Source organism: Brachybacterium sp. NPDC056505 (genome assembly GCF_042794925.1).
Lineage (GTDB): Bacteria > Actinomycetota > Actinomycetes > Actinomycetales > Dermabacteraceae > Brachybacterium > Brachybacterium kimchii.
The window spans coordinates 112631-227973 of record NZ_JBHTSV010000002.1 but is presented as its reverse complement, the minus strand read 5'-3'; the positions used below and the strand labels follow the sequence as shown (position 1 = coordinate 227973).

91 protein-coding genes, 1 tRNA gene and 1 pseudogene (2 of these 93 running past the window's edge) are annotated in these 115343 nt (G+C 71.2%); 44 read left to right on the top strand and 49 right to left on the bottom strand.

The window, feature by feature from the left end; all coding sequences use genetic code 11:
- The 6 genes from ACFQ53_RS02765 to ACFQ53_RS02740 all read right to left on the bottom strand — a co-directional run.
- A protein-coding gene (locus ACFQ53_RS02765) for a thiamine pyrophosphate-requiring protein (RefSeq protein WP_377854992.1) crosses the window boundary here: on the bottom strand, positions 1-220 show its start. 1595 nt of this gene lie to the left of the window's left edge; 220 of the gene's 1815 nt are visible here — the first part of the coding sequence; the start codon lies at positions 218-220; its stop codon lies off the left edge, out of view.
- 64 nt (positions 221-284) lie between these two features.
- Positions 285-1925, bottom strand: coding sequence for an FMN-binding glutamate synthase family protein (locus tag ACFQ53_RS02760; protein ID WP_377854989.1), 1641 nt, complete (start codon positions 1923-1925; stop codon positions 285-287).
- A gap of 121 nt (positions 1926-2046) precedes the next feature.
- The gene (locus ACFQ53_RS02755) at positions 2047-2373 is read right to left on the bottom strand and encodes a hypothetical protein (protein ID WP_239203648.1); all 327 of its coding nucleotides are present in this window, start codon (positions 2371-2373) and stop codon (positions 2047-2049) included.
- A 184-nt stretch (positions 2374-2557) separates the two neighbouring features.
- The gene (locus tag ACFQ53_RS02750; protein WP_239203649.1) at positions 2558-2758 is read right to left on the bottom strand and encodes a stress protein; all 201 of its coding nucleotides are present in this window, start codon (positions 2756-2758) and stop codon (positions 2558-2560) included.
- Between the two features lie 127 nt (positions 2759-2885).
- Positions 2886-3686, bottom strand: coding sequence for an SDR family NAD(P)-dependent oxidoreductase (locus ACFQ53_RS02745; RefSeq protein ID WP_377854984.1), 801 nt, complete (start codon positions 3684-3686; stop codon positions 2886-2888).
- A 1-nt stretch (position 3687) separates the two neighbouring features.
- On the bottom strand, positions 3688-4872 hold the full coding sequence (locus ACFQ53_RS02740; protein WP_377854981.1) for an NAD(P)/FAD-dependent oxidoreductase: 1185 nt from the start codon (positions 4870-4872) through the stop codon (positions 3688-3690).
- Between the two features lie 535 nt (positions 4873-5407).
- On the opposite strand from ACFQ53_RS02740, the gene ACFQ53_RS02735 reads away from it, so the two are divergent.
- Positions 5408-5980 (top strand): TetR/AcrR family transcriptional regulator, encoded by a 573-nt coding sequence (locus ACFQ53_RS02735; RefSeq protein ID WP_377854978.1) that lies wholly within the window; start codon positions 5408-5410, stop codon positions 5978-5980.
- A gap of 266 nt (positions 5981-6246) precedes the next feature.
- Complete coding sequence (locus ACFQ53_RS02730) at positions 6247-6483, top strand: hypothetical protein (RefSeq protein WP_239203653.1); 237 nt, start codon at positions 6247-6249, stop codon at positions 6481-6483.
- 28 nt (positions 6484-6511) lie between these two features.
- Here the strand turns inward: ACFQ53_RS02730 and ACFQ53_RS02725 are convergent, their stop codons facing one another.
- Positions 6512-7738: a cytochrome P450 gene (locus ACFQ53_RS02725; protein WP_377854974.1), complete on the bottom strand. Its 1227-nt coding sequence runs from the start codon at positions 7736-7738 to the stop codon at positions 6512-6514.
- A 249-nt stretch (positions 7739-7987) separates the two neighbouring features.
- On the opposite strand from ACFQ53_RS02725, the gene ACFQ53_RS02720 reads away from it, so the two are divergent.
- From ACFQ53_RS02720 to ACFQ53_RS02695, 6 genes are all read left to right on the top strand, one after another.
- Entirely contained in the window at positions 7988-8224 is a 237-nt protein-coding gene (locus tag ACFQ53_RS02720) for an acyl carrier protein (RefSeq protein WP_239203655.1), read from the top strand.
- A gap of 104 nt (positions 8225-8328) precedes the next feature.
- Entirely contained in the window at positions 8329-9228 is a 900-nt protein-coding gene (locus ACFQ53_RS02715; RefSeq protein WP_377854971.1) for an SDR family oxidoreductase, read from the top strand.
- A 44-nt stretch (positions 9229-9272) separates the two neighbouring features.
- Entirely contained in the window at positions 9273-11507 is a 2235-nt protein-coding gene (locus tag ACFQ53_RS02710) for a catalase (RefSeq protein WP_377854968.1), read from the top strand.
- Between the two features lie 37 nt (positions 11508-11544).
- The gene (locus ACFQ53_RS02705; protein WP_377854965.1) at positions 11545-12732 is read left to right on the top strand and encodes a zinc-dependent alcohol dehydrogenase; all 1188 of its coding nucleotides are present in this window, start codon (positions 11545-11547) and stop codon (positions 12730-12732) included.
- Between the two features lie 393 nt (positions 12733-13125).
- Complete coding sequence (locus ACFQ53_RS02700; RefSeq protein WP_377854962.1) at positions 13126-13410, top strand: GlsB/YeaQ/YmgE family stress response membrane protein; 285 nt, start codon at positions 13126-13128, stop codon at positions 13408-13410.
- A 496-nt stretch (positions 13411-13906) separates the two neighbouring features.
- Positions 13907-15412: an FAD-dependent oxidoreductase gene (locus tag ACFQ53_RS02695; RefSeq protein WP_377854959.1), complete on the top strand. Its 1506-nt coding sequence runs from the start codon at positions 13907-13909 to the stop codon at positions 15410-15412.
- A 194-nt stretch (positions 15413-15606) separates the two neighbouring features.
- Here the strand turns inward: ACFQ53_RS02695 and ACFQ53_RS02690 are convergent, their stop codons facing one another.
- The 3 genes from ACFQ53_RS02690 to ACFQ53_RS02680 all read right to left on the bottom strand — a co-directional run bounded on the left by ACFQ53_RS02690 (position 15607) and on the right by ACFQ53_RS02680 (position 17769).
- The gene (locus ACFQ53_RS02690) at positions 15607-16344 is read right to left on the bottom strand and encodes an OBAP family protein (protein WP_377854956.1); all 738 of its coding nucleotides are present in this window, start codon (positions 16342-16344) and stop codon (positions 15607-15609) included.
- A gap of 298 nt (positions 16345-16642) precedes the next feature.
- Positions 16643-16810 carry a CDGSH iron-sulfur domain-containing protein gene (locus ACFQ53_RS02685; protein WP_377855087.1) on the bottom strand — a complete coding sequence of 56 codons (168 nt, stop codon included), beginning with the start codon at positions 16808-16810 and terminating at the stop codon, positions 16643-16645.
- Positions 16811-16866: 56 nt separating this feature from the next.
- Entirely contained in the window at positions 16867-17769 is a 903-nt protein-coding gene (locus ACFQ53_RS02680) for an iron-containing redox enzyme family protein (RefSeq protein WP_377854953.1), read from the bottom strand.
- A gap of 155 nt (positions 17770-17924) precedes the next feature.
- On the opposite strand from ACFQ53_RS02680, the gene ACFQ53_RS02675 reads away from it, so the two are divergent.
- From ACFQ53_RS02675 to ACFQ53_RS02650, 6 genes are all read left to right on the top strand, one after another.
- On the top strand, positions 17925-18416 hold the full coding sequence (locus tag ACFQ53_RS02675; protein WP_377854950.1) for a transporter substrate-binding domain-containing protein: 492 nt from the start codon (positions 17925-17927) through the stop codon (positions 18414-18416).
- Positions 18413-19447 (top strand): cation diffusion facilitator family transporter, encoded by a 1035-nt coding sequence (locus ACFQ53_RS02670; RefSeq protein WP_377854948.1) that lies wholly within the window; start codon positions 18413-18415, stop codon positions 19445-19447. The genes ACFQ53_RS02675 and ACFQ53_RS02670 overlap by 4 nt, the downstream gene beginning before the upstream one ends.
- Positions 19448-19532: 85 nt before the next feature.
- A complete protein-coding gene (locus tag ACFQ53_RS02665; RefSeq protein ID WP_377854945.1) occupies positions 19533-20135 on the top strand; it encodes a cysteine hydrolase family protein in 603 nt (200 codons plus the stop codon).
- Between the two features lie 48 nt (positions 20136-20183).
- Positions 20184-21317, top strand: coding sequence for a hypothetical protein (locus ACFQ53_RS02660; RefSeq protein ID WP_377854943.1), 1134 nt, complete (start codon positions 20184-20186; stop codon positions 21315-21317).
- Positions 21318-21469: 152 nt separating this feature from the next.
- Positions 21470-22210 (top strand): MBL fold metallo-hydrolase, encoded by a 741-nt coding sequence (locus ACFQ53_RS02655; protein WP_239203492.1) that lies wholly within the window; start codon positions 21470-21472, stop codon positions 22208-22210.
- Between the two features lie 32 nt (positions 22211-22242).
- Positions 22243-23955: an NAD-dependent epimerase/dehydratase family protein gene (locus tag ACFQ53_RS02650; RefSeq protein WP_239203491.1), complete on the top strand. Its 1713-nt coding sequence runs from the start codon at positions 22243-22245 to the stop codon at positions 23953-23955.
- On the opposite strand, the gene ACFQ53_RS02645 is transcribed toward ACFQ53_RS02650, so the two are convergent.
- The 3 genes from ACFQ53_RS02645 to ACFQ53_RS02635 form a co-directional block, all read right to left on the bottom strand.
- Positions 23944-25266, bottom strand: a complete 1323-nt coding sequence (locus ACFQ53_RS02645; protein WP_377854939.1) for an APC family permease — start codon at positions 25264-25266, stop codon at positions 23944-23946. The two genes, ACFQ53_RS02650 and ACFQ53_RS02645, sit on opposite strands and share 12 nt — an antisense overlap.
- A 140-nt stretch (positions 25267-25406) precedes the next feature.
- The gene (locus ACFQ53_RS02640) at positions 25407-26777 is read right to left on the bottom strand and encodes a M18 family aminopeptidase (RefSeq protein ID WP_239203489.1); all 1371 of its coding nucleotides are present in this window, start codon (positions 26775-26777) and stop codon (positions 25407-25409) included.
- Positions 26778-26870: 93 nt separating this feature from the next.
- Positions 26871-29894, bottom strand: a complete 3024-nt coding sequence (locus ACFQ53_RS02635; RefSeq protein WP_377854935.1) for an SGNH hydrolase domain-containing protein — start codon at positions 29892-29894, stop codon at positions 26871-26873.
- A gap of 448 nt (positions 29895-30342) precedes the next feature.
- Between ACFQ53_RS02635 and tgt the strand changes: the two genes are divergently transcribed.
- Complete coding sequence (gene tgt / locus ACFQ53_RS02630; RefSeq protein WP_377854932.1) at positions 30343-31644, top strand: tRNA guanosine(34) transglycosylase Tgt; 1302 nt, start codon at positions 30343-30345, stop codon at positions 31642-31644.
- Positions 31645-31703: 59 nt separating this feature from the next.
- On the opposite strand, the gene ACFQ53_RS02625 is transcribed toward tgt, so the two are convergent.
- Entirely contained in the window at positions 31704-32684 is a 981-nt protein-coding gene (locus ACFQ53_RS02625; protein ID WP_377854930.1) for a hypothetical protein, read from the bottom strand.
- Positions 32685-33021: 337 nt separating this feature from the next.
- Positions 33022-36090: a glycoside hydrolase family 2 TIM barrel-domain containing protein gene (locus ACFQ53_RS02620; RefSeq protein ID WP_377854927.1), complete on the bottom strand. Its 3069-nt coding sequence runs from the start codon at positions 36088-36090 to the stop codon at positions 33022-33024.
- Between the two features lie 365 nt (positions 36091-36455).
- Here ACFQ53_RS02620 and ACFQ53_RS02615 point away from each other — a divergent pair, with 365 nt between their 5' ends.
- Together ACFQ53_RS02615 and ACFQ53_RS02610 are read left to right on the top strand one after the other, a co-directional pair.
- A complete protein-coding gene (locus tag ACFQ53_RS02615; RefSeq protein ID WP_377854925.1) occupies positions 36456-36884 on the top strand; it encodes a hypothetical protein in 429 nt (142 codons plus the stop codon).
- A 374-nt stretch (positions 36885-37258) separates the two neighbouring features.
- Positions 37259-38674, top strand: a complete 1416-nt coding sequence (locus tag ACFQ53_RS02610; protein ID WP_377855084.1) for a DUF3375 domain-containing protein — start codon at positions 37259-37261, stop codon at positions 38672-38674.
- Between the two features lie 52 nt (positions 38675-38726).
- On the opposite strand, the gene ACFQ53_RS02605 is transcribed toward ACFQ53_RS02610, so the two are convergent.
- Complete coding sequence (locus ACFQ53_RS02605) at positions 38727-39281, bottom strand: YdeI/OmpD-associated family protein (RefSeq protein ID WP_377854922.1); 555 nt, start codon at positions 39279-39281, stop codon at positions 38727-38729.
- A 343-nt stretch (positions 39282-39624) separates the two neighbouring features.
- On the opposite strand from ACFQ53_RS02605, the gene ACFQ53_RS02600 reads away from it, so the two are divergent.
- Positions 39625-41136, top strand: a complete 1512-nt coding sequence (locus ACFQ53_RS02600) for an APC family permease (protein ID WP_377854919.1) — start codon at positions 39625-39627, stop codon at positions 41134-41136.
- 119 nt (positions 41137-41255) lie between these two features.
- Here the strand turns inward: ACFQ53_RS02600 and ACFQ53_RS02595 are convergent, their stop codons facing one another.
- Entirely contained in the window at positions 41256-42878 is a 1623-nt protein-coding gene (locus tag ACFQ53_RS02595; protein WP_377854916.1) for an amidohydrolase, read from the bottom strand.
- Positions 42879-43113: 235 nt separating this feature from the next.
- Between ACFQ53_RS02595 and ACFQ53_RS02590 the strand changes: the two genes are divergently transcribed.
- Positions 43114-43971: a hypothetical protein gene (locus tag ACFQ53_RS02590; protein WP_377854914.1), complete on the top strand. Its 858-nt coding sequence runs from the start codon at positions 43114-43116 to the stop codon at positions 43969-43971.
- Between the two features lie 49 nt (positions 43972-44020).
- Here ACFQ53_RS02590 and ACFQ53_RS02585 read toward each other — a convergent pair whose 3' ends face one another.
- The 3 genes from ACFQ53_RS02585 to ACFQ53_RS02575 all read right to left on the bottom strand — a co-directional run bounded on the left by ACFQ53_RS02585 (position 44021) and on the right by ACFQ53_RS02575 (position 46962).
- On the bottom strand, positions 44021-44452 hold the full coding sequence (locus ACFQ53_RS02585) for a VOC family protein (RefSeq protein WP_152352305.1): 432 nt from the start codon (positions 44450-44452) through the stop codon (positions 44021-44023).
- 126 nt (positions 44453-44578) lie between these two features.
- Positions 44579-45670, bottom strand: coding sequence for a patatin-like phospholipase family protein (locus ACFQ53_RS02580; RefSeq protein ID WP_377854911.1), 1092 nt, complete (start codon positions 45668-45670; stop codon positions 44579-44581).
- Positions 45670-46962, bottom strand: coding sequence for an AI-2E family transporter (locus ACFQ53_RS02575; protein WP_377854908.1), 1293 nt, complete (start codon positions 46960-46962; stop codon positions 45670-45672). The genes ACFQ53_RS02580 and ACFQ53_RS02575 overlap by 1 nt, the downstream gene beginning before the upstream one ends.
- Before the next feature lie 199 nt (positions 46963-47161).
- Between ACFQ53_RS02575 and ACFQ53_RS02570 the strand changes: the two genes are divergently transcribed.
- The 3 genes from ACFQ53_RS02570 (at position 47162) to ACFQ53_RS02560 (ending at position 50693) form a co-directional block, all read left to right on the top strand.
- Entirely contained in the window at positions 47162-48094 is a 933-nt protein-coding gene (locus tag ACFQ53_RS02570) for a sugar phosphate isomerase/epimerase family protein (protein WP_377854906.1), read from the top strand.
- Between the two features lie 84 nt (positions 48095-48178).
- Positions 48179-49462, top strand: coding sequence for an MFS transporter (locus tag ACFQ53_RS02565; protein ID WP_377855081.1), 1284 nt, complete (start codon positions 48179-48181; stop codon positions 49460-49462).
- Positions 49463-49541: 79 nt separating this feature from the next.
- Positions 49542-50693 carry an ROK family protein gene (locus ACFQ53_RS02560; RefSeq protein WP_377854903.1) on the top strand — a complete coding sequence of 384 codons (1152 nt, stop codon included), beginning with the start codon at positions 49542-49544 and terminating at the stop codon, positions 50691-50693.
- 18 nt (positions 50694-50711) lie between these two features.
- On the opposite strand, the gene ACFQ53_RS02555 is transcribed toward ACFQ53_RS02560, so the two are convergent.
- The 4 genes from ACFQ53_RS02555 to ACFQ53_RS02540 all read right to left on the bottom strand — a co-directional run bounded on the left by ACFQ53_RS02555 (position 50712) and on the right by ACFQ53_RS02540 (position 54654).
- On the bottom strand, positions 50712-50897 hold the full coding sequence (locus ACFQ53_RS02555) for a hypothetical protein (RefSeq protein ID WP_377854901.1): 186 nt from the start codon (positions 50895-50897) through the stop codon (positions 50712-50714).
- A 111-nt stretch (positions 50898-51008) separates the two neighbouring features.
- Complete coding sequence (locus tag ACFQ53_RS02550) at positions 51009-52955, bottom strand: hypothetical protein (protein ID WP_377854898.1); 1947 nt, start codon at positions 52953-52955, stop codon at positions 51009-51011.
- 312 nt (positions 52956-53267) lie between these two features.
- Positions 53268-53975, bottom strand: coding sequence for an SDR family NAD(P)-dependent oxidoreductase (locus tag ACFQ53_RS02545; protein ID WP_377854895.1), 708 nt, complete (start codon positions 53973-53975; stop codon positions 53268-53270).
- Positions 53968-54654, bottom strand: a complete 687-nt coding sequence (locus ACFQ53_RS02540) for a 2-C-methyl-D-erythritol 4-phosphate cytidylyltransferase (protein ID WP_377854893.1) — start codon at positions 54652-54654, stop codon at positions 53968-53970. The genes ACFQ53_RS02545 and ACFQ53_RS02540 overlap by 8 nt, the downstream gene beginning before the upstream one ends.
- Positions 54655-55139: 485 nt before the next feature.
- Here ACFQ53_RS02540 and ACFQ53_RS02535 point away from each other — a divergent pair, with 485 nt between their 5' ends.
- Positions 55140-55817 carry a hypothetical protein gene (locus tag ACFQ53_RS02535; protein ID WP_377854890.1) on the top strand — a complete coding sequence of 226 codons (678 nt, stop codon included), beginning with the start codon at positions 55140-55142 and terminating at the stop codon, positions 55815-55817.
- Here the strand turns inward: ACFQ53_RS02535 and ACFQ53_RS02530 are convergent.
- The gene (locus tag ACFQ53_RS02530; RefSeq protein WP_377854888.1) at positions 55751-57277 is read right to left on the bottom strand and encodes a glycosyltransferase; all 1527 of its coding nucleotides are present in this window, start codon (positions 57275-57277) and stop codon (positions 55751-55753) included. The genes ACFQ53_RS02535 and ACFQ53_RS02530 overlap by 67 nt on opposite strands.
- Positions 57278-58178: 901 nt before the next feature.
- Between ACFQ53_RS02530 and ACFQ53_RS02525 the strand changes: the two genes are divergently transcribed.
- The gene (locus ACFQ53_RS02525; protein ID WP_377854885.1) at positions 58179-60179 is read left to right on the top strand and encodes a glycosyltransferase family 2 protein; all 2001 of its coding nucleotides are present in this window, start codon (positions 58179-58181) and stop codon (positions 60177-60179) included.
- A gap of 27 nt (positions 60180-60206) precedes the next feature.
- Here the strand turns inward: ACFQ53_RS02525 and ACFQ53_RS02520 are convergent, their stop codons facing one another.
- The 6 genes from ACFQ53_RS02520 to ACFQ53_RS02495 form a co-directional block, all read right to left on the bottom strand.
- On the bottom strand, positions 60207-62108 hold the full coding sequence (locus ACFQ53_RS02520; protein ID WP_377854882.1) for a CDP-glycerol glycerophosphotransferase family protein: 1902 nt from the start codon (positions 62106-62108) through the stop codon (positions 60207-60209).
- Positions 62109-62149: 41 nt separating this feature from the next.
- Complete coding sequence (locus ACFQ53_RS02515; RefSeq protein ID WP_377855079.1) at positions 62150-62914, bottom strand: ABC transporter ATP-binding protein; 765 nt, start codon at positions 62912-62914, stop codon at positions 62150-62152.
- A 413-nt stretch (positions 62915-63327) separates the two neighbouring features.
- Positions 63328-64164 carry an ABC transporter permease gene (locus tag ACFQ53_RS02510; RefSeq protein WP_377854879.1) on the bottom strand — a complete coding sequence of 279 codons (837 nt, stop codon included), beginning with the start codon at positions 64162-64164 and terminating at the stop codon, positions 63328-63330.
- Positions 64165-64450: 286 nt separating this feature from the next.
- Positions 64451-65752 carry a CDP-glycerol glycerophosphotransferase family protein gene (locus tag ACFQ53_RS02505; protein WP_377854876.1) on the bottom strand — a complete coding sequence of 434 codons (1302 nt, stop codon included), beginning with the start codon at positions 65750-65752 and terminating at the stop codon, positions 64451-64453.
- Positions 65752-67620, bottom strand: coding sequence for a glycosyltransferase family 2 protein (locus tag ACFQ53_RS02500; protein WP_377854873.1), 1869 nt, complete (start codon positions 67618-67620; stop codon positions 65752-65754). The genes ACFQ53_RS02505 and ACFQ53_RS02500 overlap by 1 nt, the downstream gene beginning before the upstream one ends.
- 214 nt (positions 67621-67834) lie before the next feature.
- A complete protein-coding gene (locus tag ACFQ53_RS02495) occupies positions 67835-68176 on the bottom strand; it encodes an MGMT family protein (RefSeq protein WP_377854870.1) in 342 nt (113 codons plus the stop codon).
- A 41-nt stretch (positions 68177-68217) separates the two neighbouring features.
- Between ACFQ53_RS02495 and ACFQ53_RS02490 the strand changes: the two genes are divergently transcribed.
- The 7 genes from ACFQ53_RS02490 to ACFQ53_RS02460 all read left to right on the top strand — a co-directional run bounded on the left by ACFQ53_RS02490 (position 68218) and on the right by ACFQ53_RS02460 (position 78679).
- Positions 68218-69135, top strand: coding sequence for a DUF4194 domain-containing protein (locus tag ACFQ53_RS02490; protein WP_377854867.1), 918 nt, complete (start codon positions 68218-68220; stop codon positions 69133-69135).
- Positions 69136-69413: 278 nt separating this feature from the next.
- Positions 69414-70355, top strand: a complete 942-nt coding sequence (locus tag ACFQ53_RS02485) for a carbohydrate ABC transporter permease (protein ID WP_377854865.1) — start codon at positions 69414-69416, stop codon at positions 70353-70355.
- On the top strand, positions 70352-71260 hold the full coding sequence (locus ACFQ53_RS02480) for a carbohydrate ABC transporter permease (protein WP_377854862.1): 909 nt from the start codon (positions 70352-70354) through the stop codon (positions 71258-71260). Before ACFQ53_RS02485 ends, ACFQ53_RS02480 begins: the two co-directional genes overlap by 4 nt.
- 172 nt (positions 71261-71432) lie before the next feature.
- A complete protein-coding gene (locus ACFQ53_RS02475; RefSeq protein WP_377854859.1) occupies positions 71433-72797 on the top strand; it encodes an ABC transporter substrate-binding protein in 1365 nt (454 codons plus the stop codon).
- Between the two features lie 373 nt (positions 72798-73170).
- Complete coding sequence (locus tag ACFQ53_RS02470; protein WP_377854857.1) at positions 73171-74103, top strand: hypothetical protein; 933 nt, start codon at positions 73171-73173, stop codon at positions 74101-74103.
- Positions 74104-74231: 128 nt separating this feature from the next.
- Positions 74232-77618, top strand: coding sequence for an ATP-binding protein (locus tag ACFQ53_RS02465; protein ID WP_377854854.1), 3387 nt, complete (start codon positions 74232-74234; stop codon positions 77616-77618).
- Positions 77619-77977: 359 nt separating this feature from the next.
- Positions 77978-78679, top strand: a complete 702-nt coding sequence (locus ACFQ53_RS02460; protein ID WP_377854851.1) for a hypothetical protein — start codon at positions 77978-77980, stop codon at positions 78677-78679.
- Here the strand turns inward: ACFQ53_RS02460 and ACFQ53_RS02455 are convergent.
- Entirely contained in the window at positions 78666-79736 is a 1071-nt protein-coding gene (locus ACFQ53_RS02455) for a phosphotransferase (protein ID WP_377854848.1), read from the bottom strand. The genes ACFQ53_RS02460 and ACFQ53_RS02455 overlap by 14 nt on opposite strands.
- 642 nt (positions 79737-80378) lie before the next feature.
- Between ACFQ53_RS02455 and ACFQ53_RS02450 the strand changes: the two genes are divergently transcribed.
- Positions 80379-81908, top strand: a complete 1530-nt coding sequence (locus tag ACFQ53_RS02450) for a polysaccharide pyruvyl transferase family protein (protein ID WP_377854846.1) — start codon at positions 80379-80381, stop codon at positions 81906-81908.
- Positions 81909-82131: 223 nt separating this feature from the next.
- Positions 82132-84171 carry an Ig-like domain-containing protein gene (locus ACFQ53_RS02445; RefSeq protein ID WP_377854843.1) on the top strand — a complete coding sequence of 680 codons (2040 nt, stop codon included), beginning with the start codon at positions 82132-82134 and terminating at the stop codon, positions 84169-84171.
- 69 nt (positions 84172-84240) lie between these two features.
- Here the strand turns inward: ACFQ53_RS02445 and ACFQ53_RS02440 are convergent, their stop codons facing one another.
- The 6 genes from ACFQ53_RS02440 to ACFQ53_RS02415 all read right to left on the bottom strand — a co-directional run bounded on the left by ACFQ53_RS02440 (position 84241) and on the right by ACFQ53_RS02415 (position 91880).
- Positions 84241-84894, bottom strand: coding sequence for a LytR C-terminal domain-containing protein (locus tag ACFQ53_RS02440; RefSeq protein ID WP_377854840.1), 654 nt, complete (start codon positions 84892-84894; stop codon positions 84241-84243).
- Between the two features lie 21 nt (positions 84895-84915).
- Positions 84916-86325: a beta-N-acetylhexosaminidase gene (locus tag ACFQ53_RS02435; protein ID WP_377854837.1), complete on the bottom strand. Its 1410-nt coding sequence runs from the start codon at positions 86323-86325 to the stop codon at positions 84916-84918.
- A 255-nt stretch (positions 86326-86580) separates the two neighbouring features.
- Positions 86581-87672 (bottom strand): peptidoglycan-binding protein, encoded by a 1092-nt coding sequence (locus ACFQ53_RS02430; protein WP_377854834.1) that lies wholly within the window; start codon positions 87670-87672, stop codon positions 86581-86583.
- 632 nt (positions 87673-88304) lie between these two features.
- Positions 88305-88381: transfer RNA gene (locus tag ACFQ53_RS02425), tRNA-Pro, on the bottom strand.
- Positions 88382-88461: 80 nt separating this feature from the next.
- Complete coding sequence (locus ACFQ53_RS02420) at positions 88462-89493, bottom strand: metallophosphoesterase (protein WP_377854832.1); 1032 nt, start codon at positions 89491-89493, stop codon at positions 88462-88464.
- A 14-nt stretch (positions 89494-89507) separates the two neighbouring features.
- On the bottom strand, positions 89508-91880 hold the full coding sequence (locus tag ACFQ53_RS02415) for a transglycosylase domain-containing protein (RefSeq protein ID WP_377854830.1): 2373 nt from the start codon (positions 91878-91880) through the stop codon (positions 89508-89510).
- Between the two features lie 338 nt (positions 91881-92218).
- On the opposite strand from ACFQ53_RS02415, the gene ACFQ53_RS02410 reads away from it, so the two are divergent.
- From ACFQ53_RS02410 to ACFQ53_RS02400, 3 genes are all read left to right on the top strand, one after another.
- Complete coding sequence (locus ACFQ53_RS02410) at positions 92219-92521, top strand: WhiB family transcriptional regulator (RefSeq protein WP_283257913.1); 303 nt, start codon at positions 92219-92221, stop codon at positions 92519-92521.
- A gap of 177 nt (positions 92522-92698) precedes the next feature.
- Positions 92699-92860 carry a DUF4177 domain-containing protein gene (locus tag ACFQ53_RS02405; RefSeq protein ID WP_227488094.1) on the top strand — a complete coding sequence of 54 codons (162 nt, stop codon included), beginning with the start codon at positions 92699-92701 and terminating at the stop codon, positions 92858-92860.
- Positions 92860-93696, top strand: coding sequence for an MBL fold metallo-hydrolase (locus tag ACFQ53_RS02400; protein ID WP_377854827.1), 837 nt, complete (start codon positions 92860-92862; stop codon positions 93694-93696). The genes ACFQ53_RS02405 and ACFQ53_RS02400 overlap by 1 nt, the downstream gene beginning before the upstream one ends.
- Before the next feature lie 200 nt (positions 93697-93896).
- On the opposite strand, the gene ACFQ53_RS02395 is transcribed toward ACFQ53_RS02400, so the two are convergent.
- A complete protein-coding gene (locus tag ACFQ53_RS02395; protein ID WP_152352270.1) occupies positions 93897-94574 on the bottom strand; it encodes a Crp/Fnr family transcriptional regulator in 678 nt (225 codons plus the stop codon).
- 190 nt (positions 94575-94764) lie between these two features.
- Here ACFQ53_RS02395 and nth point away from each other — a divergent pair, with 190 nt between their 5' ends.
- From nth to ACFQ53_RS02375, 4 genes are all read left to right on the top strand, one after another.
- Positions 94765-95490: an endonuclease III domain-containing protein gene (nth, locus tag ACFQ53_RS02390; protein ID WP_377854823.1), complete on the top strand. Its 726-nt coding sequence runs from the start codon at positions 94765-94767 to the stop codon at positions 95488-95490.
- Positions 95487-96278, top strand: coding sequence for an NUDIX hydrolase (locus tag ACFQ53_RS02385; protein WP_377854820.1), 792 nt, complete (start codon positions 95487-95489; stop codon positions 96276-96278). Before nth ends, ACFQ53_RS02385 begins: the two co-directional genes overlap by 4 nt.
- A gap of 182 nt (positions 96279-96460) precedes the next feature.
- Entirely contained in the window at positions 96461-96847 is a 387-nt protein-coding gene (locus tag ACFQ53_RS02380) for a cold-shock protein (RefSeq protein WP_377854817.1), read from the top strand.
- A 19-nt stretch (positions 96848-96866) separates the two neighbouring features.
- On the top strand, positions 96867-97976 hold the full coding sequence (locus tag ACFQ53_RS02375) for a DUF3027 domain-containing protein (RefSeq protein WP_377854814.1): 1110 nt from the start codon (positions 96867-96869) through the stop codon (positions 97974-97976).
- Positions 97977-98224: 248 nt separating this feature from the next.
- On the opposite strand, the gene ACFQ53_RS02370 is transcribed toward ACFQ53_RS02375, so the two are convergent.
- From ACFQ53_RS02370 to ACFQ53_RS02360, 3 genes are read right to left on the bottom strand one after another with little or no spacing between them, the layout of a single operon-like run.
- On the bottom strand, positions 98225-99451 hold the full coding sequence (locus ACFQ53_RS02370; protein WP_377854811.1) for a DNA polymerase III subunit delta': 1227 nt from the start codon (positions 99449-99451) through the stop codon (positions 98225-98227).
- A complete protein-coding gene (gene tmk / locus ACFQ53_RS02365; RefSeq protein WP_377854808.1) occupies positions 99448-100182 on the bottom strand; it encodes a dTMP kinase in 735 nt (244 codons plus the stop codon). Before tmk ends, ACFQ53_RS02370 begins: the two co-directional genes overlap by 4 nt.
- Positions 100182-101294: a Gfo/Idh/MocA family protein gene (locus ACFQ53_RS02360; protein ID WP_377854805.1), complete on the bottom strand. Its 1113-nt coding sequence runs from the start codon at positions 101292-101294 to the stop codon at positions 100182-100184. The genes tmk and ACFQ53_RS02360 overlap by 1 nt, the downstream gene beginning before the upstream one ends.
- 273 nt (positions 101295-101567) lie before the next feature.
- On the opposite strand from ACFQ53_RS02360, the gene ACFQ53_RS02355 reads away from it, so the two are divergent.
- From ACFQ53_RS02355 to ACFQ53_RS02345, 3 genes are read left to right on the top strand one after another with little or no spacing between them, the layout of a single operon-like run.
- Positions 101568-102890 (top strand): ABC transporter substrate-binding protein, encoded by a 1323-nt coding sequence (locus tag ACFQ53_RS02355; protein WP_377854802.1) that lies wholly within the window; start codon positions 101568-101570, stop codon positions 102888-102890.
- Positions 102891-102893: 3 nt separating this feature from the next.
- A complete protein-coding gene (locus ACFQ53_RS02350) occupies positions 102894-103928 on the top strand; it encodes a carbohydrate ABC transporter permease (protein WP_377854799.1) in 1035 nt (344 codons plus the stop codon).
- Entirely contained in the window at positions 103925-104869 is a 945-nt protein-coding gene (locus ACFQ53_RS02345) for a carbohydrate ABC transporter permease (protein ID WP_249476967.1), read from the top strand. Before ACFQ53_RS02350 ends, ACFQ53_RS02345 begins: the two co-directional genes overlap by 4 nt.
- A 298-nt stretch (positions 104870-105167) precedes the next feature.
- Here ACFQ53_RS02345 and topA read toward each other — a convergent pair whose 3' ends face one another.
- The 3 genes from topA to ACFQ53_RS02330 all read right to left on the bottom strand — a co-directional run bounded on the left by topA (position 105168) and on the right by ACFQ53_RS02330 (position 110723).
- Positions 105168-107918 carry a type I DNA topoisomerase gene (topA, locus tag ACFQ53_RS02340; RefSeq protein ID WP_377854795.1) on the bottom strand — a complete coding sequence of 917 codons (2751 nt, stop codon included), beginning with the start codon at positions 107916-107918 and terminating at the stop codon, positions 105168-105170.
- Between the two features lie 109 nt (positions 107919-108027).
- Positions 108028-109104, bottom strand: a complete 1077-nt coding sequence (locus ACFQ53_RS02335; protein WP_377854792.1) for a phosphatase PAP2 family protein — start codon at positions 109102-109104, stop codon at positions 108028-108030.
- Positions 109101-110723, bottom strand: a complete 1623-nt coding sequence (locus tag ACFQ53_RS02330) for a methyltransferase (RefSeq protein WP_377854789.1) — start codon at positions 110721-110723, stop codon at positions 109101-109103. The genes ACFQ53_RS02335 and ACFQ53_RS02330 overlap by 4 nt, the downstream gene beginning before the upstream one ends.
- A gap of 109 nt (positions 110724-110832) precedes the next feature.
- Between ACFQ53_RS02330 and ACFQ53_RS02325 the strand changes: the two genes are divergently transcribed.
- Complete coding sequence (locus ACFQ53_RS02325; RefSeq protein ID WP_377854786.1) at positions 110833-113316, top strand: DEAD/DEAH box helicase; 2484 nt, start codon at positions 110833-110835, stop codon at positions 113314-113316.
- A 32-nt stretch (positions 113317-113348) separates the two neighbouring features.
- Here ACFQ53_RS02325 and ACFQ53_RS02320 read toward each other — a convergent pair.
- From ACFQ53_RS02320 to ACFQ53_RS02305, 4 genes and pseudogenes are all read right to left on the bottom strand, one after another.
- A pseudogene (locus ACFQ53_RS02320) lies at positions 113349-113558 on the bottom strand (Rv3654c family TadE-like protein); the annotation flags it as partial.
- A gap of 86 nt (positions 113559-113644) precedes the next feature.
- Positions 113645-114124, bottom strand: coding sequence for a TadE family type IV pilus minor pilin (locus tag ACFQ53_RS02315; protein WP_377854783.1), 480 nt, complete (start codon positions 114122-114124; stop codon positions 113645-113647).
- Positions 114121-114459: a DUF4244 domain-containing protein gene (locus ACFQ53_RS02310; RefSeq protein ID WP_377854780.1), complete on the bottom strand. Its 339-nt coding sequence runs from the start codon at positions 114457-114459 to the stop codon at positions 114121-114123. Before ACFQ53_RS02310 ends, ACFQ53_RS02315 begins: the two co-directional genes overlap by 4 nt.
- A gap of 117 nt (positions 114460-114576) precedes the next feature.
- Positions 114577-115343: the 3' portion of a type II secretion system F family protein gene (locus ACFQ53_RS02305; RefSeq protein ID WP_377854778.1), read on the bottom strand. Its footprint extends 349 nt past the window's final position; only the last 767 of its 1116 coding nucleotides appear in the window; its start codon lies beyond the right edge, outside the window — the gene reads right to left on this strand; the stop codon is at positions 114577-114579.

Here is a 115343-nt window from a genome sequence, read left to right as displayed (position 1 = left end):
CCCCCGCCTCGCCGGTGAACTTCGCGTGGGCGGTCGCCAGGAACGCGGCGATCTCCTCGTGGGTGGGCCGGATGTACCGGAAGTCCTTTCCGGAGCGTTCGGCGCGCTCGAGGGCTCCGTCGAACCCTCCGATGCCGTCGCCCGGGTACCCGTAGAACCGGTGGAGATCCCAGGCGATGAGTCGGTCGATGACGAAGTCGCTGACGGTGGTCTCGGCCATGATGCTCTCCTTCTCCGGTCGCGGGGTGGCGCGACCCTGGTGTGCAGAAGGCCTGGTGTCGGCCTCAGCTGTCCTGTGGGGCGCCCTCCGGGCGCTCCTCGGATCGGTCGTCGACACGGTCCGTGTCGCGCCTATGCCTGCGATGGCGCTGGTGTGCAGGGCGGGCGCCCCGGAAGCGATGGGCGTCGGCGATCTCCCAGTCATGGGCCCAGGCGGCGTCGCGGGCGCCGTCGAGCAGCTCGCCCTCCTCGAGCCAGGGGTAGAGCTCCTCGAAGGTCATCACGCGCGCCGGATCGATGCGCCGCAGCACATGGCGTGGGCCGAGGTCATCGAACGACTCGAGACCCATCGCCGCCAGCAGCTGCATCGCCGAGAGCACGGTGGCCCGCTGGTAGCGCATCACCCGGGGCCCCTTGTCCTGGACGACCACGGCACGTGAGCGGCGGGGATCCTGGGTGGCGACTCCGCTGGGGCACGTGTTGGTGTTGCAACGCTGGGCCTGGATGCACCCGGTCGCCATCATCATGGGGCGTGCGGCGCTGCAGAAATCCGCGCCCAGTGCCACGCGGCGGATGATGTCGTTGCCGCCTGCGATCTTCCCCGAGCAGCCGATCGCCACCCGGTCCCTCAGGCCCGTGCCGACCAGGGCGTTCTGCACGGTCACCAGGCCGTCCGTGAGCGGGGTGCCGACATGATCCTCGAGCTCCAGCGGGGCGGCGCCGCTGCCGCCCTCCGCCCCGTCCACGGAGATCCAGTCCGGCGTGATGCCCGTCTCCAGCATGCCCTTGCACATCGAGAGCACCTCCGAGCGGTCGCCCACGCAGAGCTTCAGGCCGATGGGCTTGCCGTCGGTCAGCTCGCGCAGCCGCGCCACGAAGCGCATCATCTCCGCCGGGGTGGAGAACGCGCTGTGGGCGGCCGGGCTGACGCAGTCGCGGTCCTGGGGGACATCACGCGCACGCGCGATCTCCGGGGTGATCTTGGCAGCGGGGAGCACGCCGCCCACACCGGGCTTCGCGCCTTGGCTGAGCTTGATGAGAATGCCCTTGACCTCAGGCTCCGCGGCCTTCTGGGCGAACTCGTCCGGATCGAAGCGGCCCTCGGGCGTGCGGCAGCCGAAGTACCCGGTGCCGATCTCCCAGATGACGTCGGCGCCGTGCTCCAGGTGGTACCGCGTGAGGCCCCCCTCCCCGGTCTCCTGGGCGAAGCCGCCCAGCGCTGCGCCGAGGTTCATCGCCAAGACGGCGTTCGCAGACAGCGACCCGAAGCTCATGGACGACACGTTCAGCATCGCCGTGTCGTAGGGGCGAGTGCAGTCGGGCCCGCCCAGACGCACCCGCGGGGGAGTCCTGCGCGGCTCGCGAGGGCTCGAGGCATGCAGGATGTGGTCGTAGCCCGCGCCCGTGATGTCGTTCTGCGTGCCGTAGGCGTCCTCCGCCCCGAGGCCCTTGGCACGCTGGTAGATCATCGTGCGCGTGTCCCGGTCGAAGGGACGGCCATCGGTGCTGCTCTCGATGAAGTACTGCTGGATCTCGGGCCGGATCGCCTCGAAGGCCCAGCGCGCGTGACCCACCACGGGGTAGATCCGCAGGATCGAGTGCCTGCGCTGCAGGAGGTCCCGCGCACCGAGCGCGGCGACTCCGGCCGCTGCCAGGGCGGTCGTGGCGAGGCCGAGAGCGGCGCGGGAAGGGCGTCGGGAGGTCATGGGGCGTGCACCTCGTCGTCGGGGTGTGCGGCGCCATCGAGCGCCGATGATCCCTTCGATCGTTGCACAGGCGCGGCGCATCGGGTGGTGTCCGAACCCAGCGCGCCCTGGGTGCGGCGCCTCATGACGGTGTCATGGTTTCGTCGAGCGGGCAGCGCGGGAGCGGCGACGGCAGCAGGAAGCGCACCGGGACCGAGCGGTGCCATCGGGTGTCCTGGTCCTCCGGGTTGTCCACCCGGGAGCGCAGGAGCTGGAGCGCGATCGGGTCGACGTGCTGGGCGTCTCGGGCATCGACGACGAGCGGGGAGGCGGGGTCCAGCAGGCGGGCCCGCTCGATCTGGCGCGCGAGCACCTCGCGCGTGGCGCCGGTGAGGCAGCCGGTCACCAGGATCGTGACCACCTCGCTGTCGACGTCCGCGCGCACCAGTATGGAGATCTTGTGGGACATGTGGGAGGCCTTCGTTCTGCTCGGAGCGCCGGGCTTCCGCTCGATGGCGCGGCGACCGTGGTTCGGATCGTGGGCTCGTGCCCGGGGCGGCAGCGCACTGGACGCGCGCGCTCGGCACGGACGCGCCGGGCGGCGGACCGCTGTGCGGCCCGCCGCCCGGCGGTCGACCGGAGCGCGGTGCGGGTCAGGAACCCTGGCCGCTGTTGCGGCCGCCCTCGCGCTTCGCCTCGGTGGGCTGTGCCTCCGCGCCCTCGCGGCCGGCCTCCTGCGGGTCGGCGGCGTTCGACTCGCCGAAGCTGCCGGTGCTCGCCTCGCCGCCCTTGTGGGCCTGCTGCTCGGTGTCCTCGCGGTTGCCGAACTGCCCGGGGTTGTTCGTGTCAGCCATGTCGATCTCCTTCGTGTCGTGCACCAGTCGAAGGACCGGCGTGAGCTCCTTGCTCGTCTTCGACGCTAAGGAGGCGAGGGAGCTCTCGGCAATGCTGGGGACCGAGCGGTAAGTCGGGCCCGTCGGCTCAGATGGTCGCGACCGACCCCGCGTCGACGCGGTAGTTCGCCCCGTTGACGAAGGAGGCGCGCTGCGAGCACAGGAATGCCACGACCGCAGAGACCTCCTCGGGCCGACCGCGCCGACGGAGCTCGAGATGAGGGCGCTCCTCCTCGAGGAACGATCCGATCGCCTCGTCGACGTCCGTTCCCCTCTGCTCGGCGCGGCGCGACATCATCGCGTCGGTCATCGGAGTGCGGATGAACGCGGGGGACACCGTGTTCACGAGCAGCTCCTCGGTCGCGTAGGACCGCGACAGGCCCTTCGCGAGGGCGAGCACGCCCGCCTTGGCTGCGCAGTAGGGGAGCTCGTCGTCGTAGGGCTGCACGGCGTCCTCCGAGGTCAGGTACACGATCCTGCCCCAGCCGCCCCGTCGGAGATCGGGGAGGAATTCCCGGGTCACGCGCACCGCGCCGAGCAGGTCGACCTCGAGGGTGCGCACCCACCCCTCGTCGTCGATCTCGTGGAAGAGACCCTGTGCGCCCGTGATCCCCGCGCAGTGCACCAGGATGTCGATCTCGCCCACGGTCTCGCGGACGAAGTGCCCGAGCGCGCGGAGGTCCTCGACGCTGGTGATGTCGGCCCGGTGGTGGACGAGTCTGCCGGGCGGCGCCTGCAGACCTCGCGCGGCGGCGTCGAGCGCGTCCTCGTCGAGATCGGTGAGGACGACGGTCGCGCCCTCCGCGAGGAGCTCCCTCGCGGTGTGCCAGCCGATGCCCGAGTCGCCGCCGGTGACGAGCGCGGTCCGTCCCTCGAGGCCCATGTCCATGTCAGCGGATCCTTCCGTCGAGCTGCTCCGGGTCGGTCGGTGCGTCGGCGAGGACCTGGCGCGCACGATCCCGCGCCCCCTCGACGTTCCACAGCAGCACGCCGACCGGACGCTTCTGCTCGTCGAGGTAGTAGACGACCATGCGCTGCGCATCGAGATCGACCTCGTGCGTGCGCAGCTCGGCGCGCACGCTCCCGATCGCCTCCCACGAGGTGCCGAAGATCGCCGAGTAGAAGTACGGCGTGTGGTCGTAGGGGGCGTCGTCCCCCGCCATCGACCTGCCGGCTGCGTCACCCGATGCACGGGCGTGATCGACGTGCTCGATCCGCGTGCGTCCGAGGATCGCATCGGGGTACTCCGCGATGTCGCCGGCCGCCCAGATCGACGGGTCCGACGTGCGCAGGCGGGTGTCCACCACCACCCCTTCCCGGACCTCGAGGCCCGCGCGGGCCGCGAGGTCCACGCGCGGGGTCGCGCCGAGACCGACCACGATGACGTCGGCCGTGAGCGCGGTGCCGTCGTCGAGCACGGCTTCCAGGGCACCGTCCGCACGGCGACGCGTCTCGTCCACCCGCCGACCCGGCATCAGGTGCACGCCGGCATCCTCGAACAGCTGCTGGTGGCGCCGGGCGATCCGGGTGGGGAACTGTTCCCCGCCCAGGACCTCCTGGGGATAGCAGAGGGTGACCTCCACGTCGTTCTGGACCAGCGCGGCCGCGAGCTCGGAGCCGATGTAGCCCCCGCCGACGACGACGGCGCGCGCTCCGGGCTGCGCGCGACGGCGCAGCGCCCGATAGTCCGCGAACGAGCGGAAGACGATGACGTCCTCGTCCTCGTCGCCGGGGAGCCCCTGCGGCTCGGATCCCGTGGCGAGGAGCAGACGCCCGTACCCGATGTGCTCGCCGTCGGCGGTCACCACCTCGCGCCCGCTCGGGTCGACGGCGGTCACGCGGGCACCGAGGCGCACCGTGGCGCCGGTCGCCTCCGCGGTGCCCAGCGGCACCTGCGCCTCGGTGAACTCCGGATCGGTCCACAGCTTCTTGGTGAGCGCCGGACGGGTGTAGGGAGCATCGACGTCATCGCTGAGGATGCCGATCGAGCCGTCGCGATCCTTCTCACGCACACCGCGGGCGGCGTCGTCGCTCACCTGTCCGCCGCCGACGATCAGATAGTCGTAGGAGGTCATGTCTGCCAACTCCTCTCCTCATCCGTGACGGCGCGTGCCGCACGGAGGCCGACCTTCGTCGGCGCTGGTCGCGACCCTACGCGGGGCCCGGGAGGTGGGCCAGGGTCGGATGCGATCAGGGCACGGAGCCGTAGTGCCCTGTTGTGATCCGGCAGGAGCCGGGCTAGTGTCACAGGTGGTCCAGCAGAGGGCCGTCGAGCCGCAGGATGTCTCGGAGGACGTCGAGCCGCAGGATGTCTCGGAGGACTCTGTCATGACCCCGGAAATCGCTGATCGTCTGCTGTCCCCCACGCCCCCTGCTGGGCCCCGCGTCGAGCGCGCCGCTGGGGTTGGGAAGACCGAGGCTCCTGTGGCCGCCGCTGGCACCGAGGCCCCGCTGGGCGCAGAGCCCGTGATACCGGCGCCGGTGCATCGCACGCCGAGGCCCGGAGCGGCGCGACCGACGGCTGAGATCTCGCCCGACGCGCCGGCGCGTCCTGGACGGAGCCGGGCGGATGGCGCGAGCCCCGCCGGCCGCGGGTCGCGGCGCGAGCGGGTGATCGACGGCGCCGCACAGGTGTTCGCCGAGTACGGGTACCACGGTGCGAGCCTGCGCCACATCGCCGCGCACGTGGGAATCACGCACCCCGGGCTGCTCCATCACTTCGCGTCCAAGGAGGACCTGCTCGACGCCGTCGTCGACCGGATGGAGGCCCACGCGCAGGATGCGCTGGACCGCATCGACGAGCTCGCCGCCGACGCGGAGTCGTTCGGGCGCGCTCTCTCGGAGGTCTGGGATCCGTGCTCGGCGCCCATCCAGCTGCTGGCCACGCTGGACGCCGACGTGGTGAGCCACGACCATCCCGGGCGGTACCGGATCGCGAGACTCCACCGCGTGCATGAGCACGTCCTCGAGCAGTGCATCGCCCGCCTCGCGCGCAGCGGTGAGCTGTGCCAGGGCGTCGAGCCGGCCTTCGCGGCGCGGAGTCTGCTCTCGCTCGTGCTGAGCCTCGCGCTGCGCGAGAAGACGGTGCGGACGATGCAGCGGCCGACGCACGACGATGCGCCCATGACTGACCTCCACGACCTGGCCGGATTCTTCCTGCGGGGTCGCCCCGACGGAGCGTGAACACCTGCGGGGCGGAGCGCGGCATCCCCGGCGTTCTGCTTTCCGAACGGTAGGGAGCCGTCGGTCGTACGCGTCATGCTCCTGCTCCGCTGCGTGCTGCTGGACCGGACGCCTGCTCGCACCGGCGATCGGACGATGGCCGCGCCGCTCGCGGCACCGCGCCGGGCTCGACCCGCGTGCCGCGTCGACGCCGCCTCCCCTGTGCGGAGCGGGGATCGTGTGCGAGCTTTGAGGACCCGTGACCGACATGCGAAGGGGTGGACGACATGGCCCGATGCGATGTCTGCGAGAACGAGTACGACCGACCGATCACCGTCGTGCAGGGGGCGCGTCGAGGCGTCTTCGACAGCTTCGAGTGCGCGATCCAGGCGATGGCGCCGCGCTGCGCGCACTGCGGGTGCCGCGTGATCGGGCACGGCGTGCAGGCAGGAGAGATCGTCTACTGCTGCGCGAACTGCGCCCGCACGGATCTCGGGGCGCAGGTGGGTGCCACCAGCACCTGAGCCCGCTGCGAGCCCGTTCAGAGCCCGTTCAGAGCCCGTTCAGGACCACCCCGCTGCGCGGACGGGTGGGGAAGCGGTCGAGGCGGAACGTCAGATCCTGGGCGGGCGCCGAGGCGTCGGAGCGGGAGAGCAGGCGCACGGCGCGCTCCAGGAGCTCCACGGTGCTCCATTCGCCGGGGCAGCGGTGGTCGGCGTCATGGCGCCCGGCCCCCTGTGCGATCAGCGTGTCGGGATGCTCCTCCCACGACCAGCCGCGGAACCGCTCGGGCCGGAAGGCATCCGGGTCGGGGAAGAGGCGCGGATCGTGGCAGGTGCCGTAGAGGTCGAGGATCACCCGATCGCCCGCCCGGAACGAGTGCCCCCGCCAGGTGAACGGCGTACGCACCCGCCCGGGGACGGCTGGGAAGAAGGGGTAGTACCGGCGCACCTCCTGGACGAAGGGCTCGAGATCGTCCTCGTCGCCGGCGGCGAAGGCGCGACGCCACTGGGGATGCTCGATGAGCGCGACCGCCGCGAACTCCACGAACAGGGAGACGGCGAGGATGGGCCGGAGGATGTTCAGGAGCTCGACGGCGGCCGTCCGGGGATCCAGGAGCTCACCGTGCTCGTCGGTGTGGTGCGCGAAGACCTCCAGCGCGGTGCCCTTCTCGGGTGAGAGCGAGCTCGCGCGCACGCTCTGCACGAGCTCGGCCGCCCAGCGCTCGACGCCCCGGCGACGCCAGCGCGCATGCCAGTTGGGAGGGCCGAACTGCGCCACGCGCTCCACCATCAGGCTCAGGTCGGCGCTGAGGCGTTCCGCGTCGGCCCGCTCGAGCGGGATCCCCGCCCAGCGCAGGGCGGCGCGCGTGAGGACGGGCCGGACGACGGCGTCAAGCCTCGAGCGCCGCTGTCCGGGGTTCTGCGCCGCACGCTCCCATTCCTCCTCGAAGAGATCTCCCAGCCGCGTCATCGCGGCGGGCGTCATCAGGGACAGGAAGGCGCGCTTGCGCCGAGCGTGGGCGGCGCCGTCGAGCGACTGCACGGAGCCCTCGTCCTGCAGCAGGTGCTGGATGGCGTGCGGCATGGCCCCCTGACGGGACATGTGGTGCCCGTCGTAGAAGAGTGCGGCGGCATCGGCGCCGCGCAGGAAGGTGACGGGCCGCAGTCCGATCCGGGTGGTGAACAGGTCGGTGCCCTCGGCGTCGCAGCGCGAGGAGATGAAGGGGTAGCCCTCCCGCAGGAGCCGGATCGTGCTGTCGAAGGGGATGGTGCTCATGGTGACCTCCGCGACGGCGTTCGGGAGTCTGCCGCCGACGCGGCCACCATACGCGCCGATCGCTGCGGCGGCCGACCGATCGGAAGGCACCTCGACCAGGCCTTTCGCTGGTCGGGATTGAGGGCGGCGAAGGGCACTGGTAAGCCTGGACCGACCGAGCCGTTTTCCTGCTCGGCACCTGAGCACCGACGCTCGCGCGCAGCGACGCTCACGTGGGGCGCGGCGCGCACCGGATGGAGGAGGAGCACCATGCCCGCTGGACAGACCGGATTCGATGACGTCACCTTCGACCTGATCTCCGTGCAGTACCACTCGCTGAAGGCGGGGCACGACTACGGGCAGTACGCCCGCGACGCCCGCAATGCGGGGCAGGAGGAGATCGCCGCGTTCTTCGAGCGCGTGATGGAGCAGGACGCTGAGCGCGCCCACGCGTGCCACGAGTTCCTGGCGGACCTCGGGGGCACGGACAACACCAGTCCGCAGTGACCGACCGACGACCCTGCGGACGAGTCCGCGCGGCGCCCTGCCCGACCGGAGAGCCCGGACGAGGCGTCGGGCGCCCGGGGACCCTGAGCGCCTGAGGAGGAGCCATGACCGAGCACGACCAGTTGACCTTCTGCAATCCTGTCATCCGCTTCCCGGAGATCACCCCGCCCCGCCAGTCCCAGCCCGAGCCGGGCCTCGACGCCGAGCTCATCCCGGGCACCGACCGCGGCGAGCACAGCTACCGCGGCACCGGACGGCTCGAGGGGCGTCGAGCGCTGATCACGGGCGCCGACTCCGGCATCGGCGCCGCGGTCGCGATCGCCTTCGCCCGGGAGGGCGCGGACATCGCCCTGAACTATCTTCCGGAGGAGAACGAGGACGCCGAGCACGTGGCCGGCGTGATCGAGTCCGCGGGCCGGCGAGCGGTGCTGCTGCCCGCGGATCTCGCCGATGCGGACGCCTGCCGACGCGTCGTCTCCGAGGCGGCCTCGGAGCTCGGCGGACTCGACGCGCTGGTGAACAACGCCGGCAAGCAGGTCTCGGTGCCGCGCCTCGAGGACCTCTCCGACGAGGAGTGGACCACGACCTTCGATGTCAACATCACCGCGATCTTCCGCATCACCCAGGCAGCCCTCGAGCATCTGGGCCCCGGCTCGACCATCGTGAACACGACGTCCGTCCAGGCGTACGAGCCCTCGCCGCACCTCGTCCACTACGCCTCGACGAAGGCTGCGATCAACGCGTTCTCCAAGGGGATGGCGCAGCAGCTGGCTCCGCGCGGGATCCGTGTCAACGCGGTCGCACCGGGACCCATCTGGACGCCGCTCCAGGTCTCCGCGGGCCAGCCGCAGGACGCGCTCCCCGAGTTCGGCAAGAGCACGCCGCTGGGGCGCGCCGGACAGCCGACGGAGCTCGCTCCCGCGTTCGTCTTCCTCACCTCGCCGGAATCCAGCTATGTGCTCGGCGAGACGCTCAACGTCAACGGCGGGATGCCGACGCCCTGAGCGTCCCCGCACAGCGCATCACCCCCTACCGAAGGAGGTGGCCGATGATGGCCGCCGCACCGCACAGTCCCGACGCCCCGCGCACCCCTGAGCAGCCGCACGCGGCCGGAGAACCCTCACGGCCCCGCACCGCCACCGGCGCACCGGGCGTCGAGGGTCCTGATTCCGAAGCCCAGCAGGGCGAACGGCTGACCACTGCGCTGGGCTCCCCGCTGTCGGACACGGACCACTCGCTGAAGGCGGGCCCCCGCGGGCCCGTGCTCCTGCAGGATCATCACCTGCGGGAGAAGATCATGCACTTCGATCACGAGCGCATCCCCGAGAGGGTGGTCCACGCCCGCGGCGCGGCCGCCCACGGGCACTTCGAGAGCTACGGGAACGCCGCATCGCTGACGGTCGCGGACTTCCTGGCCCCTGGCCGTGTCACGCCCGTGTTCACGCGGTTCTCGCCCGTGGTCGGCTCGAGGGGGTCGGCCGACACCGTCCGCGACACCCGCGGGTTCGCGACCAAGTTCTTCACCTCCGAGGGCGTCTACGACCTGGTGGGCAACAACATCCCGGTCTTCTTCATCCAGGACGCGATCAAGTTCCCCGATGTGGTCCATGCCGCCAAACCGCATCCTGATCGGGAGATCCCGCAGGCGCAGAGCGCGCACGACACCTTCTGGGATTTCGTGTCCCTGCACACCGAGGCGCAGCACCACACCATCTGGCAGATGTCGGATCGTGGCATCCCGAGCTCCTACCGCATGATGGAGGGCTTCGGGATCCACACGTTCCGGCTCACCAACGCCGAGGGCGAGACCTCGCTGGTGAAGCTGCACTGGAAGCCCAAGCTCGGGGTGCACTCCCTGACCTGGGAGGAGGCGCAGATCATCGGGGGAGTCGACCCGGACTTCCACCGGCGCGATCTCGCCGACTCCATCGAGGCGGGCGCGTTCCCGCAATGGGAGCTCGGCATGCAGGTTCTTCCCGACCAGGAGGACGAGATGTTCGAGGGCATCGACCTGCTGGACCCGACCAAGCTCGTCCCCGAGGAGATCGCGCCCGTGCAGCCCGTCGGGCTGCTCACGCTCGACCGCAACCCCCGCAACTACTTCGCGGAGACCGAGCAGGTCGCATTCCATCCCGGGCACCTGGTGCCCGGGATCGACGTCACCGACGACCCGCTGCTGCAGGGGCGGCTGTTCTCCTATCTCGACACGCAGCTGACGAGGCTCGGCGGGCCGAACTTCGACCAGATCCCGATCAACCGGCCGCACGCGCCCGTGGACGACATGCTGCGCGACGGGTACGGACAGCAGGCGGTCCACACGGGCATCGCGCCCTATCAGCCCAACTCCCTGGACGGCGGCTGCCCGTTCGCCGTCGGCTCCGACGAGGCGGTCCGCGACATCCCGATCCCGGTCGCCGCGGCGAAGAAGGAGCGCCGCAGCCCGGCGTCCTTCGCGGACCACTTCAGCCAGGTGCGCATGTTCTGGCTCTCGATGACGCCCGTCGAGAAGGAGCACATCATCGCCGCGTACTCCTTCGAGCTCGGCAAGTGCACCGACGAGGACGTGCGACGGCGCCAGCTGGAATGCCTCGCCCGGATCGACGCGTCGCTGTGCGCGGATGTCGCCGACTCCCTGGGCCTGCCCGCTCCGAGCCGCGAGCAGGCGCCGGATGCGGACGCCGGCGCCAGCCCTGCCCTCTCGCAGCTGGGGCGGCACTGGCCGGTGGACGGGCGAAAGGTCGGCGTCGTCGTCGATCCCACCCACGTGCCTGACGACCTCGGCGCCGTGCTCGAGCTCATCGAGTCCCTCGGCATGACCGCGTTCCTCATCGCCCCACGAGCGGGCGTGCTGCTCGGTCGGCACGCCGACCGCACGTTCGCGACCGCACGCTCCGTGGAGTTCGACGCCGTCGCCTTCGCCGGCGCACCCGCGCCCGCCGCTGATGCGACGATCGCGCGCGATGCGAAGGCCGGATCGGGCACGGTCGAGAACATCGATCCTCGCGTCGTGCTGCTCGCCCAGGAGGCGTGGAGGCACAGCAAGGTGGTGGCCGCATGGGCCGACGGCGCTCAGGTCATCGACGCGCTCGGGTCCGCCGGCCGGGCCTCGGAGGCGGACCCGTCGGGAGCCGGGTACGCGGGCAGCGCGGGTGTCATCGTCGGGCTCGACGGCGAGGAGGCGGTCCGCCATGCGCAGGAGTTCCTGAGCGCCCACCGCGTGTGGGAGCGATTCGGCCCAGCCGCCGGAGCCGCCGAGGAGCCCGAGGAGGGCTCGAGCCTGTGAGCGGCACCATGAGGACCAACAACGAGGAGAAGACACCATGAGAGCACTCACCTGGCAGGCACCCGGGCGCGTCACCGTCGAGACGGTGCCCGACCCCGTGATCGAACAGGACGCGGACGCGATCGTGCGCATCACCTCCACTGCGATCTGCGGATCCGATCTGCACCTGTACGACGTCCTCGGCCCGTACATGAGCAGGGGCGATGTCATCGGTCACGAGCCCATGGGCGTCGTGGTCGAGACCGGGAAGGACGTCACCCACGTGGGGGTGGGGGATCGCGTCGTGGTCCCCTTCAACATCGCCTGCGGGCGATGCAGCATGTGCCTCAGAGGGCTGCAGTCCCAGTGCGAGACGACGCAGGTGCGCGAGTACGGATCGGGCGCTGCACTGCTCGGCTACTCGAAGCTGTACGGGCAGGTCCCCGGTGGGCAGGCCGAGCTCCTGCGCGTCCCCCACGCCGACTCGGGTCTGATGCGTGTCGGCAGCGAACTTCCCGACGAGCGCTATCTGTTCCTCTCGGACATCCTCCCCACCGCCTGGCAGGGCGTGCGGTACGCCGATGTTCCCGACGGGGGATCGGTGGCAGTCCTCGGGCTCGGGCCCGTCGGCCAGTTCGCCGCGCGGATCGCCCGGCGCGAGGGTGCGCGGGTGTTCGGCGTCGACCCGGTGCCCGAGCGCAGGGAGATGGCGGCCCGGCACGGCATCGAGGTGCTCGACCAGGGCGCCGACGCGATCGCGGCGATCCGAGAGGCGACCTCGGGGGAGGGCCCGGACGCCGTGATCGACGCGGTCGGCATGGAGGCCCACGGGAACCCGGTGGCCGGGATCGCGCAGAACCTCGTGGGCAGGCTCCCCGGAGCACTCGGCAGACCGGTGATGGAGCACGCGGGAGTGGACCGCACCGCAGCCTTGGACGCGGCCATCGATCTCGTGCGGCGCGGCGGGACGCTGTCGCTCAGCGGCGTGTACGGCGGGACCGCGACGCCCATGCCGCTGCTGACGATGTTCGACAAGCAGCTCACCGTGCGGATGGGCCAGTGCAACGTGCGCAGCTGGACCCAGGATCTGCTGCCCCTCGTCGAGGATCCGGACGACCCCCTGGGCACGGCGGACCTCGTCACCCACCGCCTGCCGCTCGAGGAGGCCCCGGCCGGCTACGAGCTGTTCCGTCGCAAGCACGACGGCTGCATCAAGGTCGTGCTGGAGCCGTCGGTTGGCGGGTGAGGTGTTCGCTGAGACCTGCGAAGGTCGTGTCTGGAACGGAGAGCGCCCCCATCTCCCGAGGGGGATGGGGGCGCCGGTCGAGCGGAGCGACGACCCCGCTCGAGGCGGACAGCCCCTGCACCGGAGGGCTCCCCTGCCGCCAGTGGCCACGGTAGGTCACCGGTTGCGCTGGCGGGCGGGTTCGGGCTCGAGCTGACCGGTAGGTCAGGGCGATTCCCGTCACGAGCTGGAGACGCTGTTACCAGTGCTTTCACGTCGACATGGCAGGCCGGACAGCGATCGGGTCTCACTGGCCTGCGCATCTCTGGGCCATGCGCCATATGGTCGGCGAGCACCGGAGCGGGAGGTAGACACTTCCCCTCCTTTCGCCCACATGTACTAGGAGTGTTCATCATGGGATTCATCGGAGCTCTCATCTCGTGGCTCATCATCGGAGCCATCATCGGCGTGATCGCCAGGGCGATCATGCCCGGTAAGCAGGGTATGGGGATCGGCACGACCATCGTCCTGGGGGTCGTGGGCGCGCTCGTTGGTGGCTTCATCGGCGGGCTCTTCGGGTCCAAGGGTGTCAGCGGCGTCTTCTCGGACCCGTGGAGCGTGTGGACGATCGTGCTCTCTGTCATCGGCGCACTGATTGTCATGGTCATCTATGGCCTGGCCACAGGCCGCCGCCGCTGACTCATTCAGGAGACGACGAAGCGCCCCGCCTGTCCGTGAGGTCGGGATGCGGGCGCTTCGCCGTGCGGGCTTCGCTCGGGCACACCCGATGAGGAGGCTGCGATGTGCGGACGGTTCGGGCTGAACTTCGACGAGGCAGGGCTGCTGCGCGGCACCCTGCTGGGAACCGTGACCGGGTCCCGCGCAGAGTGTCGATGGAGAAATGCCCCAGCGGGACAGCTTTGATGCGGCAGGCGAGTCTTGCCTCTTCCGGCGGCCGGTGGGCATCGCGCCCATGGGCGGCCGCACCGGCCCCGTCCGTGGTGCTGACCCGTGTGCCGGGCCTGGCTGCCACCGTGGCCCTCGCTAACGGGCGGAGCCGGGATCGCCGCAGACCCCCGGCCGTCCGGTTGCTCGACGTCCTCCGATCGTGGACATCCCTGGCTGCTGCCTGCACGATGGGCGGAAGCGACGGGGCGCGACCGCGTCTCGGAAGACGCCCTCGGAAGGCGGAACCATGTTATCGGTCTGGCGTGATACCTCTCAGCTTCCCTCCGCTACGGGCGGCGGCTTCACCCCCGGTGCCGAGTACGACACGGTCGTCGTCGGCGCCGGATTGACCGGGCTGACCACCGCGGTGCTGCTTGCTCGCGCTGGGCAGCACGTGGCCGTTCTGGAGGCTCGCTCGGCCGGTGCGGTGACCACCGGCAACACGACCGGGAAGGTGTCGCTGCTGCAGGGCACTGTGCTCTCCCAGATCAGCAGACACCAGCCCGACACCGTGCTGCGCGCCTACGTCGATGCCAACCGCGAAGGGCAGGCCTGGCTGCTGCGCTACCTTGACGAGAAGGGCATCGACTATCAACGCCGCAGCGCCTACACCTACGCCACCACCGCGCAGGGCGTGCAGATGGTCCGCCAGGAGCAGCAGGCGTGCGCCACCGCCGGGCTGCCGGTCACCTGGGCTCGGGAGACTGAGCTGCCCTTCAACGTCAGCGGGGCGATCGCCCTGGCCGGCCAGGCCCAGATCAACTCCATGGACGTCCTCGGCGCGCTGGCCGCCGAACTGCACGAGCGCGGAGGCGAGCTCATCGAAGGGGTGCGCGTGACCGGCGCGGGCTACCGTTCACCGGTGGAGGTCCATACCGACCACGGGAGTGTCCGCGGGGACCGTCTGGTGCTGGCCACCGGCACCCCGATCCTGGACCGCGGCGCCTACTTCGCCAAGCTCAGCGGCAACCGCTCATATGGCCTGACCTACCGCGTACCGGCCGGGACGGCCATCCCCAAGGGGATGTACATCAGCGCGGACTCACCCACCCGGACCCTGCGCGGCGTCCCCCTGCCTGACGAAGAACAGCTACTGATCGGCGGCAACGACCACGCGGTCGGCCGCGCGTACTCGCCGCGAGGGGCCGTCGAGGACCTTGAATCCTGGGCCCAGCAGCACTATCCCGGCGCCGAGCGCACCCATACGTGGTCCGCCCAGGACTACCGCTCGACCAACTACATCCCGTTCATCGGCCGGCTACCGCGGGGAGGAGGCCACATGTACCTGGCCACCGGGTACAACAAGCGGGGGCTGGCGACCGGCGTGGCCGCCGCGCTGGCCATCACCTCCCAGATCCTCGACGGCAACCTCCCCTGGGCCAAGACCCTGGGGCACCGGATCACCACTCCGTCGGACCTGCTGACCGGAGCGAAGGACGGCACCGAAGTCGGCGTGAACATGGCTACCGGCTGGGTGGACGCCGTACGCAAGCCCCTGCCCAAGCAACCGCCCGCGGAGGGCCGAGGCCTGGTGGGCCGCGAGCACGGCCGACCGGTGGCCGTCTCGACAGTAGACGGGGACACACGCCGGGTCTCGGCCGTGTGCACCCACATGGGCGGCGTGCTGAGGTGGAACGACGCCGAGTGCTCCTGGGATTGCCCGCTGCACGCTTCCCGCTTCTCCGCCGACGGCACCGTGCTGGAAGGCCCGGCCATCAAGAACCTCAAAAAGATGCCCTCGCCCGAAGCATGACCTGCCGCTTCCTATCCGCGCTTCCCGCTTCGGCCTCCACTTCTGGCCTGGGCAAGGATGAATGCCCGTACGGTCGGACCTCACCGCCAGCGGGGCCCCTTACGATTGCGCGGCCCCCGTCAGCGACTCGAAGCGCCCGGACTCCTCGGCCCGATGCCGTTCGCCTGAAACCTCGGGTGATCGCGCATCAGCCCCTACCGCTGGACGGAGGTCTCCTGCAGAGTCGTTTGCATGACGCGTCCACTCTCCCAAGAATTTGCGCCCTCAGCCACTGCTGGCACCGGGATGTTTTCGCGATGCTCACGGTTGCGCTTGGTCGATACGCCCACTTCACGGTCTCGCTCGTGGACCAGCGATTCCAGCACCTGGCCGTCTGCAGTGAACCCCATCATCAACTGCGGGGCACCGTAGGGAAAGTCGTGGATATCGTACTGCCACGTGTGGAACGTCTTGCCGTAGGTTTTCACCAGGTCCTCGAAGTACGCGTGCTCGGCGATCTTCGGAACGCCGGGCGCGGTCAAGATTCCGGACTTTACCTCGTAGTGATGGCTGTGCCAGAGCTTCTTCTCCTCCTCAGGCAGGGCCCGGAACCGCTCTTCGCTGATGATGTATTCGATGCCGATCAGGCGTGCGTCAGGGGAGTTTCTGTCGAAGATGACGCACTGGTGCAGATCATGTTCCAAGTGAATGCAGAAATGAGCCGCGTGGACCTGACGCCCGGTGTCGTCTGCGTACATGTGCAGGCCATCGAGGTACGTGCTCATCGCGTCTGGCGGGCGTTTCCGCTGAACGAACGCTGACCCCAGATCCAACAGGCGATGCCGCCAGGGGTGACTCCTGCTGGTCCTGAGGTTGCTCACGGTCTTGCGTCCGGTGACGGTCGCCGCGGCGACCCCGATGCCGAGGACGAGCCCGGTCGCGAGACTCTTCATCTGTTTCGATCCCATACTCCACCGTAGCGCGACCGACCTCCGCGGCATCACTGCAGGCGCCTTTTGGGGCAAGGACAGCCAGGCGCTTCAGGGCAACGTCGTTTCCAGACGCGGCGAAGCGGCCGGTTGCATCGTGCACTCGTACAGGGGCTCCAGGGCGGGCTCAACTAGTGGTCGCAACGCCTTGGCTTCGGAGGTGTTCACGGGTGGCAGCGAGCGACTGGAGCACCAAGACAAGCGATGCGCCCGAGGGGCTTCGTCGGCAGTGGCGTGCCGAGAATGGAAGCAGACCGGCCTCTCATCGGGAGGTGCGCTGTCCTCGCCTCTTCTCGATGGCTTTGTGCGTGCCGTCGCACCAGGGTTTGATGGCTGATCCGCCGCACATACATACGGCGCTGACTGGTCGCCGTGTCTCGTGCTCGTTCCCCTCGGCGTCGCGGATCACGTGATCTCCGCGCAGGAGCATCGGCCCTCCGGGGCAGAGCACCACGTCGGGCGGGACGTGTTCCTCCGCGCCCGGGGTCACGGCGCCCACTGTGAGAGCATGCGCCGCGCGTACCGGTCATCCATATCCAGGCAGATCCACGCTCCGAAGAAGATGTTCTCGTACTGGTCGGGGGACTCCTCGACGAGGGTCCCGCAGATGTTCCGCACCGCGAGCTGCTCGTGGACCGCATCGGCCTCGACGTGCTCGGTGTAGTAGGCGATCACTTCGGAGCCGAATCCGAGTCGCTCGAGACCGCCTGCGATCTTGCGCGACGGACCCGAGCTGGTCGCCTCGAAGGCCGCGAGGAAGCCGAGGGAAGCCGCTCGCAGGCGGCGGTTGAGGCCGAGCATGCTCATCGCGTTGTCCTGCTCAAGCACCTCGAGCGGCGCCTCGTCGACGAAGGCTCCGTAGTCGGAGGACAGACCGCTCTCCTCGAGTCCTCTGGCGAAGAGGTGCGCGTGCAGCCGCCGCGGGTCCCCGGCGCCGTACTCGTCGTACTGGAGCTCCACGACGGCCGCTTTCACGCGGTGCGACAGGCGAGGAATCGTCCACATCGTGTGGTCCGATTCCTTCAGCGTGTAGATCGATCGGTGGCGGAGGAACTCACGCATGTGCTCGGTCGTACCGGAGCTGCGCAGCCAGGCGGCGACCGAGGGGCCGTCATGGTCCGCGATGAAGGAGAAGAGGTCCGCGGCGAAGTCATCGGGCTCGGGAAACGCCGGAGCACGTTCGCGCAGCGACCGCTCGAAATCGTGCTCGAGCTCGCGTCGCAGGGAGATGAGCACGGGGTCCCACTCCAGGCGGTCGTCGACGTCGTCGAACCCGAGATGGTGGAGAGCGAAGAGCGACCACAGGGCGATCTGCGCATCCTCAGGGCTGGTCGGCGGTGGGGCATCGGCCGCAGTCGGACTCGTGTCTCCGGACCGCAGAGCGCGCATGACGACCTCGCTGAGTTCTCCGCGGGGGAGGGGAGTCCGCACTGGGTTCTCGCCTCCGCTCTCTGCTCCTGGCCGCCGGGCGCTGCGGGCTCGGCACGAGGATTCCCACGATATAGGGTTCCCGCACGACGGCATGACCCCGAGGAGGACTCGCAATGTCGCGGACACTCACGAGACGTTCCGCGCTCATGCTCTCCGTCTCGGCCGTGCTGGCGACCGCCGGCTGCGCGGACGCGGTGCCCCGTGACTCGCAGGGCACCTTGGAGCGCGCGGAGGGCGGTCGGCTCTTCGTCGGCGCCGCGGAGAACCCCCCATGGACCGAGATCGCAGATGACGGCAGTGTCGGTGGCCTCGAAGCGGACATCATCGCGGACTATGCAGCGAGCATCGACGCGACCGTCGAGTGGACCACCGGAGGCATGAACGAGCTCGCCCGGACGATGAAGAACAACGAGCTCGATCTCGTGATCGGCGGCCTCACGGCGGACACGCCGTGGTCCGACAAGATCTCCCCGACGCGTCCTTACCAGGTGGTCAGGGCGGAGGATGGATCGAAGCAGAAGATGGTGATCGGTGTCAGGCCGGGCGAGAACGCCCTGCAGGTCTCGCTCGAGCGCTTCCTCGCGAAGAGGACGGGGGAGCTGTGAACGAGAGCAGGCGCGGCGAGCCCGCCCCCGAGGAGGTCTCCCCGTCGGGGCGCGACGCCCTCCCGGAAGAGCAGGAGCGCGTGCTCGCCCGCGCCATTCGCCTCGAATGGTTCTCCCTCGTCTTCCTCGCGGTGACCGTGACCATGGTCGCGCTCGTCTCCGGGCAGTCGCAGGCGATGAAGGCCGCGTGGCTCGAGGACTCGATGTCCCTTCTGCCGCCGATCGCCTTCCTCGTCGCCGCGCACCTGATCAGCAAACGCTCCGACCGCGGCCATCCCTACGGCCATCACCGCTCCATCGGCGTCGCGCACGTCGTCTCCGCCGCGGCGCTGCTCGGTATGGGCGTGTTCCTGGTGGTCGACTCGTTGAGCACGCTCATCACCGTCGAGCGGCCGCCGGTGGGGCTGACCGTCGTGCTCGGGCACGCCTTCTGGGCGGGCTGGCTGATGATCGCGGTCATGGTGGTCACCAACATTCCGCCCATCTTCATCGGCCGCGCGAAGATGAAGCTCGCCGAGCCGCTGCACGACAAGGTGCTGTACGCCGACGCCGACATGAACAAGGCCAACTGGACCTCGGCCCTCGCCACCGTGGTCGGGGTGCTCGGCATCGGCGCCGGTCTGTGGTGGGCCGACTCCGTGGCCGCCCTCGTCGTCTCCGTCTCGATCCTCCATGACGGCCTGAAGAACTTGCGCTCGTCCATCCGGGGTCTCACGGACGCCGAAGCGCGGACCTTCGACGACAAGGAGCCCCACCCGCTCATAGGGGACATCGAGCAGAAGGCGCGGGAGGCGGGCTGGGTCGCCGACGCGGTGAGCCGAGTGCGGGACGAGGGGCACGTCTTCCACGTCGAGGTCTTCGTGGTGCCCGCCGAAGGGTCGGACGTGACCGGCAAGAAGTGCGAGGATCTGCGCCGAGCGCTGCGGGACGTCGACTGGAAGGTCCACGACGTCGTCATCGCTCCGGTCTCGGAGATTCCGACCGATCAGGCCTTCCGCAGCGACGGGCAGGGCTCGAAGGCGCCGTCATGATGCAGCCTGCACCGCGCGGCCGGCACTGGCCACGAACGGGAGGCGGGAGGGGATGCGTGTGCAGTGGCGGCGTATCGTCGATGGCATGAGCGACGCACTGCTGCTGGTCGATCTGCAGGAGGCCTTTCTCGAGGCCTCCGGGCTGGCCGACGCGCGAGCGGGCATCGTGGAATCGGTGACCGCGCTCGCCGAAGCGGCGCGTACGGCAGAGGTCCCGATCCTGCTCGTGACGACCGAGCACAGCAGGGATCGCTCCACGTGGACGCTGAACATGATCGACGATGACCAGGGGTTCCTGTTCCACGGCGACCCCGGGACCGAGGTGGTCCACGAGCTGGACACGACCGGGATGACACGGGTCGAGAAGACCCGCGACAGCGCCTGGTTCGGCACCGACCTGCTCCTGCGCATGCGGAACCTCGATGCGCGGCGAGTGGTGATCGCGGGCGTCTCGACGCACGCCTGCATCGCACAGACTGCGCGCGACGCGTATGCCAACGGGCTGCGGGCCGACGTGGTCACGGACGCCGTCGCCGACGAGCGCCCCGAGCACAAGGACGCCGTGCTGGACCTGCTCGTCGGCGACAGACAGGCCGAGCTCGTGCGCGTGCAGGAAGTGCTCGACCGCTGGCGCGGTGACACGCGGACCGGGCGTGCGCCGGCACGGCAGCGGCCGTCCGATCGGTAGGCCCGAACGTGCGCGCCCCACGGCCGCCCTGCCACGAGAGGAGCCGGGATGAGATCTCGTACGCGGAAGATCGGGCTGCTCGCTGACCTGGGGGCGCCGGAGACCATCGCTTCGCGCATCGCCGACGCCGTCGCGGCGCGCGTGTCCCAGTGCCTCGGTGAGGAGACCGACGTCGAGGTCGGCCGGGAGACCCTCCCGCTCTCCCCGGACGGATCGGTCCACCTCGCCGAACGGGCGCCGGCACTTCGCAGGCGCCACGAGTGGGACTGCGTCGTGTACCTGTCGGACTTGCCGGACTTCGTGGACGGGCGCCCCCTGCTCGCCGAGGCGGCCCACGCGGAACGCTGCGCGCAGGTGACGGTGCCGGCCATGGGTGGTCTGCCTCTCGCTGCGCGGACGCGAGATCTCCTCGTCGGGCTGATCCTTGCCATCCTCCAGAGCGACCAGCGACACGGAGAGGGCACGCTCGAGGAGGCACTCGGTGCCGGCCATCGGCGCGTCATGCCCTCGCCGGACAGATCGGGCCTCACGACCGTGGTCCTGGAAGGACGGCTGCGCACCGTGCGGCTGCTGGGCGGCATGGTGCGCAGCAACCGGCCCGGGCGCCTGCTTCCCGCACTCACCGGATGCATCGCCGCCGCGGTCGGTGCGGGCGCGTTCGGCGTCTTCTACGGAACGCTGGCACCTGTGGCGGACCCCTTGTCGCTGTGGCGACTGGGCGTGATCGCTCTCCTCGCCGGCGCGATCCTCACCGTCTGGTTGATCGTGCGCAATCGGCTGTGGAACTCCGCGAGCCCCAGCCGGAGGAGCTCGGAGAGACGCCTGGACAATGCCGCGACCGTCCTCACCGTGGGCTTCAGCGTCGCCATGCTGTACATCGTCCTGGCCGTGCTCATGCTGCTGCTGAGCGTCACGGTCCTGGACCCCGTCTACCTGCACAACGAGCTGCTGCACCCGGCCGGCGCGATGGAGTACGTCAAGCTCGCGTGGCTCAGCGCTTCCATGGGAGCGCTGGCCGGCTCCCTCGGCGCGAACTTCGACGACGAGTCCGCGGTGCGCAGCGCCACGTTCAGCCGCCGTTATGACGAGCGCCGCCGCCTGTTCGATCAGGAGTCGGACGACCAGAGCAGCAGGGAATCCCGGGGCGAAAGCGGAGGCGACGGCGATAGGCGGAGCGGCTGAGCGGTGCGCGCGGTCTTGCGGGTGCGTCACTCCCGGCCGCGCCGGCTCCATAGCTCATGTGCACAGTCGTCGGCAAGCCCCGCTCCGACCGGAATGCGAGGAGACCCGTGCGGACGTACCGTCGCAGGAACGCTCGAGGCGAGGAGGACTCCATGCTCAGCGTCGATGTCGCGGATGGCATACATCTGCTCCAGCACGGTCACGTGAACTGCTGGCTGATCGAGGGGGCAGGAGGACTGACCCTCGTGGATGCTGGCCTGCCGGGCGTCTGGAACCGGCTCGGACGAGCTGTCCGGGAGCTCGGGTACCGGCCCGAGGACCTGCGTGCGCTGGTGCTGACCCACGCGCACTTCGACCATGTGGGCACGGCCCGCCGCCTCGTCGACCGGCTGGGGCTCCCGGTGCTCGCGCCTCCGCAGGAGCGGGAGCTCGCAGCGCATCCCTATCGATACGCGCACGAGAACCCCCGGGTGCTCTACCCGATCCGGCACCCCCGCGCTGTGCCCCTGCTCGGCGGGATGCTCGCGGCTGGAGCCGCATGCGTGCGGGGCGTCGAGCTCACCGGCACCTTCGCCCCGGGGGACGACCTGGACGTCCCCGGTGCACCGCGGGTGATCGCGACCCCCGGCCACACGCTCGGGCACGTCGCCCTGCACCTGCCTGATCGCGACGCCGTGATCACCGGGGACGCCCTCGTGACGCTCGACCCCTACACCGGGCTGCGCGGACCGCGGATCGTGGCGGGCGCGGCCACGGCGGACAGCGGACTCGCCCTTCGGTCGCTCGAGGCGATCGCCGAGACCGACGCCCGTCACGTGCTGCCGGGGCACGGCCAGCCCTTCCTCGGGGCGCGGCAGGCCGCTGCCGAGGCCCGGCGCCACGGGGCGTCCTGAGACGCCCACCGCCCCAGACGAGGAGGACCACCATGCGCATCGCCGTCGTAGGAGCCACAGGGAACGTCGGTACCGCGGTTCTGCGTGCTCTCCGGCGTCGTCCCGAGGTCACGGAGATCCGGGGCATCGCGCGCCGTCTGCCCGATCCCTCCGCGGAGCCGTACGATGCGGCGCACTGGGAGGCGATCGATATCGGCGCCGCCAGTGCGCCGGAGCGGGCAGTGGAGCAGCTCGTCCGCGCCTTCGACAGCATCGACACCGTCGTCCACCTCGCGTGGCTCCTGCAGCCCAACTCCCGTCGCGACCTGCTGCGGCGCGTCAACGTCGAGGGCACCCGGAACGTCGCCCGGGCCGCCCGCCTCGCGGGGGTGGGCCACCTCATCGCCGCCTCCTCGGTGGGAGCCTATGCGCCCGTGCCGGCGGGGGACGACGACCTCAGGGACGAGACGTGGCCTGCGCTCGGGATCCGCACCTCCCACTACAGCGTCGACAAGGCGGCCCAGGAGGACGTTCTCGACGAGGTCGCCTCCGCGCACCCCGAGCTGGTCGTCTCCCGCCTGCGGCCCGCCCTGATCTTCCAGGACGATGCCGCCTCCTCGATCCAGCGGTACTTCCTGGGCTCCCACATCCCTGTGCAGGCTCTGCGGTGGGGCGGCCCGCCCCTGCTCCCCCTCCCGGCGGGACTGCGGTTCCAGGCGGTGCACGCGGCCGACGTGGCCGAGGCGTACGCGGAGGTGGCCGTGCGCCGCGCGCCGGGCGCCTTCAACATCTGCGCCCCCGAGGTCCTCCGGGCCGACGACCTGGTCGGCCTCCTGGGCGCCCGCGGCTCCGTCCCCGTGCCGACGGGCGTCCTGCGCGCGGCGCTCGCTGCAGCGCACCGTGCCGGGGCGATCGCGGCCGACGAGGGCTGGCTGGACATGGCCATGTCCGCACCGCTGATGGACGCCTCCCGCGCGCGCGAGGTGCTGGGCTGGCGGGCACGACACACCGCCGCGGACGCACTGGGAGAGCTCCTGGTGGGCATGGTCGAGGGCCACGGCGCGGCGTCGTCCCCGCTGCGTCCCCGCGCGGCGGGCGCGCTGGCGCTCGTGCCGGGGCGCGCCGCGGTCGCCGAGGTGGCACGGGAGCAGGCGGGCTCTGCGGACACCGCCCCGATCGACCGCCACCTGCTTGCGCTGTACCTGGCGGATCATCTCAGCGGGGCGTCGGCAGGCCTCGCCCGGGCCGAGCGGATGCGCGACGACTTCGCGGACACCTCGTTCTTCCCCGAGCTGGCGGAGGTGGCGGAACGCCTGCGTGCGGAGCACCGCTTCGTGCGGGACCTCATCCGCCTGCTCGCCCTGCCGCCGATGCGGTATCGGCAAGCGGTGACCTGGTGCGGAGAGCGCATCGGCCGCCTGAAGACCAACGGACGGCCGCGGGAGCGCTCGCCGATGACACCGCTGCTGGAGCTGGAGCTCCTGCGCGGCGCCGTGCTCGCGAAGCTGGGGCTGTGGGAGACGCTGCGCGCGCATGCGGCTGGTCTCGGGGTCGACCCCGAGGTGCTCAGCGACCTCGAGGGCAGCGCCCATCACCAGCTGCGCGTGCTCGGGGACGTCCACGGCCAGGTCGCACCGCGCGCGCTGCGCGTGGATCGCAGCCCCTTCGATCGCGTCGGGACCCCCGATCGGTCGGCAGGCTCGACCGCCTCGGCGGGCTCACGAGGGCCGGACGGCTCGTCCGTCTCGGGCGGCTCAGCGCACTGAGGTGCCGGCGCGGCGCCGACGCCAGGCGGCGAGTGCGGCGAGGACGGCGGCGACGGCGAGCAGAGGCAGCCCCCTGCGCCACACCTGGCCCTCCACCTGCGTGAGCAGCAGCAGGCATGAGATGAGCCCGCCGACGGGCAGCACGATCGGCACCCGGAAGTGGGCGTGCTCGACCCGGTCCCTGCGCAGCACGAGCACCGATGCATTGACGGCGAGGAACACGACCAGAAGGAGCAGGACCATCGTCCCCGCGAGCACCTCCACGGTGCCCGTCAGAGCGAGGAGGACGGACAGCGCCGTGGTCACGACGATCGCGACCCAGGGCGTGCGCCGGCCCGGCAGCAGCCGCCCCAGGAAGCCCGGCAGCAGGCCGTCGGCGGCCATGCCATAGGTGAGGCGCGAGGACATGATGCCCGTCAGCAGTGCCCCGTTGGCCACGGCGACCAGCGCGATCGCGCTGAACACCACGGGCGGCACGATGCCGGCGGCGGAGATCACGCGCGCGAGCGGGGCGGAGGAGCCGGCGAGCTCGTCGGTGGGCACCACAGCGGAGGCGACCACACCGATCAGGGCGTACACGACCCCCGCGGTGATCAGGGCGCCGAACAGAGCGCGCGGATAGGAGCGGGCGGGGTCCTTGGTCTCCTCGGCGATGTTCACGCTGGTCTCGAAGCCCACGTAGGAGTAGAAGGCGAGCACGCTGCCCGCGAGGACGGCGGCGACCGGGCCGTTCTCGGGCGTTCCCAGCGTGGTCAGGCGGGAGAACTCCCCGTTCCCGCGCAGCAGCACGATCGCCCCGAGCACGATCACCAGCAGCAGGCCGGAGACCTCGATGAGCGTCGCGACGCGGTTCACCCACATCGACTCGGAGATCCCCCGTGCGTTGAGCACGGCCAGCAGCGCAAGGAACACGACCACGACGAGCATCGTGGGCAGCGTGACGAAGGTGCGCAGGTAGTCCCCGGCGAAGCCCAGGGCGAGCGTGCCCACCGAGACGATCCCGGCGGCGAGCATGCAGAACCCGACGAGGAAGCCGACGAAGGGGCCGAAGGCGCGGGTCGCGTAGTGGGACGATCCGCCGGCCCGCGGGTACTTCGTCGCGAGCTCCGCGTACGAGGAAGCGGTCAGCAGCGCGAGCACGAGCGCGACCACCAAGGGGACCCACAGGGCGCCGCCGGAGATCGCGGCGATCTCGCCCGCGAGCACGTACACGCCCGCTCCCAGCACATCGCCGAGGATGAACAGGAACAGGCTGAAGGTGGTGACGGACCGGACGAGCGAAGGAGCGCTGGCGCTCCGCTGCGCAGGCATGCCGGTCAGACTACGGCGGGGCCGCGTTCAGGAGCCATCGACCGACCGATCGGAAGGTCCACCCTTTTGCTCGATTCGCCCGGTGCAGGCCCCACACGGGGTGGGCGACCGGTTCGCGCCCGGGATCCGACGGCGAGGCGTCAGCCCCGCAGGAACTCCTCGCACGCCCGTGAGAGGTGCAGCGGGTCGGCGACGGCGCACATCTCGCGGGCCGAGTGCATCGAGAGCAGGGTGATGCCCACGTCGATCGTGGTCATGCCCAGCCTGGTCGCGGTGATCGGGCCGATGGTGGAGCCGCAGGGCATCGCGTTGTTCGAGACGAACGCCTGCAGCGGCACGCCCGCGCGCTCGCAGGCCTCGGTGAGCGCGGCGGTGCCCACGGCGTCGGTCGCGTAGCGCTGGTTGGCGTTGATCTTGAGGATCGGCCCGGCGCCCAGGCGCGGACGGTTCACGGGGTCGTGGCGCTCGGGGTAGTTCGGGTGGGCGGCGTGGCCGGCGTCGGCCGAGAGCACCATCGAGCCCGCGAGAGCCCGGCGCCGCGAGGCCTCGTCCCCGCCGAGCGCCGCGTGCACGCGCACCAGCACGTCCTCGAGGAACGGCCCGGCGGCGCCCGAGCGGGACGCCGAACCCACCTCCTCGTGGTCGTTGGCGACCATGAGGGCGATCGGACGCTCGCCGTCGGCCGTTCCTGAGCGGGCTCCCGAGCCGGAGCCGGCCCCCGCGTCGGTGCCGGACCCCGTGCCGCCCGCGAGCCGCACGAGCGCCTCGACCTCGGCGTGCACGGAGGAGAGGTTGTCCAGGCGGCCCGAGGCCAGGAACTCCTCGTGGGCGCCGAAGAAGCCGGGCGCCTGGGAATCCGCGGTGACCACGTCGGTCCCCAGGATCTCCGCGCGCTGCACGCCCGCGCGCTCGGCGAGCAGGCCCAGCACGTCGACCTCGCCCAGGCCGAGGATCGGCTGCATGTGCTTCTGCGGGTTCAGCGTGAGGCCGTCGGCGTTCACCCCGCGGTCCAGGTGCACGGCGAGCTGCGGGACCCGCAGCAGCGGGCCGGTCGCGACCAGCACCTCGCGGCCGCCGCGCAGCACCAGCCGCCCGGCCAGGCGCAGTTCGCGATCCAGCCAGGAGTTCAACAGCGCCCCGCCGTAGACCTCGACGCCCACCTGCGCGATCGTCTCCGCAGCGAGCTGCGGGTCGGGCTTCACCTTGAGCGCCGGGGAGTCGGTGTGCGAGCCGACGATCCGGAAGGCCGTCCCGTCCGACGCCTCCGCGGGCGCGGACCAGGCGATGAGCGAGCCGTCGCGCAGCACGAAGCGGTTCCCGCGCACCGCGTCCCCGCTCCACTGCTCCCGCTCGTCCAGCGCCGTGAACCCCGCGACCTCGAGGCGCCGGGCCGCCTCGCGCACGGCGTGGAAGCTCGAGGGGGAGGCGGTGACGAAGGAGCCCAGGTCGGTCGCGAAATCGCGGGCCTCGGCGGTGGGGTGGACGGCGGATTCGGCAGGTGCGGAGGTCATGGGCTCATCGTTCCACAGCGGCCGGGGCCGCGACGGCGGCTTCGGCCCGTCCCGTCCGGTCCCGTCTCGTCGGTCCGGCCCCGTCGGCCCGGATCAGCCGGCGTCGGACGGCTCGGTCTGCGGGGCCTCCGCGTCGGGGCCCTTCATCGCAAGCGTCGCGTCGATCTGCTTCTCGAACCAGTCGTCCATGGTGCGGGAGAAGGCATCGGTGAGGTGGTAGCTGTCGCGGTAGACGAACACGTTGCCGATGATCGGCGAGCAGCGCCCCTTCGGGCACAGCACGTCGGTCGCGGGGTCGGCGATGCGGATCGGCGCGTACGGGTCGTCGCTCGCCCGGTAGGCCGACGGGTTCTCGGCATCCATCCGGTTCTTCATGTCGTCGCCGCACTCGGCGTCGGCCTGGGCCGCGTCGCCGCCCTCGCGCAGCACGTCGAAGGAGCAGTCGAAGCGGTTGCCGGACTCCTCCTTCTTGGGCCAGCGCGGATTGTCCCGCAGCAGCAGCACGGGGATGCCCCGCTCGGTGGTCAGCGGGAGCGCGCTGTCGAGGTTCTCGCGGTCGGATTCGGTGTCCGAACCGCCGTCGAACGAGGTGCGGGTGCCCATCGTGATCAGCACGTCCGGGTCGACGCCGTCGATGAGGGTCTCCCAGGAGGTGTTGACGTCCTCGCACTGGTTGGTCGCCGGGTCCGTGGTGAAGGTGCAGCCGCTGTGGCCGATGTAGTAGACCGCCCAGTTCCTCTCCTTCGCGATCTGCTGGATCGCGCCCGTGTACTGGCCGGCGTGGGAGTCGCCCGCAAGCGCGACCGTGAGGTCGGGGTCGCCGTCGGGCGCGGGGGTATATCGGCAGGTCACGGTGTCCGGGAGGCCCAGCTCCTTCTGGCAGTCCTCGGCGTAGGTGTGCTCGGAGGGCTTCGTGACGACGTCGGGCGAGGGGATGGTGGCGCTGAAGCCGTCGGTCATGGGGTCCACGGTCCACTGCGCGCCCGGGTTCGGGGCTGCCGGCGCGGCAGGGCCGCCGCCGTCGCTTGCTCCGGCGTCGGCGTCGGCATCCTGCGAGCCCTGGGCGACGGTGAGCGAGCGCTCGCCGACGGCGGGGAAGACGGCCTGGGAGCCGACGAGCACCACCACGAGGCTCACCGCGACCGCCGCGAGGGTCCTGCGCGGCCGCGCATCGAGCCAGGCCGAACGGCGCACGGGGGTGTCGACGAGACGCGTGAGCAGCCACGCGATCAGCAGGGACACGGCGAGCACCCCGGCGCCGTCGAGCGCCCCGGCGCGCTCCTGCCCGGTGAGGGCGAGCCAGCCGATGAGCAGCGGCCAGTGCACGAGGTACAGGGCGTAGGCGATCGACCCGAGGAAGGCGACCGGGCGCAGCGAGAGGAACGCGTCGGCGCCCCAGGCGCGGCCCGAGCGCCCGGCGAGGATGACCAGGCCCGCCGCGGCGAGCGGCCAGATCGCGATCCAGCCGGGGAACATGCCCTGCACGTCCAGCAGCGCCCCGCACGAGAGCAGCGCCGCGAGGCCGACCCAGCCGATCACCGCGCGCGCCGCCGCGAAGCGCGGAGGGGTCGCGGCCGAGGTCGTCGCGCCCGTCGCCCGGTCGATCCGCGGCAGCATCAGGCCCAGCAGCGAGCCGAGCGCGAACTCCCACAGCCGCGCCGCGGTGTCGAAGTAGGCGAAGGTCTGGCTCGACGCGGTGGAGAGGATCGACCACACGAGCGAGACCACGATGACCAGCGAGAACATGCCCGCCATCAGTCGGCGCGGGTGGGCGCGGAGCACCGGCAGGCGGCGCATCAGCAGGGTGCCGAGCGCGAACAGCAGCGGCCAGACGAGGAAGATCTGGCCCTGGATTGACATCGACCAGAAGTGCTGCAGCGGGGAGGCGGCCGCGGCGTCGTGCGCGTAGTAGTCGACGCTGTCCGCCGCCAGCACGTAGTTCTGGACGTACAGTGCGCTCGCCCACGCCTGGCGCTGCACGGTCGCCCAGATCGTCGGCGGCAGCACCGTGAACGCGAGGATCAGCGAGCCCAGGATCGTGACGACCGCGGGCGGCAGCAGACGCTTGAACGTCTTCAGCCAGTAGCGGGGCACGGCGAGCGGACGCCCGGACTCCAGGCGCCGCGCGAACGAGCCCGTGAGCAGGAAGGCCGAGATGAACAGGAAGACGTCGACGCCGCCGGAGACCCTCCCGAACCAGATGTGGTACACCGCGACCAGCAGGATCGCGATCGCCCGCAGCCCGTGGATCTCGACCCGGAACGGCACCGAGAGAGCCGGCTCCGACCGGCGGGGCGACGGGGCGGGGGTCGCGTCGGCCGTCGGTGCGGTGGGGCCGGGCGCATCGGCCAACGGGTCGGCGGGCGCAAACTCGGACGGCCGACGTGACGACGATGCCGAGGGCGGTCCGGGTGCCGCGGGCGCCGCGGGTGCCGGATGCATGCGTCCGCGGGTGGCGCGGTCGAGATCGGCGTGAGAGGGGAGCGGCCGCTCGTCGTGCACGGTCGACTCGGTGCGGGGAGCCGTGGTCCGGGCGTCGTGGGCCTCGTCGACGGGCGCGACGGCACGCGGGTCCGTCCGCGGAATCTCGGCGGTGTCGTCCGCCGCGGGCGCATCGTCGGTCGACGTTACATCGTCCTCCGGGACCGCGTCGTCCTCCACGGGCACGTCGTTCGCTGGGACGTCGGCAGCGGGGACGTCGTCTGCGGTCCCCTCGAACTCGACGGGGTACCCGAGGTCGGCCGTGGCGTCGCCGGGTTCGAGCCAGGCGTCCAGGGACTCGGGGTGGACGTGCGCGTAGTCGGTGCGAGCGGGTGCCGTCTCGGCGGAGGGCTCCGCGGACGCGCCGGCGGGAGGCTCCGCGTCAGGGGAGGCGGGTGTCTCGAGCGGCGGCTCCTCGAGGCGTCGGGCGCGTCGGCCGTGGTGGGGACCTGGCGGGGGAGTCGTCGCGCTCTGTGCGGCGGCGCCCGGATCCGTCGGCGCATCCTGTGCGACCGGTTCGGAGAGGGGGCCATCGGCCCCAGGCCTCTCCTCGAGGCCAGGTGGTGTCTCGTCACGAGGGGTGCCGCGGCGACGGCCGTGGGCGCGCGGTGCCGGCCGCGCGTCGTCGTCCGACATCCGTCCCCCTTCGTCAGCGCGCCCATCCGTCGCGGCGTGCATGCGGAGGCGAGCGCCCAGATCCTATCGTCAGCGCGCACTGCGATCCTGCCCGTCTGGAGGACGAGCGCACCCGCGATCGGGTCGCGACCACAGGCGTCGCCAGAGACCACACCACACCCGCGACAAGAGAGCACTGGGCGACGATCGCGAAGAGCACGAGCGAGGCCCGGCGAGCAGGGACGCGGCGGTGACCGGACGACACCGAGACACGACAACGGGCGGTTGCACCGGACCACGAGCGTCGCGAGTGCGGTCGCGAACGCGCCGATCACATGCAGGAGTGTGCGCACTCTTCGAGGGTGAGCTGAGAGCCTCGCCGGGGGGGCCTGGGAAACCAGAGCCCGTTTCGGCACGCGCCAGGAGGGCGGTCTCACCATGCCACACTGGTGCGGTGCAGGACAGCCCCATGCCCCCGGATATTGTCGGGACTTCAGAATCTCCGCTCGCACCAGTTGATGGCGCAACTAATACCTCAGGCTTCGCGATCACCGCGCGCCACGGCGAGAAGGCCCGCGCCGGGGTGATCCGCACCCCGCACGGCGACATCGCGACCCCGGCGTTCGTGCCAGTGGGCACCAAGGCGACCGTGAAGGCCGTGCTCCCGCAGGCCGTCGCGGACCTCGGCGCGCAGGCGGTCCTCGCCAACGCCTACCACCTCTACCTCCAGCCCGGCCACGACCTGGTCGACGAGGCCGGCGGCCTGGGCGCCTTCATGAACTGGCCCGGCCCCACGTACACCGACTCGGGCGGCTTCCAGGTGATGAGCCTGGGTGCGGGCTTCAAGAAGGTCCTCTCCAGCGAGTTCTCCGGAGGGGAGAAGGCCCGCACCGCGAGCGGCGAGGACGACGCCGTCGCCGAGGGCAAGGAGCGTCTCGCGCACGTCGACGACGACGGCGTCACCTTCCGCTCCTTCATCAACGGCGACGTCCACCGGTTCACGCCCGAGATCTCCATGCAGATCCAGCACGGGCTCGGCGCCGACATCATGTTCGCCTTCGACGAGCTCACCACGCTCATGAACTCCCGCCCCTACCAGGAGCAGGCGCTCGAGCGGACGCGGCTGTGGGCGATCCGCTGCCTCGCCGAGCACCGCCGCCTGACCATCGAGCGGGACACCAAGCCGTACCAGCAGCTGTGGGGCGTCATCCAGGGGGCCCAGTACGAGGACCTGCGCCGGCAGGCCTCCCGCGACCTCGGAGCGATGGAGGTCGACGACCAGGTCTTCGACGGCTTCGGCATCGGCGGGGCGCTCGAGAAGGAGAACCTGGGCACGATCGTCGGCTGGGTGACCGACGAGCTGCCCGAGGACCGCCCCCGGCACCTGCTGGGGATCAGCGAGGTCGACGACCTGTTCATCGCCGTGGCCGCCGGCGCCGACACCTTCGACTGCGTCTCGCCCTCACGGGTCGCCCGCAACAGCGCCGTCTACACGCGCACGGGCCGGGTGAACCTCACCGGCTCGCGGTACAAGCGCCAGTTCGCGCCGATCGACGAGACCTGCGACTGCTTCACGTGCACGCACTACACCGCCGCGTACATCCACCACCTGTTCCGCGCCAAGGAGATCCTCTCGGCGACGCTCTGCACCATCCACAACGAGCGGTTCGTGGTGCGCCTGGTCGACGAGATCCGCGCGTCGATCGCGAGCGGCGACTTCGAGGTCCTGCGCGAGGAGCGCACGGGCGCGTACTACGGCGAGGCGCGGTGAGCTGTCCCGCAGAGGCCGGCTGCTAGCTGCGCGGCTGCGATGCGGACTGTGCGCCGAGGTCAGCGCTTCTTCGAGGCGCGGAGCACGACGATCCCACCGACGATCACGAACGCGCCCTCGACGACGTGGCGGATCACCTCGACGATCACCATCACCACGAGCATTCCCCGCGCGGCGTCGAAGCTCCCGTCGTGGAGAGCGGACTGCAGTGCGGCCTGAGCGATCGCCGAGACGATCAGTCGCGTCACGACGCCGCACACGAGCGGAGCGAGGACCAGTCCGCCACCGATCCGCACCCGCTGCGGGCCGACCACCAGGAAGTAGACGGCGGCTGCGAGCAGGGCGACGCCCACGATGACGTTGAGGATCACGAGCAGCACGCCGCCCACGGCGAAGCCGGCGACCCCCGCCTCGGAGCCCTGGTACCCGGCGGAGTACCCGCCGGCGGTGGTCACGATGATGGCGATCGAACGGATCAGCAGGAACAGAGCGCCGAGGGTGATGACGATGATCGCGAAGGTGCGCGTCAGCCGGCTGCGATCCGGCGTTCCCGCCGGTGCATAGACGGGCATCGAGGCATTCCCCGGAGCGTAGGGGCCGCCCTGCGCAGTCGGCTGAGGAGCGGCGTAGGGCGACGGCTGCTGCGGCGGGGCGCCGAACGGCTGCGGCGCGGGGGAGGGCTGTGACTGCGCGGGCTGCCCCCACGGGGAGGGCTGCTCGGTCGCGCTCGGAAGGCCAGCGTCCGGCCGACCCGTGTTCGGCTCGCCCGTGCCCGGCTGGGGAGCGTTCGCTGATGCGGCGCTCTGCTGGGGCCAGCCCGGCTGCGGCTCGCCCTGCTGCGGCCAGCCTGACTGCTGAGCCCCCTGCTGCGGCCAGCCCGACTGTGCAGCGCTCTGCTCCGACGTGCTGCGGTACGGGTCGTACGGCTGGGCGGCCTGCTGGCCGCCCCCATGCTCGCCGTATCCCTGCTGCCTGTCGGGGGCCTGCCCGTACCCCGGCTGGTTCTCCTGCGGATCCGGCTGCCCGTAGCCCTGCGACATGTGCTGTTCTCCCTGCTCTGGTCGGCCCTCGTGTGGTTCCAGCCTATCGGGCAGGTCACGTCGCCCCGGCCTCGATCGACCTGCGCGGACATGTCGATCGCGCCCCGCGCGCATCGTCCCCGCGATCACCGCGCCGGACCGGCTCTCCGCCGGGGGCGAGCAGCACACGTAGCAGGAGGTCGGGTCACGGCATATATGACACGTGACCCGACCTCCTGCTACGCCAAGTCCACAGGGTGCCGGACAACCCTTTGCGGGCACGGCGGTTGCGGGCGATCCTCCTGCCGGCGAGCCTGCTGCTCGCGATCCGGCATCGGGCAACCGGACTGCTCGCGGGTCAGCGCGCGGCGAGCTCGAATCGGAAGCTCACGGGGGCGGCGCCCAGCACGTACTGCGGCAGCGGCTCGGGGCCGCAGGCCGCGGAGCCCACACCGTGCAGCGCCGCGGACAGGGTCACCCAGGTGAGGCCGTCGGATTCGAGGGCGGCGTCGTGGGCCTTCGCGTCGAGCTCGGCCGTCGACCACGGGCGCACCGCCAGTCCCAGGCCCTCGGGGGCGATGACGTCCACCCCGTGCCCATCGCCGCGGACAGCCGCTCGCACCACGCCCGCCCGGTTGCCGTTCTCCTGCGGCATCACGTAGCGGGTCTGGAGGTCGGTGACGGAGGAGCGGTAGGTCGCGAAGGTCGTGCCGCCGCCGGTGTCCGGGTAGGACTCGTGCGGCCCGTAGCCCGTGTACTGGACATCGTCGAGGTCATCGGGGACCGCGAACGTCCAGCCCACGCGGGGCAGCGGCAGGTCCTCCGGCCAGTGGGCCGAGGGCGCCACGTCCACCTGCACCCCGACGCGCTCGCCGTCGCTGGACCAGCGCTCGGTGACGTCGGCGCCCAGGCTCGACCCGTCCAGACCCAGACGCTTGCGCAGCACGAGCACACCGCCCTCGACCTCGGCCGAGACCAGTCGCAGTCGGGCCACGTCCAGACCGATCCGCTTCCACCGCGTCTCGAGCGCCACGGACGTGAAGGCGCGCTCGTTGTCCACGGGAGCCCGGTACAGGTCGACGCCCGCGTGAGAGACGTCGACCGAGCCGACCTTCACCAGGCGGCCCAGGTCGTCGAGGACCGCCGGGCCCACGCGCCAGCTGTCACGGCCCACGGCCGCATCCGGAGGGATCGGCGCGACGAGCTCGCCCAGGCCCTCCTGCTGCGCGGAGAGCGCGGCGCGATCCACGTGGTCTGCGGCGACCACGAGGTGTCCTGTCGGGACCGGCCCCTCCTCCTCGCGGGTCAGCAGGCGCACGGTCACCGTGGGCCCGTCGCCCGCAGGCAGGGGCACATCGGCCGACGCCCCGGGTGCGAGGTCCGGCAGCGCGAGCTCCTGCCAGGTCTCCTGCGCATCGAGCGAGACCTCCGCGCGCAGATGGTCGAGGGTGCGGAACGCGTAGCGGTTCGTCACCCGCGCCGCGCGGGCGCCTGACTCACCGCCCGTCGCCCCCTCGAGGATCTCGAGCCCCACGGGAGAGAAGTGGTGCTTGGCGTCGAGCAGCGTGGGGGAGGGGCTGCGGTCGGGCAGCACGAGGCCGTCGGCCACGAAGTTCGCGTCGTGCAGGCGCTCGCCGAAGTCGCCGCCGTAGCCGTCGATCGCACGGCCGTCCGCGTCGGTCGTGGCCAGGGCGTGGTCGATCCACTCCCAGATGAAACCGCCCTGGATCGCGGGGTACTCGTGGACCAGGTCGAAGTATTCCTTGAGGGAGCCGGCGCCGTTGCCCATCGCGTGCGCGAACTCGATCCACAGGAACGGCTTGGTGAGCGCCGGGACGTCGTCGAAGGCGTCGTCGGCCGCATCCACGCCGAGGTGGCGCAGCATGCCGACCAGCTGCTTCCTGTTCTCCGCATCCAGTGCGCGCTCGCCGATCTGGCGGGACTGCTCGTGGCTGGGGTACATGAGCGAGAAGAAGTCCGCGTCCAGCGCCCGGTAGTCCTGCTCGTAGATGACCGGACGCGTGGGGTCGACCTCGCGGACGCGCTGGATCATCGCGGTCGTGTTCCGCCCCGTCGACGCCTCGTTCCCGATCGACCAGATGACGATTGACGGGTGGTTGAGGTCGCGGCGCACGAAGCGGTCGGTGCGCTCGAGCAGGGACTCCGTGAACTGCGGGTCGTCGGCCGGGCGCTTGGCGGCGCCCGTGGAATCCTCACCGGTGGTGTCCGCGTGGAAACCGTGCGCCTCGAAGTCGCCCTCGTCGACCACGTACAGCCCGACCTCGTCGCACACCTCGAGGAACCGCTGGTGGGGCGGGTAGTGCGAGGTGCGCACCGCGTTGATGTTGTGCTGCTTCATGAGCGCCGCGTCGAGATCCTGGTTGCCCGGATGCTGCGTGCGGCCGACGAGCCGGTCGACCTCGTGCCGGTTCACGCCGCGGATCTCGACGCGCTCGCCGTTGACGCGGAAGATCTCGCCGTCGATCTCGACGCGCCGGAAGCCGACGCGCAGGGAGACCGTCTCGGCCGCGGCGCCGCCGGATGCGCCCGCGACGCGACCGGCAGCGCCGGCGCCGCCGGCGCCGGCTGCGGCCGTCACCGTCGCGTCGTAGAGGGCGGGCACCTCGGCGCTCCAGGGGTCGACGGGGCCGACGTCGAAGCTGGTGCCGTCGGCCGGGGCCTCGACGTCGAGGGCGGGGATGCGCACCACGGCGCCCTCGAGCAGCGCGCCGTCGATCCCGGTCGCACGGGCGCTGAGCGTGCCGCGGCCGGTGGACGGGTCGAAGTCGACGCGGGTGACGAGGTCGTGGATGCCGCTGACGGGTCGCAGCAGCAGGTCCAGGCTGCGGAAGATCCCGGAGGCCCACCACATGTCCTGGTCCTCGAGGTACGTGTTGACGCTCCACTGGACCACGCGCACCTCGAGCAGGTGGGTGGCGCCCGCGCGCAGCAGGTCGGTGACGTCGAACTCCTGGGTGAGGCGGGAGCCTGCGGTCACGCCCACCTCGGTCCCGTCGATCCAGACCTTCGCCGCCGAGTCCACACCCTGGAAGCGCAGGATCGCGCGGGCGCCCTCGGCGAGTTGCCGCTCCCAGTCGGCGGGCACCGCGAGCGCGCGCGAGTAGTGGGCCGTGGGGTTCTCGTCGGGCACGTGCGGGACGTCGACGGGGATCGGGTAGACGACGTTCGTGTACTGCGGGGCGCCGTGGCCCTGCAGTTGCCACAGTCCCGGCACCTCGATCGTCGTCGGGTCGCCCAGGTCCGAGCCGTCGGCGCGGGACCCGAAGCGCACGTCCCACGTGCCGTCGAGACTGAGCTCCGGGGCGTCGGAGTGCAGGTGCGCCCGACCGCGCAGGCGCCCGCTGCCGGTAGGCAGGGCCTCCCACCAGCGATCGGTCGGGGCGGTCACGGGAGCGGCGGTGGTCATCGTGAGGATTCCTCCAGGTCAGATGGGGTATTCGCGTCGGACCGGGCGCAGGTGGCCGACGGTGGCGCTGGGATCAGCCTACAGATTCGTGAGCGTTCACGTGACGGGGTGCTCGAGGCGGCCAGGGTGAGGGGAAACCGGGAGGAGGGGAGTATCCGGCTCCCGCGGCCTCGGCGGCCCGCGAGAAGTACGAAGTGGTTGCCATGGGCCCTCTTGGCAACGACTTCGTGCGGCTCGCGTACGGCCGGGGCGGTCGTGGCCACTCGCTCGCAGCGAGCGGGACCTAGTCTGAGCTGAGCTGAGCTGAGCTGAGCTGAGCTGAGCTGAGCTGAGCTGACGGTGAGGATCGAGGTGAGGGGAAGAGTATGGGCTCCGCGGACCACGAGCGCCCGGGACGTCGCATCGACGGCGTGCCCGAGCACGTCGATCGTCCTGGGCGCGACGACCTGCCCGGGCACACCGGTGCGCCTGAGCGCGACGATCTGTCGCAGCTCGCAGGCATGCCTGGGCCCCTCCTGGTCGACTGGGACTACGTGCTGATCCTGGACTGGCCGGAGGGCGACGATGATCTCGATCTCCCCGACCCCGAGGCCGTCATCTCCCCACCGCTGTCGCAAGCGCTGCGGCGATGGTCGACTGCGATGCAGATCGCCTACGACGATGAGACGGGCGCGCATGACCCTGATCCGGAGGAAGCCGACGCCCTGGACGCCGAGTACGACCGCCTCGTCGCGCGACTCCGCGCCACGGGGCTCGCAGTGGACCAGGGGGAGAAGTGGTGGCGCGCACCCTGATGCCGCCGCTTCCCGGCTCGGCCCGATCGCGCCACAGGCGCGAGCAGCTCGCCCCCATCAGAACCGCGAGAAGTGAGAAGTCGTCCTGAAGAGGCGGTTATGACAGCAACTTCTCACTTCTCGGTGGCACGGGGCGCCGAGGGTGCCGCGTGACGGAGCGCCGTCCGCCCCGCCCCGCGCCGCCCCCACCCTCCCCAGTAGACTCGTCGGCCGTGACCACGTCCGAGCCCCAGCCGCAGCACCCGGAGCCCGCGTCGACCCGTGACGATGCCCCGGGCTCCTTCGCCGAGGGCGCTCCCGCGTCCGCCCCGCTCCTCGGGTCCGCGACCGATCGCCCGCAGACGGTCTCCGCGCGCAAGGACGCCTATGAGCAGCTGCGGCGCCTCTCGACGTGGCGCCTGCTGAGCGCGACCAAGGCGCCGGCGGTGCTCGCGATCCTGCAGACGGTCTTCCCCGGCGGCAGCCGTCGCCTGGGACGCAGCGACCTCGTGGCGCGCGTCGAGACCCACCTGGACCTGCTGCACGAGGACGGCCAGGGCCGCACCGCCCCGGAGTACGTGGACTCGTGGGTCCGCGAGGGCTATCTGACCCGGCGCGACGACCCGCAGCACCTGGAGACGATGTTCGAGCCGTCCCCGGCGACGATCGACGCGGTCCAGTTCATCGCCTCCCTCGATGTGCACCGGCCCACGACCACCGAGTCGCGCCTGCAGCTGGTGCTCCAGCAGTTCGACCGCCTCGCGCAGGAGACGGAGACCGACCGCGACGTGCGGCTCGCGGACCTGCAGCGTCGGCGCGCGGCGATCGAGCAGGAGATCCGCGACCTCTCCGAGGGGGAGCTCCTGCTACCCGATGCCGGTACCTCCGCCGACCGCCTGCGCGACATCCTGCAGATCGCCTCCGAGCTCTCGGGCGACTTCCTGCAGTACCGCGAGGACCTGCGCGCCGTCGACCTCCACCTGCGCGAGCAGATCCTCTCCCCGGAGGCCTCGCGCGGCGAGATCCTCGAGCAGCTGCTCGCGGGCGACGACCTGCTGGGCCAGTCCCAGGTGGGCCGCACCTTCACCGCCTTCTTCCGGATGCTCAACGACCCCGCCCAGACCCGTCGGGCGCAGGACGTCGTGGACCGTCTGCTCGAGCGCGACTTCACCCAGCACCTCACGCGCGACGACCGCGAGATGCTCGCGAACGTATTCAGCGACCTCTACGAGCCCGCGCAGGAGGTGCTCGACGTCAAGACCGAGCTGTACCGCTCGCTCGCGCGGTTCGTGCGCTCCCAGGACTTCCGCCAGCACCGCGTGCTGCTGGACCTGCTGCAGGAGGCCCAGGGCCTCGCGCTCGCGCAGAAGGACGAGGTCTCCACGCGCTTTCCGTTCTCGCTGGACCTGCGGGTCGCGCGGGTGCGGATGTCCTCGGTCTCCCAGCACCGCTTGAAGGATCCGACGGATCCCGGCGCCCCGGTGGAGGCCGAGGTGCACGATGCGACGACGCTCAGCGTCGAGGTGCTCCAGGACCTGGTGCGCACCAACGACATCGACACCGTGGGCCTCACCGGCTCCGTGAACCGCGTGCGCTCGCTCGCCGGGCAGGCCTCGATCGGCGACGTGCTGCGCGAGGAGCCCGCCCGCCAGGGACTGGCCTCGGTGATCGGTCTGATGTTCCTGGCCACGCAGTTCGCGCAGGAGCGCGAGGGGTCGACGGAGGTCGTGGGCTGGCGCGAACTGGACGGCAACGACTACGCGGCCAAGGTGCCCGCCTACTACTTCCTGGACGACGTCCCGGTGGAGTGAGTCGGCCGACGGGCCTGCCCGGGCCGCCGGCGGTCACGCAGGCACCAGTCCCTCAGTCGAGCCCGAGCAGCTTCCCGCTCTTGGAGACCTCGGGGTCGGTGCACGAGGCGAGATCGAAGCAGCAGGGGCGGCGCTTGCCGTGGCGCATCTTGTCGAGGGACACCTCCACGCGGCGCGCCCGGGTGGAGGGGTTCTTGGTCGCGCCGACCCAGCGCACCCATTCCCACCGGGCCATGGGCGTGATGTCCTCCCAGACCCCGCCGACGTCGTCGGCGCCCGCGAGCGCCTCGCCGAGATCCTCGGGGACCGACGGCTCGGGCCATGCGGCCGACGGCGTGAGCGAGAACACGACCTCGTCGCCATCTCCCCGGCCCAGCACCTCGAGCATCTCCGCGTCCAGGGCGATCCAGTGCCCCTTCGCGCCGTCGGGCTCGACGACGAGGTCGAAGGGATGACCGTCGAGCACCGCGGTCACGGCGTTCTGTCCGCGCGTGCGCAGCCGGGCGCTGGCCTCGGCGGGCAGCGGCAGGATCAGGCGCTCGCCGATGGCGCGGATGCGTCCGGTGCCCTCGATCGGCTCTGCTGTCTCGTCGGGGTTCCCGGCCATGTCCCGCTCCGTCCTGCTCCTAGGCTCCGCCGCCCCGTCGGAGACGACGGGGCGGGGCTGTCGAGGTCAGAGTACGGCCTCTCCGCGCGCCTGGGCCGCGCGCAGGGGCCGCGTGCAGGGGCCACGCGCAGAGGCCATGCGCCGGGCCGCGCCCCCAGGGTCGAGCCGTGGGGACGGGCACGAGGCGAGCGGAGACGTGTGGGATGACGGACGTTCCTCGGACGCCGCATCCGTGACGGCGCGATCCCCGCCGGTGGCATCATGGCTCCCCGGCTCCGCCCGCGCGACGAAGCTGTGCAGCGACGACGCTGTCGACCGATCAGTCGCCATCGAAAGGCTTCCCATGTCGGAGAGACCCTCCGCCCCCTCGTCGACCACCGGTTCCTCCGCCGCCGGGACATCCGCCCCGGCCGGCGCCGACGAGAACACGCGCTCCCTGCAGTCCACGCTCAAGCCCTCCTGGGTGTTCGCGATCGCGCTCGGCTCGGCCGTGGGCTGGGGCGCGTTCATGCTGCCCGTGGACTGGCTGCAGGACGGCGGCACCGCCGGCGCGCTCCTGGGCTTCACGATCGGCGCTGTGCTGATCGGCATCATCGGCATCAGCTACGGGATGATCATCCGCGTGCTGCCCGTGACCGGAGGCGAGCTCGCCTTCGTGCTGCAGGAGTTCGGGCGCCGCCACGCGTTCGTGGTCGGCTGGTTCCTGGCGCTCGCCTACGCGTGCATCGTCGCCCTGAACGCGACGGCCGTCGCGCTCGTGTTCCGCATGCTGCTGCCCTCCGTCATGGAGCAGGTGCACCTGTACACGGTGGCGGGCTGGGACATCTACCTGCCCGAGGTGATCATCGCGGCCCTCGCGATCGTCGCCACGGGCTTCATGAACGCGATGGGCACGGCCCTGTCCGGGCGCTTCCAGTTCATCGCCTGCGTGGTGCTGATCATCGCGGTCGTCGCGATCCTGCTGGGCGCGCTGCTCCACGGCGTCCAGCACGGCTTCGCGCTCTACCCGGCCTTCCCGGAGGGCTCCTCGCCGCTGCCGGCGATCGCCGTGATGGTTGCCTTCGCGCCGTGGGCGTTCGTGGGCTTCGACAACGTGCCGCAGGCGGCCGGCGAGTTCGACTTCTCGCCCCGCAAGGCGCTCTTCCTCATCCTCGCCGCGATCGGCACGGCGGGCCTGGTCTACCTCGCGATGATCTTCTCGAGCTCCGTCGCGCTGGGCCCGAACGGCGACACCCACCCCGACGCCGCCTGGCCCACGGCCGAGGTGATCGCCGGGATCATGGGCCCGCTCGGCAAGGGCCTCATGGTGATCGCGGTGCTGATGGGCGTGGCGACCGGACTGAACGGCTTCACGGTCTCGTCCTCGCGCGTGCTGATGGCGATGGGCAGGGCGAAGATGCTGCCGGCGTTCTTCGGCCGCGTCGAGAGCCGGCACCGCACGCCCGTGGTCGCGATCGTGTTCACGAGCGCCCTGTGCCTGCTGGCGCCGTTCTTCGGGCGCTCCGCGCTCCAGTGGATCGTGGACATGACCTCGGTGGGCGTGACCATCGCCTACGGGTACACGTGCCTGGCCGCGTTCAAGCTGGCCCACCCCGCGCGAGCGGGGGAGCACGACGCCTTCGGCCGCGCCCGCCCCGTCTACCGCGCGATCTCCCTGCTGGGCGCGCTGCTGTCGCTGGGCTTCCTGCTGCTGCTGTTCGTCCCGGGCTCCCCAGGGCGCCTGGGCACCCAGCCGCTCGTCGCGCTCGCCGTGTGGGTGGTGCTCGGCGCGCTCTTCCTCGCCGTCCGCCACCGACGGCTCATGGCCGCCCCCGAGGAGGAGCTCGAGGAGGTCATCCTCCACCCGGAGCCCTGAGACCCCGGGGCCGACGGGCGGGCCGGGGTGAGCCCGCTGGCGGGCGGGCCGTCGAGCGCCCGCCCTGCGCCCGCCGCCCTGTGCCCGGCGCCCGGCGCCCAGCGCCCGGCGCCCGGCGCTCACGCCGAGTACACGACCTCGCCGTCCTTGACAGTGGTGAGCACCTCGATGTCCCGCAGATCCTGCGGCGCGGTCGCGAGGGGGGCGGCCGAGAGGATCACGAGGTCGGCCCGCATCCCTTCGCGGATCCGGCCCTTCGTCTCCTCCTCGCCGTACTGGTAGGCGGCGTCGGCCGTGACCGCGCGCAGCGCCTCCCACGTCGAGATGCGCTCCTCGGGGCCGACGGGCGTGCCCTCGCGGCTGATCCGGTTCACGGCCGCCCACACGCTCAGCAGCATGTCCGGGGGCGTGACGGGGGAGTCCTGGTGCAGGGTCACGCGCACGCCGCGGTCCAGCGCCGAGCGGGCGGGGGAGACGCGGCGCCCGCGGCGGAGGCCGAAGTTGCGCAGGTGCGCATCTCCCCAGAAGTACGTGTGCACGCTGAAGATCGAGGCGATCATGCCCAGGCGCGCCATCTGCTCGAGCTGGTCGTCGCGCACGGTCTGGGCGTGGATCATCACCGGGCGCTCGGCCAGCAGCGCGGGGTTCTCCGCGCTCACCTGCGACACCGTGTCGATCCACTGCTGGGCAGCGGCGTCCCCGTTGCAGTGGGCGATGAGCTGGACGCCGTCGGCCGCGAGCTCGCGGGTCCAGGCGAGCACCTGCTCGTCGGAGTGGGCGGCGTAGGCGCAGCCGGGGTCCTCGTCGCCGGGGACAGGCTCGTAGGGCTCGCTCATCCAGGCCGAGCGCGCCTGCGGGGAGCCGTCGAGGATCAGCTTGTACCCGCCCAGGCGCAGACGACCCGTGTAATCGCCGGCGAACTCGGCGAACTGCTCGCGGGCCGGAGCGCCCCAGGCCGCTACCGGGTAGACCACGAGGTCCAGCGGCAGCCGGCCCGCGCGGGCCGCGGCGGCGAGGTCCGCCACCGCCTCGGGGGAGGCAGCGCCCTCCTGTGCGGTCGTGATCCCATGGCGCAGGTAGTCCTCGGTGGCCAGGCACAGTGCGTCCGCGGCGTCGCCGCCGCCGAAGATGCCGCCCGCGCCGCCCTCCGGGTCGATCGCCGTGAACAGGGCGCCGAGCGCAGAATGCTCCTCGGCGAAACCGTCGGGCGTGCCGTCGGGCCGACGACCGAAGCGCCCGCCCTCGGGATCGGGGGTCTCGGCGGTGATCCCTGCGGCCTCGACGAGGACGGAGTTCGCCGCGCCCACGTGCATGCTGCGATGCATGGCGAGGACGGGGATCTCGGTGGAGACCCGGTCGAGGTCGTCGCGCGTGGGGTGGCGCCCCTCGGCCAGCTGCGTCGGGTCGTACTTCGCGCCGACCAGCGGTGAATCGTCGCCCGCCTCGCGCGCGGCGAGGCGCTCGCGGAGTGCCGCGACCACCTCGTCGATGCTGCGGGCGTCCTCGAGGTCGACCAGTGCGGCGAGCCGGCCGTGGCCCAGCAGGTGGCCGTGGGAGTCGACGAAGGACGGCATCAGGGTGCGGCCTGCGAGGTCCACTTCGGCGGGTTCGTCTGCACGCTCGCGGAGGTCGGCGAGAGTGCCGACGCCGGTGATCAGGCCGTCCTCGACGAGGACCGCCTCGGGGGCGTCGTCGCGGTCGACCATGGTGAGGATGCGGCCGGAATGGTAGAGCGTCTGCACGCTGCGGCTCCTTCGATGCGGGGGTGAGGCGTCGGCGCGCCGCGCGCGTCGGCCGAGCCACCGTATCCCGCAGCCCTGCGTGTGCGCGCCTTCGTCACCCGCAGACGTCCCGTGGGAGCGCGCCGTTCCACGGCGTCCGCTTCACAGAGGCGGCAGCCCGCCCGGCCCCGGGGGGTGCGACCGCCCACCCGAGGGCGCCTGTTCACCAGACGGGGCCGCAAGCCAGGAGCCCTCCGTGAGACACCGATCCACGACGGCCGGCTCGAGCTCGGTGGTGGTGACATCGACGGTCGCGTCGAGGACCCCGTCGTCGATCATCGCCTCCGAACGGCGCACCGGCAGGCGCTGCATGATGATGGAGACATCGGTCTACGGGCGCGAATTCCGCTGGGCGGCTGCCCTGCACCGCGAGGGGGCACTCGGGGACGTGACGTTCTATCGCGGTGTGCACATCCAGAACCTCGACGGATTCCCGAGCTACTGGCAGGGCTTCCCCCCGATGCACTACCTGACGCACGCTCTGTCCCCGGCGCTCGCGCTGCTGGGCACCAGCGTCGAGAGCGTGAGCGCCGAGGGGTCCGTGCACCTCGACGAGGCCACGCGCGCCGCCGGCGGCTTCGACAACCCCTATCCGACAGAGATCGGCGCCTTCCGGCTCAGGAACTGTGACGCCCTCGCCGAGGTGCAGATGTCCTTCTTCCGCACGGCTCGCGAGTACATCGAGGGTTTCTGGCTCTACGGCAGTCGCATGGGTCTGGAATGGCCGACCCACCAGGAAGGACCGATGCTGGTGCATACGATGACCGGACCCGCCCAGGGCGGACGCGGGAACCGGACAGCGGTCGAGGAGATCGATCCACCCGATCAACGGGGCTCCCTGAGCGCGGAGCTTCGCCAGTTCGTCCACGAGACCGTGGTCCAGCTTCCCGGCATGGGCGAACCGGTGAGGATCGGCGCCGGGCACGGAGGGTCGAACCCGTACCTGGTCGACGAGTTCCTCGCCGCGATCACGGAGGACCGACGGTCTCGGATCGACAGCGTGCGCGCCGCCGAATGGACCTGCCGGGCATCTGCGCGCACGAGTCGGCGATGAGCGAGGGGGTGCGCATCACGGTGCCTGCTCTCGGCTGAGGGGGAACGGGTCAGCCGAGTGGCGCGGACAGCTCCACGTTGATGTCATCGGGGTCCTGGAAGGACAGGATGGCGAGCCCCGCGTCGGCCAGGTCGGTCACGTCGCCGTGCGTGATCCCGGCCTCGGAGAGCGCGCGCGCAGCGCGCTCCAATTCCTCACGGGATTCCACGGCGAAGCTCAGGTGGTCCAGGCCAGTCACATCGGGGTCGAATGCGTTCTCCCCGACCGGCCGCAACCCGAACAGCGTGCCCTGCGGGGTCTGGTAGACCACTCCGCCGTAATACTGCTGCTGAGATCGCCGCACGTTCGCGTCGCCCGCCTGCGCCGAGGCGTCGATGGCAACCGGCCAACCGAACACGCGATCGTAGAAGGCCTTCGATCGGCCGATGTCGGTGACCGTCAATCGGACGTGTGCGAGACCGCTGCTGGAGATCATGGCCATGGCCTCAGCGTAGTCCGTGCGATCGCTGGAGGTGGAGAGCGAGGACTCCATGGGGCTGACGGGCCCACGCCGGACCGAACAGGCCGAGCGCGGCCGTGGCGTTCGGTCCTCGCCCCGCGGGTGCTCTCAGCCCGCCGCGCCCGCGCGGTACGTCCGGACATAGCGCGCGAAGTCCCAGCCCTCGCGGGTCGCCGTCCCGTCGAGGAAGTCGATCGCGGCCTGCCTGCCCGTGCGGTAGAGCTTCTCGCGGTCCTCGTCCGTGAGGTCGAACTGGGTGGGCTTCACGAAGCTCGTGTCGACGAAGATCGTGCGGGCCTGCACGTGCGGGTCGTCGATGTGCATGCGATCTCGGGCCCCGATGAGGGTGTCCAGCAGGGCGAGCGCGTACGACAGCGCGCCGCGGATGCGATTCACCGGGGCCGGGTCGGCGGGCGGACGGGCCGAGAGCTTGATGCCGAACGTGGGCCAGCGCGGGAGTGCGCCGTCGGCCCGATCGAAGACGCCGACGGGGAAGTTCGAGAGCATCCCGCCGTCCACGAGGTATGCGCGCCGCCCCTGCGAGGTCGCCCATCGCACGGGCCGGAAGAAGAAGGGCATCGCGGTCGAGGCGCGCACGGCCTCGGCGACGGGGAGGTCGGCGGCGGTCATGCCGTACTTGCCGGCGTCGCGGGGCAGCAGCCGGAGCCGCCCCGCGGTGACGTCGGAGGCGGTGACGACCAGGCGGGACGCGGCAGCGTCCTCGGAGGACTCTCTGTCCCCGACGGGCCGGTCGGGCGCCTCGCCCTCGGGGTCCTGGTAGGGGAGATCGGCGAAGGTGAACGGACGGGAGGCATCGGCGGGCCGCGCGTGCTCGGCCAGCTGCTCGGCGAGCCACGTTCCCGCGTACCTCCCGCGATGCACGCCCTTGCGCACGAGGATCGCGACGGCCTTGCCCACCAGCGGACGCGTCCACCAGGGGCCGTCGCAGAACTTCTCGTAGTCGATCTCGCGCAGGAGACCCACCAGATCGGCGGCGGGGACGTCGGCCGCGACCAGCGCCCCGGCGATCGCTCCCGCGGAGGAGCCCGCGACACGGCCGAAGCGATACCCGCGCTCCTCGAGCACTTCGATCGCCCCTGCGAGGGCGATGCCCTTCACGCCGCCGCCCTCGAGGACGAGGTCGGCGCGGGACGACCTGGTGCCGGTTCCCTGGTGGGCGTCCTGTTCCCTCGACGCCATCAGCGAGCGGGTGCGGAGGGGCCGGCGGGCGTCTCGGGTGTGCCCGGGGTGTCGTCGTCCCCGTCGTCCGCGGCGGCGACCTCGTCCCCGCCGGCACTGCGGTGGCCATCGTCGTCGTCGCCCCCGTCATCGGCGTCCCTGGGGACATCCGGCACGCCGAGCATCGCGGGCACGTCGTCGACGGGCGTGCCCGGCTGCCAGCGGCGGGCGGCGACGATCATCGAGTTGACCGTGGCGATGAACGGCACGGCGAAGAACGCGCCGGCGATCCCGGCGACCGCGGTGCCCGTGACGACGCCGAGCACGACGCCCAGCGGGTGCACCTTCACGGCGGTGCCGGTGAGCATGGGGTGCAGGACGTGGGATTCGATCTGCTGCACGCCCACCACGATCGCGAGCATGATCAGCGCGTGCACCCAGCCGTTGAAGACGAGCGCGAGGCCCACGGCGACGGCGCCGCCCACGATCGCGCCGACCACCGGCACGAAGGCGCCGAAGAAGACGACGACGGCGATCGGGATCGCGAGCGGGACGCCCAGGATCGCGGCGCCGATGCCGATGAACACGGCGTCGGTCGCGGCGACGACGAGTTGGATGCGGATGAAGCTGGTCAGGGTGTGCCAGCCGGCGGCGCCCGCCGCGAGGATCCGCGGCTGCGCAGCGCGCGGGAACAGGCGCGAGGTCCAGATCCAGATGTGCTTGCCGTCGATGAGGGCGAACAGCGTCACGAAGATGACGATGAACAGGCCCTCGAGCACGTGGGCGACGCTCGAGCCGGCCTCGGCGGCGCCCGCGCCGATCTCCGAGGCGTGCTTCTGCAGCCACTCGGTGGCCTTGGTGACGTAGCCGTCGACGTCGGACTCGGTGATCCCGAAGGGATGGGTCGCCAGCAGGGACTCGGCCTGGCCCAGCGCGTCGATGGCCTGCTTCTGGATCGATGGCAGCTGGCTGCGGATCTGGCTGGTCACCAGGATCACGAGCCCCACGATCACGGCGAACACCACCACCCAGGCGGTGATGATCGCGACCCACTTGGGCCAGTGGTGGCGCTGCAGGAACGCGGAGACCGGCACCAGGAGCGCCGAGAGCAGCAGGCCCACCATGAAGGGGATCACGATCTCGGAGAGCCACACGGCTCCGAGTGCGACCGCGACGACGCCCAGCCCGATGATCAGCACGCGCCAGGTGTAGCCGGCGCCGATCTTGAGCCCCTCGGGGATCGGGTCGGGGTGCGGCAGCGGCGTGGAGGGACGCGCCGAGGCACCCGTGGATGCGGTGTCCGGATCTGTCATGAGTACGGCATATCCCGCCTGCAGTCCGGATTCACTTCCCCGGCGCGTTCTGTGGTCGGGGTCACGCGGTCTCGGGGCTCGCAAGCGCGCCTCATGCATCAATCAATCCTGACAGAAGTAATATCAATCTTGACGTGACTAATGTCGGTGTCGTAGAACTGTGCCCAGGACGAAGCAGTCACCGAGCACAGGAGCCCCCATGACCCGCTATGGCGTCGACCTCATCACCTTCTACGACCCGACGTTCTGGGGGGTCGAGACGTTCGAGGACGTGATGGAGATCCGCCGGCGGGACCCCCGGCGGATCTGGGAGAGCATCTTCGAGGGGCTCTCGGCCGCGGGCATCGAGCTGATGGAGACCACCTTCGGCCCCACCCACCGCGAGAGCGCGCTGGAGGCCTTCGGCAGCGCGGAGAGGCTGCGCGAGGCCGCCGAGGCCCACGGGCTCGGATTCACCAGCGTCTTCCATCTGGGCCTGGACTGGGTCGGGGGAGGCCGGAGCGTCGAGCAGATCGTCCAGGACGCCGTGGTCGACGCACGCTTCGCCCAGGAGGCGGGCGCCGACACCCTCGTCGTCGGCCCTCCGATGCGCAGCAGCTGGGACGACCCGGCCCGTCGCTTCGTGGATCTCGACTTCGTCCGGGACTTCGCCGACGTCGCGCACCGCGTGGGAGCGGCGACGCTCGAGCTCGGCGTGCGCACGGCGATCCACACCGAGGCGCACTCCGTGTTCAGCACCCCGCGCGACGTGGACGCGATCCTGGGCGCCCTCGATCCGTACTACGTGTTCTTCTGCCCCGACACCGCTCACCTCACCCTCGCCGGCGGCGACCCGGTGCAGGTCGTCGGGCGCCACGCGGAGCGCGTCGCCATCGCGCACTGGAAGGACGCGACCGGGCCGATGACCCCGTACCTCCCCATCGACGGCGACGTCCACCTCGCCCACCGCGAGTACATGACCCCGCTCGGCACGGGAGCCGTGGACTGGGAGGGCTTCGCCGACGTCTACGCGAAGTCCCTGTCACCCGAGGTGCGCCTGCTCGAGCTCGACGCCGTGCCGGACCCCGTGGCGGCCATGATCCAGGGCCGCGAGTTCATCGACGCCCGCGTCCCGGGCCCCGTCGCCGTCTGACCCCGAGCATCCCGGCCGCGTTGCGCGGCCCCCTCCGGCGGGAGAACCCGCCCCCTGCACCTCGAAGGAGAGGTCGTGCACACGATGGAACCCACCGGATCGCTCTCGGCGGGGGCGCCGCCCGTCATCGGCGCGCCCGCCCCGCTGGCGCCCGTGAGACGCAGCTACATGCTCGCCCTGGGGCTCGCCCAGTTCGGTATCACCCTGGCCATCTTCTCGCCGGCCGTGGTGAGCATGCAGGTCAAGGCCCAGGCGCTCTCCCCGGACAATCCGGCGGCGATCATCGGCGCCGTCATGCCGCTGGGCGCGATCGGCGCCCTGCTCGCGAATCCGCTCGCGGGCGCCCTCTCGGACCGGACCCGGACCCGCTGGGGGAGGCGCCGGCCGTGGCTGCTCGCCGGGGCCGTCGGCCTCATGCTCTCGCTGGTCTGGGTCGCCCTCGCGCCCGGCCTCGGCCAGCTGATGATCGCCTGGCTGCTCGCCCAGATCACGGCCAACGCGACCGTGGCCCCGCTGATCGCGAGCTTCGCCGACAACGTCCCGCATCTGCAGCGCGGCCGGGGCTCCAGCGTGATCGCGCTCGCCCAGAACCTCTCGGTGCTCGCGGGCACCTATCTGGCCACCTACTTCGTGGGCAACCTCCCCGTGCTGTTCGTGGTGCCCGGGTTCCTCGCGATCGCGCTGGTGATCGTCTACGCGCTCGTCGCACGCGATGAACTGCCCGCGGAGCGCGCGCCGCGCATGTCGGTCGGCAGGTTCCTCGGGACGTTCTGGACCAACCCGCTGCGCCACCCCGACTTCGGCCTCGCCTGGTGGTCGCGGCTGCTGATCACGCTCGCGATGTTCATGTTCACCACCTACCGCCTGCTGTACATGCAGGACCGGATGGACCTGGGCCTCGTCGAGGCCACCGCGACCGTCGCCTTCGGCGTGCTGCTGTACACGATCGCGCTGCTCGCCGCGGCGGCGGTCTCCGGCTGGCTCTCGGACCGGCTGCGGCGCCGCAAGGTCTTCGTGGCGGGCTCGACGCTGCTGTTCGGCATCGGCACCCTGGTCCTCGCCCACGCCGGGACGATCGAGCAGTTCTACGTCGCGGAGCTGATCATGGGGCTCGCCTACGGCGTGTACTCGGCCGTCGACACCGCGCTCGTGGTCGACGTGCTCCCGGATCCCGAGCGGGCCGGCAAGGACCTGGGGGTCGTGAACATCGCGAACATGATCCCCCAGTCCCTCGCTCCTGCCCTCGGGCTCTGGCTCCTGCAGGTGGGGAGCCCGGGAGCGCAGAACTACACGCTCATGCTGTGGGTCGCCGCGATCGTCGCGGTGATCGGCGCGCTCGTGGTGCTGCCCATCCGTCGGGTGCGCTGAGCCCTCCGGGACCACGTCGCGGACCGACCGAGTTCCGTCGAGATTGCCAGAAGTGAGGGCCGACGGATACCGTCCACGGATGCCCACCAGCAGCCTGCGCCCCGAGCATCGGGCCGTCCTCCGTGAACTGTTCTCCGCACCGGTGCGGTCGAAGGCGGAGCTCGCCGCGGCCACGGGCTGGGCTCGCAACACCATCGCCCAGCGGCTCGACGAGCTCGTGGAGGCGGGGTGGGTCCGGGAGGAGCCCGCGGAGCGGGGCGGGCTGGGGCGTCCCAGCGCCCGGTTCTCGCTGCGCGTCGACCAGCGCCTGGTCCATGTCGCCCACTTCGGGCGGGATCAGCTCGACGCGTCCCTGGTGACCCTCCACGGGGACGTGATCGCGTCGCGACGCGTGCCCGTCGACCTCTCGCAGGGTCCGGAGGCGGCCGCGCGCACGGCCGACGAGACCCTCGCGGACCTGCGCACCAGCGTCTCGGCGGCCGCGGAGGACATCGCGCTGTGCGTGATCGGCATGGCGAGCCCGGTGGACCAGCGCCGACGGGCGATCAACCCCGTCTCCGAGCCGGGCTGGTTCGCCCTGGACATCGTGGACACCTTCGGCGAGGCGCTCGGACTGCCCGTGCTCGCGGAGAACGACGCCAACCTGATGGCGATGGGAACGGCCGCGCGCGGCGGTCGCGACGACCCCGCGGAGGCGGTGATCTTCGTGAAGGTCGCCCAGGGGATCGGGGCCGGCACGGTGATCGACGGGCGACTGCGCCGTGGGATGCGCGGGCTCGCCGGGGAGCTCGGCCACGTGCCCGTGCCGCGCGCAGCGGGCATCCCGTGCACGTGCGGGAACGAGGGGTGCCTGGGAACGATCGCCGCCCTCGGGCCGATCGTCGAGGGGCTGCGCGAGGCCGGGGTGGAGATCCCCGAGCACGAGCGCTTCTGGGAGCTCGCCGCCGCGGCGGATCCTGCCGTGGTGAGCGCGATCCGGCAGGCCGGCAGGGACATCGGCCAGGCGCTCGTGGGTGTCGCCACGGCGATCGCGCCCGAGAGGATCGTGCTCGGTGGGCGGCTCGCCACGGTCGGTCAGCATCTGACGGCGGGGGTGCGCGAGGCGCTGTTCGCGCGCGTCCTCCCCGACATGACCGTCGGGCTCACCGTGAACTCATGCCCTGACCACGACCTGGCGGCGGCGAGGGGAGCAGCGATGCTGGCACAGGACTGGGTGCTGGCCGGCGACTGATCGGGTCGCGGTGCGCGCTCAGCGGCGCGACTGGTCCTCCGGCGGGCTGACGGGCGAGGCGGCGGCGCGCTCGCGCTCACGGCGGCTCTCCTCCTCGTCGTGACGGCGGAAGCGCCGTCCGATGACGACGCCGACCACGACGAGCAGGATCAGCACCAGCGCGGAGATCCCGTAGAAGGCGAAGAGGGGCTCGAGCGGCATCATTCCCACGAGTCTAATCCTCGGCGCCCGGGACCGACGACGGAGGGCGGACGACGGAGGGCGGGGGAGGCCTCGGATGAGACCGCCCCCGCCCTCCGTCGTGCGGAGCTGGGGTCACAGACCCCGCTCGGTGTCCTCGATCCCGTCGTCGAGCTCGCCCTCGCGCGGACGACGCGCCCTGCGCACATGGCTCTCGGACACGCTGAACGGGTCCGAGTCGTCGACGGGGCGCGACGTGCGCCCCTCCGCGTCGGTGTCGGTGTCGGTGTCGGTGTCGGCGTCGGTCTCAGGCCGCGGCGTGCGTCCGTCGGCCTCGCCGACGGGGCGAGGCGCCCGGTCGTCGGCCTCGTCCACGGGCCGCGGTGCCCGGCCGTCGTACGCCCTCGGGCTCTCCACGGGGGTCGCCGCGCCGCGCGGATCCTCGTACGCCTCACCCGACCGGGGTGCGGTATCGCCCGCGGTGGGCGCGGCGTTCGTCCGATCGGTGCCCGGGCCGCTCGCGGTCGCCCTGGCGTCGATCTCGTCCTCGCTCAGCACGTGGCCGTCGGCGACTCCGGGCTGTCGGCCGGCGTCGCGTGACGTGCCGGTCGCCGGAGCAGCCGCACCGTCCTGCACCGGCTGCGCCCGACGTGCTGCTCCATCGTCCGCGATGAGCGAGCCCTCGCGCGACGCGCCGCCGTCCACCGGTCGAGCATCTTGGTGGCGGCCCTCGGTCTGCTCACCGGGCAGCGGTTCGCGATGCGTCCCGGCGGGAGCATCCTCTCGGTGTGCGGCGTCATCGACCCCGCGGGCATGCGGTCTGGCCTCGGCGCGGTCTTCGCCGGCCTGCACGCGACCGGCTCCCGTGTTCTGCGGGGCCCCGGAGTCCTGCAGGCTCTGCGGGGTCTGCGCTGCGCGCTGATCCTGCGCGGCCTGGGCATCACGGGAGTGCGCACCGGCGGCGACGCCGGCGCCCGCTGCGGCTCCTGCGCCACCGGCCGCTGCGGCACGGCCGCCCTCGGCTGGTGCGGCATGGCCGCTCTCGACGGGCGCGGCATGGCCGTCCTCGGCGGGTGCGCGATGAGCACCGCGCGTGTCGTCCTCGTGACGGCCCTGCGGCCGATGCCCGTCGGCGGACTCGGCGGTCTCCGGCGCCTCCTCGGGGATCCGCTGATCGCGAGGGGCCGCGCCCGGCTGGGCCGTGCTCGGCTGGGCCGCGCTCGCCTCCCGCGGTGCGGGCTGCGTCGACCTCTCGCTGCGCGCATCCGGCTGGGCCGCGTGCTCCGCGTGCGCTCCGGGCTGCGGTGCGTTCTCCGAGTGCGCGTCCGGACGGTACGCGTGCTCGTCGCGGGTGCCGGCCGGATTCACGGTCGCCTCACGAGGAGCGGCGTCGACCGTGCGCGCGTCGCGCGGACGATCCTCGACCCGTTCCTGCGGGACCGCATCCTGCCGCGCCGTGGCTCCGTCGGCCCCGGCACTCTGGTCCGTGCGGTCCGTGCGGTCCGTGCGGTCCGTGCGGTCCGTGTGGTCCGTGCGGTCGACGTGCTCCTCGTGCGAGGCGGCAGCTCCTGCACCGGCAGCTCCTGCGCCTGCCACACCGGCTCCGGCGGCGACACCGGCACCGTGCCCGGGAGCTCCGCGTTCGCGGGCCCGCGGCTCGGTGTCGCCGGCGTCCCGATTGGTCCTCTCGTCGAGGGGCGCGTCGGAGCGCTGTCGGCCGCCCGATGCCTTGGCGTCGACATCGGGGTCGAGCTCATCGGCCTGGCGGAGCCGGTCGTCCACGTCGGCGCGCGCCCTGTCGGCATCCTGACGCTGCTCCTGCGCGGTCTGGTCGCGGCGCTCGGCCTCGACCTTGGCCTTGTCGGCATCGAGCTCCGTCTCGCGCGCCTGGATCTCGCGCTCCTTGACCTCGACCTGGTCCTTCTGCGCCTCCGTCCGGAGTTCGGCAGCCCGCTGGCGGTCGAACTCCTCCTGGCGGGCGCGCCGACGCCGGGAGCTGACGACCCCCACGATGATCAGGATCGCGAGGACCACGATGACGAGGATGATGACCGGGATGACCCAGCCGGGCAGGTTACCCATGTGCTTCTCCTTCGATCTGACCCGTTCTTCCGGGCCGGGAGGACGTGCGCGGCAGTCACTGCCGTGCTGTGCATTCCACCAGATATATGTGGTGGGCGCCACATCGGCTGCCGAATCGGGTCCAGTCGGCCCGCGCTTCCGGGACTCCGCCGTCAGGGAGATCCGCCCTGTCGCCGTGCCGTGACCGCTTCGTCGAGGCGACCCCGGAAGCAGAAGGACCCCACGAGCCGAAGCTCGTGGGGTCCTTCTCTCAGCACTGGCCTGACAGGATCCGTCCTGCGGACGGCCACGCGCCGGGTTGACGCGGAGTCGTCACTGCCGCACGACGATGTTCTCCGAGTCGATGAAGCGGCCGACGGGCGAGGCGAGGGTCTCGATGACCCGCGCGACGTGCTCGGGCTGCATGATCGTGGACGGGTCCTCCTCCGGCGCCAGGGTGCGGCGCAGGGCGGTCGCGGTGCGGCCGGGGGAGAGGCAGACCACGCGGGTGCCGTAGATCGCGAGCTCCTCGCGCATCACCTGGCTCATGTTGATCACGGCCGCCTTGGAGGCCGAGTACGTGAGCCAGCCCGAGCGCCCGTTGATGCCGGCGGTCGAGGCGATGTTGACGATCAGCTTGAACACGTTGCCGTGGTTCAGCAGCCACTTCACGATGAGGAACGGCGCGTAGACGTTCACGCTCATCGTCTTCTCGAAGTCCTCGATCTCCGCCTGCTGCAGCGGGACCGGGTTCGTGTAGCCCGCGTTGTTGACGAGGATGTCGATGTTGCCGACCTCGCCGTGCACGGACTCGAGGGCCTCGTGCAGCGAGTCGCGGTCGCCCACGTCCACGTAGCGGGTGATGATCTTGCGGCCGACGGGGCTCGAGGAGCGCAGCTCCTCGACGGCGGCGTCGAAGTCGTCGGACTTGCGGGCGAACATCACCACGGTGGTGATGTCCTCGCTGTTGTGCAGGAAGCGGCGGGTGGTCTCGAGACCGATCCCGCGCGAAGCACCGGTGACGAGAGCAGTCTTAGTCATCGTCTTCCTCCTCCGGGCGCAGGAGGAAGCCCGCCATGCGCAGATCAGTGGGCGTGGTGACCTTGAAGTTCACGTCGGAGCCGTCGATGAAGTGGACGGGGTGCCCGGTGACCGCGACGAGGGTCGCATCCTCCGTGTAGACCTTGTGGTCCTGCTCGGCCTTGGCGTGGGCGTCCTGCAGATCGGCCTTGGAGAACTTCTGCGGCAGCTGCACGTTGCGCAGCTGGTCGCGCTCCAGTGAGCCCGTGACCTCGTGGGTCTCGGGGTCGACGGGTGCCACGGTGAAGGAGATCGGGGTCATCAGCGAGACATTGCTGTGCTCGGACTCGATGAGGTCCTCGAAGTTCCTCTTCGTCACCAGCGGGCGCGCGGCCTCGTGGATGATCACGTCGTCGTTGGTGCAGTGGGGGAGCATCGCGGCGACGGAGGAGTGGCGGGAGTCGCCGGCCTCGACGAGCGTGACCGGGGTGGAGATCGCGTAGTCCCGGAGGACCTCCTCGACCTCTTCCTTCCACTCCGGCGGGTAGTTCAGGACGATCTGGTCGATCTTCTCGACCCGGTTCGCCATGATCAGCGCGTAGACCAGGATCGGGATGCCGCGGAGTTTCAGCAGCTGCTTCGGCTGGTTGGCGCCGATGCGAGCCCCGATCCCTCCGTTCAGCAGGATCAGTGAATACATGGATGGGTTCCTTCGTGCAGTCGGTGTCGCGCTCCGCTCCGCTGCGGGGTTGCCGCTCCGGCGTGGTCACGCGACCGCTACGTCGGTCAGCCGGGAGTTCACCTCCCGGACAGGTGCTCGTAACCATACAAGACTCGAAGCGCGGAGCCTGCTAACCCACGCATGATGTGTGCACGCGCCCTCGGTCCACGTGGACCACGACGGCGGCGTGTGACGTGGGGCGCTTTCCGAGGGGCACGCGGGGCTTCGGAGGAGCGATGATGCGCGACATCGAGATCGCGCAATTCCCGAAGAACAGCGAAATGCCCGGTTTGTGGTGACACTGATCCCCGTGTGATCAGGATCGATGGGCGAGCGTTGCCCGCGTAACAGAGCTCGCGACATCCGCGTCGCGACTATTCCTCCATGAAGCCTGGGCGTTCGCCTGCTTCCACCTGAACGTCATCGGTCGAGGAGAACGAGCCCACGTGGGAAGACTGCGCCGCATGAACGTGGGCAAGAGGCTCACCAACTGGAACTTCTGGTCGCTGCTGGTCAATGCGCTGTGCTTCGCAGCGGTCCTCGTGTCCGTCCTGTTCCCGGGTTCCTGGCTCGTGGCCCCGGCGCTCGTTGCTCCGCTGCTCGTCGTGGTGATCCGTCAGCTGCAGGTGATCTTCCGTCGACGACTCCGTGAGCACGGGGTCGGAGGCGCGGGGCGCTACGTGATCGGGCGGTACATCCTGCTCGCCGGCTCCCTGACCCAGTCCGTGCTGATCGCGGCTCTCTCTCCGTTCTGGGTGATCGCCACGTTCCTCGCGATGGTCGCCCTCGAGGGGGGAGCGTCTGGTCCGCACCCGCTACCTGCGACTGCGGCGCACGGCGGTGAACCTCCCGGGGCCGTGGCCGAAGACGATCGCTATCCGTACTGGCTGGTGTACCCGCTGAACCTCGTGTCGATCGCCCCGATCCTGTGCAGCGCGATCTTGCCGGGATGGGCCGTGATCGTTGCCCTCGTGCTCGCGGCGGGGTCGTTGGGGCATCGGCTGGTGCCCGCCGACTGGTGGCAGGGGTTCTTGGCTCGTGGAGACGACACGGCGCGCGAAGCTCGCCATCTTGATCAGCTCCTCTTGTCGGCGAGCGCAAAAGCGTGTTGCCATCGGGGCCGTATCGCTTCAGGCGAGTAGTCATCCGCCATGCGCTTGGCTCCTCGGCGTCCCCTGCGGGCAGAGCGGTGGGCATGGCTGAGCAGATCGACGAGTCCCCGCGCGAGTGCGTCGATGTCGCCATCGGGGATCAGTAGCCCATCGATCCCGTCCCGGATGAGGTCGGAAGGGCCGTAGTTGATGTCGTACGCGACAGCGGGGGTGTGGGCGGCGAGCGATTCTCCGATGGACAGGCCGAATCCCTCGGATCGCCCGGTCGACACAGTGGCGATGCTGCTGGCCATGAGGTCCGCTCCGTCGTTCACCCACCCGTGGAACGTCACGCTCTTCACGATGCCGAGGTCCTCCGCGAGCTTCTCCAAGCTCCGACGGGCCGCGCCATCACCGCCGATCTCTAGGTGGGCCGTGGGAACTTCTCGCAGCACGGAGACCCAGGCGCGCAGCAGGTCATCGATGCGCTTCTGCTCGGGGTGCAGTCGGCTCACAACACTGACGCGGCCCGGAACCTTCGCGATGCGTCGGGACGAGCGGCGGTCACGGATGACGTTGGGAATCACCACCGGATCGCAGCTCTCGGATCCGAAGGTCGTACGGAAATCCGAGGCTTGGCGTTCCGTGAGCGTGGCCACCACGGGCATCTCCGCCACGCGCTCGAAGGTTTTCACGTAGTCCTCGCGCAGTGGCGAGCCGAGCGTGAAGGGCTCCTGGAAAAGATTGACGTGGCTCAGGAACAGTCTGCTCGAGAGCGATGGATCCGTGTCCAGCAGCTTGCGCATCGCCGTGGGGTGCTGGGCGATGGCGAGAGGGCGCGGCTGGGCGCCCTCGAGGAGCTGTTGGAGCCAGGCGGCGTGCCACGGGATGTTGTGGGCGTAGCGGGTGGTCGCGCCAGTGTGACGGTCATGGCAGAACACCCCGAACTGCCTGCCGGTGGCGGGGTCCAGGTGGCGGGTCACGTAGCAGAAGCCGTCTGGGGTGAAGTACCGCTCCTCAGTGGGTCTGCCGGTGTCGGGGTCCAGGGTGAGTTCGCGCCCGCAAGCGCCGGTGTCCTCGTATTCACGACGTACGGTCGGCTTCCCGTCGCGGTAGAAGACGGTGCGCACAGGCTCGTCTGCAAGCAGTTCACGATGCTTCACGACGCGTCCGCGGTGGTCGAAGTAGTCCAGACGCGTCGACTCACCCCGGGTGGTCTCGCTGACGGAGAGGCCTGTCGCGTCTTCGTCCTCGGAGCGCGACCAGTTCCGGTGCGGATCCCCGGTCATCGGGAGGCGCATCGACCTGTAGATGTTGACCGCGCTGGCACCTTCGGGCAGGTCGATGTCCCCTGACCGGGACGAGAGCTCAGCGTCCCACCTGGGTTCGTAGCGGAACGTCACGATCACAGGTCGAAGACCCATCGACAAGAAGATGCGGCATTGGTCCAATGCTGCGCTCGAGCGTCCGGCATACCCGAGAGCGTGAAGAATGATGAATATGGTTCTCACGAAAAATCGCAATCCATGAACTCGGCGCGTCCCCGCCGCGCGCCGGAATGTAGGGTAACCATAGCGTGAACTGTCCAGAAATCAAGTGACTGGGCTTCCCGTGCGCGGGACGGGAGTGTCTTCGGCGGGTGAGAGGTGCGGTCGATCGGTCGAGCACCGGGGCATCGAGCGCGGCGACAGCGGCGGCCCCAGTGTCTGCGGAGCGTGGCTGCAAATTTTGCCGCGAAAATCCTGGATTGCCCGAGATCCGGATAGGGTGTCGACTGCTGGACGGGCGCATGGGGCGCGCCGATCCGCTGGGGGCTCCGAACATCGTGTGATCGAAGGGGCGCGATTTCGGTGGCTGTGGCCGTGTATGTGCGACGTGACGCGCACGTGAACTGGCTATGGCGTGTTTTTGAAGAGGGGCTGTTCTCGGAACGAAAACCTTCAATCAAAAGTCGATTTCGAAGATCGTCCAGTTCTGGCCGACCCTCGTGAAAGTTTTGGTCCTGATCGCGTTGATCTTTGCGGTCATCTATCCGCACTCGGCGGCGGTCGCGTTCATGCCGCTCGTCCCGTTGATGATCATCGTGCATCGCCAGCGGAAGGTGGTCCCGCGACGCCCTCGGGGCGTCGGCGGCATCACGCGATACGGGCTGGCGCGATTCATGCTCATCGGCAGCCCGAGCGCCAAGGACGCCGTGGACACCGAGGTAGAGGGCGCGGACGGAGACGAAGAGCCCGCCGACGCCCTCGAGGGCGCTGAGGTCATGGCGGAGGAGAGAGCCACCGACCGGCGTGGTGACGCAGTTCTCCGGGATCGTGGGGCGCGCGCGACCGGAACACGCAGGCTCTCGGACTATCGTCCTCGTGTCGGGTGCTCGGGGGAGCGCTCGTCGGAGATCAGAGGGGGTCACCAATGGGAGAGACGGTCGTCTCCGTCATCATGGCTGTCTACAACGCCGGGGAGTACCTGGCGCAGGCCCTGGACTCGACGCAGAGGCAGGGCCTGGCAGGAGACCAGATCGAAGTCATCGCCGTCGACGACGGTTCGACCGACGGATCCAGCGAGCTCCTGGACGGCTACGCCGCTCGCTTCCCGTCCATTCGCGTCCTGCACCAGGCCAACTCGGGCGGGCCAGGAGCACCCCGCAATGCCGGTCTCGACGTCGCCCGCGGCCGCTATGTGTTCTTCCTGGACGCCGATGACGAGCTCACCGACGGAGCACTTCGCGACATGACCGCCGTCGCGGACCGTGAGGGGTCCGATGTCGTCCTCGGTCAGGTGCGGGGCATCGATGGACGCTCGGCGCGCGGTGCGACGTTCGCGAGCACCCGTCTGCACGTGGAACTCCTCGAGGACAACGTGTTCAGGACGCTCGGTCCCTGGAAGCTCTTCCGGCGCGAGCTGATCGAGCAGCACGCGATGCGCTTCCGCACCGACGTCAAGGTCGCCGAGGACCAGCTGCTGGTCGCCCGGGCCTACCTCACGGCGTCCACCATCAGCATCCTCGCCGACCGCGACTATTATCTGCTGCGCCGGCGTGCCGACGGAGGCAACGTCACCCGCACCGTCAGGGGCCCGGCCGAGCTCGTGGACGCCTTCGCCCGTCTCACCGAGGTCGTCCTCGAGGAGACGGAGCCCGGCCGGCTGCGGGACGCCGTCATGTGGCGCGCCGTGACCTGGTCGCTCGGCAAGCCGCTCGATGCCCGCTTCCTCAAGGGAACCGAGGCAGACCAGCGCTACGTCGTCGAGCGTATCCAGCAGGTCCTCGGACCGGTGTGGTCCCCCGCTCTCGCCGTCCACCAGAAGGACATCCTGCGCACCAAGACGGAGATCGCCCTCTCCGGCGACTTGGACACTCTCCGACGGTTCATCGCGTGGGAGATCGAGGCGACCCGTTCCTCTCGACTGCTCCGTCTCGACAGCGAAGGCGTCTCGCTCGACCTTCCTGCGGACCTCGCAGCGCACATCGACACCCAGCGCCTGCACGCCCCCGCACCGAAGGGCCGCGCCGAGCTGCGCGAGTGGTCGGTCCAGGGCGACACCGTCCACGTGCAGGTGGACGTGCTCGTGGGCGACTCCTCCACGCCCGCCCCGGAAGTGGTCCTCTCCGCGCGATGCCGCGAGTCGGGGGATCGCCTCGAATACTCGGTGGACCGGAGTCGAGCCATCACCTCCCCGGAGGGCGCAGGGTCTCGCATCGAGGTCGCCCTGCCCACGCACGATCTCGCCGTCGGCGTCTGGGATCTCTGGATCATCCAGCGGGCGGGGGACAAGGACATCGCCACGCGCCTGGGCGGACGCCGTCAGGAAGGGGTGCCCACCTCCACAGCCGAGCTCGTGGACCCGGAGGGTACTCCGCACGGAGTCGTCTACTTCACCCAGAAGGCTACGAACCTCTCGTTGGACATCGGGTTCCGTCTCCATCCGTCGGCCGGCCCCCTGGGCACCGTCGTCGCGCTCCTCTCCGATCAGGGGGAGGAGTCGGCGATCGCCGTGGTGACGCTGCACCGGCCCGTGCCCGCCCGCGGCGAGATCCGGGACGCCCAGGGGCGCCGTCTGCGCGAGCTCGAAGCCCGGCAGTCCAGTGCCAGCGTGCTGAGCCTCCGGCTCCCGCTGACCCTGGTCGCCCCCGGCGAGACGCTGCACCTGGCGCTGATCAACGACGCCGGGACCGGCGCCGTGGATCTCGCGAGCGACCTGGACACCCGCGCCCTCCATGGCAGGACGCTGCGGGGAGCGATCGGCACGAGGCCCGGGACCGAGGCGGCAGAGCATCCCGCCGCGGGTCGATCGGAGGGGCTCCGAGGGACGGGGACGGGAGACCCGGACCCGCAGGAGGCGCCCGGCGCACGCGGCACCGGGCGCCTCCGCAGGGCCCTGCATCGAGCACGGCGGGGGCCGTCGGACCGCTGATGCGCGGCTGACGGCTCCCGCCCGATATCAGTCCTCGTCCTCGTCGGCGCTGTCGGCGCCGTAGCCGTCCTCGGAGGAGCGGTCGTCGCCGACCTCGCCCTCGTCGGCTGCTCCGTGGCTCGACAGACGGGCCTCCTGCGAGCCCTCGTCGGCATCGCCCGTCGCTGCCTGCAGGGCGAGCACCGGCTTGCGATCGTGCAGCACGACGTTGCGCGCGGCGCTCACGAAGGCGTCGGCGTAGTTCTCCGCCGGGAACGGCCCCAGGTAGTCCACGCGCGTCTGCTTGCGGGCGTCGGCCTTCGGGTCGCTGACCAGCAGTTGGTCGAGCATCTCGTCGAGGTTCGAGAGGTCCTTCGGGATCACGTAGGCCGAGCGTGCGAGCGGGAACATCCGCTCGAACTCCGCGACCGTGTACGACATCGTCACCAGGCCGTAGGGCTTGCCGGAGTACAGGAAGTCCGGGACCACGGAAGAGACGTCGGAGATCATCGCGTCGGCGGCATTGAAGCATCCGAAGGCGTCCAGGTGCTTCTCCGCGGCGCGACCCCACAGGTGCTCGCGGCCGCTGGTCTCGCGGTCCTCGCGCATCAGGCGCTTGATCTCGCTGATGTTCCGGGAGGCCTCGGGGTTGCGGTAGCTGAAGGGGTGGGGACGGAACACGACCGTGATCCCGCGCTCCAGCAGGTTGCGGATGATCTGCGGCCCCACCGGCAGCGAGCCGTAGTTCGTGTCCGCGTAGTGGCCCTCCCAGGTGGGGGCGTACAGCACCGTGCGCACGGGCATGTTCTCCGGGCCCTGCTGCTCGACGGTCTCCACCTGCGGGCGGCCGACGATCGTGAACTTCTCCTTCGGGATCTCCACGCCGTTGTTCTCGTAGCGGTCGATGGCGGCCTGGCCCGCCACGAAGATCTTGTCGTAGAGCGCGGTGACCGGGTTGAAGCTCGAGGCCTTGTCGCTGTCGCCGTGCAGCAGCTGCACGTGGGTGATCTGCGGGTAGCGCACCAGGTGCACGTTCGGCGCCGAGTTGTTGACGTAGAAGGCGGTCGTGATCGACGGGGTGATGACGTCGTCCAGCTGCCAGATGTTCGTGCGCACTACCACGGGGGCGTCGGTCAGGCGCTTGATCTCGCGGAACGCAGAGGTCTTGCGCAGCACCACGATGAAGGGCTCGCCGATCCGCTCGAGGTACTCGATCCACATGCCCACCTGGTAGGCGGAGCCGGCGGGGACGCCGTAATAGAGGACGAACTTCGGGGCGTACGCCTCGACGGCGGCATAGAGGTTGTTATCGGCGTTCACCGAATCCCGCACGCGCCGGAAGGAGTCCAGAGCGTGGTAGCCCGCCACGGCGAGGGCGATCAGCGGCAACGGCAGCAGGGCGCCGGCGGGCACGTGCACGAGCAGCAGCAGCGAGGCGAGCGCGGTGAGCGAGAGGTCGACGACCAGGACGACATTGACCGGGAACGCGGCGCCGCGGTGGTCGGGGATGCCGGGCAGGTTCGCGACGCGCAGCTTGCGGCCGGGTGCCACACGGGTTACCACGGGCTCCGAGAGCGGCACCAGGGCGAGCAGGACGGCGGTGATCCAGCCGACGGGACCCGTCGTGCCAAGCGCCCAGCAGATCCCGAGCGGCAGCAGCCCCAGCAGCAGGCGGATGCCGTGCTCGCCGCCCAGGGCCGTGCGGCCCACGCGCTTGCGCAGCCGCCTGTACCCGCGGCGGATGAGGATGAAGAACGGGTAGACCGCGGGGATGGCCGCGATCGCCGGGTGCACACCGATGGCGAGCAGCACCAGGGGCGCGATCGCGAAGATCGTCTGGGTGAGGCGGCGGCGCAGACCCGCCATCCGCTGCCACGGCATCACCATCTTGTGTGCGACGGCAGAGGGGTTGCTCGCCTCGGTCTGCGGGGCGTGATCGGTCTGGGCCATCGGTGTCGAATTCCTTTGGTCGTGCGGTGCAGCGCGTGCTGCTAACCCTGCTCGTCGTACTGCTTGAGGACGTCCTTGATCGGGCCGTCGGCCCGCAGAGCGCCCTCCCGAAGATAGAGGCCGCGGGTGCAGAACCTCTTCAGATCGCTGTTGGAGTGTGAGACCAGGAACATCGTGCGGCCCTCGGCGAGCATCGAGTCGATCCGGTCGTAGCACTTCTTCTTGAAGACCTTGTCGCCCACTGCGAGGACCTCGTCCACTAGCAGGATGGGCTCCTCGAGCTGCGAGATCACGCTGAATGCGAGACGCACCTTCATGCCCGAGGAGTAGTGGCGGAACGGCGTGTCCATGAAGTCCTTCATCTCTGCGAAGTCGACGATCTCGTCGTACTTCTCGTCGATGAGCTCCTTGGGCATGCCGTGCAGGCCCGCCGCGAGATACACGTTCTCCTTGCCGGTGAGATCCGGAGAGAAGCCGCCGGTGATCTCGATGAGCGGGGCGACGCCCTGGCGCACGGCCACCTCGCCCTCGTCGGGCAGGAGCACGCCCGCGACGAGCTTGAGCAGAGTCGACTTGCCCTGGCCGTTGCGGCCGATGACTCCCACCGCGTCGCCCTGGGCGATGTCGAAGGTGACGTTGCGCAGCGGCCAGAACGCATCCCGGCTGGGACCCGTGTCGCGGCGGAACAGCAGGTCGCGCAGGCCGATGTCCTTGCGCGTGCGTGAGAACTCGACGCCCACGTCACGCAGGGAGATGACGGGGCCCTGCGCGCCGTCGGCGGAAGCCGGGTCCGCGTCGACAGGCACCTCCGGACGGTCCGCGGTCGTCGCGGCGGCGGATGTCTGCTCCGACGAGGATGCCTTGGCCGAAGAGGCCTTCTCCGGCGCGGCCTCCTGGTCGGTGGGCTTCGTCTCCGCGGCCGGGGCCGGGGCGGCCTTCTCCTCCGCATTCGGCGATTCCGCGGAGTCGGCCGAGACCTCGGGCGAGGAGCCCGAACCGAGAGCGCCGGGGGAGGTGTCGGGTGCCTCGTCGGGAGGGATCGGCTGTGCCGCCGCGATGTCGGATGCCGCGCCCGGCTCACTCGCAGCGCCGGCGACGGTGCCGCGGCGGGTGCGTGAAACGGACTCGGGGCGGGACGAGGCCGGGGCGGGGCCGCGTCGGACGTGGCGAGGAGCGGTCGCGAGCCTGCGGGGCTCCTCGCTGCGCTGTGTGCGGGCCATCAGATCTCCTTCAGGACCGTGGACTCGAGGCGCTTGAAGACGAACCAGCCGAGGAAGAGCACTAGCACGGACACGATGGTCGCGCTCAGGATCACGTGCCCGGCGGCCGGCTGATCGAAGAAGCCGGAGCGGAAGCACTCGAGGATGCCGGTCACGGGGTTCAGCCCGTACAGCACCTTCACGAACTCGGGCACCTTCAGTGAGGCGACGTCGTGGTAGCCGTAGATCACCGGGGAGGCGTAGAACATGACGCGCGTGATGAGCCGGATGATCGGCTTCAGGTCGCGCACGAGCACCATGATCGGCGAGAGCAGGAAGCCCAGCCCCACCAGGAGTATCAGCTCGAGCACGAGGCCCAGGGGAATGTACAGCAGCTGCCAGTTGTACTGCGGGTGGTAGAAGATGAGGAACAGCAGGAACACGGGGACCGAGAAGAGGAACTCGCAGCCCTTCGCACCCACGGATCTCAGCACCCAGATCTGGCGTGGAAGCGCGGTCGAGGCCAGCAGGCGTCTCTGCGAGACCAGTGCGTCCGCACCCTGCGTGAGCCCGTTGGTGAACCAGAACCAGGGCAGCAGCCCGGCCAGCAGGAAGATGATGTACGGATCGTTGCCCACGCTGCGGTGGAAGATCACCGTGAAGACGAACCAGTAGATCGAGCTCATCATCAGTGGCTCGAGGACCGTCCACACCCAGCCCAGCATCGAGCCGGCGTAGCGCAGCTTCAGATCGCGGCGGATGAGCACCCAGAGCGTCTTGCGGGTGTCGACGAGCTCTCGGATGATGCCGAGATTGCTGCGTTTGGAGCCTGCTCCGTTGCGGATCGCGACGCTCACGGGCGACTCCCGTCGGGACACTGCCGGGCGGGGCTCGCGGTGATGGGTTCCACGGTCGGTGTCTTCCTCTCATCCTGCTCGGTCGACTGCCGCATCTCATCGCGGAGGGCGACCGGATCCGTGCAGGCGACCCGGCGCCGTCGTGATGACGGACCCGGGCTCACGTCGCCGCGATCGTACTCGGTGACGAGCGAGGAACGCGGTGTCGGCCGACACGGAGTGATCCTCTCCATGCTGCCCGGAGGGACCCGGTCATCGTATCGCCGGGCCGGCGGCGCCGATGTTCTCAGACCGAGCCCCCGGGCGCCGCCCGCCCCCCGTGGTCGGCAGCGGGATCGCCGGCTGCACCGTACTGACCCTCCTCCTGGATCGACGCCCACAGCTGATCGCGCAGCACGGTGAGGTCGGTGCAGGCATCCAGGAAGCGCGTGAGGGAGGCACCCGGGCTGGTGTCGCCCAGGTAGTACTCGGTGAGCTCGCGGCGCTGCTCGCGCTGGGGGTCCTCAGTGATCTGCTCGAGGGCGAGCTCGCCCGCGCGCGGGGCCTGCTCCTCGGTGAGGCGCGGGGCGGTCTGCAGGAGGCGCGTGGTGGCCTCGCGGGGTCCACCCTCGGCGCGTGCGGGCTCGGTGACGATCAGCGGCTTGCCGGTGGCCAGCCAGTCGGTCGCGACGGCGGAGATGTCGCAGATCATGAGGTCGGCGCGGGCGAAGTCCTGCTGGATGCCGTGGCGCTCGGCGACCTCCTGCCCGCGCTCGGCGAGCAGCTCGCGCAGCTGGGCGTCGGCCTCACCGAAGGCGGGCACGCGCACGCCCGTCAGCGGGTGCGGCCGGTAGATGACCTGCAGGCCGGCGGCGACCAGGGAGCGCACGATCATCTCCGACTGGGTGAGCAGCGAGGAGTAGGCGACGCTCGCCTGCCCGCCCTCCCACGTCGGCGCATAGAGCACGGTGCGGGGAGCGCCCTCGGGGCGCGACGAGGCGGGCACGCGGTCCGTGTCCAGGCTGGGCCGGCCGACGGGGATGCAGCGGGTGCGCGCGTCGAACAGGGTCGAGTAGCGCTCGAGGCGGTCGATCGCCGCCTGCCCGGCCACGAAGGAGAAGTCGTAGGCCTTGATCTGGTTGGAGACGGACACGCCCTTGTCGGAGTCGCCGTGCAGCAGCGAGACGTGCAGCGCCGAGCGGCTGCGCAGCGGCGCCGTGTTCAGCGGGTTGTAGTTCACGTAGAGGATGAGCTTGGTGTCGCTGCGCAGGATCAGTGCGTCCAGCGTCGCGTCGCGGGCGACGGTGATGACCGTCATCTCCACCTTCTCGCGCAGCGCCGCGGCGACCCGCGAGTCCATGCACACGATGGTCACGCCCCGTTGGCGGTGCAGCTCGCGCAGCGGCCCGAACCAGTCGTCGAGCTGGTAGAGGCTCTCCAGGGTGTCGGGGAAGTAGAGGATGACGTCGCCCTCGAGGACGGTCTCGCCCAGACGGTCGTCATCGCCCAGGCCGTCGGGCACGCCCCCGGGCAGCAGGCGGAAGCGGCGCAGGAGCTTGCCGCCGGTGCTGCGCAGGCGCCGCTTGAGGGAGTTGCCGCGTGCGGCCATCAGCGGCCTCCTTCCGGGCTCGCGTCAGCGCTCTCGTCCGTGCGCTCCTCGGTGCTCTGATGGTCGGTGCTCTGGTGCTCGGTGTCCGCCCGCTCCAGGATCTCCCGCCAGGCGCCCGCCGTGGTCCAGCGCGGCAGGGCGCGCGCGTACCGGCGGCGCAGCCGACCCCAGCGCAGGGCCAGGCGCACGTGCGTGCGCAGCACCCGCAGGAGCAGGGACCGATCATCGTGCCCCTCGATCGCGAAGGCGTCGATCCTCTCGCCCTGTGCGGAGGTGATGATCACGGCGTCGGCCCCGAGCACGGTGCGCCAGGACACCTCGTCCGCGGGGATCTCGAGCACGCTGCGCGGAGCGCGGACGGGGGAGAGCACGCGCGCGAGCGCCCGCAGGGCCCCGGCGGGCAGGGAGAACGGGGTGGTGCGCGTCGGCTCGAGGCTCTCGGTGCGGGGGCGCTGGCGCTCGCGCCAGGCGTCGACCACCGCCTGGCCGTCGGCCCTCGCGGTGCCCAGATCCCGGCCGAGCCATGCCTCGGGCCCCGCGAGCGCCGCTCGTGCGCCCTCGTCCCACAGGCGCGCGGTGAGGTGCAGGCCGGACAGCACGTGCTTGAGCTGGTGGGCGAGGGAATCGGCGAGCACCCCGCGGCCGGCGCGATGCGCGGCGGCGGTCGCCAGACGGTTGCGGTGCAGGATCCGCGCGCTCCAGCTCATCTGCGTGCGGTACGCGTCCCAGGAGGGATGCGTGACCGAGGCGCCCGGCAGCACCATCGTCGAATAGCCGCTCGCGCTCGCGCGCAGCCCGTACTCCGCGTCGTCCCACTTCAGGAAGAAGGGCGCGGGGAGCCCCAGCGTCCCGACGGCGCCGGGAGGGAGCAGCGTGCCCCACCAGCCCGTGTAGTCCGCGGACGTGCGCGGCAGTAGGGCGTCCCAGTCGGCGGGCGTGGTGCCGGCGAGGTCGAGCGGCCCGTGCATGCCGTCGGCCGGACGCCAGAAGAAGGTCGTGCGCTCGACGTGCTCGGCCTCGGTGAGCAGGGTGGGGGCGCCGACGGGGGAGTCGGCGTTCAGCAGCCCGGTGCCCAGGATCGTCGGTGCCTCGGCGAGGGCCTGGAAGGTCAGCAGTCGGCGCAGGGACTCCTCGGAGATCAGGGCGTCGTCGTCGGAGAGGAAGATGGCCTGGGTCGGGTCCTCGAGCGCGGCGAGCATGCCGCGCGCGTACCCGCCGGAGCCGCCCAGGTTCGGCTGCTCGATCAGCTCGATGCGCGCGGCGGCATCGCGGGCGCTGCTCTCCTGCACGAGCTCGGCGAAGGGGACGTGCCCGGCGAGCGTGCCGCCCTGGTCGATCACGAGGACGCGGGCGACGAACGGCATGGCGGCGAAGGCGTGGGCCTGCGCGGTCGCATCGTTCTCGCGGCGGAAGGTGGGGACGACGGCGCTCACGCGCGGCAGCTCGACCTGCTCGTCGACCCACCAGCGCACGCCGTATCCGGCCCCGACACCCGCGGCCCCGACGCCTGCAGTCGCTGTGGATTCGTTCCCGGCGCTCGCAGCCCTGAGGCCCTCGACCCACAGCCAGGCGGGGGTGGAGGGGTCGGCGAGGTTCACGGTGCGTCCCTCGGCACCGATCTCGCCCAGATCGATCGCGGCGTCCCCGTCGGCCCCGAGCAGATGGGGACGCGGGGAGGCGGGGAGCACGTCGGTCCCGCGGGCCCCGTTGCTCCGGTTGGCCTCGGTCCCGCCGATCCCCGCGCCCTCGACCTCGACATGCACCGGACGCGGCCCGACGGCATGGCGCCACGCCCATGCGGCGAAGGCCTGCTCCCACAGGGGAGCGGCCGCGCTCAGTGTGCGCTGGAGCATCGTCCCGACGTGCACGGGGCCTCCTCGGAACGCGCGGTCATGAACGGGTGGTGGCGGCGGGCTCGATCCCTGGGCTCGCCGCGCGGGTCTGCGCGGAAGACGGTCGGGCCCCGGCCTGGCCGTTCCTGAGGTTACAACAGGGCGAACTGCCGACGAACGAGGCGTGACCGATGTCGGGTCGTCCCCGCCGAGTGCATCTGCATCTCCGCCTTCTCCCTCCGCGCCCTGCTCACTCCTCCGGCAGGTCCGCCCACGCGCGCTTCGCATCGGCGAGCAGCTGCTCGTGATCGGCCCGGTACCGCGCGATCCGGCATCCGCGCCCATTGGGCTTCAGCGCGATACCCTCCTCGTCCCACGCGTCGCTGGCGCGCGCGAGGAGCACTGCGGGCAGGTCCCCGTCGGCCGACGTCACCCGCCACCACGTCACGCCCGAGCCCCACTGGCTCATGATCCGACCCACCAGGCGCGGCCCCACCCCGCACACGTCGCCCACCTGGCCGTAGCTCGCGACCCGCCCGCGGGGGATCGCCTCGACGGTGCGCAGCACCCGCTCCACGGTGAGATCGTCCATGACGGCCAGTCTCGCAGGTACCCTCGATGATCGTGGCTCCCATGACATCCCCCGCCTCGCCCGCCGCCGCGGCCTCCCCGACCTCGTCGGGCTCGGCCTCCTCCCCGGACGACCCGGACGCGCCCACCACGTCGGGCCTGGGGGCGCTCGTCGACGAGTCCCGCCGCGTCCTCGTGGCCCTGCTGCAGGGGCCCTTCGTCGACGGTCGGCGTGAGCCCCAGCGCTACGGCCAGCTGCTGCGGGATCGCGCGGCCATCGAGGCCCGGCTCGCAGACATGTTCCTCGAGCTGGTCCTGGACGACGACGCCCAGGTCGCCTTCTTGCGCCAGAGCGAGGCCGACCCCGACGCCCCCAAGCTGCTGCGCCGCCTCTCCGGCCTGAACCGCTTGGACTCGGTGCTGCTGCTGGTGCTACGCCAGATGCTGCTCACCCAGTCCTCGCGCGGCCAGCGCGCAGTGGTCTCCGAGGCGGAGATCCAACAGGCGCTCGCCGCCTACCGCCGCTCCACCTCGACCGACGAGGCCGGCTTCGCCAAGGAGGTGCGCGCCTCCATCACCAAGATCCAGCGCGCGGGCCTGCTCGAGGAGCAGGGCGACTCCTTCGAGGTCTCCCCGGTGCTGCGCCTGATGATCGGCCCCGACACCGCCCGCGAGTTCATCGCGCTCTACCGCGAGGCCGGGGCCGGCGGCCTCGCCGATCCCGAGGACGATGCCCCCGAGGACGTCGACCCCGAGGATGTCGACGCGGACGATGTCGACGCGGAGGATGTCGACCCCGAGGATGTCGGTCCGGACGACGTCGACATCGAGGGCGCCGATACGGAGGACGGGCACGCCGCGGAAGATCCCGACGCGGGGGCCGCTGACGCCTTCGGGGGCGCCGCCGTGTCCACGACCGACGCCGAGGAAGAGAGTGCGGACGGCGCGATCGGCCCTGCGGACGGGGACGAGGGGCGCTGACGGCAGAGGGTCGGAGGTGGGAGCCCGGGGCGTCGACCCCGAGGCACCGGACCTCGGACGAGCGCCGCGCATCCCTGACGGCGGCGCAGGCACGGTGACGCGAGGCGAGGCCGGGCTCCGACATTTGCCTCACGCCCTCTGCTACGGTGACCTGGATCACCGTGTTCACCTCCCGTTCACCTGTGCGCGGGCCATTCCCTGACCTTCCCCACCCGCGGTCGCGCCTTTGAGGGCGACCGCCCGCCCACCGCCTCGATGACGAGGAGAGGAGGGGTCGCATGACCACGACGTCGACCGACGCATCCACCGTCCCCGACGCATCCGAGATCCCGCGCCGCAGACCCTCACGACGGGGTCAGTACAGCTCCTGGCTCTACCTGGTGCCGGCCCTCGCGGTCTTCGCGGTCTTCATGTTCTTCCCGCTCGCGCGCTCGTTCGTGCTGTCCTTCCAGGGCAACGACATTCTGGGCCGACCTGCTGGCTTCGTCGGCGCCGAGCACTACCTCAAGCTGCTGCAGGACTCCGAGTTCCATGCGGTCCTGCTGCGCACGATCGCCTTCGTGGTGCTCACCGTGGTCCCGGTGATCGCGATCTCGCTGATGCTCTCGCTGCTGCTGCACCAGAGGATCCGCGGCATCCGCTTCTTCCGCACCGCCTTCGCCTCACCGTTCGCGTTCTCCGTGGCGACCGCCTCGGTGATCTTCGCGGTCATGTTCAACCAGGCCACGGGCGTGCTGAACGGCATCCTGGGGACGTTCGGCATCGGCCGCGTCGGCTGGATCACCGACCCCCACATCGCGCTGATCTCGATCGCGCTCACCACCGTGTGGATGCAGATGGGCTACAACCTGCTGGTGCTCTCGGCGGGCCTGGGTTCCGTGCCCGACGACATCATCGAGGCGGCCCGCCTGGATGGCGCCGGAGGGCTGCGCATGCAGCGCTCGATCATCATCCCGCTGCTCACCCCGCAGATCTTCTTCCTGCTCGTCACCGGCACCATCAACTCCCTGCAGAGCTTCGGCCAGATCCACATCCTCACCCGCGGCGGGCCGCAGGGGTCGACCACCACCCTGGTCTACTCGATCTACGAACAGGCCTTCGCCTACGGCAACTCGAACTTCGGATACGCCTCCGCCCAGGCGATCGTCCTGCTGCTCGTCGTCGTCGTGATCACCGCCCTGCAGTTCGGGCTCGTCGAGAGGAAGGTGTTCTACCAGTGAACGAGCACTCCTCGACCACGACGTCGTCCGCGGCTCGCCCGGTGCCGACCACGCCGGCGGGCCCTGCGCGCCGCCGACGCCCCTCCGGCGGCCTCGCCTCGAAGGTCGGCACCTACGTCGTGCTGCTGATCTTCCTGGTCCTCATCGGGTTCCCCGTGTACTTCGGCTTCGCCGGGTCGCTCATGGGACCCGGCGACATCAACGCCTACCCGGCCGCGCTGTGGCCGAGGAGCGGTGCGGTCCTGCAGAACTTCGCGGACGCCCTCGACGCGATCCCGCTGCTGCGGCAGTGGGGCAACTCCGTGGCGATGGCGGGCATTATCACCGTCGGCCAGATGATCACGAGCGTGATGGCGAGCTTCGCCCTCGTGTTCCTGCCGATGCGCTGGCGCAATTTCTGGTTCTTCCTGCTGCTCAGCACGATGATGGTGCCGGTCGAGGCGATCATCATCCCGAATTACCTCTTCATCTCCGACGCGGGCCTCATCAACACCCTGCCCGCGCTGACGCTCCCGTTCCTCGCGCACGGCTTCGGGATCTTCCTCCTGCGCCAGGCGTTCATGTCCTTCCCCTCGGAGCTGTTCGACGCCGCCCGCATCGACGGCTGCTCGAACCCGCGCTTCCTCCTGCGGATCCTCATCCCGCTGTCGCGGCCCACGCTGATGGCGCTCGGATTCTGGTCCTTCCTGATGGCATGGAACATGTACTTCTGGCCCCTGCTGGTCACGCAGACCCCGCAGATGCAGACCATCCAGATCGGCATCACCCAGCTCAAGTCGGCCGACAACTTCAACGCCGGCCTCGTGCTCGCCGGCACCGTGCTCGCGGTGGTCCCGACCCTGCTGCTGCTCATCTTCGGCCAGCGGTTCATCGTCCGCGGCCTCACCGGCGGAGCGATCAAATGAGCGGCGCGGACGCGGAGGACGACGCCCATCCCCGCACCTGCGCACACCTACACACCTGCGCACATCCCCGCACCTGCTCGCGCTCCCTCGAGCATCCCGCACCCCCACAGAACCGATCCCGCACCTCACGGAAACGAAAGGCGGCCCGACGATGATCCGACGGCGCACAGTCATGGCTTCGATGGCGGGGATGGCGGCCGCGGCGCCCCTTGTCGCCGGCTGCTCGGGAGGCGGAGGAGGCTCCGAGGCGAAGGCTCCGGACTCCGGCGCCCTCGACAAGGCCGACGGCGAGACCACCGTCGCCTTCTGGCACTCGATGGACGGCACCAACGGCGACACCCTCGAGAAGCTCGTCAAGGCGTTCAACGAGAAGAACTCCGGGAAGATCACGATCAAGCCCGTCTACCAGGGCGAGTACGACGACGGCATCACCAAGTACAAGGCCGCCGTGCAGTCCGGCAGCACCCCTGCCCTGGTGCAGATCTACGACCTCGGCCTGCAGTTCATGATCGACTCCGGGACCGTGGTGCCCATGCAGTCGTTCATCGACCGCGACTCCTACGACGTCTCCGACATCCAGCCCAACATCGCCGGGTACTACACAGTCGCCGACAAGCTCTGGTCGATGCCGTTCAACACCTCGATGCCCGTCCTCTACTACAACAAGAAGCTCTTCGAGAAGGCCGGACTCGACCCCGACAAGGCGCCCGAGACCCTCGACGAGGTCGCCGAGGCCGCGAAGGCCCTGTCGAAGAAGAACGACGGCCCGGCGGAGTTCGGCTTCAACGGCGCGATCTACGGCTGGTTCGTCGAGCAGATCATCGCCACGGCCGGAGAGCTCTACTGCACGCCCGACAACGGTCGCGGCAAGGAGCGCGCGAGCGCCTTCGCCTTCGACAACGACGCCGCCGTCCAGTTCCTCACCTGGTGGAAGAAGCTCGTCGACGACGGCATCGCCGGCAACACGGGGCGCGCCCCGGCCGATGCGCAGGACGCATTCAAGTCCGGCACGATCGGCATCACCCTCGAATCGACCGGCGCGTTGGGAGGTATGAAGGAAGCGGCCGACGAGCAGGACTTCGAGCTGGGCGTCGGCTTCTACCCGCGCATCGAGAAGAGCGAGTACGGCCCGGTCATCGGCGGCGCCTCGCTCTACGTGGTGGGGGAGAAGCACTCGGACGCGGAGAAGGAGGCCGCCTGGAAGTTCGTGCAGTTCTGCAACGAGCCCGCGAACCAGGCCACCTGGCACACGGGCACCGGCTACTTCCCCGTCTCGAAGAAGGCGCTCGACGAGCCCGAGGACACGAAGTGGCGCAAGGACTTCCCTCAGTTCGACGTCGCCATCCAGCAGCTCGACGAGACCGAGCTCAGCACCCCCACCCAGGGCGGCACCGCGGGCATCATGCCTCAGGCCCGCAAGGCCGTGGAGGAGGCCTGGGAGGGCATCCTCCAGGGCGACGGCCCGAAGGAGGGGCTGACCAAGGCGGTCAAGGGCCTGCAGTCCGCCCTCGACCAGTACAACGACTCGGCAGGATGACCTGCGCGGACGGGGGCCGGCCTGCCCGGGGACCGGCACGCCCGGACCCAGTTGGTCGCAGGCCAGGCCGCCGATCAGCCCGCCCTGAGCCTCCACGCGGTTTCACCCCTCGACACCTCCGCTCACCGAGAGGTGAGTTGTTGCCGTCAAAAGGCCCGTTTGACGACAACAACTCACCTCTCACCGGGCGATGACGACGACAACTCACCTTTCGCCGTCGCAGGGACCACTTTTCGCCGTCGCGCGACGGTGTCGTCGTGCCCGCGTCGACCGGGCGCTGCGCAGGCCGTCCGGTCGGCCGGGATGCGTCCTGTGAGCTGGGCATTGTGGATGATTCCCGACGTCCGGGTGCGAGTCGGGGACGCTGGTGCCCATGTCGAAGCCGAGTGCGCCGCTGCCTGCGCATCTGCCGCCGGTGTTCACCACCCGGGAGGCGAGGGCCGCCGGGGTCGGCGCGGCCCGCCTGCGCTCCTCGGACATCCGAACGCTGGCACGCGGGCTCTACGCGAGAGCGGGGACCGGGGCGAGCGCCGCGCAGATCGTGCGCGCGCTGTGCTTCGACGACCCGTCGGCCTTCGCCTGCGGACAGACCGCCGCGGAGCTGCTCGAGATGCCGATCCCGCGCGGGCTCACGGCCGTGCGCAGCTGGACCGTCCACGTGGCCAGCCCCCGCAAGCACGAGGACTCGGCCCTGATCCGGTGGCATATGAGCTCGGACGCGGAGGCGAAGGACGCGATCCTCGTCGGAGGGGTTCGGGCCACGACGAGGATCAGCACGTGGTGTGATCTCGCCCTGCTGCTGAGGTCCGGCGATCTCGTGTCGATCGCCGATCACCTCGTGCGTCGGCCCCGACCCCGTCTCGAGGGACGCACCGAGCCCTACGCGTCCCTTGATGATCTCGCCGCAGCGCTCGAGGCGCGTCGAGGACGACGGGGCGTGCACGCGCTGCGCGACGCGCTCGACCGGGCCCGCGTGGGCAGCGACTCCCCGGCGGAGACGAGGCTCCGTCTGGCTCTCGAGGACGCCGGCCTGCCCGAGCCCCGGCTCAACGCGCGCACGCACGACGGGGGAGTGGACCTCGGCGAGCCGGATCTGTCCTGGCCGCGCTACCGGGTGTGCCTCGAGCACGAAGGGCCGCGCCACCTCACGCGTGCTCAGCAGGAGCGGGACATCGAGCGCACGGAGCGCCGCGTGAGCGCAGGCTGGATCGAGGTGCGCACCGTCGCGACGGATCTGCACGAGGGATGCTCGCGCGCGGTGATCAGGGTCGACGACGCGCTGCGCCGCCATGGCTGGACGCGCTGACACGGGCACCCGCCGTCGCGCTCGTCGCCCGCCGTCGACGACCGAACGTCTCACGACCCGCCGCCGTCCCGTCCTCCCCGCTTCTCCACCCCACCCCCGACCCCCGCCCGCCCCGGTACCCTTCTGGGGTGGAATCCGACGCAACGACCCTCGACCTGCCCGGCCTCGCCGAGGACACCGGCGACCGCGCCGACGCCGCGCAGACGGACCCCGAGCACCCGCATCCCGGGCAGTGGCGCCTCGTGCACGTGCAGGTCTCGAACTGGGGGACCTTCCACGGCACCCATGACCTGGAGATCTCCCCGCGCGGCTACTTCCTGACCGGCGGCCCGGGCACCGGCAAGTCCACGCTGCTGGACGCGATCAGCGCCCTGCTCACCCCGCCGCGCACCCTGCACTTCAACGCCGCCGCGTCCGACGCGGGCCCGGCGCGCTCGAAGTACCGCCGCACCGTCGCGAGCTACGTGCGCGGCGCCTGGGCGATGCACTACGACGCCTCCACCGGCGAGTTCAACCAGGAGGTGCTGCGCGAGAAGACCACCCTCACGGTCCTCTCGCTGCGCTTCGCGGACGGGCAGGGCGGCGTCGTGCAGCTCTCCCGCCTGCTGCTCCTGCAGGCCGGGCACACCTCGGACTCCGACGTGAAGAGCCTGTACGTCATCTCCCGGAAGGCGCTCGACGCGACGGACCTGCGCCAGTTCGTCTCCAGCCAGATCGAGGGTCGCGCCCTCGAGGCGGCCCATCCCGGCACCGAGACGTTCCGGCAGTTCCGCGAGTACCGGGCGAAGTTCTGCCAGCTGCTGGGCATCCCCGACGAGAAGGCCCTGGGTCTTCTCCACAAGATCCAGAGCGCCAAGGAGCTGGGCGACGTCAACGCCCTGCTGCGCGACTACATGCTCGACGAGCCTCGCACCTTCGAGCTCGCGGATCAGGCGCTCACGAACTTCCACAACCTCTCCGAGGTCTACGACGCCCTGGTCACCGCTCGTGAGCAGCGCGATCTGCTGCGCGGCCTGCGCGACGCGCACACCTCGTGGAAGGAGATGCGCGAGCGCGGCGGGGAGCTCGTGGACCGCCGCAGCGACATCGACGTCTACGCCGCCCAGCACCTGGTGCGGCTCCTGCAGGACGAGCAGGAGCGGCTGCAGCTCGAGCGCGACCGCGTCGGCGCGCAGCAGCGCCGCCTCACCCAGGATCTCGCGGACTCCCGCGCCGACCTCGCGCAGCTCAAGGAGCAGCGTCGTCGCGCCGGCGGCGGCGAGATCGACGACTGGAAGCAGCAGATCGCGGGCCTGGACGTGGAGCGCGAGCGCCGCAAGGAGCGCGCCGCCGAGTTCGCCGCGCAGCTCGCGACCGTCGAGCTGCGCACCCCCGTCAGCGAGGACCTGTTCCTGGCGACCCAGCGCGAGGTCGGCGATCTCCGTCGGACCCTCGAGACCGAGGAGAAGAACGCCGACGAGAACCGCTGGCAGTCCGAGGCGAAGGTCCGCGAGCTCCAGCAGGAGCTCCAGCAGACCGTCGCCGAGCTGAACTCGCTGACCTCCCGCGCCTCGAACCTGCACTCCGAGGACGTCGCCGTGCGCGACATGATCGCCCGCGAGGTCGGGGTGGCGCCCACCGATCTGCCCTTCGCGGCCGAGCTCCTGCAGGTCAAGGACGGCGAGCAGGAGTGGACGGCCGCCGCCGAGCAGGCGCTGCGCGGCCTCGCCCGCTCGATCCTCGTGCCCGAGCGCGTCTACCGCGAGGTCGCCGGGGTCATCGACCGCACGCGCCTGCGCCGACGCATCTCCTACAACCGCGTGAACACGGACCTCACCCGGCCCTCGCGGCGCATCGACCCGACGACGCTGGCCGCGAAGCTCGACGTCAAGGACGGCGAGTTCCACACCTGGCTCTCCGGGGAGATCGCCGCCCGCATGGACTACGTGTGCGCGGAGGACCTCGAGGAGTTCACGCGGCTGAACCGCGCCGTGCTGCGCTCGGGCCAGATCAAGCACTCCGCGTCCCGGCACGAGAAGAACACCGACCGCGCGATCAACGACCGCTCCCAGTGGGTGCTGGGCTTCGACAACCGCGGCAAGCGCGCGGTCTTCGAGGGCGAGCGCACCCGCGCCGAGCAGGCCCTCTTCGAGGCCCAGGCCCGACGCAAGGACGTCGAGGCCGAGGCCGAGCACCGACGCGAGCGGCTGTTCGCACTGCAGGCGCTCGCCGCCGTCGAGTGGGACGACATCGACGCCGCGTCCGTCGCCCGCCGCATCGCGAACCTGCGGGACATGGTCCGCGCCGCCGAGTCCGGCTCCGAGGCCCTCGCGGACCTCGCCCGGCAGATCGACGACGTCGAGCAGTCCATCACCGACGCCGACGAGGAGCTGCTGGACGTCGCCCGCGGCGCCGGCAAGCTGGGCGAGCAGGCCGAGCGCGCCGCCGAGCGCCTCGGGAAGGCGAAGGAGCGGCTGAGCGAGCGGAGCCTGAGCCCCGAGGTCGAGGAGGAGCTCTCCGAGCGCTTCCACGCGATCGCCCCCACGATCGTCCTCTCGACGATCGACCAGGTCACCAAGGACGCCTCGGCGACCCTGGACGCAGAGCTCGTGGACCTCACCAAGCGCACCTCGCGCGCCGAGGAGGACATGCGCACCGCGATGCGCGAGTTCTCCCGGCGCTGGCCCGCCGAGGCCGGCGACACCGACGTGTCCCTGGACGCCGCCGGGGACCACCTCGCGATCCTCCAGCGCATCGAGGAGGAGAAGCTCCCCGAGGTCGAGGACCGCTTCTTCGAGTTCTTCACCGGCAACACCCTCGGCGACGTCCAGGCCCTGGCCACCGCGATCGCCCGGGAGCCCGCCGAGATCAAGAAGCGCCTCCAGCGCATCAACGCCCTGCTCTCCCAGGTGGAGTTCCACTCCGGGCGCTATCTGCAGCTGTCCATGCGGCCCGTGCATCTCGCCGCCCTCGACGAGTTCAAGAAGGCCCTCGAGGACGCCGTCGCCGGCACCATCGAGAACGACATCACCCGCGACCGCGACCGGGCCGAGGAGCGCTTCGTCTCCCTGCGCCACCTCATGGAGCTCATCTCCAACGCCCGCACCAAGGACGACCAGGTCTCCCGGGCGATCCTGGACGTGCGCCGCCACGTGCACTTCCACGCCGAGGAGGTCGACGCCGAGGGGAAGGTCGTGCACGCCCACGAGTCCGGCGGCCCGCTCTCGGGCGGCCAGAACGAGCGTCTGACCACCTTCTGCCTCGCGGCCGCGCTGCGCTACCAGCTGGCCGGCACCGGCATCGACGTCCCGCGCTACGCGCCGATCATCATCGACGAGGCCTTCTCCAAGGGCGCCGGCAAGTTCATCACCGCGGCGATGGAGTCCTTCCGCCACTTCGGCTTCCAGGTCATCCTCGCCAACCCCGGCAAGAACCCCCAGGCCCTCGCCCCGTTCATCGGCGGCGTGGGCGTGGTCGCGATCCGCGAGGACCGCTACTCCCAGGTCAGCCCGATCGAGTTCGTCCCCGTCGACTGAGCCCGCCGGGCGGCCGCATGGGCGGCCCGCCGGGCGCCCGGCAGGTCTGCACCGCTACGTGCGGGGCCGGCCGGTCTGCCCGGCTCCAGCCCGGCCGGTCTGCCCGGCTGCACGACCGGCCTGGGCCGGCGGTCAGATTCCGTGCCCGATCCGGCCCCGTCCGGCACGGATCCTGACCACAGGGGCACGCCCGACGCCGTCATGTCGTGCACGGTCCGGAGAGGTCTCGCACGGCCTGTCGATGGGGACTTCTCCCCATCGTGACGAGGAGCGTCGCACGGATACGGTGGGCCGAGCCGCAGCACACCAGGGCATCAGGCCCCGGGCATCAGGGCAGGACGCAGCGTGGAGGTGAGCCGATGACGGGCAGGCCGCTTACACACGAGCGCGTCCCGACCGGCCCCGCCGAGGCCCGCCGCCGTGTGCACGAGATCCTCACCGTCGTGGTCGACGCCCTGCGCGCGCACGGTGCGCCGCACAGCACCGCCCTGCACGACGCCCCCCGGCACGATGGCGCACCGCGCAGCCACGCACCCCAGGGCAGCGCACCCCACGGCAGTGCACCCCACGCCAGCGGACCGGGCCTCGAGCTCATCGAGCATCGTCCCCGTCGCGACCGGGCCTCCGGCACCCGCTACCGGGGCGTGCGCACCATCCAGCACGTGAGCGCCCTGATCGGATCGACCGCGGAGCCGCCTGCCTCGCCCAGTCCCGCGTCGCTGCTGCGCGTCGCCGACCGTGCGCTGCGCGGCGTCGGGCTCGCCGTGAGCGAGGACGGCGAGGTCAGCGGCGTGCGCACCCGCGTGTGGGAGGGACCTGAGGGGGACCGCGCGGAGGTCGTCGTCGGTGCGCGCCTGCTCCTGCGCGTGATCAGTGCGCCGTTCCTGCCCGGCGTCGAGCAGGGCGACGTGTCGACCACGCCGTCGGCCGTGCGGCGCGTGCTGCGGCCGGCGCCGAGCCTGCACGCCGTGCCCGCCGCCCTGTCGATCCCTTCCGTCGCGCCCGCAGGGATGCCGGTGGGCGCGGCGACGCCCGAGTCCTCGGTGCTCAGCGAGAACTGAGCCGGGCCAGCGCGCCGAGGGGGATCGGCAGCCAGCTCGGACGGTTCCGCGCCTCGTACAGCACCTCGTAGACGGCCTTGTCGGCCTCGAAGGCGCGCAGCAGCGCGAGGAACGACGCGTCCTCGTGGGAGATCCCCATGGCGTCGAGGTAGCCGTCGAGGTAGCCGTCGAGGAAGGCGCGCGAGGACTCCGCGACCCACGCCGACGCGTCCACGCCGTGCTCGTGCAGCACGGCTCCGCCCGCGTAGTCGAGGCTGCGCAGCATGCCCGCCACGTCCCGCACCGGGCAGTCGGGGAGCGCGCGCTCGGCGAGCGGGCGCAGCGGCTCGCCCTCGAAGTCCAGCAGCACCCAGCCGCGCGAGGGGTCGGCGAGCACCTGGCCCAGGTGCAGGTCGCCGTGGATGCGCTGGAGTGGCGGCCAGGCGGCGTCGGCCGCGGCGTCGATGAGCGCGCGCAGCGCGGCCCGATGGGGGAGGACCTGCGGGACCTGGGCGGCGACCTCGTCGAGACGGGCGCGCATCTGGTCGAGGACGCGCGTGCGGTCCGTCGGGGTCGCCGGTGCGCTCGGCAGCTCGGCGGCGAGCAGACGGTGCACCTCGGCGACCGCGGCGCCGAGGTCGCGCGCGCCCGCCCGGAAGTCGACGCCGCCCGAGGCCTGCTGCAGCGCCACCCGCCAGGCGTCCTCGACGTCCGGCAGGAATCCCTGCGCGAGCAGCGCGTCGGCGCTGCCGTCGGCGTCCTCCCCGGCGGTCGCATCGCCCCCCGCCCCCACGCGCAGCCGCACGGATCCGATCATCGGGGCGATCCGCGTGCAGCCGGCGCGGTCGAGAGCGCCCTGCAGGACCACGTCGGGGTTCTCCCCCGGCGCGAGCACGCGGAAGAGCTTGAGGATCACTGGGTCGGCGTCCTCCAGCGTGAAGATCATCGAGGAGTTCGACTGCTCGCCGCTGAGCAGGCGCGTCGCGACTACGCGGGCGGCGGTGCGTCCGGGGACCGGTGCGGGGTCCAGCGAGAGGTCGGGGCCGACGAGCGGACGACCTGCAGTGAGCACGTCCATCAGGGCGCGCCTGCCGAGGTCGGTGCGGCACGCGTCCTCGATCCGCAGACGAACCTGGGGGTCACATGGGCTTCTGCGGGCACCACCCGTCGGCATGGCTGCACCTGCCGCACTCGCCGCCCGTCTCCCGAGCTCGTCGCTGGTGATCTCGATGATTGCGATGAGGCCTTCGGGATCCTCTTCGACTGTGTCGCTGAATGTCGTGTCCGTGCGTACGACCAGTGGCACTTGATATTCAGTGGCGATCGAGGGGTCGGCAGAGTCCGCTCCAGGAGGAGGCGTCGAAGCGCGGACGACGAGATCCAGGACGAGAGCTTCATCGTCCGTGCTGGATGCATCATCACCGTCGTGGGAGGCGATGACCTCAAGTCCCTGTACGGACAGGGTCGGAGGGCCGGCGCTCTTCGCGGAGTACCAGCGCTGCTCGGCCATCCATGTGGCCATGGGCTCGAGAGCGACGGAGACTGCCTCGAGCAGGAGCTCACGGGTGCCAACGACGTCACGTCCCACGTCACGTGTCGGCGGATGGTCATCCATGGTTCCACTCTACGGCGCGAGTAGGATGAGCACGAGAGGCCTTCCCATGGCCCAACGTGATCGACGATCGATCCCGGACCGCGCACGAAGGAGTCTCGTCCTCTTATGGCCAAACGCTACTTGATGCGACTGGGAAAGACTCCGTTCGAGGTTGCGGATCCGTTCAGCACCTTCGATAGAAATCTGCTTGGAACTAACAGCGGCAACCTCGTCTACGGTGCCGCAGCGCACAAACTGTTCTCGACGCACGACACGATCGTCGACGCAAATCACTATCGCATCAATGCGAAAATGGCTGATGCCGTAAATGACGAGTACGACGGATTCGTCCTCCCTCTTGCGAACGCGTTCAGGCCAGAGTTCGAGGGGCAGCTGCTCCGTACCGCAGAATTTCTTGAACGACTGAAAATCCCCTTTATGATGCTCTCCGGGGGTGCACAGCTGCCGCTCGACGGGGATCCCTCAGCGCTCAAGGCGATCGAGCCCACTGTCAAGCGTTTTGCAAGAGCGGTGCTCAATGGGTCCAGCGCATTGTCGGTCCGAGGGGAGATGAGTGCCGACTATCTGCGCTCCCTGGGGTTTCGTGACGTCGTGGTCGTCGGCTGTCCATCTCTCGCGCTGCACGGCCCTGGCCACAGGGTCGAGGTGCCGCCCTCGTTGGAGTCCGGATCGTCGATCGTCTACAACCTCGAGACCAGGGACCCTTTCGGTGCGGATCTCATCGCCGACGCGGAAGAGAACTACGATTCTGCGTACATTGCCCAGGAGCATGGGACTCTTGAGCTCATGCTCTGGGCGACCGATCCTTACGTGGGCTCAGATCCGCGCTTGCCGCTTGAAAGGTCTCACCCCCAGTTCACCTCCGCGCGCGCCGAAATGTACATCGATGCATATCCTTGGATCAGACGGCTGGGTCAGGCCGCGTTCTCCTTCGGTGCGCGGGCGCACGGCAATATCGCCGCGGTGCTCGCGGGTACCCCGAGTGTGATGCTCGCGCACGATTCACGAACCGCGGAGCTTGCTCGGTACCATCAGATTCCGTATGTGGTCCGGGGGGACGGAGGGGCCGCAACAACCGTTCGTGAGCTCTTCGATCATGCCGACTTCACCGAGTTCAACCGCGGGCACGCTGACCGGTTCGAGGTTCTGAGCGACTTCATCCATGAGAACGGTTTCCAGCACATTTATGACCGAGGTCAGGAGCGCGCTCTGGAATCTTATGAGCGGACCATCACGGAGCTGACGTTCCCTCCGGTCGTACGTCCGACCTGGCTCGGAGAGAATGCGACTTCTACGCAGCGGCACGCAGTTCTCCAGGAGAGAGAACGTACCAGGAAAACCTCGCATTCTGCGGTTCGCAAGGACATTTCCAAGAACCGGAAGCGCAGTGACGAGCAGTCTGCGGAGCTTTCCCGGAGGCTCGGTGTGGCCGAGGAACGGCTCGCCGAGGCGACTCGCCGCGCGGAGATCGCAGAGGGGCAGGTCGCCGCGACCCAGAACAGACTGGCACAGCTGGAGAAGCGTCTAACGAAGATTGCGCGCACGGCCGAAGTGGCCGCCGATCGCTCTCAGCGCGCCGTGAGGGTTCCGACCCGCTTCCGGACGTTCGTCTCCCGTGGCAAGCAGGACGACTGAGTTGTGTGCCCCGTCCGTCCCGGGTCCGCGCACCCTCGGCTGATACCGTGACCGGGTGCCAGGCAGGGATGCGACCACTCCGCTCGCGCGCGCGACACCCGCGCCTGCGCGCAGATCCCTCGCGCGCCGCCCGGACGCCAGCTCGCGGAACCCGCGGTCCAGGTCTCCGCGCCCGGCCCCCGCACGGTCCCTCCTCGTCCTCGCGCTGACCCTCGCGCTCGGCGTGCTGACCTCGCTCACCGCGCCCGCGGCCCTCGCGCTCGGCGAGAAGGGCCCCTTCGACCTGCCGCTCTCGCGCGACACCATCACCGTCGCGCCGGGCGTCGTCAACCGCATCCCGCTGACCAGCCTCCTCGACGACGACGCCGAATCGGAGCTGAACCTGGACTCGGTGCGCCTCGCGGTCCCGTCGGACGCCTCGGACGCGCAGCTGTCCGAGATGACCCTCGCCTCCGACGGCACCTCGCTCGCCGTCGAGGGGGAGGGGACGTGGACGATCCAGGGCGAGGAGCTCGTCTTCACCCCGGCCTCCGAGTCCGAGACGGATCCGGCCCCCATCGCGCTCACCATCGAGGCGACCAACGGGATCCGTTCCCTGCCCTCCGACCTGCCCGTCGAGCCGAGTCCCGTCGCCGATGCGGGCATCGCCGCGCCCGCCGGCGGGGAGATCCGCGTGTCCCTCAAGGGGGATCTGCGCCCCTCGGGCACCGAGCGCGTGCGCCTGCTGCTGGACACGATGCCCGCCGGCAGCACCCTCTCGGGCGACGGCCGTCGTCTGATCGCCGTCGGCGAGGGCGAATGGCAGGTCTCCGAGGACGCCACCGAGCTCACCTTCACGCCGTCCTCGAGCCATCTGGGCCGTTCGCCCGAGCCCATGCGCTACGTCGCCGAATCGGCCGACGGCACCGTGCTGACCACCGGCATCATCAGTCTGACCACGCCCGTGCTGCCCGACCTCGTGCGCGCCGCACCCTTCGGCGATCCCATCGATTTCGATGTTGCCGACGGCCAGGAGGACGTCGAGTCCTCGACGCTGCGCCTGGTCCCGCTCACCCACGCGGACGCCGGGTCGACGGGCGCGAGCGACGGCGGCTCGGACGGCACCGGATCGACCGACGCCGGGTCCGAGGACGGCGCGACCGGGACCGACGGGGACGCCGCGACCGGAACCGACGGGGACCCCACGACCAGCGGCTCCGCCGGCGACGGGGTGAAGGTCAACAGCGCCGGCACCCGCGCCGTGGTGGCGGGGCAGGGCACCTGGACGCTGGACCGGAAGAAGCAGTCCGTGCGCTTCGCCCCTGCGGAGGACTCGGTGAAGGCGGCCGACCCGATCGGGCTGACCGGTGAGGACTCCGAGGGCAACACCGCGGGCGTCGCGACCCTCGCCCCCGGCTATCCGGCGATGCTCGACCAGACGCAGGTGGGCACCGCCGGAACGTCCATCACCTTCGCGCCCATGGACGACGCCCGCTTCGTGCGCGCCGACTCCCTCCGCTTCGCGCAGGACGACCTGCCCAGCGGGGCGAAGGTCTCCTCCAACGGCCGCGAGCTCACCATCCCCGGGCAGGGCAGCTGGGCGATCGACCTCGACGCGCGCGCGGTCACCTTCGACCCGGACGACGACGCCGAGAACGGTCTGCGCAGCACCGTGCAGCTCGTCGGCAGCGGCTCGTACGCCGACTCCACGAGCTCGAGCGCGACGCTCACGGCGCTGGTCACCGACAGCGGGGCAGTGCTGCGCGACGACGAGCTGCGCACGGCGCCCGGGAAGGCCGTGCAGGTGGACCTGCTCGCGAACGACACCGCCGGCGCCCCCTCGGACCCGCTGTCGCCCGCCACGGTGCGGATCAGCTCCCTGGAGGCCTCCAACCTCGACGACCTCGAGCGCTACTCGGGCACGCACCTGGTGGTCCCCGGGGAGGGGGAGTACCAGGTGGGCAGCGACGGCGTGCTGCGGTTCACGCCCGCTCGCGGCTTCCGCGGGCGCACCACGTCGATCAGCTACACCGTGCAGGACGGCGAGGGCGTCCAGTACCGGGCGAACGTCTCCGTGCAGGTGGACCCGCAGCTCGCGAGCGCCTCGGATCCGCGCGGCGATTCCAGCGCCGGGATCAACACGATGCTCTCGGGCCTCATGCCCAGCGCGACCTCGACCTCGGCCGTGTTCCTCACGATCGTCGTCCTGATGGGCTTCGCCGGCGTGATCTCGCTGTTCATCGGCGCCCGCATGGAGTCCGACCGCCGCACCTGGAAGGACTGAGCCGGCCCCGGCCCTGCTCGCTCGGGCCGTCGGCCCGCCGACCGCTCGGCCCACAGTCCGCTCGGACGGTCAGCCCTCCGCGCCCTCGGTCGACGAGTCCTTCGCGTCCCCGGAGCACCCCTGGGGCATCTTCACGGCCTTCGTGAGGGCCTCGGCGGCGTCGTCCTCGTCGACCAGGTCCTTGAAGCCGCCGCCCACGAGCACGTCGACCGTCGAGTCCTCGCGGTCATCGAGCTTCAGGGTGGGCTTGGAGAACTCCGCGGCCACGGCGGTGGCCTCGAGATACCCCGCGGGCCCGTAGACGATCGTCACGGCGCCCGAGGCGGCCTTCGTGTTGCCGACCTTCCCCGTGGAGAAGCCGCGATCGGCGAGGGACTCGGTGACCGATGCCGCGAGGCCCCTGCGGGAGGTCCCGTTCTGCACACTCACCTCGACCTTCTTCGGCTTCGCGGGCTTCGCACCTGGGTCCGGGCAGTGCACGCCGTCCTTCCCCGTGGCCACGTCGGCCCCGGCATCGGAGGGCCCGGCGGCCACCACGTCGTCATCGGCGGTGAGCTGGGTGAAGGCGAAGGTGAGCGCGCAGATCATGCCGATCATCGCGAGCGAGAAGACCACCAGCTGGGTGATCCGGACGCGGCGCTGACGGCGCCGGCGCTGGTCGCGCCGACGCACGTCGTCGTTCGAGCGACCGTAGGGGTGCGCGTCGCGGTGCGAGGAGCTCATGGCCGTGCCATCCGCTCTCGGTCAGTCCAGAGGACGGTAGGAGACGCCGAGCGCGTCGAGACGGGGGAGATGGCCGCGCAGCCGCTCCTCGAACTCGCCGAAGGACTGCTCGGGCGAGCCCCAGGCGCGCTCGGCCAGCGCGCACACGCGCGGGAAGGCCATGTAGCCCAGGTGCTCAGGGGTGGCGATGTACTCGGTCCACAGCTGGCCCTGGATGCCCTGGACGAGAGCCGCCTTCTCGTCGTCGAGCTTCTTGGGCAGCAGGCGGTCGGTGTACACGTCCTTGAGGGTGATGTCCCCGCCGATCGCGAGCGGCTCCTTCTTCAGGGGCCCCTGGGCGTAGTCGAAGTAGAGATCCTTCGAGGTGGAGACGACGGTGCGGAAGCCGCGCTCGAGGGACTCCTCGAGGCCGTCCTCCGTGCGCCAGTTCATGACCACCACGTCGTCGGGCACATGGGACTCGAGGACCTCGTCCCAGGCGACCACGGTCTTGCCCTTCTCGGCGAGCACCTGGGTGGCGAAGTCCGTGAAGCGCCCCTGGATCTCGGAGACGCGGGTGAGGCCCCACTCGTTCATGCGGGTGCGGGCATCGGCCGACTGTTCCCACTCGACGCGCGGGCACTCGTCGCCGCCGATGTGGAAGAAGGGCGCGGGGAAGATGTCGGCGACCTGCGTGAGCACGTCGCGCACGAAGTCGAAGACCTCGTCGGAGACGCCGAGCACGTGGTCGGAGATCCCCCAGACCTCGCGCACCTGCACGGGGCTGGCGGGGAAGTTGCCGAGCTCGGGATAGGCCGCGATCGCCGCCTGCATGTGGCCGGGCAGGTCGATCTCCGGCACGATCATCACGCCGCGGTTCTGCGCGTAGCCCACGAGCTCGCGCAGCTCTTCCTGCGTGTAGAACCCCTCGACGGGGGTGTCGTCGAAGGTCCAGGACTCGGGGTCGCCGCTCATGTGACCCTCGAGGGAGCGCGGACGCTTCGAGCCGACCTCCGTGAGCCGCGGGTAGCCCTTGATCTCCACGCGCCAGCCCTGGTCGTCCGTGAGGTGCAGGTGCAGCACGTTCAGGCGGTGCAGCGCCATCGCGTCGATGAACAGGTGCAGGGTGTCGATGTCGAAGAAGTGGCGCGAGACGTCCAGGTGCAGGCCGCGCCATGCGTACTTCGGGCTGTCGCTGATCGTCACGCAGGGGATCGAGGTCTCGCCGGTGAGCACGATCTGGTTGAAGGTGTTGCGGCCGTCGGCCAGGGCGGCCTCGCTGCCGGCGGTGAGGTTCGCGCCCGACGGCGTGATCGACAGCGTGTACTCCGCGCGCGGGAGGTCCTCCGAGATGCCGACCGACAGGCCGGCCCACGGGTCGGTCGTCTCCCATGTCCCCGAGGACCAGATGACGGAGCGGGGGAGCGGGACCAAGCTGATCGGATCGGACATGCGAGGGATCCTCCTTGACCGGGATGTGGTGCAGGTCAAGTCTGTCACAGACTCCGTCGCGGATCGGACGTGTCGGGCCGACGCGCCGGGCCCGTCGAGCGGGGCCCACGGGGCGGCGGCCGTCTCCTCCCGGCCCCCGGACGCAGAGGAGCCCGGTCGGTTCCCCGACCGGGCTCCTCACACGCCGTCCTGCTCCTTCCCGTTGGTGCGCTCAGCACCGAGCAGGCATGACGTGGTCCGGGTGACCTGCGCAGATCAGCGGTAGGTCACGAAGACGTGCGGTGCGCTCCAGATGGTGCGCTCCACGACCTTCTGCTGCGAGCCCGAGGCATCGATGATCTGGTTGTTGCCCACATAGATGCCGATGTGCCCGTAGTCGTTGCCGGTGAAGGCCACCAGGTCGCCGGGCTTCGCCTGCGACTGGGGGATGATCCGGCCTCCGAACGTCTGCTGCTTCGCCGTGCGGGGCACGGTGATGCCGTTCGCGTTGTAGGCGTACTTCACCAGGCCCGAGCAGTCGAACCCGGTGGAGGGGCTCGAGCCGCCCCACGTGTACTTGGTGCCCTTCACGCTGCGGGCCTTGGCGATGATGCCCTGCCCGTTGAAGGAACCGCTCGAGGAGCCGCCGGACCCGCCGATGGACACGCTGCTCGAGGACAGCTTCGACCAGGTGGTGGGTCCGACCACGCCGTCGGCGGAGATGCCGGCCGCGCGCTGGAAGGCCTTCACGGAGCTCAGGGTCCTCGACCCGAAGACACCGTCGACCGAGATGCCTGCACCGTGCTGGTTCAGCTGCTTCTGCAGGGTGCTGACCGCCGAGCCGCGAGAGCCGCTGCGCAGCTTCGGGTGGCTCGACGAGGAGGATCCCGTGGACGCGGACGACCCGAGGGCGTTCCAGGTCTTGGGGCCGACGACCCCGTCGACGCCGATGCCGGCGCTGCGCTGGAACGACTTCACGGCGCTCAGGGTCTTCGATCCGAAGACGCCGTCGACCGCGATGCCCGATCCGTGGGACCGGAGGCTGCGCTGCAGCTCCGACACGGCCGATCCGCGTGCGCCGTAGCGCAGCTTCACGTTCGAGTAGGCGGCGGGTGCCAGGGACTTCGCGGCCGTCGCGGCAGCCGCGCCCGCGAGGGGCGAGGTCGGCGCGGTGGTGGCCGGGTGAGTGGGGGCGGGGGTGGTTGCTGCATCGGCGGAACCCATGGCCTGCATGGAGGCCGTGGCCGTCACGGCACCGACGACGGCGAGACCGCCGACGGTGCGACCGACGGGAGCCGTGAGGCCCCGGTAGTCGATCACGGCAGGGCCCGCGGCGCGATGCGTGCGCGGGGCGCTGGAGCGGAACATCGGATGAGGTCGCTTTCTCTGTCGCCGCACAGTCACCGCTCGCGTTCCGCCCGCGGGAAGCGACACCCGTGAGGCGACACCCGAGGGGTTCGCTGCGCCCGCCACCCAGGGAAGTGAGGAAGTGGTCGAGAACGGTGGCGGGAGCGACTTCTCGACCGGAGCCTGGGGAGAGGCACCGTGGTCACTGTATGGGGCCACCCAGGCCCTTCACGCAGGGCCTTTGCGACTGCTATCAAGGGCCTTTACCAAGATTTTAACTAAATCAGCGATTTTCGCCGTGTCGTACCGGCGATGTCCGAATTCGATATGTTAATCACACCGATGTGATTCAAGGGTGTTCGGCGGGCGTGAGAGGGCCTTTCGGAGTGCGTCGGACTGGTGTCGGCGAACGGCGTATAGCGGACATCTCTGCCATATACGGCAGAGGTGTCCGCCATACGCCGGCGCGTGACAGCTCGCCGCCCGGCCGGCGCTTCCCGGGAGTGCTCGAGGGGCTCTGACGCCTCGGGTGCTGCCGGTGCTGCCGGTGCTACCGGTGCTGCCGGTGATGCCGAATCCGTTGCCGATGCGTCAGTCGCCGAACGTCCCCGGATATGACGAAGGGCCCCGCCGCAGCGGAGCCCTTCGACATCTGGTCGGGGTGACAGGATTTGAACCTGCGACCTCCTCGTCCCGAACGAGGCGCGCTACCAAGCTGCGCCACACCCCGAGGTCGTGTTCGGCGAGCAGACGCGAGCGCCGCTCTCCGACGAGCAACGATACCAAGCCGCCCGCGGTGGTCGCGACCTCTCAGCGCCGCTGAGGGCGCAACGTGAGCAAGGTCGCCTCCGGCGGATTGGCGAAGCGGAAGTTCGAGTAGGGGTTCGCGCCGAGCCCCCCGCTCACGTTGAGCGGCACGCCGCGCCACGTGGAGAGGCCGCGAGCCTGGGCGCGCGGCAGGTCGCAGTTGGTGACCAGCGCGCCGAACCCGGGCACGCGCAGCTGGCCGCCATGGGTGTGGCCGGCGAAGATGAGCTGCGCTCCGTCGTCCACGAAGGCGTCGAGGACCCGCTGGTACGGCGCGTGGGCGACACCGATCCGCAGGTGCGGGACGTCCGGGACGTCGGTCGCCGAGGCTTCGTCGGCCCCGGTGGCGGCGGCCGGAGCGGCGTCAGCGGCGGGCGTCCGCCCCGACCCGTCGGCCCCTGCATCCGGCGCGGCGTCCCGCCCAGGGAACACATCGCGCTCCAGGTGCGGATCGTCCACGCCCACGAATTCCACTTGCAGCCCCGTGAGGCGGAGGCTCGCGCGGGTGTTGGTGAGGTCCTTCCAGCCGTGGGAGGTGAGCGCGCTGCGCAGGGAGTCGAGGGGCAGGTCCGGCTCGCGGTGGCGCTTTGTGAATCCCTCGGGCCGAGGGTCGCGCAGGAAGTAGCGCAACGGGTTCTTGCGGTGAGGAGCGAACATGTCGTTCGACCCCATCGCGAACGCGCCCGGACGGCGCAGCAGGGGATCGATCGCGTCGGCGAGCGCGGGGATGGAGGCCGCGGAGGCGATGTTGTCGCCGGTGTCGATCACCAGGTGCGGCTTGAGCGTCTCGAGATGGCGCAGGAAGGCGATCTTGCGGGCCTGGTCGGGCATCAGATGCGCGTCGCTGAGGTGCAGGATGCGCACGGGGCGCGTGCCGGGAGGCAGAATCCGCAGCTCGTGCTCGCGCACGGTGAAGCGGTGGATCTCGATGTGGCGGGACCAGACGTGGGCGGCCGCGGCGGCGATCGCGCCGGCCCCGGCGAGGGCCAGCGCGACGCGTCCGGCGCCCGCGCCGCGGGAACGGGTGCGGGTCATGCTCGCTCGCCCGCTCAGTCGCCGGTGTCCTGGTCGCCGGAGTCCTGGTCTCCGCCGTCCCCACCTGCGTCCCCACCATCGCCGCCTGCGGCTCCGCCGGTGTCATTGGTGCCGGAGGCCGCGCCGCCCGTGTCGACCTTGCCGCCGCCGCCGTTGCCGGGATCGGTGTCCTTCGGGGCGCCGGCGGGCTGCTTCGGGAACTTCTCGTCGGGCAGTCCCTTGTGGGCCTTGATCATGAACTCCTGCCAGGTGGGCAGGGACACGGTGTTGCCCCAGACCTTGCCCCGCTCGAGGTACTCGCCGTCCACGGAGAACCCGCCGGGGCGGACGTTGCGCGTGGGGTTGCCGAACCACACGGCGGTCGACATCTGCCGGGTGAAGCCCACGTACCAGGTGTGGAACTGGGAACCGGAGGTACCGGTCTTGCCGCCCGCGTCGTGGCCCGGGATGACCTTGCCCTTGCCCGTCGCCCGCGGGTCCTTGAGGTCCTGCTCGAGGGTCCAGGCGACCTGGTCGGCGGTCTTCTTGTCGATCTTCTGCTCGCACTGACCGGCGCCGACGTCCTTCATCTTCTTGCCGTCGCGGTCGATGACCTCGGAGATGCCGGTGGGCTTGCAGTAGGTGCCCTCGGCGGCGAAGGTCGCGTAGGCCGCGGCCTGGTCGAGCGCCGAGATGCGCAGCTCGCCCAGGACCACCACGGAGGGCGCGAGCTCGGTGCCGTACATGTCCTCGATCGACATGTCCCAGGTGGACTTGTCGAAGGGGTTGTAGGTCGCGGGGATCGCGCCCAGCGACCGGGCCTGCTCGGCGATGTCGCACAGGTCGAGCTGGCGGGCCATGTTCGCGTAGGCCGTGTTCACGGAGAACTTGGTCGCGTTCAGCACCGTCTCCTGGGCCGACAGCGGCACGGAGACCGCGTTGTCCGGGTTGTAGCCCTGGGTCTCGTACCAGCGCCCGCGGTCCAGGCACTGCGCGGGGAAGGTCTTCAGGGTCTGGCGGGCCGTGCCGACCTTGTCGTAGATCGACTTGCCGTGCTCGAGCCAGTCGGTGAGCACGTACGGCTTGAACGTCGAGCCGACGGGGAAGCCGCTCGAGCCGCCGAGCGCCTGCGGGACGTTGTAGTTCAGCGAGGTCTCGCCCTCGCTGGCGTCCGCGTGGGGATCGAAGGTGCGGTTCTCGGCCATCACCAGGACCTTGCCCGTGCCGGGCTCGACGGTCACGATCGAGTGGCCGAATCCGCTGTCGGAGTCCTGGGGGACCTTGCGGTCCACGATCTTCTGCGCGTCCTTCTGGAGGTCGGAGTCCAGGGTCGTCTTGATGGTGAGGCCGCCCCCGTACAGGAGCTTCTGGCGCTCCTCGTAGGTGTCCGCGAAGGTCGGATCGTTCAGCAGGGACCGGGTCACGTAGTCGCAGAAGAAGCCGTTGGTGCCGGCGTCGCCGCAGCCCGCCTTCACGTTCTTGACCTTCAGCATGTCGTCGATCGACTGCTTGGAGTACTTGTCGTACTCCTTCTGGGTGATGTGGTCGTAGCGGAGCATCGCCGAGAGCACCTCGTTGCGCCGCTTCTTCGCGGCCTCCGGGTTCGCGACGGGGTCGTTGCCGTTGGGCGAGTTCGTGATGCCCGCGAGCAGCGCCGCCTCACCGGGGTTCAGGTCCTTGGCGTCCTTCGAGAAGTAGTGCTGGGCGCCGGTCTGCACCCCGTACTGCGAGGGCCCGAACTGGGCGACGTTGAGATAGGCGTTGAGGACCTCGTCCTTGCTCCAGCGCTTCTCCAGGGAGATCGCGAGCTTCGCCTCGCGCAGCTTGCGGCCGTAGCTCTGCTCGGTCGCCTCCGCCTGCGCGGCCTTGTCATTGCGCTGCTCGGCGTCCATGAGCAGCGCGTTCTTCACGTACTGCTGGGTGAGCGTGGAGCCGCCCTGGGTGGCGCCGGAGGCGGCATTGTTCGCGAGGGCGCGGACCGTGCCCGTGAAGTCCATGCCGCCGTGCTCGTAGAAGCGGTGGTCCTCGATGTCGACGACGGCGTGCTGGACGTTCGGCGAGATCTCGTCGAGCGGGACCATGATGCGGTTCTGGCTGTAGAACGTCGCGAGCAGCGACCCGTCGGACGCCTCGATTCGGCTGGCCTCGTTCAGCGGCTGGGTCTCGAGCTCCGCCGGGAGGGAGTCGAACAGGTCCACGCCGTCCTTCGCGACAGCGGAGCTCATCGACACCGCGGGCAGGAAGAAGGCGGCCAGCAGCACGCCGGCGATGCCCGCGACGGCGAGCATCCCCAGCAGCAGCATCAGGGCGCGCAGCGCGGCTCCGGGCACGGTGGCGGGGCCCGTCGGCGGCGCGGAGGTCGCCTCGGAGCTGAGGTTCCCGAGCGGAGCGGAGTCACGGTCAGCCATGGGAACACAGTACGGCCCACGGCGGGCGCGGACCACGAGGCGCGGCCGTGCCGGCGCATATCACCCCGCGCTCACGGGTGCATGGATCCTGCCCCGGCGCAGGATGTGCGTCCGACGGGGGAGAGGAGCGCCGCCAGCGAGATCCGTGGGCGGCGGTCCCGGCAAGGTATGTGCCTGGGCGCCTCGGATGCCCCGGATGCGCCCGGATGCCTCGTCCCATGTCCGTCGCCCATACCGGATCTGCGGGGGTCCGCGGGAGGTGGGATTGGCGCCCCTGTGCCGATCTCGATACGCTGACGCACCAGAACGGATCGACGAGGATTCGAGAGGGGACATTCGTGACGATCAGCAGGATCCGCGGCACGGATGATCGCAGCTGGGCCGCCCGGGGGGCGTGCACACAGCTGGATCCGGACGGCTTCTTCGTGCAGGGGGCCGACCAGCAGAAGATCAAGATCGCGTGCCAGGGATGCCCGGTGCGCATGGAATGCCTGGCCGACGCGCTCGACAACAGGATCGAGTTCGGCGTCTGGGGCGGGATGACGGAGCGCGAGCGGCGCAGGCTGCTGCGCCAGCATCCCGACGTCGAGGACTGGTACGACGTGCTGGGCCGCACCGCACGCCGTGCGGCGGGCGGGTGAATCGATCCCGTCGCCGAGGCGCTGCATCACGCCGCCGCGTCGCCCGTCGTGCGCCATGACGCGGGCCCGGTGCCAGGACCTCGGTCCTGTGCCAGGACCTCGGTCCGGACCACGCGCGACGGCCGAGCGTCCGCACAGGGCTCGAGGGTGGGCCGGTAGGCTCGGGGCATGACCTCCGTGACGCGTTTCGAGTACATCACCGTGCCCCTGCTGATCCACGCGACCAAGCAGATCCTGGACAACTACGGCTCCGACGGCTGGGAGCTCGTGCAGGTGATCCCCGGCCCGAACCCCGAGTCGCTCGTCGCCTACATGAAGCGCCCCCTCGCGGACGCCTGATGGAGGACGACGCCCCCGCGGGCGGCCAGGACGATTTCCAGAGGGACCCCGACGCCCCGCCCGTCGCGCTCGAGCTCATCCGCGCCGACAACCCGGGGCTGATGACGCTGCAGGGCACCAACACCTATGTGCTGCGTGACGGCGAGGAGTCCTGGGTCGTGGACCCGGGCCCGCTGGACGCCCAGCACCTGGCCGCGATCATCCGCGCCTGCGGCTCGCGTCCCGTGGGCGTGCTCGTCACCCACCGCCACGCCGACCACACCGACGGCGCCGGCACCCTGCGCCGCCAGCTGCAGAACCGCACCGGCTGCGAGGTCGCACTGTGGGCCGCCGACACCCGCGCCGTCGCCGGAGCGCGCAAGCCCCCGGCCTCCCTGATCAGCGAGGCCGGCGTCGTCGGCCATGTCATCCACCTGCCCGGGCACACCGCCGATTCCCTCGGCCTGCTGGTCGACGGCGGACGCATGCTCACCGGAGACACCCTGCTGGGCGACGGCTCCTCGACCGTCATCAGCCCGCCCGACGGCAGCCTCACCGAGCACATGCAGTCCCTCGCGATCCTGCGCGCCCTGGCGATCGACGGACGCATCTCCTCCCTGCACCCCGGGCACGGCTCGCCCGCGACCGACCCGCTTGAGGCGATCGACGCGATCGAGGCGATGATCGCCCACCGCGAGGAGCGCATCGCCCAGGTGAAGGAGGCCCGCGCCGCGGGCGCCCTGAGCATGGACCGGCTGCTGCGCGCGGTCTACGGCGAGGGCCTCGACCCGGCCCTGCGCGGCGCCGCCGAGGACTCGCTGCGCGCGGTCCTCGACCACATCGCCCGCACCCGCTGAGCGCGACCGGCAGGCCTGTTCCGGGGGCCGCTCAGCCGGCGGCCCGCCCTGCCCGGTCGCCGCTCCCGCCCGCGGGCCGTGGAGACGGCCTCGGCACGCACGAGGAGCGGGGCGCGACGATGACCGGTGTCATCATCACGCCCCGCTCCTCGTCTCGCCGTCGACGCCCGCGGTGCGGGCGTCGAGCGGTCGGCGCGGGATCAGCGTGCGCGGCGGCGCAGGCGCTCCACGTCGATCAGCAGCACGGCGCGGGCCTCGAGGCGGATCCAGCCGCGCGAGGCGAAGTCGGCGAGGGCCTTGTTGACGGTCTCGCGGGAGGCGCCGACGAGCTGGGCGAGCTCCTCCTGGGTGAGGCCGTGGGAGACCATGACGCCGTCGTCCGTCTGGCGGCCGAAGCGCTGGGCGAGGTCCAGCAGGTTCTTGGCGACGCGGCCGGGGACGTCCGCGAAGACGAGATCGGCGAGCGACTCGTTGGTCTTGCGCAGACGACGGGCGAGCGAGGCCAGCAGGTGGCGGGCCACCTCGGGGCGCTGCGAGAGCACGCGGTACAGGTCCTGCTGGGTGAGGGAGTACAGCGTGGACTCGGCGACCGCCGTGGCGGTGGCGTTGCGCGGAGCGGGATCGAACAGCGAGAGCTCGCCCAGGGTCTCGCCCGGGCCGAGCACCGCGAGGAGGTTCTCGCGGCCGTCGCCCGAGGCGTGGCCGACCTTGACCTTGCCCGCGCCGATGATGAACAGGCGGTCGCCCTGGTCGCCCTCGCGGAAGATCACCGCGCCGCGGTGGTAGTCCTCCTGCGACATCGAGGCCAGCACGGCCTGCTTGCCGTCGTCGTCGAGCGCCGCGAAGAGCGGGGATGAACGTACGATGTTCTCGTCCACGGAACCTCCTGATCTAGGTGATCCCGTCGGGTCCGGGACCGTCGTCATGGGAACCATTGTGACCGATGTGGCGCGGATATGCGTGCTTGCTCACCTGATCCGTGCGTCGCACGGCGCATCCGGCCCGCCCCGCGGAGGCCCCCGGGGTGCCGGGAGCAGGGGCCGCGGAGGGCCCACGAAGGAGCAGCGAGTGTCGGGAGTCTCATCGGCCGACGGACCGGCCGACGTCCGCGAGGTCGTCTCCCGGCTGCGCGCGGAGTACCCCCGGGCACGCACCGAACTGGACTTCCGCGACGCCTTCGAGCTGCTCGTCGCCACGGTCCTCAGCGCCCAGACCACCGACGCGCGCGTGAACTCCGTGACCCCGGAGCTGTTCGAGCGCTGGCCGGGACCGGAGGGGCTCGCAGGGGCCGATCCCGCCGAGGTCGAGCAGGTGCTGAAGTCCCTGGGCATGGGGCCCACGCGCGCCGCACGCGTGATCGCCCTGGCCCGCGCGCTCCTCGCGGACCACGGGGGCGAGGTGCCCGATGACCAGGACGCCCTCGAGGCGCTGCCGGGCGTCGGCCGCAAGACGGCGTTCGTGGTGCGCGGCGTGCATTTCGGCCGCTCCCTGCTCGCCGTCGACACGCACGTGACCAGGGTGGCCGGCCGCCTGGGCTGGACCCGCTCCCGGCAGGCCCGCGCCGTCGAACGCGATGTCATCGCCCTCGTGGAGGGCGTCGTCCCCGATGCGGGTGAGGGCGATGCGGGTGAGGCCGATGCAGGGGAGATCGACGCGGGGGCGGAGTCCATTGATCTCACCGCCCTGTCCCTGCGGCTGATCCTGCACGGCCGGCGCGTGTGCACCGCCCGGTCGCCGCACTGCACGGAGTGTACGCTCACGGACCTCTGCCCGCGGATCGGCGTGGCCGCATGAGCGGCGCCGAGGGCGAAGGGACGACGGGGACGGGAACCCCGGACCGGCCCGAGCTGCCGGGCTTCCTGCGCCCGCTCGCCGAGAGCGCTCGCGCGGGGGACCGCACTCTCGCCCCGCCCCGCAGCCCCGGCCCCGGGCGCGAGATCACCCGGCGCAGCGCGGTCCTCCTGCTGCTCAGCGGCACCACTCTGGAGGAGGCGGAGCTCGTCGTCGAGGAGCGCGGACACCGCATGCGCTCCCAGCCCGGCCAGTTCGCCCTGCCCGGTGGCGGGGTCGAGGCGGAGGACGCCGACGTCCGCGCGACCGCCCTGCGCGAGGCGCGCGAGGAGATCGGCCTGGACGCCGGGCAGGTGCGCGTGCTCGGGGAGTTCGCGCCCATCCCCATGCCCTGGCGCGGGCAGGTCGTCCACCCCGTCGCCGCCTGGGCGCCCCGTCGTCCCGACCTCGCCGTCGGCGATCCCGTGGAGGTGGAGCGCGTGGTCCGCCTCCCGCTCATCGGCCCCGACTCCCTCACCGACCCGTCCTGCCGCTTCATGGGCAGCTTCGACGGTCGGGCCGTCGGGCCCGTGTTCTCGCTCAGCCAGGACCGCTTCGTCTGGGGGTTCACGGCGATGCTCGTCGAGGGGGCGCTCGAGATCATGGGCCTCGCCCCGGACGACGCGGCCCGCGAGGCGCGCGCCGCGGCCGGACGCGCCGCGGACGAGGCGGATGCAGGCAGTGCAGTGCCCGCCGCGCCGCCGCGGATCGAGATCCCGCCCGAGCGGCGCCGCGAGGGCCCGCGCGCCTGATGCGGCGCCCCTCACCGCGGCGGAGAATCCCCGCGCGGTCGTGCCCGCGCGAGCGTTAGACTGGAGCGCCGCGTCCGCGCCCGCAGACACCGCCCCGGGCTACGCCCGCCGGGGCCGCCCGCGAAGGCATGACGCGACCGACCATCATCACCCAGACGACTCCGTGAAGGACAGGGATCCGCGTGCCTCGTGGCAAGGTGAAGTTCTACGACGCCGAGAAGGGCTTCGGCTTCGTGCGGGACGACGAGTCCGGCGAGAGCGTGTACGTGCACGCCTCCACCCTCCCCGAGGGCGCCGAGACCCTGCGCCCGGGCACCAAGGTCGAGTTCGACATCGCCGACGGCCGCCGCGGCCCGCAGGTGCTGTCGCTGCGCCTGTTGGAGGCCGCACCCTCGCTGACCCGTGCCCGTCGGCCCAAGGCCGACGACATGGCCGGGATGGTCGAGGACCTGATCCGTCTGCTGGACGACGCCGGGAACGGCCTGCGCAAGGGGCGCTACCCCGACGCCGGCCACTCCCACAAGATCGCGACCGTGCTGCGAGCCGTCGCCGACAACTTCGAGGCCTGAGGACACCCACCGCATGCCGATGACTGCTGAGACCGACACACCCGAGACCGGTGAGAGCGCCGCTCCCGCCGCCGCCCCGGCCACCGCCGCCGCTCCCGCCGCCACGCGGCGGCCCCGCGCGCGCACCGCGCGTCCGAAGCTCGACGCCGTGAGCGCCGCGGCCGTCGACCTCGCGCGCGAGGCGCTGCTCGAGGTCACCGAGCCCGGTCAGGTCGGCGAGCACCTGCGCGTCGAGGCGAGCGGGGAACGACTGGTCACGCACGTGTTCGCGTGCGCGATGCCCGGCTACAGCGGCTGGGTGTGGAACGTCGTCCTCGCCCGCGCTCCCCGCGCGAAGCAGGCCACCGTGTGCGAGACCGTGCTGCTGCCCGGCGACGGCGCGCTGCTCGCCCCCGACTGGGAGCCCTGGTCGGAGCGGCTGATGCCCTCCGACGTCGGGGCCGACGACCTGATGCCCTACCAGGAGGCCGACGAGCGCCTCGAGCAGGGCTACGAGCAGACCGACGACGCCGAGGCCGACCGCGTCGCGCAGTGGGAGCTCGGGCTCGGACGACCGCGCGTGCTCTCGCCCGTCGGGCGCGAGGAGGCCGCCGACCGCTGGTTCGCGGGCGATTTCGGCCCACGCCCGGTCTCGGCCCGCAAGCGCCGGGGCACCGTGACCGCGACCTGCTCCTCGTGCGGGTTCCTCACACTCATGGCCGGCTCGCTGCGCACCGAGTTCGGGGTGTGCACGAACGAGTGGTCCGTGGCCGACGGCCATGTGGTGCACCTCGACTACGGCTGCGGCTCGCACTCGGAGACCGGCAAGGAGGAGCCCCACCAGGACTCCGACCCCGACGAGGGCGTCGTCGTCGACGAGTACCGGGTCGACCTCGATCGCAGCACGAGCAGCGACGCGGGTGCCGCGGAGTCCGAGGATGCGACGGGGTCCGAGGCCGCTGCGGAGACCGAGGCACCTGCTGCAGCCGAGGAGCCCGGCGAGGCCGTGGCGCCGGGAGTGCCCGAGCCGGCCGGCGACGCCGATGCGACCGGCGAGGCCGTGGCGACCGGTGAGGCCGACGCCGCAGAAGAAGCACCTGACGCCGCCTCGGAGGCGACGGCGGACGACTCGCACACCGTCGCACCCTGAGCGATCTGCGCCTCTGATCGGTGCAGACCGCGCGGCGAACCGTCAGCCGTCAGCGTTCACGTGCCATGCGCCGGCCCACGCGTGAGGCGTGCGGATCAGTGGATCCGGCGCGAACGATGGGGGAGTGTCGAACGACCCGCCCCGGCCGGCGGTCGCTCGCCCGAACTTGCCGCCTGACGTGACCTGACAGGAGCTCGCGTCGCGGGACCCTGGCCCTGCTCCTCGAGGAGCAGGCACTCCCCGAGGGCTCAGCCGGCGCGGACGGCGATCCGGGCGAGCAGCGCCTCGGTCGCGAGCAGCGGCGGCACGTTGCCGGCGATCCGTGTGCGCGCCCGCTGGACAGCGTCGAGCAGGGCGAGCGTGACCTGCGGATCCCCGCCCTCGGCCGCGTGCACGATCTCCTCGCGCACGCCCGGGTTCACGAGCTCGGCGCCCGTGTCCAGCTGCAGCACGAGCACATCGCGCAGCACCGAATGGGCATCCAGCAGATAACGGTCCAGGACGTCCCGCACCAGACGCGTGCGCCGGCGCTTCGCATCGTCCTCGAGCTGGCGCATCTGCGAGCGCAGCGACGGGGGGACCTTGCCGTCCTCGATGCCAGCCGAGCGCAGGAAGCGCTCCTTCTCCTTCGCGGCGACGTCGTCGGCCGTCGCGGCGGCCTCCGCGTTCGCACGCTCCACGAGCGTGCCCGCCGCGAGCACGGCCTGGCCGCTGCTGCGCAGGCCCAGCAGGGTGCGGGCCGACTCCTCGCGCGCCTCGAGCGCACCCGGCTGCGTCGCGTACCGCAGGGCGAGCCCGATGTGCCCCTGCGCGGCGAGGGCCGCGCGCTCGGCGAGGTCCGGATCCGCGCCGTCGCGCCGGACGAGCAGCTCGGCGACGTCCGACGGTCGCGGGATCGCGAGGGTGACCACGCGGCACCGGGAGCGGATCGTGGGTGCGAGATCCTCGGCAGACGGCGCACACAGCATCCACACCGTGTGCGGGGGCGGCTCCTCGATCGACTTCAGCAGCACGTTGAAGGTGCCCGCGCTCATGCGGTCGGCGTCCTCGATGATGATCACCCGGTGCGCGCCGGTCGCCGGTGAGCGCTGCGCGGTGAGCACCAGGGAGCGGACCTCCTCCTTGGAGATCGAGAGCTTGTCGGTCGCGACCGCGGTGACGTCCGGATGGGTGCCCGCGAGGACAGTGCGGCAGGCGTGGCAGTGCCCGCAGCCCTCGCCGGTCTCGCACTGCAGGGTCGCCGCGAAGGCGCGGGCGGCCGTCGACCGGCCCGAGCCGGGCGGGCCCGTGATCAGCCAGGCCTGTGCGAGGGAGCCCTCGGGGGAGGCGGCGCGGCGGAACTGGGCGACCGCGGCCTCCTGGCCCACGACGTCTGCCCACACCCCCGTCGGACCCGTGCCCGTCGGACCCGTGCCCGTCGGACCCGCGCCCGTCGAACCCGCGCCTGCCGGACCGGCGCTCGTCGGCGCGCTCATCGGTCGTCGGCCCCGGGATGCGAGGTGTCGACCTCGAAGGTCGGGTCGAGCGTCGCGAGGTCGTCGGCGATCGCCGCGACGACCTCCTCGTGCACCTCCTGGGGGCTGCGGGAGGCGTCCACGACCACGAAGCGGTCCGGGTCGGCCTCGGCGAGCTCGAGGAACTCGGCGCGCACGGCGTCGTGGAAGGCGCGGCCCTCGCGCTCGAGGCGATCGAGCGAATGCGCCTCGCGGCGCTCCGAGAGGGCATCGGGATGCAGGTCCAGCAGGATCGTGCGATGGGGGAGCAGTCCGTCGGTCGCCCACAGGCTGAGGGCGGCGATCTGCTCCTGGGAGAGCGAGCGGCCCACCCCCTGGTAGGCGATCGAGGAGTCCAGGTAGCGGTCGGCGAGCACGAGGCCGCCGCGGGCCAGGTGCGGGCGCACCACCGTCTCGATGTGGTGGGCGCGGTCCGCCGCGTACAGCAGCGCCTCGGCACGCGCGCTCACGTCGTCGCCGTGCAGCACGAGCTCGCGAATGCTCTTCCCGAGCTCGGTGCCGCCGGGCTCGCGCGTGGTGAGCACGAGGTCCTCGGCCACCTCGCGGCGATGCACGAGGTGATCGCGGAGCATCCCGATCTGGGTGGTCTTGCCCGCGGCCTCCCCGCCCTCGAACGAGATGAACAGTCCCCGCCGCGGGGGGTGGGGCGCGGGGACGCGCAGCGTGCGCATGCCGATCGACGATCCGGTCATCAGCGGGCGGTCTCCTCGGGTCGGGCATCGGGGGCGGTGCGCGGTGCGGCGACCTGGGCGCGGGCGGCGTCGAGCGCCTCCATCACGGCGACGGTGTCGTGCCAGGTCATGAGCGGTGACTCGAGGTCACCGGCGGTGATCCGGCGCGCCGCCTCCGCGGCCTCGTAGGCGAGGCCGTCGTCGGGGCCGATGGGGCCGACGGGCCCGGCAGAGCCGTCGGGGGCCGAGGTCGGGTCGGGGACGGACGCGGTGCGGCCGTCGTGCATCTCGACGCGGACCTCGCCGGGCGCGAAGAACATGCCCTCGAGCACGAGGCGCCCCTCGGTACCAAGGATCTCGGCGTCGTTCCCGGCGCGCGCCGCGAGGGTGGTGACGAGCGAGGCGCGTGCCCGAGGATGCGCGGTCGAGGACGCGAGCACGTGCACGGTCTCGTCGACCCCAGCGGGGGTGAGGGTGCCCGAGGTGGTGAGCTCCGTGAGATCCCCGAGCACCATCTGCGCGAAGCTCAGGGGGTAGACGCCCAGGTCCAGCAGGGCGCCGCCGCCCAGCTCCGGTGCGTGGAGCCGGTGACCCGGTTCGAAGGGGAAGTGCTGGCCGTGGGTCGCGCGCAGCGAGACGATCTCGCCCAGCAGGCCCGATGCGAGCACGCTGCGCACCACGTCGAAGCGCGGCAGGAAGCGCGACCACAGCGCCTCCATGAGGAACAGCCCGCGCTCGCGGGCGAGGTCCACCAGGTCGCGGGCCTCGTCGGCCGTCATGGTGAAGGCCTTCTCGAGCAGCACCGGGTACCCGGCCTCGAGCACGGTGCGCGCCATCGGGTGGTGCGCGGAGTGCGGGGAGGCGATGTAGACGGCGTCGAAGCCGCCGGCGGCGAGCATCCGCGGCAGGGAGTCGAAGGCGGCGTTCAGGCCGTGCGTGCGGGCGAACGCCTCCGCGCGCTCGGAGGAGCGCGAGGCCACGGCCACGGCGCGCGAGGCGGTGGCCCGGCCCAGGGTCTCGGTGAACTGCGTCGCGATGTGCCCCGGGGAGATCACGGCCCAGCGCAGCGGCGGGGCCTCGCGCGGGTCCGCGACCGCCGACACGGGCAGCTCCAGCGGGGGTCGGGACGTCATGCCTTCAATCTATCGGTCCGCCCCGACAGTCGGGGCTGGTGTGGACGGGGCGACGCATCCCGTCGGCCGACCCTCAAGGCCGCAGGTCACGGATCGGTGAAGAAAGTGCCCGAAATGTCGACTGAGAGGTACGCCACAGGTGCGCCCGGGTTACTCTCAGCCCAGGCGACGGAGCCTCCGCGGGTCCTTCGCACGAACCGCCGGCGGCGACCGTCGTCAGCGCATCGTCCACCGCATGCACGCGGCACGGAACTCGGCATGAAGGAGCCCCAGATGAGCAGCAGCAACCACGGTCTCGGTCGGCGCTCGGTCCTCGCGGCCGGCGGACTCGGCGCCTCCGCGCTCGGTCTCGCCGCGTGCGGCGGCTCGGACGACTCGTCCTCGGGCGGCTCCGGCGGCGGCGCGAGCGCGGACTTCGACGAGCACGGGCCGATCACGTTCGCGACGGGCAAGGACACCACCGGCGTCCTCAAGGACTTCCTGGACCGCTGGAACAAGGACCACTCCGACGAGAAGGTCACCCTCGTCGAGCTCCCCGAGAGCGCCGACGACCAGCGCAGCCAGTTCATCAACAACGCCCAGGCGAAGTCCGACGCCTACACCGTGCTGGGCCTCGACGTCGTGTGGACGGCCGAGTTCGCGGCCAACCAGTGGGTCGTCGAGCTGCCCAAGGACAAGCTCCCGATCGATGACATGATCCCCGCGACCGTCGAGACCGCGACCTACTTCGACAAGCTGTACGCGATGCCCTACGCGACCAACGGGCAGCTGCTGTTCTCCCGCAAGGACCTGCTGAAGGACGCGGGGTACGACGAGCCGCCGGCCACCTACGACGAGATGTACGAGATCATCGAGAAGGTCATGGCCGACCAGGATGGCATCAACGGCTTCGGCGGCCAGTTCGCCAAGTACGAGGGCCTGACCTGCCAGCTCACCGGGGTCGTGAAGTCGGCAGGAGGGGAGCTGTTCGACAAGGACGGCAAGCCCCAGGCGGACAGCGATGCCGCGAAGCTCGGGCTGCAGACCCTCCGCGACGGCTTCGACAAGAAGTACATCCCCAAGGAGGCGCTGACCTACAAGGAGGAGGAGTCCCGTCAGGCCTTCCAGGACGGCAAGCTCGTGTTCCTGCAGAACTGGCCGTACGTCTACGACAAGTTCCAGGCCGACGACGGCTCCTCGAAGGTCAAGGACAAGGTCTCCGTCTCCCTGGTGCCCGCGGTCAAGGGCGACGGCACGTCGACCGTCGGCGGCCTGAACTACGCGATCAGCGCGTTCGCGAAGAACATGGGCACCGCCCTGGACTTCATCGCGTTCATGGGCGCCGCCGAGCAGCAGAAGGCATGGTTCCTGCAGACGGGCAACCCGACCGCCGCGACCGCCGTCTACGAGGACGCGGACCTCAAGAAGAAGTACCCGTTCCTCGACACCCTCAAGGACTCGATCGACAAGGGCGCCGTGCGTCCGCAGGTCGTGAAGTACGGCGACGTCACGCAGGCCATCCAGGAGGCCGCCTACGGCTGCCTCTCCGGCGACACTGAGACCGACGCCGCGCTGAGCGATCTGCAGAAGCAGCTCACCGACCTGACCGAGAAGTGAGCCATGGCGGACGCGCATTCCCGCCGTGTCACCGGCGGGCAGGGCCGCATGGCCTATCTCCTGCTGCTGCCGACGCTCGTGCTGCTGGCCCTCGTGGTCGGCTTCCCGCTCGTGCTCTCGGCCTGGCAGTCGCTGACCCAGTCCGGCGGTGACATCGACCCCCAGACCGGGATCATCAAGCAGGGCGACACGTTCGTCGGCCTCGACAACTACGTGGAGGCGTTCACCGGCTCGGGCGCCGGCGCCGGGTTCTGGAACGCCTTCTGGAACACGACGCTGTTCACCGTGGTGGGCGTGAGCATCGAGACCGTGCTGGGCGTGTCCATGGCCCTGATCATGGCGCGCGCCATGCGCTCGACCGGCATCGTGCGCGCCTCGATCCTGGTGCCCTGGGCGATCCCCACCGTGGTCTCGGCCCTCATGTGGCAGCTGATCTTCGACGCCAACGGCATCTTCAACCGGGTGATCCACTACCAGGTGCTGTGGACCACCGAGGGCTGGCAGGCCAAAGCCGCCGTGCTCATCGCGGACATCTGGAAGACCGCCCCGTACATCGGGCTGCTGACCCTCGCGGGCCTGCAGACGATCGACGACCAGGTCTACGAGGCCGCGAAGATGGACGGCGCCGACCGCTGGGACACCTTCTGGCGGATCACGCTGCCGCTCGTGCGCCCCGTGCTCGTGGTCGCGGTGCTCTTCCGCCTCCTGGACGCGATGCGCATGTTCGACCTGCCCTACGTCCTGCTGGGCCGGCTCGAATCCGGGCAGACCCTCTCGATGCTCGCCTCCGACGCCGCGGGCAAGACGAACTACGGCCTCGCCTCGGCGTACTCGATGATCCTGTTCGCCTACATCTGCCTGGTGGCGTTCGTGTTCATCCGCGTGCTCGGGGCCGACGTCATCGGCGAGCAGAACAAGCCCGCCAAGCGCGGCAGCCGTCGCCGCGGCGACGGGGAGGACGGGGCCGACGGCGGCTCGGGCGGCTCCCGGCGCGCGGCCCGCAGACTCCGCACCACGGCAGAGGGGAGCATGGCATGAGCAGCGCAGCCGACAGCGCATCCGGCGGCCGCACGCGGAGCGGCGGCACGCAGATCCGCTCGCGCACCGGCGAGGTGCTCTCGCCCAAGAAGATCAAGGGCGGGCGCGCGGGGTCGATCGTCATCGCGATCGGCATGGCGTTCATCCTCGTCTACTGCCTGCTGCCCTTCTACTGGATGGCGGTCTCCTCCCTCCGCCTGCCCAGCGAGGGCCGCTCCACGGAGCTGATCCCGAACCCGATCAGCTTCGAGAACTACGTGGCGGTGTTCGACCCGGACAACCACTTCGCCCGGGCGCTGGCGAACTCTCTCGTGGTCGCGGGCGGCACGACGGTGCTGGTCCTCCTGCTGGGAACCTTCGGGGCCTACGCCCTCGCGCGGCTGGACTTCGCCGGGAAGGTGCTGGTCATGTTCATGATCGTCGCCACCTCGATGTTCCCGGTGATCACGCTCGTGGTCCCGCTGCTGAAGCTCTTCAGCGGCGGCTTCGAGTGGTGGCCGTTCAACTGGATCAACAGCTACCAGGCGATGATCCTGCCCACCATGTCGTTCGCGCTGCCGCTGGCGGTGTGGAACCTCAACGCGTTCTTCCGGCAGCTCCCGGTCGAGCTCGAGCAGGCGGCGATGGTGGACGGCACCACCCGGTTCGGCGCGTTCTGGCGGATCATCCTGCCGCTCGCCGCGCCGGGCGTGTTCACCACGGCGATCATCACGTTCATCGCGGCCTGGAACGAGTTCCTCATCGCCCTGACGATGGTGAACCAGCCCGCGATGCAGACCGCGAACGTCGCGATCTCCAAGTTCACCGGCTCCTCGCAGTTCGACACCCCGTACGGCACGAAGATGGCCGCCGGCGTGATCGTCACCGTGCCGCTGATCATCCTGGTGCTGGTCTTCCAGCGCCGCATCATCGGCGGCCTCGCGGCGGGGTCCGTGAAGTAGTGCCGACGTCGAGGCACCGGGGGCGGACGAACGGGTCCGCCCCCGGCGACGTTGACGGGGGCGGACGATCACGGGGCGGGCGGCCGGATGCTGCTCGGGCCCGGCGTCACCATGACGCCGTCACTCTAGGCCTTTCCGGTGATCCGGGACACAACCGGAACGCGTGATTCGTCGCTTTGTTGTGAGGTCGTGACCTGGCGGCGCGACCGCGGGCTCGCGAGGGCACGGCTCGAGCGTGACTCGAGGACGACTCGGGCACGGCGAGTCCCGCGGGAACCCCGCCGCGCCCCCGCGCGGGTCAGCTCTTCTTGGTGCTCGAGCTGCTCGTCTTCGGCGCGGCCTTCTTGGTCGTGCTCTTCGACGTGCTCTTCGTCGTGGACTTGCGGGTGGTGGTGCGCCCGCCCTTCTTGGCCGGGCCCTTCGCGCGCTTCTCGGCGAGGCGCTCGACCGCGACCTCATGGGTGAGGGCGTCCAGGGAGTCGTCGCGGCGCAGGGTCACGTTCGTCGTCCCGTCGGTGATGTAGGCGCCGAAGCGGCCGTCCTTCACCACGATCGGCTTCTCGCTCGTCGGATCCGTGCCCAGCTCCTTGAGCGGCGGCTTCGCGGCGGCGCGGCCGCGCTGCTTGGGCTGGGAGTAGATCTTCTTCGCCTCGTCCAGGGTGATCGAGAAGATCTGCTCCTCGGTCTCCAGGGAGCGCGAGTCCGTGCCCTTCTTGAGGTACGGGCCGTAGCGGCCGTTCTGCGCGGTGATCTCCGTGCCGTCCTCGTCGGCCCCCACCACGCGCGGCAGCGAGAGCAGCTTGAGGGCGTCGTCGAGATCGACCGTGGCCAGGTCCATGGACTGCAGCAGCGACGCGGTGCGGGGCTTGGGGCGCTTGGACTTGGGGGTCTTGTCGTCCGGGTCCTCCGGCAGCACCTCGGTGACGTAGGGGCCGTAGCGGCCGTCCTTGACGATCACGTCGTGGCCGGTCTCCGGGTCCTCGCCCAGCACGCGGCCGTCGTCCTTCTGGCGCTCGAGCAGCTCACGGGCCTTCTCGACCGTCAGCTCGTCGGGCGCGAGATCGTCGGGCAGGCTCGCGCGCTGCGGCGGGGCCGGCTCTGCGTCGGGCGCCGCGGGCGCGGCGTCCGGGTCCACGGGCGCGGGGCGCTCCACGTAGGCGCCGTAGCGGCCGACGCGCAGCGTGATGCCCTCGCCGATCGGGATCGAGTTGATCTCGCGGGGGTCGATGTCGCCCTGGTGCTCGACCATGGGCTGCAGGCCGATGGGTCCGTCGGTCCCGTCCGCCCGATAGAAGTCGTCGAGGTACTCGCTACGGCCCAGCTCGCCGCGGGCCATCTTGTCGAGCTGCTCCTCCATCTGGGCGGTGAAGTCGTAGTCGATGAACGGCCCGAAGTGCTCCTCGAGCAGCTTGACCACGGCGAACGCCGTCCAGCTGGGCACGAGCGCCGAGCCGCGGCGCAGCACGTAGCCGCGGTCCTGGATGGTGGTCACGGTCGAGGCGTAGGTCGAGGGGCGGCCGATGCCGCGCTCCTCGAGCGCCCGCACCAGCGAGGCCTCCGTGAAGCGCGGGGGAGGGGTGGTGGTGTGGCCGTCGGGCACGAGGGCCTCGACGTCCAGCATGTCGCCCTCGTCCATCTGCGGCAGGCGCTTGTCGTTCTCGTCCTGCTCGCCGTAGCGGGAGGCGTCGCGGCCCTCCTCGTAGGCGGCCATGAACCCGCGGAAGGTGATGACGGTGCCCGAGGCGCGGAACGTGGCGGCGCGGCCGGCCTTCTCGACGGCCAGCTCGACGGAGCTCGTGGTGCCCTTGGCGTCGGCCATCTGGGAGGCGACCGTGCGCTTCCAGATCAGCTCGTAGAGACGGAAGTCGTCGCCCGAGAGCTGGCCGGCGACCTGGGCGGGCGTGCGGAAGCGGTCCCCGGCGGGGCGGATCGCCTCGTGCGCCTCCTGCGCGTTCTGCGACTTGTTCTGGTAGTGGCGCGGCTTCTCGGGCACGTACTGCGAGCCGTAGAGCTCGGCGGCCTGGGCGCGCGAGGCGCTGATCGCCTCGCCCGACAGCGCGACCGAGTCCGTACGCATGTAGGTGATAAAACCGTTCTCGTACAGCCCCTGCGCGACGCGCATGGTCTGGCGGGCGCCCAGGCGCAGCTTGCGCGAGGCCTCCTGCTGCAGGGAGGACGTGGTGAACGGGGCGGCGGGCCGACGGGTGTACGGCTTGGACTCCAGGCTCGCGACCCGTGCCTGCGCCCCCTCGAGCGCGGAGACCAGCGCGGTCGCCGACTCCTCGGTGAGCACCGTCGCCGCGGCCGCCTTCTTCTTCAGGGTGCCGTCGTCGGCGAAGTCGGAGCCGCTCGCGACGCGCGAGCCGTCGACGCTCGCGATGCGGGCCGAGAAGGCCGCATCGGATCCGGCGAAGGTGCCGGTCACATCCCAGTAATCGGAGGGGACGAAGGCCATGCGCTCGCGCTCGCGCTCCACGACCAGGCGGGTCGCCACGGACTGCACGCGGCCGGCGGAGAGCGAGGGACGGATCTTGCGCCACAGCACGGGGGAGAGCTCGAAGCCCACGAGCCGGTCGAGGATGCGGCGGGTCTCCTGCGCGTCGACCAGGTGGTCGTCGATCTCGCGGGTGTTCGTCAGCGCCGCCTGGATCGCGTCGCGCGTGATCTCGTGGAAGACCATGCGGTGCACCGGCAGGGACTTCTTGGGCTTGAGGGTCTCCAGCAGGTGCCAGGCGATCGCCTCCCCCTCGCGGTCCTCATCGGTGGCGAGGTAGAGGGTGTCGGCGTCCTTGAGCTTCTTCTTGAGGTCCGCGACCGTCTTCTTCTTGTCGGCGCTGACCACGTAGTAGGGGTCGAAGCCGTTCTCGACGTCGACGCCGAACTTGCCGTAGGGACCCTTCTTCATGTCCGCCGGGAGGTCCCTCGGGACGGGGATGTCGCGGATGTGGCCGACGGACGCCTCGACGACGTAGTCGTCCCCGAGGTACCGGGCGATCGTCCTCGCCTTGGCAGGGGACTCCACGATCACGAGATGGCGCGAGCCGGGCACTTGTACCGTCCTTCTGGTGGTTCTGGAGGCTCCGGAGCGGGTCCGGGAGGCCGTTGCGCGGTGCCTGGGTGGCTCCGGCGTGCTCACCGTACACGCTCCGGCCACGTGCTCACCGGGACCGGGGTCCCGCGGGACGTGCGAGGTCCGGCACGCGCAGTCCCAGCGCGGCGGCGGTGAGGACGGCGACGGATCCCGGGATCACGAGCACCGTGGCCAGATAGGCGCGGGCCTGGTGGGACGCGTCGTCGAGGTCAATGGGGGTGGGCACCGTGGCGAGCACCACCATCCCCGCCGCGACCGCCACCGCGCCGAGCACCGCGAGCAGCGGTCCCGCCCCGCGCCCGGCCCGGGCGTCGCGCGGATGCGCGAGCCCCTCGGGGCCGCGCGGGGTGCGGGCGAGGGCGAGCGCCGCGTCGACCGCGAGCAGCAGGAACGTCCACGCTCCCGTGACCAGCAGAGCGCCGAGCACGTCGCTGGGCCGGTGCCAGCCGCCCGCGATGGTGCCGACCCCGGCGGCGGCGACCCACGCCGTCCCCAGGATCGCGACCAGGCCCCGGATCCTCGCGGGGCAGACGAGGATCAGGGCGAGCGCCACGGAGATCGCGAGCGCCGTGTGCCCGGAGGGGAAGGAGTTCGGGGTGACGTCGATGTCCTCCGCGAGCGCGGTGCGGTCCACGACGAAGGACTTCACGATCTGCACCGTGAGATTGGCGCCGGCCACGATCACGAGGATCTGCAGCAGCAGGGACGGCCGGCGCCGCACGAGCGCGAACACCGCGGCCAGGGCGAGCAGGAGCAGCACCACGGGAACCGTCACCGTGTTCAGCGCAGGGAAGATGACCTGGGTGATCGGGCCGTCGTCGTTCTGCGCGGCCGAGAGGATCAGCTGGTCGAGCCGCTGCCCGCGCGCCGTGCCGACGGCGCCCTTCGCGAGCAGGACCGCGAGCGCCGTGCAGACAGCGGTGCCCAGCAGGCCCACGAGCAGCCGCGGGATCAGGCCGCTGCGGCGATGGGGTCCGGAGGGGGCGGCGACCGCGCCGACGTCGTCGGGCTCGCGGGGGTCGTAAGGCCCGTCGGGCTCGACGGGGGTGCTGTGCCCGTACCCGGGCCCTGGGCGATGGGAGCCGCGCGGATCGTCCTCGGGCCACGCCTCCTCGTGCGAGGCGTCCTCGTGCCGCGCGTTCACAGCGTCACCATCGAGGTGCGGATCATCTCGCGCAGCTGCGGGAGCACGCGCTCGCGGGCGTCGTCCTCGTCCTCGTCGGTCAGGGCGCACACCGCGCCCAGGATCTGGCCGAGCGTCAGCGTCCCGTCGAGGGCGCCGACGACGGCGGCGAGCACCTGGTCCTCGCGCACGGCGCGTGCGAAGCCGCCGCCCTGCACGAGCTCGATGAGCATCGGATCGAACTCGCCGGGGGTGAGGTGGCGCCGCTCGACGACGTCCGCCGCACGCACGGGACGGGAGGCGAGCAGGGCCTCGTCGTCGAGCCGGGCGAGAGCGTCGAGGGCCGTCAGCCCCGCCCCGATGTGCTCGGACAGGGTGCCGCTCCCCGTCCCGGTGACCTCCTCGAGGAGCACCGCGGCACCGTCCGGACGCGGTGCCGCGGGCCGGCGCAGCATCAGGTAGCCGAAGCCGATGCCGGTGGTGCCGCGGGCTTCGAAGTCCTCGAGCCAGGCCTCCTGCATGCTCGGCCACGCCGCATCCCGCACCGTGATCCCGCCGTCGCGCGCCCAGGTCTCCGCGTACTGGGCGGCGTCCTCGCTCTCCCGCTGGATGGCCCAGGCGTCGATCCCGTCGGCCAGGACCGGCTCGAGCCATGCCCGCAGATGGACGTCCCATGCGGTGTCCGCGCTGATCTCCCAGTTGGAGAGCATGAGGGCGCTCCCGCCGGGCGCCAGGTGCGGGGGCAGCTCTGCGAGGAGCTCGGCGGTCAGCACGTCGCCCGTGCGGCCGCCGTCGCGGTAGGTCCACTGCTCGACCCCGCCGCTGCGGGGCGTGATGACGAACGGCGGGTTGCTCACCACCAGGTCGAACTGCTCGCCGGCGACGGGCTCGAGCAGCGATCCGTCCCGCAGCTCGAGCTCGATGCCGTTGAGCGCCGCGTTGAAGGCCGCGAAGGCGAGCGCGCGGGGCGAGAGGTCGGTGGCCACGACGTGGTCGGCGTGCCGGGAGGCGTGCAGCGCCTGGATGCCGCCGCCGCAGCCCAGGTCCAGCACACGCCCCACGTGCCCGCGGGGCGTGATCCGGGCGAGGGTCAGCGAGGCGCCGCCGACCCCGAGCACGTGGTCCGAGAAGAGTGGTGCGCCGGTCGCGATCTCGGAGAGGTCCGAGGCGATCCACCACTGGATCTCGCCGAGGTCGTCGCTCGCGGCGTAGGGGGAGACGTCGACGACGGCGCGCACGCGCGCGGCGCGGGAGCCTCCGTCACCCCCACCCTCCGCGGCCGCCTCCGCCTCGATCTCTTCGACCAGGCCCAGCGCGATCGCGCCCTCGAGGCCCAGGGCGGGCAGGGCGCGCTCGACGAGATCCCGGCGGAGCGCGCCGCCGAGGGTGAACAGCCACAGCAGCACCGCCGTGGGCCGCTCGTCCTCGGCCAGGACGCGGCGCGCGGGGATCGGGTTCTCCCGGCCCAGGGCGTCGTGCGCGAGCGGGCCCAACAGGTCGCGGCAGGCCTGCGTCGTGAAGGGGGCCGCCGCCAGGTCGCTGCGCAGCGCATCGAGCAGGGCGGACTGCACGCGCGGGGGCGCCGGCGCGCGCTCGGCGGACGCGGGGGCGCGCGTGGCGGGGGCGATGTCGGCGGGCATGGCTACGATTGTGCCCCAGGTGCCCGGACGTGATCCGGACATGCGCTGGACGGGCGGTCCCAGAACCGCTCCCGGCGCTGATCCGGGCCGTGGTCAGGAAGGGGAGCGGGTGCGACGAGGGCGGGCCGACGAGCTGCTGCGGGAGCTCAGCGCACCCCTGCAGCGTCGCACCTGCCTCACCCATGTGGAGCACGTGCCCGCGCGCCCCGGACGCACCGGCGAGTTCCCGGAGTGGACGGATCCGCGCCTGCGCGAGCACCTCGCCTCCCGCGGCATCACGGCCTCCTGGATCCACCAGGAGCAGGCTGCGCAGCTCGCCCACGAGGGGCGGCACGTCGTCCTCTCCACCGCCACCGCCTCCGGCAAGTCGCTCGCGTACCTGCTTCCCTCGCTGAGCGCGATCGGCGCGCGCGAGCTCGACCGCTCCGCGCCGCGCGCGACCGCCCTGTACCTCGCGCCGACGAAGGCACTGGCCGCGGACCAGCTCACCAACATCACGGCGCTCGCCGACGGCGCCGAGCTGCGCGACGCCCGCGTGGCCGTCTACGACGGGGACACCCCCACGGAGCAGCGCCGCTGGATCCGTCGACACGGCACCTTCGTGCTCACCAACCCCGACATGCTGCATTTCGGGATCCTCCCCGGTCACGAGCAGTGGGCGAGCTTCTTCCGGGCCCTGAAGTACGTGATCGTCGACGAGTGCCACAGTTACCGAGGCGTCTTCGGCACCCACGTCGCGATGGTCCTGCGGCGCCTGCGCCGCGTGGCGGCCGCCTATCGCAGCGACCCCACGTTCATCCTGGCCTCGGCCACCACCGCGAACCCCGAGCTCTCGGCCTCCCGCCTGATCGGCGGGGACGCCGTCGCCGTCACCGAGGACGGCTCTCCGCGCGGCGGCGTCACCTTCGGACTGTGGGAGCCCGGCACGACGTCGGTCGTCGACGGCCGCCGTCCGACGGACCCGAGCGGGGCCGGTGGCCCCGATGGGCCCGGCGGCGAGGCCCCTGCCGACCAACGCACCGAGCGCAGCGAGCACACCGAGCACACCGAGCGCAGCGAGGAGCCGCTGCGCCGCTCGGCGACGAGCGAGGCCGGCGCACTGCTCGCGGACCTCGTGCGCCGCGACGTGCAGACCCTCGTGTTCGCCCGCACCCGGCGCGGGGCCGAGCTCGTCTCGACGGGCGCGCAGCGCCTGCTCGGGCAGGAGGCGGAGCAGGCCATGGACGGCGAGCTCGCGCGCCGGGCAGGGCGGATCGCCGCTTATCGCGGCGGGTATCTCGCGGAGGAGCGGAGGTCGCTCGAGGACGCTCTGCGCTCGGGGGAGCTGCGGGCGCTGGCCTCGACCAACGCCCTCGAGCTGGGCATCGACATCTCCGGGCTCGACGCCGTGCTGATCGCCGGCTGGCCGGGCACCCGCGCCTCGCTCTGGCAGCAGGCGGGACGCGCCGGGCGCAGCCAGGAGGGCGATGCGCTCGCCCTGTTCGTCGCCCGCGAGGACCCCCTGGACACCTATGTCGTGCACCATCCGGACTCCGTGTTCGGCATGGAGGTCGAGGCGGCCGTCTTCGACCCCCAGAACCCCTACGTGATGACTCCCCACCTGTGCGCCGCGGCCGCGGAGCTCCCCCTGCGCGAGGGCGAGGAGGAGATCTTCGGCCCCGCCGCGAGGGAGCTGCTGGACACCCTCGCCGCCCGCGGCGTGCTGCGACGCCGCCCGACGGGCTGGTACTGGACGATGACGGAGAGCGCCCACGACCTCACCGACCTGCGCGGGAGCGGCGGTGAGCCGGTGCGGATCGTCGAGGCGTCCAGCGGCGCCCTGCTGGGCACCGTCGACGCCGGCAGCGCCCACACCCAGGTCCATGACGGCGCGGTCTACATGCACCAGGGCAGGAACTTCGTCGTCGATCATCTGGACGTCGAGCGGGCGGTCGCCCTCGTGCACCGCGAGGACCCCCTCCACTCCACGCATCCGCAGTCGACCTCCACGATCCGCATCCGCTCCACCGACCGCGAGGAGGAGTGGGGGCGGGGGGTGACGCTGTGCTTCGGCACCGTGGACGTCACCGACCAGGTCACGGGCTACCAGGTGCGTGACGTGTACACCCAGGCGGTCCTCGGCCAGCATCCGCTGGACCTGCCGCCGCGCACCCTCACCACGCGCGCGGTCTGGTTCGTGCTGCCCAAGGAGACCACCGAGGCCGACGGCATCGTCGACGAGCTGCTCCCCGGCGCGCTGCACGCCGCCGAGCACGCCGCGATCTCGATGCTGCCGCTGCTGGCCACGTGCGACCGCTGGGACATCGGCGGGGTCTCGACGGCCCATCACGAGGACACCGGCCAGCCGACGATCTTCGTGTACGACGGCGCGCCCGGCGGCGCCGGGTTCGCCGAGCGCGGCGCCGAGGACGCGGCCGCCTGGGTGCGGGCGACGGAGGACATGGTGCGCGAATGCGCATGCGAGGCCGGCTGCCCGGCGTGCGTGGTGTCCCCCAAGTGCGGCAACGGCAACGAGCCGCTGTCCAAGGCGGGCGCGCTCGCCGTCCTCGAGCTGCTCGACGGCGCAGGGCCGGCGCGGGCCCGCGAGCGCTGATCCGGCAGCGCGCCAGCAGGCGTGCTGACCTCGACGATCACGTCCTGACCCGCGACCGTGCACGAGAGCAGGCTCGCGTCGTTGCGGGCGGCCGCCTCGGAGGCGACGGCGCACGGCGCGCTGCCGCCGACGGCGAGCGAGTCGGCGCCCGCGAGCGCGGCGAGGTCCGCGGCGGTGTCCGCGGCCGCGAGCGCGAGCAGCCCCTGCCCGATGACGACGACCGCGCCGAGCACCGCCGTCATCGCCCCGATGTAGGCGAGGACGCTCGCGGGCGCCGATCCCTCCTCCCTCGCGTGCTCTCCCGCGTCCTCCCATGCGCGTCGCGGCGTCACGGTGCGCCCCCTCCCTGCCCGTCGCCCACCAGGTGGGGTTCCCTGCGCGCCTGGGCGGAACCGCTGAGGTCCCAGCTCGCGCCGGCGAGCAGGCCGCCGCGGGCGCCCACGGTGCGCGTCACCGTCACGCGCACCCACGCGCCGTCGGAACCGACGCTCACCTGTGCACCGTCGCCGGCGATCCGCTGAGCGCTCTGCACTGCCTCGCCCTCGCTCTGCCCGCGCGCGAGCTCGCGGGCCGCCCCGCGGGCCGCGGACTCGAGCTGCACCTGCGCTCCGATCCCGACCCCGGCCACGAGGATCACGAGCACCATCAGCACGACCACGGGCAGCACGATCGCTGTCTCGGCCGTCACCGAGCCGGTGCTGCCGCGCAGCGGGCGACGGGCGCCCCGGCCGGCCCGGGAAGGGGCCTGCCGGGACGCCTCGTCGGCGTGCGCGCACTGCGCGGGTGGGGCGGGGGAGCGGACGGTCACTGCCCCAGCGAGAGCGCCGAGGTGATGATGTTCATCAGCAGCTCCCGCACCTCGCCGGACTTCAGCAGCAGCACCAGCACGGCCGCGAAGCCGCAGGCCGCGAGCACCGTGATGGCGTACTCCGCGGTCGACGCGCCGGCGTCGTCCCGCAGGGCCGCGCCCAGGCGGTGTCGGGTGGGCCCGAACACGCCGGTGCCGCCGTGGGGAGCGTGGGCGCGCGGGCGCGGGGACGGGTCCGCCGCGGCCCGGGTGGTCCTGGGCCCGACGGACGCGGGACGGGTGGAGGCCGCGCGCCGGCGGCGCGGGACGGGCTGGGTGAGGACGGGTGCGGACATGGTGATCTCCTTCGGGTGGACCCGCGGGTGCGGGTGATGGCGCGCCGCCGATCGGTGGCGCGGACCGGGCACGAGCCCGGGGGTCAGGGGTGAGGCAGGTCGGAGGACGAGCGGCGGTCAGACGACGGGGAGCCAGGTCTCGACGCCCAGGGAGCCGCTCAGCAGCGAGGCGACGGTCGGGATGATCCCGAGCAGCACGAAGGCCGGGAGCAGGGTGGCGCCGGTGGGCAGGACCAGTCGCACGGCCAGGCGCGCGGCGGCCGCCTCGGCGTCGCGGGCGCGGTCGCGACGGGCGTCCCGCGCGGCCCCGTGGAGGACGCGCGTGAGGTCCGCGCCGGAGCGCTCGGCCAGCAGCGCGGACTCCCCGAGCACCGTGAGATCGGGCGGCAGGTGCCGCGCCGCGAGCACGGAGGGGACGCCCGCCGCGAGGGACTGCGCGAAGCGGTCCAGGTCCTTCGCGGCGGCCTGCGAGGAGCGATCCTCGGCGAGGGCCCGCGCCACCACGGATGAGGCACCGGCCAGCGGCAGCCCGGAGGTCATCGCTCCGGCGATGAGATCCAGGAGCACGGAGGGGTCCACGCCGCTGTGCGCGTGCCCCTCGGCGGTGCGCAGGAGGGAGCGCATCCACCACCAGCCGGCGAGGGTCAGGGCGCAGCCGCTGATCAGCAGCAGACGACCGGCGGTGGTGCCGAACAGGATCCGCAGGGGATCGGCGCCCAGGAGCGCGCCCAGGGCGATGCCGGCGACGGGCAGACCCAGCAGGATGCGACCGGTCGCCCGCGGGCCCGCGAAGGCGCTGCGGCGCGCGGCCGCGGCGTCGTGCAGCCCGCGCAGGGCCCCGGCGAGCCCCTCGAGCAGGGAGGACATGGGGGCGCCGCTGTGCT

Bases quoted from the DNA above. Each gene is read 5' to 3' on its own strand.
- ACFQ53_RS02760 (WP_377854989.1), bottom strand. From the start codon at position 1,925: ATGACCTCCCGACGCCCTTCCCGCGCCGCTCTCGGCCTCGCCACGACC.
- ACFQ53_RS02755 (WP_239203648.1), bottom strand. From the start codon at position 2,373: ATGTCCCACAAGATCTCCATACTGGTGCGCGCGGACGTCGACAGCGAG.
- ACFQ53_RS02750 (WP_239203649.1), bottom strand. From the start codon at position 2,758: ATGGCTGACACGAACAACCCCGGGCAGTTCGGCAACCGCGAGGACACC.
- ACFQ53_RS02745 (WP_377854984.1), bottom strand. From the start codon at position 3,686: ATGGACATGGGCCTCGAGGGACGGACCGCGCTCGTCACCGGCGGCGAC.
- ACFQ53_RS02740 (WP_377854981.1), bottom strand. From the start codon at position 4,872: ATGACCTCCTACGACTATCTGATCGTCGGCGGCGGACAGGTGAGCGAC.
- ACFQ53_RS02730 (WP_239203653.1), top strand. From the start codon at position 6,247: ATGGCCCGATGCGATGTCTGCGAGAACGAGTACGACCGACCGATCACC.
- ACFQ53_RS02725 (WP_377854974.1), bottom strand. From the start codon at position 7,738: ATGAGCACCATCCCCTTCGACAGCACGATCCGGCTCCTGCGGGAGGGC.
- ACFQ53_RS02720 (WP_239203655.1), top strand. From the start codon at position 7,988: ATGCCCGCTGGACAGACCGGATTCGATGACGTCACCTTCGACCTGATC.
- ACFQ53_RS02715 (WP_377854971.1), top strand. From the start codon at position 8,329: ATGACCGAGCACGACCAGTTGACCTTCTGCAATCCTGTCATCCGCTTC.
- ACFQ53_RS02710 (WP_377854968.1), top strand. From the start codon at position 9,273: ATGATGGCCGCCGCACCGCACAGTCCCGACGCCCCGCGCACCCCTGAG.
- ACFQ53_RS02705 (WP_377854965.1), top strand. From the start codon at position 11,545: ATGAGAGCACTCACCTGGCAGGCACCCGGGCGCGTCACCGTCGAGACG.
- ACFQ53_RS02700 (WP_377854962.1), top strand. From the start codon at position 13,126: ATGGGATTCATCGGAGCTCTCATCTCGTGGCTCATCATCGGAGCCATC.
- ACFQ53_RS02695 (WP_377854959.1), top strand. From the start codon at position 13,907: ATGTTATCGGTCTGGCGTGATACCTCTCAGCTTCCCTCCGCTACGGGC.
- ACFQ53_RS02690 (WP_377854956.1), bottom strand. From the start codon at position 16,344: ATGAAGAGTCTCGCGACCGGGCTCGTCCTCGGCATCGGGGTCGCCGCG.
- ACFQ53_RS02685 (WP_377855087.1), bottom strand. From the start codon at position 16,810: ATGCTCCTGCGCGGAGATCACGTGATCCGCGACGCCGAGGGGAACGAG.
- ACFQ53_RS02680 (WP_377854953.1), bottom strand. From the start codon at position 17,769: ATGCGCGCTCTGCGGTCCGGAGACACGAGTCCGACTGCGGCCGATGCC.
- ACFQ53_RS02675 (WP_377854950.1), top strand. From the start codon at position 17,925: ATGTCGCGGACACTCACGAGACGTTCCGCGCTCATGCTCTCCGTCTCG.
- ACFQ53_RS02665 (WP_377854945.1), top strand. From the start codon at position 19,533: ATGAGCGACGCACTGCTGCTGGTCGATCTGCAGGAGGCCTTTCTCGAG.
- ACFQ53_RS02660 (WP_377854943.1), top strand. From the start codon at position 20,184: ATGAGATCTCGTACGCGGAAGATCGGGCTGCTCGCTGACCTGGGGGCG.
- ACFQ53_RS02655 (WP_239203492.1), top strand. From the start codon at position 21,470: ATGCTCAGCGTCGATGTCGCGGATGGCATACATCTGCTCCAGCACGGT.
- ACFQ53_RS02650 (WP_239203491.1), top strand. From the start codon at position 22,243: ATGCGCATCGCCGTCGTAGGAGCCACAGGGAACGTCGGTACCGCGGTT.
- ACFQ53_RS02645 (WP_377854939.1), bottom strand. From the start codon at position 25,266: ATGCCTGCGCAGCGGAGCGCCAGCGCTCCTTCGCTCGTCCGGTCCGTC.
- ACFQ53_RS02640 (WP_239203489.1), bottom strand. From the start codon at position 26,777: ATGACCTCCGCACCTGCCGAATCCGCCGTCCACCCCACCGCCGAGGCC.
- ACFQ53_RS02635 (WP_377854935.1), bottom strand. From the start codon at position 29,894: ATGTCGGACGACGACGCGCGGCCGGCACCGCGCGCCCACGGCCGTCGC.
- tgt (WP_377854932.1), top strand. From the start codon at position 30,343: ATGCCCCCGGATATTGTCGGGACTTCAGAATCTCCGCTCGCACCAGTT.
- ACFQ53_RS02625 (WP_377854930.1), bottom strand. From the start codon at position 32,684: ATGTCGCAGGGCTACGGGCAGCCGGATCCGCAGGAGAACCAGCCGGGG.
- ACFQ53_RS02620 (WP_377854927.1), bottom strand. From the start codon at position 36,090: ATGACCACCGCCGCTCCCGTGACCGCCCCGACCGATCGCTGGTGGGAG.
- ACFQ53_RS02615 (WP_377854925.1), top strand. From the start codon at position 36,456: ATGGGCTCCGCGGACCACGAGCGCCCGGGACGTCGCATCGACGGCGTG.
- ACFQ53_RS02605 (WP_377854922.1), bottom strand. From the start codon at position 39,281: ATGGCCGGGAACCCCGACGAGACAGCAGAGCCGATCGAGGGCACCGGA.
- ACFQ53_RS02600 (WP_377854919.1), top strand. From the start codon at position 39,625: ATGTCGGAGAGACCCTCCGCCCCCTCGTCGACCACCGGTTCCTCCGCC.
- ACFQ53_RS02585 (WP_152352305.1), bottom strand. From the start codon at position 44,452: ATGGCCATGATCTCCAGCAGCGGTCTCGCACACGTCCGATTGACGGTC.
- ACFQ53_RS02580 (WP_377854911.1), bottom strand. From the start codon at position 45,670: ATGGCGTCGAGGGAACAGGACGCCCACCAGGGAACCGGCACCAGGTCG.
- ACFQ53_RS02575 (WP_377854908.1), bottom strand. From the start codon at position 46,962: ATGACAGATCCGGACACCGCATCCACGGGTGCCTCGGCGCGTCCCTCC.
- ACFQ53_RS02570 (WP_377854906.1), top strand. From the start codon at position 47,162: ATGACCCGCTATGGCGTCGACCTCATCACCTTCTACGACCCGACGTTC.
- ACFQ53_RS02565 (WP_377855081.1), top strand. From the start codon at position 48,179: ATGGAACCCACCGGATCGCTCTCGGCGGGGGCGCCGCCCGTCATCGGC.
- ACFQ53_RS02560 (WP_377854903.1), top strand. From the start codon at position 49,542: ATGCCCACCAGCAGCCTGCGCCCCGAGCATCGGGCCGTCCTCCGTGAA.
- ACFQ53_RS02555 (WP_377854901.1), bottom strand. From the start codon at position 50,897: ATGATGCCGCTCGAGCCCCTCTTCGCCTTCTACGGGATCTCCGCGCTG.
- ACFQ53_RS02550 (WP_377854898.1), bottom strand. From the start codon at position 52,955: ATGGGTAACCTGCCCGGCTGGGTCATCCCGGTCATCATCCTCGTCATC.
- ACFQ53_RS02545 (WP_377854895.1), bottom strand. From the start codon at position 53,975: ATGACTAAGACTGCTCTCGTCACCGGTGCTTCGCGCGGGATCGGTCTC.
- ACFQ53_RS02540 (WP_377854893.1), bottom strand. From the start codon at position 54,654: ATGTATTCACTGATCCTGCTGAACGGAGGGATCGGGGCTCGCATCGGC.
- ACFQ53_RS02535 (WP_377854890.1), top strand. From the start codon at position 55,140: ATGAACGTGGGCAAGAGGCTCACCAACTGGAACTTCTGGTCGCTGCTG.
- ACFQ53_RS02525 (WP_377854885.1), top strand. From the start codon at position 58,179: ATGGGAGAGACGGTCGTCTCCGTCATCATGGCTGTCTACAACGCCGGG.
- ACFQ53_RS02520 (WP_377854882.1), bottom strand. From the start codon at position 62,108: ATGGCCCAGACCGATCACGCCCCGCAGACCGAGGCGAGCAACCCCTCT.
- ACFQ53_RS02505 (WP_377854876.1), bottom strand. From the start codon at position 65,752: ATGGCCGCACGCGGCAACTCCCTCAAGCGGCGCCTGCGCAGCACCGGC.
- ACFQ53_RS02495 (WP_377854870.1), bottom strand. From the start codon at position 68,176: ATGGACGATCTCACCGTGGAGCGGGTGCTGCGCACCGTCGAGGCGATC.
- ACFQ53_RS02490 (WP_377854867.1), top strand. From the start codon at position 68,218: ATGACATCCCCCGCCTCGCCCGCCGCCGCGGCCTCCCCGACCTCGTCG.
- ACFQ53_RS02485 (WP_377854865.1), top strand. From the start codon at position 69,414: ATGACCACGACGTCGACCGACGCATCCACCGTCCCCGACGCATCCGAG.
- ACFQ53_RS02475 (WP_377854859.1), top strand. From the start codon at position 71,433: ATGGCTTCGATGGCGGGGATGGCGGCCGCGGCGCCCCTTGTCGCCGGC.
- ACFQ53_RS02470 (WP_377854857.1), top strand. From the start codon at position 73,171: ATGTCGAAGCCGAGTGCGCCGCTGCCTGCGCATCTGCCGCCGGTGTTC.
- ACFQ53_RS02460 (WP_377854851.1), top strand. From the start codon at position 77,978: ATGACGGGCAGGCCGCTTACACACGAGCGCGTCCCGACCGGCCCCGCC.
- ACFQ53_RS02455 (WP_377854848.1), bottom strand. From the start codon at position 79,736: ATGGACGTGCTCACTGCAGGTCGTCCGCTCGTCGGCCCCGACCTCTCG.
- ACFQ53_RS02450 (WP_377854846.1), top strand. From the start codon at position 80,379: ATGGCCAAACGCTACTTGATGCGACTGGGAAAGACTCCGTTCGAGGTT.
- ACFQ53_RS02440 (WP_377854840.1), bottom strand. From the start codon at position 84,894: ATGAGCTCCTCGCACCGCGACGCGCACCCCTACGGTCGCTCGAACGAC.
- ACFQ53_RS02435 (WP_377854837.1), bottom strand. From the start codon at position 86,325: ATGTCCGATCCGATCAGCTTGGTCCCGCTCCCCCGCTCCGTCATCTGG.
- ACFQ53_RS02430 (WP_377854834.1), bottom strand. From the start codon at position 87,672: ATGTTCCGCTCCAGCGCCCCGCGCACGCATCGCGCCGCGGGCCCTGCC.
- ACFQ53_RS02420 (WP_377854832.1), bottom strand. From the start codon at position 89,493: ATGACCCGCACCCGTTCCCGCGGCGCGGGCGCCGGACGCGTCGCGCTG.
- ACFQ53_RS02415 (WP_377854830.1), bottom strand. From the start codon at position 91,880: ATGGCTGACCGTGACTCCGCTCCGCTCGGGAACCTCAGCTCCGAGGCG.
- ACFQ53_RS02400 (WP_377854827.1), top strand. From the start codon at position 92,860: ATGGAGGACGACGCCCCCGCGGGCGGCCAGGACGATTTCCAGAGGGAC.
- ACFQ53_RS02385 (WP_377854820.1), top strand. From the start codon at position 95,487: ATGAGCGGCGCCGAGGGCGAAGGGACGACGGGGACGGGAACCCCGGAC.
- ACFQ53_RS02375 (WP_377854814.1), top strand. From the start codon at position 96,867: ATGACTGCTGAGACCGACACACCCGAGACCGGTGAGAGCGCCGCTCCC.
- ACFQ53_RS02370 (WP_377854811.1), bottom strand. From the start codon at position 99,451: ATGAGCGCGCCGACGAGCGCCGGTCCGGCAGGCGCGGGTTCGACGGGC.
- tmk (WP_377854808.1), bottom strand. From the start codon at position 100,182: ATGACCGGATCGTCGATCGGCATGCGCACGCTGCGCGTCCCCGCGCCC.
- ACFQ53_RS02360 (WP_377854805.1), bottom strand. From the start codon at position 101,294: ATGACGTCCCGACCCCCGCTGGAGCTGCCCGTGTCGGCGGTCGCGGAC.
- ACFQ53_RS02355 (WP_377854802.1), top strand. From the start codon at position 101,568: ATGAGCAGCAGCAACCACGGTCTCGGTCGGCGCTCGGTCCTCGCGGCC.
- ACFQ53_RS02350 (WP_377854799.1), top strand. From the start codon at position 102,894: ATGGCGGACGCGCATTCCCGCCGTGTCACCGGCGGGCAGGGCCGCATG.
- ACFQ53_RS02345 (WP_249476967.1), top strand. From the start codon at position 103,925: ATGAGCAGCGCAGCCGACAGCGCATCCGGCGGCCGCACGCGGAGCGGC.
- ACFQ53_RS02330 (WP_377854789.1), bottom strand. From the start codon at position 110,723: ATGCCCGCCGACATCGCCCCCGCCACGCGCGCCCCCGCGTCCGCCGAG.
- ACFQ53_RS02310 (WP_377854780.1), bottom strand. From the start codon at position 114,459: ATGTCCGCACCCGTCCTCACCCAGCCCGTCCCGCGCCGCCGGCGCGCG.